Raw genomic sequence first — 92,638 nt, 5'->3', positions numbered from 1 at the left:
TGGCTTCGGCTTCGACCTCGGCCGCGGGGGCGTCGGTGGTCTCGGCCGGGGCCGTGGTCTTGCGGGTGCGGCGCGGCTTGGCCTCGGCTTCGGCCGTGGAGGCCTCGGCGGTCGGCACAGCTGCGGTCGTTTTGCGGGTGCGGCGCGGCTTGGCCTCGGTGGTGTCCGTTGCCGTGTCCGCGGCCGTTGCCGTCTCCGTCTCGGCGGCCGGCGCGGCCGTCTTGCGGGTACGGCGACGCGGGGTGGGCTCCGCGACCGGGGCGGCCTCGGGCTCCGCGACCGCGACCGGGGCGGCGGACTCCGGTGCCGTCGGCTCGGTCGCCGTGGTGGCCGGTGCCACGGCCGCCTCGGTGCGCTCCGCCGTCCTGCGGGTGCGGCGGCGACGCGGCTTCTCCGGCGTCTCCGGAGCGGCCGGGGCCGGCGCCTCTTCCACCGCCTCGACGGTGGCCTCGGCAGTCGCGGCGGCCGTCAGCGGCTCCGCGGTGGCTCCGCCGCGGGTACGACGGCGACGGCGCGGGGTGCGGGACGCGCGGGGCTCCTCCGCACCGGTGGCCTCGGCGGAGCCGGACTCGGCGACGGGAGCGGTCGGGGCGGCGGCGTCCAGCGCGGTTCCGCCGCGCGTACGGCGACGGCGGCGCGGGGTGCGGGACGGGCGCTCGCGTTCGGCGGCGACGGTCTCGGTGCGGTCGGTGCGACCACCCCGGTCCCCGCGGCCACGGCCACCGCGGCCACCACGGCCGCCGGTCTCGCCCAGGTCCTCCAGCACCTCCGCGTCGAGCCCCGCGCGGGTGCGCTCGGAACGCGGCAGGGTGCCCTTGGTGCCCTCGGGGATACCGAGGTCGGAGAACAGGTGCGGGGACGACGAGTACGTCTCCACCGGGTCGTTGAAGTCCAGCTCCAGCGCCTTGTTGATCAGCTGCCAGCGCGGGATGTCGTCCCAGTCGACGAACGTGATCGCCGTACCCTTGGCGCCCGCGCGGCCGGTACGGCCGACACGGTGCAGGTACGTCTTCTCGTCCTCGGGCGACTGGTAGTTGATGACGTGGGTGACACCCTCGACGTCGATACCGCGCGCGGCGACGTCGGTGCAGACCAGGACGTCGACCTTGCCGTTGCGGAAGGCGCGCAGCGCCTGCTCGCGGGCGCCCTGGCCGAGGTCGCCGTGGACCGCGCCGGAGGCGAAACCGCGGCGCTCCAGCTGCTCGGCGATGTCGGCCGCCGTGCGCTTGGTACGGCAGAAGATCATCGCCAGCCCGCGGCCCTCGGCCTGAAGGATGCGCGCGACCATCTCCGGCTTGTCCATGTTGTGCGCGCGGTAGACGAACTGCTTGATGTTCGCGACCGTCACGCCCTCGTCGTCCGGCGCGGTGGCGCGGATGTGCGTGGGCCGGGACATGTAGCGGCGGGCGAGACCGATGACCGCGCCCGGCATGGTCGCCGAGAACAGCATGGTCTGCCGCTTGGCCGGCAGCATGTTGATGATCTTCTCGACGTCGGGCAGGAAGCCCAGGTCGAGCATCTCGTCGGCCTCGTCGAGGACCAGGCACTTGACGTGCTTCAGGTCCAGCTTCTTCTGGCCGGCCAGGTCCAGCAGCCGGCCCGGGGTGCCGACGACCACGTCGACGCCCTTCTTCAGGGCCTCGACCTGCGGCTCGTAGGCGCGACCGCCGTAGATGGCCGTCACCCGCACGTTACGCACCTTGCCGGCGGTCAGCAGGTCGTTGGTGACCTGCGTGCACAGCTCGCGCGTGGGGACGACGACCAGGGCCTGCGGGGCGTCGGTGAGCGCCTCCGGGGCGGCGCGGCCGGCCTCGACGTCGGCGGGGACGGTGACCCGCTCCAGGAGCGGAAGACCGAAGCCCAGCGTCTTGCCGGTACCGGTCTTGGCCTGGCCGATGACGTCCGTGCCGGACAGGGCGACGGGAAGCGTCATCTCCTGGATGGGGAAGGGGGTGATGATGCCGACGGCCTCCAGGGCCTCGGCGGTCTCGGGGAGGATTCCGATTTCTCGAAACGTCGTAGTCAGGGTCATGCCTCTTCTGTGTGTGCGGCGCGAGGCGAGCGCGGGGGTCATGTGCGACCGTGCCGGGGGACGTCGGCTGCCGTACGGACGAACCACTCGGGCAAGCCGTATGACACGGGACCTCTGCCGACGCTCTAGCGCTCGAACCGCTGAGGGTGTCCCTCCGGTCGTCGTACGGATTACTGCGCCGTACGGCCAGGGAGGGCTGTCGGGTCGGAGCCGATCGGGCCACCGACCGGGCATCCTCATGCGTGCAGCCTGTCGGGACGCGTCGAACATCGTCGACGCACTCAGCAGGCGCATTACCACCATACCCCGGAATCGCGCACATGCGATGGCCGATTTGGTCACGTAGTCGTGGTCACAGTGACCGAGGGACCGCTGCCGGAGGCTGCCGAGCGGGCTATTGTGCGCCTCATGACTAGCTCTGACAAGCCTGAGAACTCCACCGCACCCACGGGCGTCGCGGCCCAGGACTGGGCCCAGGCCGCCGCCGACCCGCAGTACCGCGCCGCCGTGGTGGACCTGCTCGGCGCGCTCGCCTACGGGGAGATGGCGGCGTTCGAGCGGCTCGCGGAGGACGCCAAGCTGGCGCCGACCCTCGCGGACAAGGCGGAGCTGGCGAAGATGGCCTCGGCGGAGTTCCACCACTTCGAGCGGCTGCGGGACCGGCTGACCGAGATCGGCGAGGAGCCCACGGCCGCCATGGACCCGTTCGTCGCGGCCCTGGACGGCTTCCACCGGCAGACCGCTCCGTCGGACTGGCTGGAGGGCCTGGTCAAGGCATATGTCGGTGACTCCATCGCGAGCGACTTCTACCGGGAGGTCGCGGCCCGTCTCGACTCGGACACGCGCGAACTGGTCCTCGCCGTGCTCGACGACACCGGACACGCCGAGTTCGCGGTGGAGAAGGTGCGCGCCGCCATCGACGCCGACCCCCGACTGGGCGGCCGGCTGGCGCTGTGGGCGCGGCGGCTGATGGGCGAGGCCCTGTCGCAGTCGCAGCGCGTGGTCGCCGACCGGGACGCGCTGTCCACCATGCTCGTGGGTGGCGTCGCCGACGGGTTCGACCTCGCGGAGGTCGGAAAGATGTTCTCGCGGATCACCGAGGCGCACACCAAGCGGATGGCCGCACTGGGCCTGGCCGCGTAAGCCTGCGCGGGGGCGCGCGGTCGCGCGCCCCTTCGCTACGCCGCCGCTGATCGGCGGCGCAGGCTCCCTGACGGGCGCAGCAGCAACGACAGGGACGCCGCCGAGACGGCGGCGGCACCGAGCAGGCTGAGGTAGGCACTGCCGAGGCCCAGCGCGCTGTGGGTGACGAAGTCGCCGAAGAGGGCTCCGGCGGCCCCCGTCGAGTACACCAGCGGGCGGGCCGGCAGCCGGTGGGCCAGGCGGTGGGCGGCCGCCCAGGCGAGGACGAGACCGAGCACCACGGATCCGAGTGCTTCCAGGATCATCTCTGGGTCCCTCCCACGGCCGGTCTGCGTTGACGGTCGTAGCCCGTCATACCCGTGACCTGCGAAGGACAATCCTCCCCTGTGGAGAGGTTGTGCTCCATCCGTGGGCGTGTCTCATGCGGAGGGATCAACTGGCTCATCGGGAGGGATCGACTGGCTCGTGCGGAGGGATCAACGCCGAAGGGCCCGGCGGCACACGGCCACCGGGCCCTTCCGGGCGATGTCGGCTACAGCGCGCCGAACCCCACCTTGCGCACGGTCGGCTGGCCGATCTCCACGTACGCCAGGCGGTCGGCCGGCACCAGGACCTTGCGGCCCTTCTCGTCCTGGAGGCTCAGGAACTGCGTCTTCCCGGCCAGCGCCTCGCTCACCGCGCGCTCGACCTCCTCGACGCTCTGACCGCTCTCCAGAACGATCTCGCGGGGCGCGTGCTGCACGCCGATCTTGACCTCCACGGCTATGTCCCTCCGACGGTCAGTGATGTGCGCGATCTTCCGCGCCGTACCCAGCACACATTAGCCCGGTGAGGGGACCAGCACGCTGCGGGCCGGAACGCCGTCAGCGAACAGCGCCGCGGCGGACCGGTGTCAGTGGCCCTCGGTGCCGTGCATCGGGAAACCGGCGATGCCGCGCCAGGCCAGCGAGGTGAGCAGCTGCACCGCCTGGTCGCGCGGGACGCTGCGGTCGCTGTGCAGCCAGGAGCGGGCGACCACCTGGGCGAGTCCGCCGAGGCCGGAGGCGAGCAGCATCGACTCCGCGCGCGACAGGCCGGTGTCCTCGGCGATGACGTCGCAGATCGCCTCGGCGCATTCGTTGGTGACCTTGTCGACGCGTTCGCGCACCGCGGGCTCGTTCGTCAGGTCCGACTCGAAGACCAGCCGGAAGGCGCCGCCGTCGTCCTCGACATAGGCGAAGTAGGCGTCCATCGTCGCCCGGACGCGCTGCTTGTTGTCGGTCGTCGACGCGAGCGCGTGGCGCACAGCCTGGATCAGCGACTCGCAGTGCTGGTCCAGCAGTGCGAGATAGAGGTCGAGCTTGCCCGGGAAGTGCTGGTAGAGCACCGGCTTGCTCACGCCTGCCCGCTCGGCGATGTCGTCCATCGCCGCCGCGTGGTAGCCCTGTGCGACGAAAACCTCCTGGGCGGCGCCCAGCAACTGGTTCCGTCGGGCGCGGCGCGGCAGACGGGTGCCACGCGGGCGTGCCGCCTCTGTTTGCTCGATGGCTGTCACGCCGCCTCCCAAAGTCGTCCACATGCGGTGTCACCGCGCGGCCATCGTACTTTTCGGTAACCGTGGTGTGCGCGGTGCGAGCGCAGAATTTCACGTACCGGACGGCGGCGAAAGCGCGAGACGGCCCTTCTCGGCCGTGCGACGGCGCTTGCCGGCCGTGGGAGGGCGCCCTGCCGGCCACGGGAGTCCGGCGAGGTCAGCGGTAGTCGTCCTCGTCGAGCGAGACGACACGCGCCTGTTCGACGAGATCGGCCTCGTTCGCGCGGTCCGGTTCGACTCCGGTCAGGGGGTCGTCGCGTTCCGGTGTGATGTCGGTGTGCTGCTCTGCGGCGTCCACCTCGGGCGCCTCGACGCCGAACTCCGGGGCTGCCTCGTCCGCCAGCTCCTCGATCGTGTCCGGCTCGGTGGGGTCATAGGCCATGGTGGGCTCCCTTCCTACGAACGTCCCTGGATGCAGCAGGGGCCACACGCGGGTGCCCTCTGTACGAGCCTAGGAGACTGCTGATCCGGACGCCATGCCATCGCGCCCGTCCGCCCTCCGGTTCCCCCGCCGCGCGCGTGTCATGCGTACGCCGTCCGCCTGTGACGGCCAACACACGGACCCGGGCGTGATCACCTCGTAACATTGCCGCATGTCTTCGACCGAGTCGCCGTCCGTTCCGGCCGCCAGCGCGCTTCCGAGAGTGGCGCCCGTCCGGGTCGGCGAGGGCGAGCGGCTGCGCTCGGTGAGCCTGCCCGGCGTGACCCTGTCGGTCCGTTCCCGGCGCCCCGCGCGCGAGGGGCTGCCGCCCGCGCTGTTCGTCCACGGCCTCGGCGGCTCCTCGCAGAACTGGTCGCAGCTGATGGCCGAGCTGGACGGGGTCGTCGACAGTGAGGCGGTCGACCTGCCGGGCTTCGGCGACTCCCCGCCGCCGGACGACGGCAACTACTCCGTCACCGGGCACGCGCGCGCGGTGATCCGCTATCTCGACGCCGCCGACCGCGGCCCGGTGCACCTGTTCGGCAACTCCCTCGGCGGCGCCGTCGCCACGCGCGTGGCCGCCGTACGCCCGGATCTCGTGCGGACGCTCACGCTCGTCTCGCCGGCCCTGCCGGAGCTGCGGATCCAGCGCAGTGCGGTGCCGACCGGGCTGCTCGGCGTGCCGGGCATCGCCGCGCTGTTCACCCGGCTCACCAGGGAGTGGACGGCCGAGCAGCGGGTGCGCGGGGTCATGGCGCTCTGCTACGGCGATCCGTCGCGGGTGTCGCCGGAGGCGTTCCGGTACGCCGTGGAGGAGCTGGAGCGGCGGCAGCGGCTGCCCTACTTCTGGGACGCGATGGCCCGCTCCGCGCGCGGGATCGTCGACGCCTACACGCTCGGCGGGCAGCACGGGCTGTGGCGCCAGGCCGAGCGCGTGCTCGCCCCGACCCTGCTGGTCTACGGCGGCCGTGACCAGCTGGTCGGCTTCCGCATGGCCCACAAGGCCGCCCGCGCCTTCCGCCACTCCCGCCTGCTGTCCCTGCCGGACGCCGGACACGTGGCGATGATGGAGTACCCGGAGCTGGTGGCCGGGGCGTTCCGCGAGCTGCTGGCGGCGGCGGGCGAGGAGGATCCGGGTGAGGGGCGCGTGGACGCCGGGCGCGGCGACGGCGTCACCGCAGCGGGTACGGGGAGCTGAGGCCGGCGTGGGACGTCACAGCCGCCGCGGACCGGCACCCAAGAGCGACTCCGGGGACATACCCGCCGCTCGGCGCAAGGAGCGTCCGGCCGCGGCGCCGGGATCCCAAGGGACCCCTCCGGGCGCCCGTGGCGGCGAACCCGGACCGCGGGGAGACCTGCCCCGCCCGGACGACACGCCCGGCTTCGGCGGGGGCACGCGTGCGCGTGGCGTTCCCGGATTCGGCGGCGGTGCGCCCGGGCAGGGTGCGCAGCCGTTTCCGCCGGGTGGGCAGTCCTTTTCTACGAGTGCGCCCGGGCAGGGTGCGGCCGGCTTCCCTCCGGGCACGCCCGCGCGGGGGGTGCCACAGGGCACGCCCGGCTTCCCTCCGGGCACGCCCGCGCAGGGGATCCCGCGGTTGCCCGACGGCACCCCCGCGCGCGGTGTCCCCCGTCTGCCCGATGAGGCGGATGCCCGTGGTGGGCATCCGGAGCAGCGGGAAGCAGGCGGAGGCTGGGGCGAGTTCACGAAGGCGGCCGGGGCCGGCGGGCCCGGTGTGACGCTGCCCCGGCAGCGCCGGGCGCCGGGACGGACGCCCGGTCCCCGGCAGGACTACCTCGACGCCTTCGAAGCCGGATGCACCGGCGCCCGGAGCCCCGAGGGAACCGACGAGCAGGCGGCCGCTCCCAGTGCCGTACCCCCCGCCGGGACCCGGCCGGCCGAGGCGCCGCAGGCCGACGTGCCGGCGCAGCGGGGCAGCGGCCGGGGCCGGACCTACACCGGGATCGCCGCGGCCGCCGTCACCACCGTGCTCGCGGTGGTGGTCGCCGGGCAGGTGGCCGGGGCGCGGGGCGGCGGCGCCGCGCCGTCGGCCGCGGGCCGGGCGCGGGACACCCGGGCCACCGGCGGCGCGACGCCCTCCGCCGCACCGGGCGGGGTGACGCTGACGTACGAGCAGAAGATGGACCGTACGTACCCGCTGAGCGCGAAGCTGAAGGGCTCCGGGAAGTTCGACGCCGTGCCCGGTTTCGACAAGGCGCCCGGCACCGGGCAGAAGTACCGCTACCGGATCGACGTCGAGCAGGGGCTCGGGCTGGACGGCGCGCTGTTCGCGGAGGCCGTGCAGAAGACGCTGAACGACGACCGCAGCTGGGCCCACGGCGGCGCGAAGACCTTCGAGCGGATCTCCTCCGGCAAGCCCGACTTCGTCATCACCCTGGCGAGCCCGGGCACCACCGCCCAGTGGTGCGCCAAGTCGGGGCTGGACACCACGGAGGACAACGTCTCCTGCGACTCGGCCGCCACCGAACGCGTGATGATCAACGCCTACCGGTGGGCGCAGGGCAGCAAGACGTACGGGAACAAGATCCACGCGTACCGGCAGATGCTCATCAACCACGAGGTCGGCCACCGGCTCGGCCACGGCCATGTGTCGTGTCAGAAGGACGGCGAGCTGGCGCCGGTCATGCAGCAGCAGACCAAGTTCCTCAACCACGACGGAATCCACTGTCTACCCAATCCATGGCCGTATCCAGGGAGTTGACAGGATCCACTCATGTCACATTGACATGAGCCGGATGGTCGTTGCATATTCTTGCGCATGTGGTCTAGTCATGCTGCTCTCGACAGCGCCGCCATCGAGCTGGCGCTCATCGGCGTGACCCCGCTCTGCGTGTCCGACATCCACTGTCGCTGACGCCGCCTCCCTGGCGTTCGCGTCGCGACTTCTCTCCACCTTTCCGTCCGTCACTTCACGGACCCCTTTTCGACGACCCGGCGCCGGGGCCGACGACTGTCCGCAGTCGTCTCATCCCTCGTCTCACCGTCTCGCATTCCGAGACATCCCATGGTCGAGAAATCCTCGACATGTCCCCGAGAGGTCGTCATCCCCATGCGTCAACCGTCCGTGAAGAGAGCCCGCGCGGCGACTGTTTCGCTTGCCCTGGTCGTGGCAGCGGGCGCCGCCGCCTGTGGCCCGAAGGACAGCGATGCCAAGGGCTCCGGTGGCGACTCCACGCCCCACAAGGGCGGCACGCTCACGGTCCTGAACTCCGAGCCGCAGACCGACTTCGACCCCGCGCGCCTCTACACCTCCGGCGGCGGAAACGTTCCGTCGCTGGTGTTCCGCACCCTCACCACCCGCCACCGGGCCAACGGCGCGGCCGGCGCGAAGGCGGTCCCGGACCTCGCCACCGACACCGGGCGTCCCAGCAAGGACGCGACCGTGTGGACGTACACCCTGAAGAAGGGGCTGAAGTACGAGGACGGCACGCCGATCACCTCGGCCGACGTCAAGTACGGCATCGAGCGCTCCTTCGCCCCCGAACTCTCCGGCGGAGCGCCCTATCTGCGGGACTGGCTGGTCGGCGCCGCCGACTACCAGGGGCCGTACAAGGACAAGAAGGGGCTGTCGGCGATCGAGACGCCGGACAGCCGGACCATCGTCTTCCACCTGGTCAAGCCCGAGGGCGAGTTCCCCTACCTGGCCACCCAGACGCAGTTCACCCCGGTCCCGAAGAGCAAGGACACGGGCACCAAGTACGAGGAGCACCCGGTCTCCTCCGGCCCCTACAAGGTCGTCAAGAACGAGAACGACGGCGAGCACCTGCTGCTCCAGCGCAACCCGTACTGGTCCCCGGCCGTCGACGACCAGCGCAAGGCCTACCCGGACACCGTCGACGTCCGCTCCGGCATCGACTCCTCGGTGATCAACCAGCGGCTGTCCGCGTCTCAGGGAGCGGACGCCGCGGCCGTCACCACGGACACCAACCTCGGCCCCGCCGAGCTGGCCAAGGTGAGCGGCGACAAGGAGCTGGCCGCACGCGTGGGCACCGGCCACTTCGGCTACACGAACTACCTCGCGTTCAACCCGACCGTGAAGCCGTTCGACAACCCCAAGGTCCGGGAGGCGATCGCCTACGCGGTCGACCGCTCCTCCGTGGTCAACGCGGCCGGCGGCTCCGCGCTCGCCGAGTCCGCGACCACCTTCCTGCCCGACCAGAAGTCCTTCGGCTACACGCCGTACGACCCGTTCCCGGCGGGTGCCTCCGGCAACCCGGCCAAGGCCAGGGAGCTGCTCGCCCAGGCCGGCTACAAGAACGGGCTCACGGTGACGCTGACCCATTCCAACGCCAAGGACTTCGAGACCAGCCCCGAGATCGCGACCGCCGTCCAGGACGCGCTCAAGAAGGCCGGCATCACGGTCAGGCTCCAGGGCCTGGAGGACAACGCCTACCGGGACACCATCCACGCGGTGAAGACCGAGCCGGGCTTCTTCCTCGCCCACTGGGGTGCCGACTGGCCCTCCGGCGGCCCGTTCCTCGCGCCCATCTTCGACGGCCGGCAGATCGTCAAGGATGGAGCGAACTTCAACACGGGCCTGCTCAACGACAAGTCGGTCAATGACGAGATTGACGCGATCAACAAGTTGACCGACCTTGACGCGGCTGCCAAGCGATGGGGTGCACTGGACAAGAAGATCGGCGAGAAGGCCCTCGTCGTCCCGCTGTTCCACCCGGTCTACAAGCGTCTGTACGGCAAGGACGTCAAGAACATCGTCATCAGCGACTGGACCGGTGTACTGGACATCTCCCAGGTCGCGGTGAAGTAGCGCCGTGAGCGAGGCACTTGTCGCCGTCGAGACCGCGGGGGCGGACACCGCCGCCTCCGCGGTCTCGGGGGCCCGTCAGTTCTGGCGGCGGCTGCGGGCGCAGCGCGCCGCCCTGGTCGCCGCGGCCGTCGTCGCGCTGCTCGTCCTGGTCGCGCTCGCCGCGCCGCTGCTCACCGCCCTGGAGGGCCAGGACCCCACCAGCTACCACCCGGCGCTGATCGACTCCGCGCGCGGCGGCGTGCCCGTCGGCTCCCTCGGCGGCATCGGCGCCGACCACTGGCTCGGCGTCGAACCGCAGACCGGCCGTGACCTGTTCGCCCGGCTGGTGTACGGGGCGCGGGTGTCCCTGGGCGTCGCGCTGGGCGCCACGGTGGTGCAGGTGGTCCTCGGCCTCGCCATGGGCGTCGCCGCCGGCCTCGGCAACCGCTGGGTCGACCTGGTCCTGAGCCGCGTGACCGACATCTTCGTCGCCATGCCGCTGATGATCATGGCGCTGGCGCTGCTGGCCGTCGTACCGGACGGCTTCCCCCGGCCGGTGCTCGTCGCCCTCGTCATCGCCCTGGTCAGCGGCTGGAGCACCACCGCGAAGATGGTGCGGGCGCAGACCCTCACCCTGAAGAACCTCGACCATGTCGCCGCGGCCCGGCTCAGCGGCTGGAGCACCGGCCGGATCGCCGTCCGGGAGCTGCTCCCGGGACTCGCCGCGCCGGTCATCACCTACGCGGCCCTGCTGATCCCCGCGAACATCAGCGCCGAGGCGGCCCTGTCCTTCCTCGGCGTCGGCGTCAAGCCGCCCACGCCCTCGTGGGGACAGATGCTCACCTCCGCCGACGTCTGGTACCAGGCGGCCCCGCAGTATTTGCTGCTGCCCGCCGCCGCCCTGTTCGTGACCGTGTTCGCGCTGACCGTCCTCGGCGACGGCGTCCGCGTCGCCCTGGACCCGCGCGCGGCCTCCCGGCTGCGCATCGGCACCGGCCGCAAGCGCGAGGCCCGGGCGACCGTGCGGAAGGAGGACCGGGCATGAGCGGCCTCACCGGTTTCGTACTGCGCCGCCTGATCGGCGCCGTGGTCACCCTGTTCGCGCTCTCGGTGATCATCTACGTCGTCTTCTACGTCACCCCCGGCAACGTCGCCCAGATCACCTGCGGCCCCCGCTGCTCCCCGGAACAGGTCCACCAGGTCGCGCAGCAACTGCACCTGGACGACCCGCTGTACGTCCGCTTCGGCCACTTCGTGCAGGGCATCTTCGCGGGCCAGGACTTCTCGACCGGCACCGGTGTCGAGCACTGCGCGGCACCCTGCCTCGGCGAGTCGTACCAGAGCGGCCGGCAGGTCACCGACATCATCCTCACCAAGCTCCCGGTGAGCTTCTCGCTGGTGCTCGGCGCGATGGTGATCTGGCTGCTGCTCGGCATCGGCACCGGCGTGCTGTCCGCGTGGCGGCGCGGCCGTCTCACCGAGCGGATCCTGACCACGGTCACCCTGGCGGGCGTCGCCACACCCGTCTTCGTCATCGGCCTCGTCCTGATGATCGTCGTCTGCGGCGAACTGGAGCTGCTGCCCTTCCCGGAGTACGTGGCCTTCACCGACGACCCCGAACAGTGGGCGTGGAACCTGCTGCTGCCCTGGCTCTCGCTCGCCCTCATCGAGGCGGCCAACTTCGCCCGCCTGACCCGGGCGTCGATGCTGGAGACGCTGGCCGAGGACCACATCCGCACGTTCCGCGCCTACGGCGTCGGCGAGCGCGCGCTGATCGTGCGGCACGCGCTGCGCGGGGCGACGGCGTCCGTCATCGCGCTCAACGCCGTCACCTTCGGCTCGGCCGTCGGCGGTGCCGTGCTCACCGAGACCCTGTTCGGCCTGCCCGGCATCGGCCAGGAGCTGGTGCGCGCCGTGAAGGTCGTCGATCTGCCGGTGGTCGTCGGGATGGTCCTGGTCATCGGATTCTTCGTGGTCATCGCCAACGCCGTCGCGGACGTGCTGTACGCGGTGGCCGACCGACGGGTGGTGCTCGTATGAGCCTGGTGGAAGTGACGGACCTGACCGTCGAGTTCGGCGCGCTGCGGGCCGTGGACGGGCTCTCCTTCAGCCTGGCGAAGGGCGGCGCGCTGGCCCTCGTCGGCGAGTCCGGATCCGGCAAGTCCACGGTCGCGGGTGCCCTGCTGGGTCTGCACCGGGGCACCGGCGCCCGGGTCGGGGGCACGGTCCGGGTGGCCGGCACCGACGTGCAGACGGCCACCGACGAGGAGCTGCGACGGCTGCGCGGCGCCCGCGCCGCCATGGTCTTCCAGGACCCGCTGTCCTCCCTCGACCCCTACTACGCGGTCGGCGACCAGATCGCCGAGGTGTACCGCGTGCACACGCGCGTGTCGCGCCGCGCCGCACGCGCGCGTGCCGTGGAGGTGCTCGACCGGGTCGGCATCCCGGACGCGGTACGGCGCTCCCGGTCGCGCCCGCACGAGTTCAGCGGCGGCATGCGCCAGCGCGCGCTCATCGCCATGGCGCTCGCCTGCGAGCCCGAGCTGCTGATCGCCGACGAGCCGACCACCGCGCTCGACGTCACCGTCCAGGCCCAGATCCTCGATCTGCTGCACACGCTGCGCGAGGAGACCGGCATGGGCCTGCTGCTCGTCACCCACGACGTGGGCGTGGCCGCCGAGAGCGTCGACGAGGTGCTCGTCATGCGGCACGGCAGGGCCGTCGAGCACGGCCCCGTGGGAGAGGTCCTCGCGGCGCCCGCGCAGTCGTACACCCGCGAACTCCTCGACGCCGTCCCGCGCGTGGACGCGCGCCGCACCGGCTCCCGGGCCGCTGACGAGGTCGTGCTGGAGGCCACCGGGGTGCGGCGCGAGTTCGGGCGCGGCAGACGGGCGTTCGCCGCCGTGGACGACGTCTCGCTGACCCTGCGGCGGGGCGAGACCCTCGGCGTCGTCGGCGAGAGCGGCAGCGGCAAGACCACGCTCGGCCGCATGCTGGTCGGACTGCTGGAGCCGACGGCCGGTGCCATCCGCTACGCGGGCCGTCCGCACACCGGCGTGCATCCCGCCGTGCAGATGGTCTTCCAGGACCCCGTCTCCTCCCTCAACCCGCGCCGCAGCGTGGGCGAGTCCGTCGCCGACCCGCTGCGCGCGCGGGGCGAGCGCGACGAACGGCGCATCAGGCAGCGCGTGACAGAACTGCTGGAGCGCGTGGGGCTCGAAGGGGCGCACTACGACCGCTACCCGCACGAGTTCAGCGGCGGCCAGCGCCAGCGCATCGGCATCGCCCGCGCGCTCGCCGCCGAGCCGCGCGTCATCGTCTGCGACGAGCCGGTCTCCGCGCTGGACGTCACCACCCAGGCCCAGGTGGTCGCCCTGCTCGGCGAACTCCAGCGGGAACTGGGCCTCGCGCTGGTCTTCATCGCGCACGACCTCGCCGTCGTCCGCCAGGTCAGCGACCGGGTGGCGGTCATGCGCAAGGGCCGACTGGTCGAGTACGGCCCGGCCGACGAGGTGTACGACAGCCCGCGCGAGGCGTACACCCGCCAACTTCTGGCCGCCGTACCCGCGCTCGACCCGGAACTGGCCGCGCGGCGCCGCGCGGCCCGCCGCGCACCCGCCGTGGCGTAACGTTTCGTGCACGCGCGATAGCACTGTGCCGCCTTAGCGCCGGGAAACGCGACCCGCACGCGAAAGTTACGTCCGTTCACCCCTTTTGGTGGCGCGATGGACAACCGTCCGTCGCGCCACCGCCTTGTCCGCTTACGTTCGTCCCGCTGCGAGCCGCCGGACGACGGCGGCTCACCGAACGGGAGATCGGGGGTGCACACGTGCGCATCGGACTGCTGACGGAGGGTGGCTACCCGTATGTGAGCGGTGACGCCGGACTCTGGTGCGACCGGCTCGTGCGCGGGCTCGATCAGCACGAGTTCGACATCTACGCGCTCAGCCGCAGTAGGCGCCAGGAGGACGAGGGCTGGGTCCCGCTCCCACCGCAGGTCGGCCGGGTGCGAACGGCACCGCTGTGGACGGCCGAGGACGACGGGGCCGGGTACGGGCGGCGCGCGCGCCGGCGCTTCACCGAGTGCTACGGCGAGCTGGTCGGCGCGGTCTGCGCCGGGACCGAAACCGTCGCAGGCGGTGGTGCGGACGGCTCGGCCGATGGTGTGGCGGACCGTTTCGGCACCGCGCTGTACGGACTCGCCGAACTCGCCCGCGAGCACGGTGGACTGGTCGGCGCCCTGCGCTCCGACACCGCCGTACGCACCCTGGAACGCGCCTGCCGCGCCCCCGGCGCGCTGCGCACGGCGCGCGAGGCGCGGGTCCCCGAACTGCTCGCCGTCGCCGCGCACCTCGAACGCGCCCTGCGCCCCCTCTCCCTCGACTGGTACGGCGACGCCGACCTCGGCGCGGCCGATCTGTGCCACGCCACCGCCGGCGGCCCGGCCGCCCTCCCCGGGCTGCTCGCCCGGCACTTCTGCGGTGTGCCGCTGCTGGTCACCGAGTACGGCGTGCAGCTCCGCTCGCACTACCTGGCCCTCGGCCCCGACGCCGCCGCCCCCGCCGTACGCGCGCTCCTGGCCGCCTTCCACGGCCGGCTCGCCGCGGAGGTCTACCGCCGGGCCGAGATCCTCACCCCCGGCAACGCACACGCCCGCCGCTGGCAGGAACGCTGCGGTGCCGACCGGGCCCGGATCCGCACGGTCCACCCGGGCATGGACGCCGCCCGCTTCACGGAGGCCGGCGAGTCCCCGGACCGCGCCGACCCGGACACCCTGGTCTGGGTCGGCCGGGTCGAGCCCACCAAGGACCTGATCTCCCTGCTGCACGCCTTCGCCGAGGTCCGCAAGGAGGAACCCACGGCCCGGCTGCGGATCGTCGGCGCGCCGGCCGGCCCCGAGGGCGAGGCCTACCTGGGCCACTGCCGGGGGCTCGCCGCCCAGCTCTTCCCGGACGAGGCGGAGGGCGCGCACGCCGTCGGCGACAACCCCGTCTCCTTCGAGGAGATCGGCGGCCCCGAGGCACCCACCCTGCCGGACGCGTACGCCGCGGGCGCCGTCGTGGTGCTCTCCAGCGTGGTGGAGGGCTTTCCGATCAGCCTGGTCGAGGCCATGTTCTGCGGCCGGGCCACGGTGTCCACGGACGCCGGAGCCGTGGTGGAGGTCATCGGCGGCACCGGTCTCGTCGTGCCCCCGCGCAACCCCCGGGCGCTCGCCGAGGCGTGCGTGGCGCTGCTGCGCGACCCCGAGCGCCGTGCGCGCCTCGGTGCCGCCGCGCGCGCCCGGGCGCTCGAACTGTTCACCGTCGAGCAGAACATCGCGGCATTTCACGGCATTTACCTGGAGATCGTTTCGCACTGCCCGGTGCGCCGGGTGGTCCTGGGCGAGACCGGGGAGCCCCTGCCGTTCGCCGCCCCCGCCGAGTCCCGCGTCCCCGGCGACTGGACCGGCCCCACGGCGCGCGTCCTTCCCCGGTCCGTCCCGGCCTGGGCCACGGGCGCGCCGGTACGGGCGACCTCGCTGGCGGCAGTGGAGGGGGCGCGGTGAACGAGGCGGAGGAAACGGCGGTGCCCCGCCCGGGGAGGGGCTCGGACGGCCCCGGGATGCCGAGCGGTGCGGATCCGTGGGACGCGCGGTCGCGGGCCATGGTGCCCTCGGCCGGCGCGAGCGCGCCCGCGTCGGCCGGGCCCCGGGCCCAGGCCGAGCCCGCCCCGCCGACCGGCCCCGGCCGGGTGGGTGTCGTCGCCGGTCCGCAGCCGGTCGCAGGGCGCGGCCCCGCACCCCGGCGGGCCGGTGCCGACCCCGTGAAGGCCCTGCTGCACCGGCACCGCGAGCTGTGCGAGCGGGCCGTGGACCCGCTGGAGATCGCGGCCGGCCTGGAGGTGCACGGGGTCACCGACCGGACCGCCGTGCGCTTCCGGCACCGGGACGTCTTCTCGCTCGCCGAAGAGCTGTACGCGCGCGTGCCGCGCACCGGCGAACCGCGCCCCGGGCCCGAGCCGCCGCCCGTGCCCCGGGTCCGTCCCGGCTGGGTCCTGCTCACCCTGCTGCCCGGGGCGCTCGGCACGGCCACCGTGGCGGGACTCCGCCTCACCGCCGGCCAACCGCGCCTGCTGGTCGGCCTCGGCGGCATCCTCGCCGTGGCGCTCGCCCTGCGCGCCGCACTGCGCCAGGGCCCCCTCGCCGCACCGCCCGGCACGCACACCTGGCGGACGGCGAGCGGCACGCGCGTGTGGACGCTGTGGCTGCTGGCCTACGCCCTCTTCGGCGACGGACTGCTGCGGGCGGTCGACAGCGGCGGGCCCGACGCCCTGCCCACCGGCGCCCCGGACGGCCCCTGGCCCACCGCCACCGCGCCGGTCCTGGCACTCCTGCTGGCCTGCGCCCCGGCTGCCTGGTGCGCGCACCTGCTCACCGCCGGCGCCCGCCGCAGGCTCGCCGGCAGCCGGGGCCTGGAGGAGTTCCGGGACGCGGCGAAACCGCTGCTCTTCGGCACCTTCGCCCTGTTCCTGGGCGCGCTCGCCGCGCTGCTCCCGCTGTGCGGCACCGTCCTGCACGAGCCGGTGGCCTACGGGCAGCCCCTCGCGCTGGGCGCGCTCCTGCTGCTCGCCCGGCTGCTCGCCGTGCACCACCACCGGCACGCCCCCGCCCTCGCCCTGGGAGCCGCCGCGGCCACCGAGGCCATGACCCTCGCCCTGCTCCTGGCCGGCCGGCTGCCCGGCTGCGCGGTCCTCGCGACGCCCGCCCGCACCCTGATCACCGCCTGGGGCGCCACCGTCGTACCGGTACTCGCCTGCGGCACCGCCGCCCTGGCCCTGCTGCTGCACGCCGGCCGCACCCTCACCCAGGCCTCGGCCCACGCGCCCACAGGAGCATCCGAGTGAACCAGGGAGTACCGAGCGACCACGAGAGCACCTGAGTGAGCACGGGCGCGCCCGAGCGACGACCTGCGCACCTGAACGACCACCGGAGCGCCCGAGCCGCCCCGGAGCGCCCCGAGTGAATCGTGCGCCGCCGGACCGGCACGCCACCGGAGGCACCTCGCACCACCCCCCTGAAGGAGAACACCAGATGACCACCGCCCGCCCCCGAGCGTCCGCAGCCACCGGAGCCCTCCGCACACCCGGACCGGCCGGAGCCCCCGGATCCACCGGGACCCCCGCCGGGCCCCTCGCGCCGGCCCTCGCCGGGGCTCTCACGCCGGTCCGTACCACCGGCGCGCACACCCCGGGAGGCGCGCGATGAGGGTTCTGCTGATCGGAGCCAACGGCTACCTCGGCCGCTTCGTCGCCGACCGCCTGCTCGCCGACCCCGCCGTCCAGCTCACCGCGCTCGGCCGCGGCGACGACGCCGACGTCCGCTTCGACCTCGCCACCGGCAGCCCCGGCGCGCTCACCCGCTTCCTCGACGCGGTCCACCCCGGAGTCGTGATCAACTGCGCCGGCGCCACCCGGGGCGGCGCCCGCGAACTGACCCGGCACAACACGGTCGCCGTCGCCACCGTCTGCGAGGCGCTGCGCCGCAGCGGCTGCGGCGCCCGGCTGGTGCAGATCGGGTGCAGCTCCGAGTACGGCCCCAGCCAGCCCGGCTCCTCCACGGCCGAGGACGCCGTACCGCGCCCCGGCGGCCCGTACGGCGTGAGCAAGCTCGCCGCGACCGAACTGGTCCTTGGCTCCGGCCTCGACGCGGTCGTCCTGCGCGTCTTCTCGCCCGCCGGCCCCGGCACCCCGGCCGGCTCCCCGCTCGGCCGGCTCGCCGAGGCCATGCGGCGCGCGATGCAGTCCGGCGACGGCGAACTCAAGCTCGGCGGCCTCGGCGTCCAGCGCGACTTCGTCGACGTCCGCGACGTCGCGCGCGCCGTGCACGCCGCCTCGCTCTCCGCCGCGCAGGGCGTCATCAACATCGGCTCCGGCCGCGCCGTCCGCCTCAGAGACGCCGCCGCCGTCCTCGCGCGCGTGGCCGGATACGGCGGCGCCCTGCACGAACTCGACACCCCGCCCGGACCGCTGCGCGCGGCCATCGGTCACCCCCGCGCCGATCACGACGGGGTCCCGGTCGCGTACCCGTACCCGGACGGCTGCGGCAGCTGGCAGCAGGCCGATGTGCGCACCGCCCGCGACCGGCTCGGCTGGCGGCCCCGGATCAACCTCGAGGAGTCCCTGGCCGACATCTGGATGGAGGCGGCATGCCGCATCTGACCGGCGGTGCGCCGGCCGCCACCGGCACCGGCCTGCGCACCGCCCTCGGCATCCCCGGCTACGCCCACCCGCTCGTCGCCCCCGCCCAGTGGGCCGAACTCGCCCGCCCCGGAGTGCCGGTGGACTGGGTCGTCCTCGATGTGGCCGCGGGCCCCGGCAGCCGCCCCGACCCGCACTGCCTGGAGGCCACCGGACGGCTGCGCGGCGCCGGCGTCCGGGTCCTGGGCCACCTGGACCTCACCTACGGCGCCCGGGTCTTCGGCGACCTGCTCGCCGACGCGCACCGCTATCTGGACTGGTACCGGGTCGACGGCTTCCTGCTGGACCGCTGCCCCGGCGGGCGCGCCGCCCTGTCCGAGGTCCGGCGCGCGGTCACCACTCTCCGGGCGATCAGTGACAGCGCTCACATCGTCCTCGGGCACGGCAGCCACCCGTACCCGGGCTACGCCGAGCAGGCCGACCAGCTGGTGACCTTCGCCGGCCCGTGGAGCGAGTACCGCTGGTCGCAGGCGGCCGAGTGGACCGCCGACTACCCGCCCGACCGCTTCTGCCACTTCGTGCACGGGGTGCCCCGGGGCCATCTGGAGGAGGCGCTGCGCATCGCGCGCTGGCAGGGCGCGGCGACGATCTACTTCACGGACCACACCGACCGGGACGGCCGCACCGGCCCCTGGGAGACCATGCCCGGCTACTGGGACGACATTGTCTCGCGTATCGGAACAGGTGTCTCGGAATGAAGATGGCCATGGCAGTGTTACGAGGAGAACATCTGTAGTGATTGACCGACCAACGGAGTTCCCGTGTCGCTGCCACCCCTGGTCGAGCCAGCTGATGAGCTCACCGTAGACGAGGTCCGCAGGTACTCCCGCCACCTGATCATCCCCGATGTGGGCATGGACGGGCAGAAGCGGCTGAAGAACGCCAAGGTGCTCTGTGTGGGCGCCGGCGGCCTGGGCTCGCCGGCGCTGATGTACCTGGCCGCCGCGGGCGTGGGCACGCTGGGCATCGTGGAGTTCGACGAGGTCGACGAGTCGAACCTGCAGCGCCAGATCATCCACAGTCAGTCCGACATCGGCCGCTCCAAGGCCGCGTCCGCGCGTGACACCGTCCAGGGCATCAACCCGTACGTCAACGTGGTCCTGCACGAGGAGCGGCTCGAGGCCGACAACGTGATGGACCTGTTCAGCCAGTACGACCTGATCATCGACGGCACGGACAACTTCGCGACCCGCTACCTGGTCAACGACGCGTGCGTGCTGCTGAACAAGCCGTACGTCTGGGGTTCGATCTACCGCTTCGACGGCCAGGCCTCGGTCTTCTGGTCGGAGCACGGCCCCTGCTACCGCTGCCTCTACCCGGAGCCCCCGCCGCCGGGCATGGTCCCCTCCTGCGCCGAGGGCGGCGTCCTGGGCGTGCTCTGCGCGTCCATCGGCTCCATCCAGGTCAACGAGGCCATCAAGCTCCTCGCGGGCATCGGCGAGCCGCTGGTCGGCCGCCTGATGATCTACGACGCCCTGGAGATGACCTACCGCCAGGTCAAGGTCCGCAAGGACCCCAACTGCGCGGTCTGCGGCGAGAACCCGACCGTCACCGAGCTCATCGACTACGAGGCCTTCTGCGGCGTCGTCTCCGAGGAGGCCCAGGAGGCGGCCGCCGGTTCGACGATCACTCCCAAGCAGCTCAAGGAGTGGATCGACGACGGCGAGAGCATCGAGATCATCGACGTCCGTGAGCCGAACGAGTACGAGATCGTCTCCATCCCGGGCGCCAAGCTGATCCCGAAGAACGAGTTCCTGATGGGCACGGCTCTGGAGAGCCTCCCGCAGGACCGGAAGATCGTCTTGCACTGCAAGACGGGTGTCCGCAGTGCGGAAGTCCTGGCGGTCCTGAAGTCCGCGGGCTTCGCCGACGCGGTCCACGTCGGCGGCGGCGTCATCGGCTGGGTCAACCAGATCGAACCGCACAAGCCGGTCTACTGATCACAGGTCCCGCCGGCCAGCGGGACTGACGAAGCCCACGGCTCTGAGCTGCTCAGATGCCGTGGGCTTCCGGCAGTGTGGGTGTCTAGGAGACGGGACGGCTGTCGGCTTCGGCCTGGGCGATGGCTTCGGCTTCGCTGTCGGCCAGGGCGAGTGCGACACCGAACGCCTGGGCTATGTGGCCTGCGGCCGACATGACGCGTGCTGTCCCGACGACGGGAGCGATGGCGACGAGCAGGTCCTGGAGCTGTTCGACCGTGAACTCGGCCTTGATCGCGGGGTTGATGTGGGCCAGGTAGGAGATCGCTGGTGCGTCCATGGCCACGAGTGCGGCGATGCGGGACAGGATCAGCGTGCGCTCGTCCATGTGGCAGTGCTCGATGGAGTCGATCGTCATGGCGGCGATCGTGTCGAGTACCGGAGTCTCAGGTGCAGCAGCCATGATTGGCCCGCCTTCTTGCGATGTAAGGGAGTTGAGTTGCCACCCGCTCAAGCGGGACCCCCCTGCGCAGCAGCCGGATGCAACTCAAGCGTAGGCACGCTCAGATGGCCGCGCACGTCGAGCCGGACTGCCGGACGTCATGAGCAGACCGTGCCGTCCTTCGGGACGGTTCCGTGCAGCAGATAGGCGTTCACCGTCGAGTCGACACATTCGTTGCCGTTGCCGTACGCGCCGTGTCCCTCGCCCTTCCAGGTCAGCTCGACGCCGACCCCCTTGCCCAGCCCGTCGACCATCCGGCGCGCGCCCTCGTACGGGGTCGCCGGGTCGCCCGTGTTGCCGACGACCAGGACGGGTGCCGCGCCCGGTGCGCTCACCTCGGGGTGCTCGAACTGGCCCGGTACCGGCCAGTCGTGGCACCAGCCGGCCGTGTCCCAGCCCAGGAAGTCCCCGAACACCGGGGAGATCCGCTCGAACCGGGCGAGCCGCTTCCTCGTCTCGGCGGGCGTCGGCCGCTGCCGTTCGTCCAGGCACGATATGACCCGCTGGGAATGGGACACCGTGCCGTAGTGGCCCGTCGCGTCCCGCTCGTTGTAGTCGTCCGCGAGGGCGAGCAGCGGCGCACCGTCGCCCCGCTCCGCCGCGTCCAGGGCGCGGGTCAGTGTCGGCCAGCTGGACTGGCTGTACAGCGGCAGCACGATCCCGGTGACCGCGAGCGTCTGGGTGAGCCTCCGCCCGGAGGACGCGGGCAGCGGCTCGGCGTCGAGCCGCTTCAGCAGACCGGCGATCTTCTGCGAGCCCTGAGCGGGGTCCTGGCCGGTGGACTTCAGATAGTCGTCCAGCGCCCGCTGGAAGCCGCGGGCCTGGTTCTCGGCCTGCCCCACCGTGTCCGCCGTGGGGTCCACCACCGCGTCCAGGACCAGCCGCCCCACGTGGGCCGGGAACAGGTGGGCGTAGACGCCGCCGAGTTCGGTGCCGTAGGAGATGCCGACGTAGTGCATCCGGGTGTCGCCGAGGACCTGGCGCATCAGGTCCATGTCGCGGGCGGTGTCCGTGGTGGACACATGGGACAGCAGCCGGCCGGCGGCCTTCTGGCAGCCCTTGCCGAAGTCGGCGGCGTCCGCCAGATACGCCTTCTCCTCGGCCGGGGTGTCCGGTGTGGCGTCCACGTCCTCGGCGGCCTCGAGCTGCCGGTCGCCGCGGCAGCGCACGCCCTCGCTCCCGCCGACCCCGCGCGGATCCCAGCTCACCAGGTCGTAGTGCTCGCGCAGGGCGGCGGCGGTGGCCGCGTAGTACGGCAGCGTCGACACGCCCGAGCCGCCGGGGCCGCCGAAGTTGAACAGCAGCGAGCCGATGCGGTCGCCGCCGGTCGCCTGCGCGCGGATCAGGGCGAGCCCGATCGTCGTACCGCCCGGCCGGGACCAGTCGAGCGGCGCCGTGAGGGTCGCGCACTGCCAGTCGGCGCTCGGCGCGGGCGAGCCATCGGTGGCCTTGCAGCCGTGCCAGTCGAGGTGCTGGGAGGTCAGGGAGGCCGGCAGGGCCGCCGAGGTGTGCCTCGCAGATGGGGGAGGCGCCGTGCCCTTGCCCTCGCCCGTGTTCTTCCCCTCGTCCGACGCGCCACCGCCGCAGCCGGCCACCAGCAATGCGGCGGCCACGGCGGCCGCCCACCGCGAGACTCGCACCATGCGCACCCCCCTGACAGGCCCTGCGCGTCGTGCCGCGCCGGGCGTTCAGGCCATGGTAGGCGCCCCGGGCCAAGCCCGTGCGGGCCTGTGGATAACTCTCTGACCTGCGAGTTTACCGAGATTTCTTGGGTCGGACGCGTCCGCACTCGGGCGCGGTGCGCAGGGCGTCAGGAGCAGACCGTGCCGGGCTTGGGTTCCGTGCCGTCGAGCAGGTAGCCGTTCACCGCGCTCTGCACGCACCTGTTCTTGCTGTCGTACGCGCCGTGCCCCTGGCCCTTGTACGTCAGCTCGACGGCGACGCCCTTGCCGAGCGCGTCCACCATCTTCTTCGCGCCCTCGTACGGCGTGGCCGGGTCGCCGGTGTTGCCGACGACGAGGATGGGCGCCGACCCGGACGCGCTGACATCGGGATGGTCGGCCGCGCCCGGCACCGGCCAGTCGGTGCAGCTGATCATGGACCAGGCCAGGTAGTCGCCGAACAGCGGGGAGGCGGCGCGGAACTCGGGCAGCTTCCGCTGGACGTCGTCGGCGGTGTACCGCGGCTTCTCGTCGGCGCAGTTGATGGCGATGTTCGCCGCGGTGATGTTGCTGTACTCGCCGTTCTCGCTGCGGCCGTTCATCGAGTCCGACAGCAGCATGAGCACCTTGCCGTCGCCCTCGTACGCCTGCGCCAGGCCTTCGGTGAGGTACTCCCAGAAGTCCTTGGAGTACAGGGACTGCGCGATGCCGTTGGTGGCGGCGGTCTGGGTGAGCTGGCGCGGGAAGATCCCCGGGATCGGCTTCTTCTCCAGGTCGTTCAGCAGTTTCGCGATGCGGTCCTTGACGTCCTGGGCGGTGTTCCCGATCGGGCATTCCGTGCTCTTCGAGGTGCAGTCCGCGGCGAAGTTGTCGAGCGCGAGCTGGAACCCCTCGGCCTGCCCGAGCGCGCTCTGTTCCGGGTTCTGGGTGGGGTCGACGACGGCGTCGAGGACGGCGCGGCCGACGTTCTTCGGGAACAGGTGGGCGTAGACCCCGCCGAGTTCGGTGCCGTAGGAGATGCCGAAGTAGTGGAGTTTGGCGTCGCCGAGGACCTGGCGCATCAGGTCCATGTCGCGGGCCGCGTCCGTGGTGCGCACGTACGGCAGGATGCGCTGGGATTTCTTCTGACAGGCCGCGTTGAACTGCTTGGTGCGGTCCAGGAGTTGGGTGCGCTCGGCGCTGTCGTCGGGGGTCGCGTCCTGCTGGAAGTACACGTCCAGCTGGGAGTCGCTCTCGCACTTCACCGGTGCGCTGCGGCCGACCCCGCGCGGGTCGAAGCTGACCAGGTCGTAACGGGTGCGCAGGGCGGCGTAGTCGGTGCCGAACGCGGGCAGTGTGCTGACCCCGCTGCCGCCCGGGCCGCCGAAGTTGAACACGAGCGAGCCGATCCTTCTGCTCGCCGGACCGCTGGCCCTGGCACGGATGAGGGCGATGCCGATGGTGTCGCCCTTGGGCTTGCTCCAGTCCAGGGGCGCCTGCATGGTGGCGCACTGCCAGGTTCCGCCGTTCGGCAGCGGTGACGGGGCGCTGCCGCCGCCCTCCGCCTCGGAGGGTGCGGGGCAGTCCTTCCAGTCCAGCTTCTGCGCCGTGAGATCCCCGTCCTTCTTGCCGTCACCGCATCCGGCCAGCAGGGCGCAGAGCAGCACGGCTGCGGTGGTCAGGACGGTGGCGCGGCAGCGGGAGGGGTTCGCCATGCTCCCATCCTGGGGGCGCGCACGCCGGGGCGCTCGGGGCGCGGGCCGTCCGAGGTACGCCGGCGGCCCGCGCCGGGGCCGCTACAGGGCTCCCTTGCGGCTCAGGTGGTTGAAGGCCAGCCAGCCCGGCAGTACCGGGAGCCACAGGGTCAGCAGCCGGTACAAAAGCACGGCCGGCGCGGCGACCTCCTTGGGCAGGCCGACGGCGATCAGACCGACCGTGAGGGTCGCCTCCACCGCGCCCACGCCGCCCGGGGTGGGCGCCGCGGATCCGAGCGCGTTGCCGGCGAGGAAGACCACGGCGACGCTGGCGATGCTCAGCGAGGTCGAGCCGTCGCCGAACGCCCGGATGGAGGCGTCCAGGCACATCACGAAGCAGAAGGTCAGCAGCAGGATGCCGCCGATGCCGGTGATGAGCTTCTGCGGCCGCTGGAGCACGTCGAGCATGCGGGGCACCACACCCGCGAACAGCGACCTCACGCGCGTGACGACGAATTTCCGCAGGAACGGCACCGAGGTCACCACGAGCACCAGCACCGCGACCGTCAGCAGACCCGCGATGACCGTCCGGGACGGCGACAGGGACGGCGTCTTCTCGGTGCCGGTGAGATAGCCGAAGGACAGCAGCATCAGGATGTGGCAGCCGAGCCCCGCCAGCTGCGACGCGCCCACGCTCGCCACCGCGAGCCCCGGCCGGACCCCCGCGCGCTGGAGGTACCGCGTGTTGAGGGCCACACCGCCCACCGCGGCCGGTGCCACGATCTTCACGAACGAGCCGGCGACCTGAGCCGCCGCCGCCCGCAGGAACGGCACCCGCTCGGGCACGAACCCGAGCAGCTGCATCGCCGCCGCGACATAGCTGACCGCCGAGAACAGCACGGCCGCCACGACCCAGCCCCACTGCGCGTGGGCGACCAGCGGACCGAACTCGATGTGTGTGAGCTGCGTCAGCAGGAAGTACGCGCCGATGGCACCGGCGATGAAACTGATCAGGGTGCGCGGCCGCACCCGCTCCAGCCGGGCCGGCTCCACCGGTGCCTGCGGCCTGATCCGCAGCACCTCGTGGCGGATCTGGGTGAGCAGATCCTCCTCGCGCGCTTCCTCGATGGCTTCGTCGATGGCCCGCTTCTCGGCCCGGGCCTCGGCGCGTACGGCCTTCTTGTCGGCCTTTCTGCCGGCCTTGGCGGAGACGCCCGCGCCGTCGTCCTGCGCGGCTTCCTCCAGCCGGGCCTGCTTGGCTTGCCGGGAGGCCTCCAGGACCGCCTCACGCTCGCGCTGGGCCCGCTCCCGGGCCAGTCTGCGCAGCGTCGCGCGCGTGGAGCGGGTCAGGGCGATCGGCTGGAGCAGCGGCAGACAGTCGGCGACCGCGTCCGGCCCGAGCACCCGGACCGCCGAGGCCACGGCCCGCTCGGCACCCACGCGCAGTCCGAGGGTGGTGAGCAGCTGGGCCACGTCCATGCGCAGCAGCAGATCGCCGGCCGCGATCTCGCCGCCGCGCAGCTCCGTGAGGATCACCGTGCCGGAACGATCCACCAGAACCGCGTCACCGGCCAGCCTGCGGTGTGCGATGCGCCGGGACTGCAACGCCCGCACCTGCTGCCAGGTGTTCCGCAGCAGCTCGTCGGTGATCTCCTCGTCGGCCAGCGAGTCCAGGGTGCGCCCGCCGGTGTGCTCGTAGACGAGCATCACCGCGTCGGGGCCCAGCTCGGAGGTGGCGATCAGCTTGGGCGCGTTGGCGCCCGCCGCGATCGCCGCGTACGCCAGCAGCGCCTCCTGCTCCAGGGCCTGACGCAGGGATTGCAGGCTGGAGCGGGTGGCGAAGCCGCGCAGGGTCAGATTGCGCCAGGCCCGGTAGAAGAAGCCCTGCGCCTGCTGCTCCCGGTCGACGACCGTGACGTCCAGCGGCGGACCGTCCTCCAGGGTGACGAAGTAGCGCCGGCCGCGGTCGCCGTTCTCCGTCTCGGAGGTCTCCTCGCGGGCCGCGCTGAGCGGGCGGAAACCGACGTGCCTGAGGCCCGCCATCAGGGTCTGCCCGGTGGGCCGCACATTGGGCGAGCCGACGGCGTACAGGGTGCCGTAGGCGATGGTCCAGCCGATCAGCACCGTCAGGATGATCGAGAACGGTGTCGTGTAGCCGGTGACCAGCATCGAGAACGCGTCGAGCAGCAGCACGATCCACAGCACCGCGCGCCAGCGGGGTCTGCGGGACATGCCGACGGCCGTCATATAGGCGATGACGGGCGCCAGATAGCCGTGCACCGGGTCGGTGAGCGCGTGCAGGTCGCCCGGCGCGGGCTGGGTCAGCGCCTCCTGGATCGAGTCCGGGGCGGCCCGGGCGACCCACAGGTCGGTGGCCAGGGTCACACCGTGGGCGAGGACGGCCGCCAGGACGCCGTCGGCGATGCGCAGCCCGTCGCGTTTGATCAGCCGCTCGATCGCGAAGGCGACCGGGACCAGCAGGATCGCGATGCTGGACGCCAGCCCGGCGAATCTGATCAGCAGGTCGGGGGCCTGGCCGGTGCCCTTGTTGATGTCCTGTTCGAGGCCCGAGGTGGTGCCGTGCGCGAATCCGGCGATCGCCAGCACCACGACGATGGCGAGCACGCCGACCAGGAGCCGCATCAGGTCGGAGGGGCGGTGCACGCGCGCGGGGAGCAGGGGTTCGTCGCCCTCCACCGCCTCGGCGTGCGCGTCGTCGCCGGCGCCGCGGTCGGGCGGCGGATTCTGGGGGATGTGCTCCCCCTCGGCCGCGGTGTCGTCGCCACGCGCGCGCGTGGCGTCGTCCGTGGGTCTGCTGGTGTCGTCCCCGTGCGCCTTCTGGGCGTCATCGCCCGCGGGGGCGGGGCCGGGGCGCGCGGCGGCGCCAGGGGTGCCCGCCGCGCCTTCGGGGTGCACACCCTGCTGATTCATGGTCTCTTCTTGGTCTCGTATCACCGGTCACCGCCCGCACGATGGTGGCATGCCCCGCCGACACGCGCGGGCATCAGGGTGCGGATGCGCGGGCGCACAGTCTGCCGGAAGCGCAGCCGCGGAGCGAGTGGGCCGCGCTGTCGGAGGGGTGCGGCAGGATGGGCCGAATGAGCGAGCAGAGCCCCGCCGGGGACACCCCAGAGGCGCACGGCGACGCGCTGCCGGAGTACGCGGAGCGGGTCCTCCAGGTCGCCGAGCTGATCCCGCCCGGCCGGGTGATGACCTACGGGGACGTCGCCGAGTGGCTCGAGGAGGGAGGTCCCCGCCAGGTCGGCCGGGTGATGTCCCTCTACGGCGGCGCGGTGCCGTGGTGGCGGGTCGTACGGGCCGACGGCGTGCTGCTGCCCGGACACGAGCTGCGGGCGCTCGCCCACTACCGCGCGGAGGGCACGCCGCTGAAGCAGGCGGGCCGGGCCGCGGAGGGCCATCTGCCGCGGCTCGACATGCGGCGCGCCCGCTGGGACGGCGGCGCAGGTGCTGAGGCTCACACCTGACAGCTTCCGCCATCGGCGGCCGCCGGGGACGAGCCGTGGTCCGAACGGGTGACGGCGGGGACACCCGGGGCATGACGTACGTTCGATGGGTACGGGACTCGCGTGACGCGGGCGCCGCGAGGGAAGAAACGGAAGTCCTCCTTCCGCCCTGAGCCGCGGCGTAGCGTCGGCTGCGCGTGTCCCCTTCACCCCGCGGCCACCGCCTCGCGCGCGTGACCGCCTGCCCACCAGCACAACCACCAGGACCGGCCGACCACGTGAGCTCCTCTTCCTCCACCAGGCACCAGCCGCACCCCCAGGTGCGGCCGGGGAGCCGTGGCGCTTACCGACTGGTTCGTACCCCGCCGGACCGCGTGGACTCCCCTCGCCTGGACGCGGCCCAGCAGACCGTGGTCGACCACGGCTCGGGCCCGCTGCTCGTCCTCGCTGGCCCCGGCACCGGAAAGACCACCACCCTGGTCGAGTCCGTCGCCGGGCGCATCGCGCGGGGCGCCGACCCCGAGCGGATCCTGGTCCTCACCTTCAGCCGCAAGGCGGCCGTCGACCTGCGCGACCGCATGGCCCTGCGCATCGGTGCCGCCCGCGCGCCCCGGGCGACCACCTTCCACTCGTACGCCTACGCCCTGCTCCGCGCCCACCAGGACAGCGGCCTGTTCGCCGAGCCGCTGCGTCTGCTCTCCGGCCCCGAGCAGGACGTCACCGTCCGTGAGCTGCTCGCCGGTCAGCCCGAGCTGGAGCGGCTCGGCCTGAACCATGTGCGCTGGCCGGACGAGCTGCGCGCCTGCCTCACCACACGCGGTTTCGCCGACGAGGTCCGCGCGGTGCTCGCCCGCACCCGTGAGCTGGGGCTCGCGCCCGCCGCGCTGGACGCCTTCGCCCGCCGTACCGGCCGCCCCGACTGGCGGGCGGCCGCGGCGTTCCTCGCCGAGTACCTCGACGTGCTCGACCTCCAGGGCGTGATCGACTACGCGGAACTCGTCCACCGCGCGGTGCTGCTCGCCCGCCGCCCCGAGGTCGCCGCCCGGCTCGCCGGCCAGTACGACGCCGTGTACGTGGACGAGTACCAGGACACGGACCCCGCCCAGGTGCGGCTCCTGCACGCGCTGGCCGGCGGCGGCCGCACCCTGGTGGCCTTCGGCGATCCCGACCAGTCGATCTACACCTTCCGGGGCGCCGACGTGAACGGCATCCTCGACTTCCCCGCGGCCTTCCCGCGCCCGGACGGACGCCCCGCGCCCGTGCAGGTGCTGCGCACCTCCCGGCGCTCCGGAGCCGCCCTGCTGGCCGCGACCCGGCTGATCACCCAGCGCATGCCCCTGCCCCGGCTGCCCGCCGACACGGTCCGCACCCACCGCGAGCCGACGGCCGTACGGGACGGCGGCCGCGTCGAGGTCTACACGTACCCGACGCTCGGTACGGAGATGGACAACATCGCGGACATCCTGCGCCGGGCGCACCTGGAGGACGGCGTCCCCTGGCGCGAGATGGCCGTCCTGGTACGGGCCGGCTCCCGCAGCCTGCCCACCCTCCGCCGCGCCCTCACCGCGGCCGGTGTCCCCCTGGACATCGACGGCGACGATCTCCCGCTGCGCCACGAACCGGCCGTGGCCCCCCTGCTGACAGCCCTCCGCGCGGTCGCCACCGCGGAAGCGCGGCGCCAGGAAGGCACGCGGCCGACGATCCCGGCGACCGACACGGAGACGGCCTCCGGCGGGACGGCCTCCGGCGGGGCGGGCTCCGGTGAGGCGGCTCCGGCCGGGACCTCCTCTGAGGCGGCCTCCGGGGTGGCCGACGCCGAGGCGGCACCCGGCGAGCCGGGCTCCCGTGAGGTGGCTCCCGGCATGGGGACCTCGTCCGGCGAAGCCTCTGACCAGGCTGACGGAGCACCCTCGTCCGGCGAAGCCTCTGACCAGGCTGACGGAGCACCCTCGCTCGGCGAAGCCTCTGACCAGGCTGACGGAGCACCCTCGCTCGGCGAAGCCTCTGACCAGGCTGACGGAGCACCCTCGCCCGGCGAAGCCTCCGGCCCGGCCGACGGAGCACCCTCCGCCGACGGTGCCGGCGCCTCTGCCCTGGGCGACTGTTGGCTGGACACCGAGACCGCGCTCACCCTGCTCGCCTCCCCCCTCGCCGGTATGGACGCCGCCGATCTACGTCGTCTCGGGCGTGCCCTGCGCGACGAGGAGCGGGCCGCCGGGAATCCGCTGCCGCCGCCGTCCGACGAGCTGCTCACGCGGGCGCTCGCGGAGCCCGAGCGCCTGGCGGTGCACGACCCGGCCTACGCGCGCGGTGCGCAGCGCCTCGGCGCGCTGCTGCGCACCGCACGGGAACGCCTCGCGGCCGGCGGCACGGCCGAGGAGGCACTGTGGGACCTCTGGGACGGCACACCCTGGCCCGGGCGGCTGGAGCGGGCCGCCCGGCGCGGCGGCGCGGCGGGCCGCAACGCCGACCGCGACCTGGACGCCGTCTGCGCGCTGTTCGCCACCGCCGCGCGCGCGGAGGAGCGCACCGGAGGCCGTGGCGCCCTGAACTTCCTGGAGGAGATCGAGGCCGAGGACATCGCGGCCGACACCCTCACCCGCCGCGTGGTGCGGCCCGAAGCCGTCCGCCTGATGACCGCGCACCGCGCCAAGGGCCTGGAGTGGCGGCTGGTCGTCGTCGCCGGCGTCCAGGAGGGGCTCTGGCCCGACCTGCGCCGGCGCGGCTCGCTGCTGGAGGCCGACCGGATCGGCCGGGACGGACTCGCCGAACCGCTGACCCCGGGCGCGCTGCTCGCCGAGGAACGCCGCCTGTTCTACGTCGCCGCCACGCGCGCGCGTGAACGGCTCGTCGTCACCGCCGTGAAGGCCCCGGCCGACGACGGCGACCAGCCCTCCCGGTTCCTGACCGAACTCGGCGTCGAGCCGAAGGACGTCACCGGCCGTCCGCGCCGTCCGCTGTCGGTCGCCGCACTCGTCGCCGAGCTGCGCGCGACCACGGTCGATCCGCGCGTGTCCGCCGCGCTGCGCGAGGCGGCCGCCCGCCGGCTGGCCCGGCTGGCCGCGCTCGCCGACGAGGACGGCCGCCCGCTGGTGCCGTCCGCGCACCCCTACCGCTGGTGGGGGATGTTCGAGCCCACCGAGAGCAGGGTGCCGCTGCGCCGCCCCGACGAGCCCGTCGTCCTCTCCGGCAGCGCGCTCGACCAGCTCGCCAACACCTGCGCGCTGCAATGGTTCCTCGGCCGCGAGGTCAAGGCGGACGCGCCCGCGACGACCGCGCAGGGCTTCGGCAACGTCGTCCACGTCCTCGCCGACGAGGTCGCCTCCGGCCGTACCCCGGCCGACCTCGATGTGCTCATGGAGCGCCTCGACTCGGTGTGGAACGCGCTCGCCTTCGACGCGCCCTGGAAGTCCCGGCAGGAGAAGGACAACGCGCGCGTGGCGCTCGAGCGCTTCCTGAACTGGCACGTCCTGGACCGCGCGGGGCGCACCCCGGTGGCCAGCGAGCAGGACTTCGACGTCACCCTCGAAGCGGGCGGCTACCAGGTCCGCATCCGGGGCCAGATGGACCGCGTGGAGACCGACGGCGACGGCCGGGCCTATGTGGTCGACTTCAAGACCGGCAAGCAGGCGCCCAGCGCCGCCGAGGTGGCCCGCCACCCCCAGCTGGCCGTCTACCAGCTCGCCGTCCGCGAGGGCGCCGTCGACACCGCCTTCGCCGACGCCCGCCCCGATCCGGGCGGCGCCGAACTGGTCCACCTCAGACAGGGCGCCGCCAAACGCGACGGCGGCGAGACCCTGCCCAGGACGCAGGCGCAGGAGCCGCTGTCGGGGGAGTGGGTCGGCGACCTGCTGGCCACCGCAGCCGGGAAGGTCCTGGACGAGCGGTTCACCCCGAGCACCGGCCAGCACTGCACCCACTGCGCCTTCCGCGCCTCGTGCAGCGCCCGGCCCGAGGGCCGGCACGTGGTCGAGTGAGCCGACACCGGCGGGAGTGACGCACGGCCACCGGGGGGGGGAGTGACGCATGGCCGCCGGGGGAGTGACGCACGGCACGACCGCCGCTGACCTGCGTCTTCTCCGCCCGGACCGGTGGATGTGCGCTCGGCTGTCAGTGCCCGCCGCTAGCCTTTTCCGACATGCCCGCCCGTATCACCGACCCCGAGCAGCTCAAGGAGCTTCTCGGCATCCCGTTCACCCCGGAGCAGACGGCCTGCATCACCGCGCCGCCCGCCCCGCAGGTCATCGTGGCCGGAGCCGGATCGGGCAAGACGACCGTGATGGCGGCCCGCGTGGTCTGGCTGGTCGGCACCGGACAGGTCGCGCCGGAACAGGTCCTCGGCCTGACCTTCACCAACAAGGCCGCGGGCGAGCTGGCCGAACGCGTCCGCAAGGCACTCATCAAGGCCGGCGTCACCGACCCCGACGTCATCGACCCGGACAATCCGCCGGGCGAGCCGGTGATCTCCACCTACCACGCCTTCGCCGGACGGCTGCTCACCGACCACGGTCTGCGCCTCGGCCTGGAGCCCACCTCCCGGCTGCTCGCCGACGCCACCCGCTATCAGCTCGCCGCCCGTGTGCTGCGCGAGGCGCCCGGCCCCTACCCGGCGCTGACCCGCTCCTTCGCCGACCTGGTCAGCGACCTGCTCGCGCTCGACGCCGAACTGTCCGAACACCTCGTCACCCCCGAGGAACTGCGCGCCTGGGACGCCGACCTGCTGGACACCCTGCACGGCGCCAAGCTCACCAACGCCGACCTGCGCAAGGTCCCCGAGACCGCCGCCGCGCGCCGGGAACTCGCCGATCTCGTCCAGCGCTACCGGGCCGCCAAGCGCGAGCGGGACCTGCTCGACTTCGGCGACCAGATCGCCCTGTCCGCCCGTCTCGCCCGCATCCCCGAGGTGGGCCGGCTGCTGCGCGAGGAGTTCCGCGTCGTCCTCCTGGACGAGTACCAGGACACCTCCGTCGCCCAGCGCGTCCTGCTGGCCGGGCTGTTCGGTGCGGGCACCGGCCACCCGGTGACCGCCGTCGGCGACCCCTGCCAGGCCATCTACGGCTGGCGCGGCGCCTCCGTCGCCAACCTCGACGACTTCCCCACGCACTTCGCCCACGCCGACGGCCGCCCCGCCACCCGGCAGGCGCTCAGCGAGAACCGCCGCAGCGGCGGCCGCCTCCTCGACCTCGCCAACGGCCTCGCCGAGCCGCTGCGCGCCATGCACGCGGGCGTGCAGGCCCTGCGCCCGGCCCCCGGCGCCGAGTACGACGGCACGGTCCGCTGCGCGCTGCTGCGCACCCACGCCGAGGAGATCGACTGGATCGCCGACTCCGTCGCCCACCTCGTGCACACCGGCACGCCCCCCGGCGAGATCGCCGTGCTGTGCCGTACGGCCACCGACTTCGCCGAGATCCAGGGCGCCCTCGTCACCCGGGACATCCCCGTCGAGGTGGTCGGCCTGTCCGGGCTGCTGCATCTGCCCGAGGTCGCCGACCTCGTCGCCGTCTGCGAGGTGCTCCAGGACCCGGGCGCCAACGCCTCCCTGGTGCGGCTGCTGACCGGTCCGCGCTGGCGCATCGGCCCGCGCGATCTCGCCCTGCTGGGCCGGCGGGCCCGGCTGCTGGTCGCCCACGCGCGCGTGGCGGACACCGACGACCCGGACCGCCGGCTCGCCGCGGCCGTGGAGGGGGTCGACCCGTCCGAGGTGATATCGCTCGCCGACGCCCTCGACACCTTCGTCGACGCACCCGTGGAGACCGCCGCGGACGACGACGGGCTGCCGTTCTCGCCGGACGCGCGCGTGCGCTTCGCCCGCCTGGCCACCGAGCTGCGCGAACTGCGCCGCTCGCTGGCCGACCCGCTGATGGACGTACTGCACCGGGTCCTGGCCGTCACCGGCCTGGAGGTGGAGCTGTCGGCGTCCCCGCACGCCCTGGCCGCCCGCCGCCGCGAGACCCTGTCCAACTTCCTCGACGTCGCCGCCTCCTTCGCGGCCAGCGACGGCGAGGCCACCCTGCTGGCCTTCCTCGGCTTCCTGCGCACCGCCGCCCAGTACGAGAAGGGCCTCGACAACGCGCTGCCCGGCGGCGAGAACACCGTCAAGGTGCTCACCGCGCACAAGTCCAAGGGCCTGGAGTGGGACGTCGTCGCCGTGCCCGGCCTGGTCAGCGGCACCTTCCCCAGCGCCCAGGGCCGCGAGAAGTGGACCGCGCAGGCCAAGGTGGTCCCGCACGCCCTGCGCGGCGACGCCGACACCCTGCCCGACGCCGGATCCTGGGACGCGCGCGGCATGAAGGCGTTCCACGAGGCCATGAAGGAGCACCAGCACACCGAGGAGCTGCGCCTCGGCTACGTCACCTTCACCCGCCCGCGGTCCCTGCTGCTCGGCTCCGGCCACTGGTGGGGCCCCAGCCAGAAGAAGCCGCGGGGCCCCTCCGACTTCCTCAAGGCCCTGTACGACCACTGCGCGGCCGGACACGGCGAGATCGAGGCCTGGGCCGAGGAACCCGCCGAGGACGAGGAGAACCCGGCCCTCGGCACGCCCACGGCCGACCAGGTGTGGCCGCTGCCGCTGGACGCCGCGGCGCTGGCTCGCCGCCGCGCGGCCGCCGAGACCGTCCTCGCCCACCTGGACACCCTGGCCGCCCAGCCGGACGGCTCCCCGCCTGCGGCCCACGACCCCGCCGCCTTCGAGGATCCCGACTGGCCCCCGCCCCCGGACGACGAGGATCCGTACGGCCCGGACGCCTACGGCGACGAACCCCCGTACGACGATCCCGACGACTGGGACTCCTGGGGAGCGGACCGGCCGACGGTCCCGCACCAGGCGACCGCCCCCGCCGAGCCGGAACCCCGCCCCACCCGGGACGAGCGCACCCCCGAGGAGGAGCTGACCCCCGAGGAGGCCCGCACCGTCGCCTCCTGGGACCGCGACCTGGACGCCCTCACCGGCGAGCTGCTGCGCGCCCGCAGGACCGTCACGGACGTTCCGCTGCCCGCCAGCCTGACCGCGTCCCAGCTGCTGCTTCTCGCCGCCGACCCGGACGGGCTCGCACAGGAACTCGCACGCCCCATGCCGCGCCCCCCACAACCGGCCGCGCGCCGGGGCATCCGCTTCCACGCCTGGGTCGAGGCCCGCTTCGAGGAGCTGACGCTGCCCCTGCTGGAACCGGACGAGCTGCCGGGCAGCGACGCCGAGATCAGCGACGAGCGCGACCTGGAAGCCCTTAAAGAGGCCTTCGAACGCACCGAGTACGCCCGGCGCACCCCGTACCGGGTGGAGGCGCCCTTCCAGCTCACGCTCGCCGGCCGTGTCGTCCGCGGCCGCATCGACGCCGTCTACCGGAACGGACACGGGTCGTCGGCGACGTACGAGATCGTGGACTGGAAGACCGGTCACCACCGCACCGCCGACCCGCTCCAGCTCGCGGTGTACCGCCTGGCCTGGGCCGAGCAGCAGGGCGTGCCGCTCGCCTCGGTCACGGCCGCCTTCCTGTACGTGCGCAGCGGTGAGGTCGTACGCCCCGCGCACCTCCCGGACCGGGCCGCGCTGGAGCGGCTGCTCGACGGCGAACCGGAACCGGGCCCCGGTGTCACCGAAGTGACACGGGGCGGAACCTAGGTGTGACGAACCGCCCGCCGAGGATGTCGGTGCGGGCCGATAGGCTCGTGAGCATGAGCCAGACCCCGGACAGCGCCGTCCGCACGTACATCGAGCAGCACCGCGCCGCCTTCCTCGACGACCTCGCCGCATGGCTGCGCATCCCTTCCGTGTCGGCCCAGCCCGAGCACGCGCCCGACGTACGGCGCAGCGCCGAATGGCTCGCCGCCAAGCTGCGCGAGACCGGCTTCCCGACCGCCGAGATCTGGCCGACCGACGGCGCCCCGGCCGTGTTCGCCGAGTGGCCCTCGGGCGACCCGGACGCGCCGACCGTCCTGGTCTACGGCCACCACGACGTGCAGCCCGCCGCCCGCGAGGACGGCTGGGACAGCGAGCCCTTCGAGCCGGTCGTCCGCGACAACCGCCTCTACGCGCGCGGTGCGGCCGACGACAAGGGCCAGGTGTTCTTCCACACACTGGGCGTCCGCGCCCACCTCGCCGCCACCGGCCGCACCGCCCCCGCCGTCAACCTGAAGCTGCTCGTCGAGGGCGAGGAGGAGTCCGGCTCCCCGCACTTCCGGGCCCTGGTGGAGCAGCGGGCCGAGCGGCTCGCCGCCGACGCCGTGATCGTCTCCGACACCGGCATGTGGGCCGAGGACACCCCCACCGTGTGCACCGGCATGCGCGGCCTCGCCGAGTGCGAGATCCGGCTGTACGGCCCCGACCAGGACATCCACTCCGGATCCTTCGGCGGCGCCGTGCCCAACCCGGCCACCGCCGTCGCCCGCCTGGTCGCCGCCCTGCACGACGAGCACGCGCGCGTGGCCGTCCCCGGCTTCTACGACGGCATCGTCGAGCTGACCGACCGCGAGCGCGAACTCTTCGCCGAGCTGCCCTTCGACGAGGAGCGCTGGCTGCGCACCGCCAAGTCCTACGCCGCCCAGGGCGAGGCCGGACACACCACCCTGGAGCGCATCTGGGCCCGCCCGACCGCCGAGGTCAACGGCATCGGCGGCGGCTACCAGGGCGCCGGCAGCAAGACGATCATCCCGTCCACGGCGCTGGTCAAGCTCTCGTTCCGGCTGGTCGCGGGCCAGGAGCCGGACCACATCGAGAAGGCCGTCCGCGCCTGGGTCGCCGACCAGATACCCGCCGGCATCCGCTGCGAGATCGACTTCGGCTCCGCCACGCGCCCCTGTCTGACCCCGCTCGGCCACCCCGCGCTGGAGTCCGTGGCCCGCGCGATGGGCCGCGCCTTCCAGAGCCCCGTCCGCTACACCCGCGAGGGCGGCTCCGGCCCCGCCGCCGACCTCCAGGAAGTCCTCGGAGCCCCCGTGCTCTTCCTGGGCATCTCCGTCCCCTCCGACGGCTGGCACGCCCCGAACGAGAAGGTCGAGCTGGACCTGCTCCTCAAGGGCGTCGAGACCAGCGCGTACCTGTGGGGCGACCTGGCCGAGAACTGGCGTCCCGCATCCTGACCGGACGGCGCCGTACGGACGGCATCGCGCGCGGGGCACACTGGAGGGACGCCCCGCCCGCCCCGCCCGCGCCCGGCCCGGTGCCGCCCACTCCGTGTCCCGCCGAACCGCCCGCCGAACCGAACCGCCGCCACTGGGGGAGTTGGAAGCACCCGTGACCACCTGGACCGACGACACCGCCGACCGACCCATCTCGCTGACCGCTCCGAGCGGCATCGACCGCGCCGCGCACCACCGGCTGGACGAGGCCTGGCTCGCGGCGGCGTGGAGCCACCCCACGACCCGCTGCTTCGTGGTCTCCGGCGGCCAGGTGCTCATCGACGAGACACCGGACGGCCGGACCGAGCTGGTCATGACGCCGTCGTTCGAGGCCCCGCTCACCGAGGCGCACCGCTACTTCCTCGGCATCGACGAGGAGGGCGTGAGCTACTTCGCGCTCCAGAAGGACTCGCTGCCCGGCCGGATCGACCAGTCGGCGAGACCGGCGGGCCTGCGCGAGGCGGGCCTGCTGCTGTCGCCGCGCGACGCCGGGCTCATGGTCCACGCGGTCGGCCTGGAGAACTGGCAGCGCACCCACCGCTTCTGCTCCCGCTGCGGCGAGCGCACGGTCATCGCCGCCGCCGGGCACATCCGCCGCTGCTCGGCCTGCGGAGCCGAGCACTACCCGCGCACCGACCCGGCCGTGATCATGGCCGTGACCGACGCGGACGACCGCATCCTGCTCGGCCGGCAGATGCACTGGCCCGAGGGCCGCTTCTCCACGCTCGCCGGGTTCGTGGAGCCGGGCGAGTCCATCGAGCAGGCGGTGCGCCGCGAGGTGTCGGAGGAGGTCGGCGTCACCGTCGGCCCGGTCGAGTACGTCGCCAGCCAGCCCTGGCCCTTCCCGTCCAGCCTGATGCTCGGCTTCATGGCCCGCGCGACCACCACGGAGATCGACGTCGACGGCGACGAGATCCACGAGGCCCGCTGGTTCTCCCGCGAGGAGCTGCACGACGCCTTCGAGTCCGGCGAGGTGCTGCCGCCCTACGGCATCTCCATCGCCGCCCGGCTGATCGAGATGTGGTACGGCAAGCCGCTGCCGACCCGCGGCTCCTTCTGAGACACCCGCACGTAGGCTGCGGCGTCCTGGTGTGGGACAAAACAGAGCGGGGCGGCCCCTGACGGATCAGGGACCGCCCCGCTGCCGCGAAGCCGCTCAGCGCGTCACGCGGCCAGCTTCTGCTTCACCTGGGCCAGCGACGGGTTCGTCAGCGTCGAGCCGTCCGCGAAGAGCACGGTCGGAACCGTCTGGTTCCCGCCGTTCGCCTTCTCCACGAAGGCGGCGGACGCGGGGTCCTGCTCGATGTTGATCTCGGTGTAGGCGATGCCCTCCCGGTCCAGCTGGCTCTTCAGCCGCCGGCAGTAGCCGCACCACGTCGTGCTGTACATCGTCACAGTGCCCTGCATGTGTCTCGCGCTCCTCGGGACTGGGGAAAAGTCGTCCAGGGGGAGAACGTAAGCCACCGGCCCGCCATTCCCACCCGGGGTATGACCGACCCGTGTGACACCTGCCGCATTAATACGACGAAACCCTCCCGCCTGTGGACAACCGACGCGGCAGCCCCGGGCGACCTGGCAGCATGGCGGTGTGACAGCAGCAACGCACTCCCCTCTCTTCCCGCAGGTACCGGCCTCGGCCGACGCGGTGCTCGAAGGGCTCGACCCCGAGCAGCGCGAGGTGGCCACCGCCCTGCACGGACCGGTGTGCGTGCTGGCCGGAGCCGGCACCGGCAAGACCCGGGCGATCACCCACCGCATCGCCTACGGCGTGCGCGCCGGGATCCTCCAGCCGTCCAGCGTGCTCGCCGTCACCTTCACCAACCGCGCCGCCGGAGAGATGCGCGGCCGGCTCCGCCAGCTCGGCGCCCAGGGCGTCCAGGCCCGCACTTTCCACTCCGCCGCCCTCCGCCAGCTCCAGTACTTCTGGCCGAAAGCGATCGGTGGCAGCATGCCCCGGATCGCCGAACGCAAGCTCCAGCTCGTCGCGGACGCGGCCGCCGCCTGCGGCACCCGGCTCGACCGGGGCGAGCTGCGCGATGTGACCGCGGAGATCGAATGGTCCAAGGTCACCCAGACCGTCCCCGCGGACTACCCGTACGCGGCTGCGAAGGCCGGCCGCGAGGCCCCGCGCGACCCGGCCGAGATCGCCCATCTCTACGCGGCCTACGAGGACGTCAAACGCGACCGCGCGGTGATCGACTTCGAGGACGTCCTGCTGCTGACCGTCGCCATCCTCCAGGACCGGCAGGACATCGCCGAACAGGTCCGCGCCCAGTACCAGCACTTCGTGGTCGACGAGTACCAGGACGTCAGCCCGCTCCAGCAGCGGCTGCTCGAGCTGTGGCTCGGCGACCGCGACAACCTGTGCGTCGTCGGTGACGCCAGCCAGACGATCTACTCGTTCACGGGCGCAACCCCCGACCACCTCCTCGACTTCCGCGTCCGCCACCCGCACGCCACCGTCGTCAAACTGGTCCGCGACTACCGCTCCACCCCCCAGGTGGTGCGCCTCGCCAACGGCCTGCTCGCCCAGGCCCGCGGCCGCGCCGCCGACCACCGGCTGGAACTGGTCTCCCAGCGCGCCGCGGGCCCCGAACCCGGCTACACCGAGTACGCCGACGAGCCCGCCGAGGCCGAAGGCGCCGCCCGCCGCATCCGCGAACTGATCGACGCCGGCGTCCCCGCCGCCGAGATCGCCGTCCTGTTCCGTACGAACGCCCAGTCCGAGACCTACGAACAGGCACTCGCCGACGCCGGCGTCCCCTACCAGCTGCGCGGCGCCGAGCGCTTCTTCGACCGGCCGGAGGTGCGCAAGGCGGGCGCGGCCCTGCGCGCCGCCGCCCGCTTCGGAGGCAACGACTCCCTGCTGGACGACGTCGTCGACCTGCCCTCACAGGTGCGGGCCGTGCTGTCCGGCGAAGGCTGGACCGACCAGCCGCCGGCCGGCTCCGGAGCCGTCAGGGAGCGCTGGGAGTCCCTCGCCGCCCTGTTCAGCCTGGCCCAGGACCTCGCCGCCGCCAGGCCGGGCGCCACTCTCGCCGATTTCGTGGCCGAGTTGGACGAACGGAGCAACGCCCAGCACGCCCCGACCGTGCAGGGCGTCACCCTCGCCTCCCTGCACGCCGCCAAGGGACTGGAGTGGGACGTCGTCTTCCTGGTCGGCGTCGCCGAGGGCATGCTCCCCATCACCTACGCCAAGACCGACGAGCAGATCGAGGAGGAACGCCGCCTCCTCTATGTCGGCGTCACCCGCGCCCGTGAACGGCTCCATGTCTCCTGGGCGCTGTCCCGGTCCCCCGGCGGCCGGCCGAACCGCAGACCCAGCCGCTTCCTGGACGGCCTGCGCCCCGGCACCACCCCCACCGTCGGCCGCTCCGGCGCCGGTGCCGCCGGCAGCGTCGAGCGCGGGACCACCCCGGTCGCCGGCGCCGCACCCCGCCGCACCCAGCGCACCCCGGCCCGCTGCCGGGTCTGCGGCCGCACCCTCACCGACGCCGGTGAGATGAAACTGATGCGCTGCGAGGACTGCCCCTCCGACATGGACGAGGGGCTCTACGAGCGGCTGCGGGAGTGGCGGGCGGTCCAGGCGGAGCGCAGCGGCCAGCCCGACTTCTGCGTGTTCACCGACCGCACCCTGATCGCCATCGCCGAGGCGCGGCCCGAGAACACCGCCGAACTCTCCCGCATCCCCGGCGTCCTCAGCCGCAAGCTGCGCAGCTACGGCGCCGACGTTCTGGCCATCTGCGCAGGCCAGACACTCGGGGACGCCGACGTGAGCGAGTGATACGAACTCGTCGAAAAAATAGTTTGCGCATGCCCCGGCAATCCCCATAGGTTCTAGGCACGGAAGCAACGGCCTTCTCCAAGGGCCGGACTCCGTGTTGTACTTGCATATCCGCACGGACTGGTTCACCCCAGTCCCATGAGACGCCGAGAGGAGGCGAGTCCAGTGATCAGCATCAACACCAGCACCAACAGCACGGCCAAAATGACCGATCGCTCGGCCGTCTCCCTGTCCATGCTCGGCGTCTCGTACCAGGGCACCGGTCTGTCCGGCATTCGTGCCGTCCGTCCGGCGTCCTCCCTGTCCCTCGCGGGTCTTCCCGTCCGCGAGCGGAATGAGCGGAACGAGCGACCGACCAAGGCACTGGAAACGGTAGAGGCACAGGCACATGCCTATGCCTTTGCGGCGGCCGGTGCCGGATTCCGCAAGCAGACGACGCAGCACCACCTGATGTGGGCCTTCCGTGGGCCAGAACCCTGGAGTGATCCAGCCTGATCGCCGATCAGGCCGGCGCCTTCAGGGCCGCGGAACCCCATCCGGGATCCGCGGCCCTTCTGTTTTCCCCGAACGGGGACGACGGGACGAAGGGGCCTCGGGACAACGAAAGAACCCGGTACCAAGCCACCCGGTCAACCGGCCGGACCGACAGACGAGGAAGACGAACCGTGCAACTCGAAGCGCACGCCCCGTCCGTACCGCCTTCGCAAACGATCCCCCCGCCCGGCCTCACGGAGGACTCCACCTTGACCCCCCTCACCGCGCTCACCGCGCTCGACGACGCCATCGAGAACCTCGGCGTACCCGTCCCGTGCCGCTCCTACGACCCGGAGGTCTTCTTCGCCGAGTCGCCCGCGGACGTCGAGTACGCCAAGTCCCTGTGCCGCACCTGCCCGCTGATGGAGGCCTGCCTCGCCGGCGCCAAGGAGCGGCGTGAGCCCTGGGGTGTCTGGGGCGGCGAGCTGTTCGTCCAGGGTGTCGTCGTCGCCCGGAAGCGGCCGCGTGGTCGCCCGCGGAAGAACCCGGTCACGGCATGAACACCGCAGGAACGATCGATCGCCCCCTCACGCACGACCCCAAGAAGCAGGCCCCGATGAAGCCGTCCACCAGCGAGCCCGCAGGCTCCGCGACCCCAGACTTCACCACCACCGGCGCCACCGAGGCGCGCCAGAACAGGACCCGAGAGATGCAACTCATGCAAGAAGCCCTGGCCCGTGCGCATATGCACGAGCGACTCCATGACGCCCGCAGGGAGGGCCGGGCCATGAGCCTGGTCGTCGCCCAGCGGATGCAGCGCCGGGCCGAGCGCGCCTCGCTGCGCGCCCGCCGGGCGCTGGCCATGGCCGTCATGCAGTAATTCGCACACCTGAAGCAGTGACCCCCGGCACCGGGGGGTGCAGCCTCCCCGCGGGGGCCGGTCCGGCCGAACGGACCGGCCCCCGCGGTGCGTTGTGCGCGCGAACACCCGGGCGCGGCGATATCGTCGCCGGGTGACGAGTCTTCCCGGCAGTGATCAGGGCGGCTCCACCGAGGAGCCCCGGGCGCCCGTGGTGTGCGCCCGCTGCGGCACCTCCGCGGCCGGCCCTCCGCCGGTCACCTGGACCTGTTCCGTGGAGAGCGGCGTCCGCCGGTTCTTCTGCGACAGCTGCTCCCGGGAGAACCTGCGGGCCATCGAGGGGCGGCTGGACTCGGCCTGGTGGTGACAGCCGGTGCGACGGCTCAGGCCTCCGCCGCCTGCTCCTCCTCGGGCAGCTCGGGTGCCTGCTCCTCCTCGGGCAGCCGGCGGGACAGCTCGGCCTCGCTCGGCTCGTGCGCCGGTACGAAGCCCGGCAGCCACTCCTCCAGTTCCTCCCGGAGCCGGACCGTCGCCCCCAGCTGGCACAGGACACCGATGGTGCTCAGTGTCACCCGGTGTATCAGCAGGTAGGCGGGCGGCAGATTGAGCTGCTTGCCGAGCTGGTAGGCGGGTGAGCGCGGGTCCGCGATGCGGGCCGCCTGGCTGCGCATCCAGGACCGGGTGAAGGTGAACTGCTCGACCTGGGCCGGCTCGATGATGGGCAGCAGGTAGTCCAGGACCGCGTCCGGGTCCAGTTCGATGGACTCCTTGACGAAGCCCTCCTCGCACAGCAGTTCGTAGACCGTGTTGGCGTCCCCGTCCAGGCTCATCCGCAGGGAGACGCCGATCGGCGCCGGCAGCCCGCCGGGGAGACGGTCGACCGTGCCGAAGTCCAGCACACCGAGGCGCCAGTCCTGCGCGCCGGCCGGACCGCCGGGCAGCAGCCGGAAATTGCCCGGATGCGGATCGGCGTGCAGCAGCCCGGTGCGGGCCGGACCCGAGAACAGGAAGCGGGCCAGCAGCTGACCGGCCCGGTCCCGCTGCTCCTCCGTGCCGCCCGCGATCACCTCGGACAGCGGGACACCGTCGATCCACTCGGTGACCAGCACCTGCTCGCACTGGTGCACCACCGCGGGGACCACCACGTCCGGGTCGTCCGCGAACTCCTCCGCGTGCGCCGCCTGCGCCTGCGCCTCCAGCCCGTAGTCCAGCTCCTCGGCGACCCGGTCCTTCAGCTCCGCGATCAGCGGCTTGATGTCCATGCCCGGGATGAGCGGCCCCAACAGCCGGGCGAAGCGGCTCAGTTGGCTCAGATCGGACAGGAGTGCCTCACCGGCGCCCGGATACTGCACCTTGACCGCCACCGCACGGCCGTCATGCCACACCGCCCGGTGCACCTGGCCGATGGAGGCCGCGGCCGCCGGCTTCTCGTCGAACTCCTCGAAGAGGTCGCGCCAGTCCGCTCCCAGCCGCTCCGCCAGCACGGTGTGCACCGTGCGGGTCGGCATCGGCGGCGCCGCCTCCTGGAGCTTGGTCAGCGCCGCACGGTAGGGACCGGCGACCTCCTCGGGCAGCGCGGACTCGAAGACGGACAGCGCCTGCCCGAACTTCATCGCGCCGCCCTTCAGCTCGCCGAGCACCTTGAAGAGCTGCTCCGCCGTCCGCTGTTGCAGCTCCCGGCCGACGATCTCCGCGGACTCGCCCACGATGCGCTTGCCCAGCCCCCAGGTCGCCCGGCCGGCGATGCCGAGCGGGAGCGCGGCGAGCTTGGCGGTCCGGGTGACCGCCTTCCGGGGAAGATCAGACATGCGCCCTCCAAGTCCCAGTCGGCCGTGCCGCGCCCGCGTCACGTCCGCGCTCCGTCACCGGCCGTTGCACCGCCATTGTCGCGCGCGCTTCCCCGTTGGTTGAGGAGTGCTCCCTTTTACCTTTCTCACCCTTTGCCGCCTCGCCTTTCTCCGCCTCGCCTTTCTCCGCCGCGCCGCAGCCGCATGCCGGGTGCGGCGCGACCGGGCGCGCGCGCCAGGTCAGGCCGGGCAGGGACACCTCCCAGCGGGTTCCGGTGCTGGACGGGGACGCCCCGTCCAGGAAGGCCAGGGCGTGCGCCGCGGCCAGGCCGGCGACGGTCGTGGCCAGCGTCACATCACAGGCCCCGACCTGGCGGGCCCGCCCCGAGCGCCACTGGGCGATCAGCCGGGGCCAGGCCGGGTCCCGGTCCGTGCGGCCCTCGTGCAGACAGCGGGCGCAGCTCGACTCACCGGGCAGCACCAGCGGACCCACGACGCCGGTGCCCTCCACCACGCCGGCATACAGATGCGGGATGCCCGCGGCCATCAGCGGCTCGGCGGTGACCGGGTCGGGCGCATGCACGGCCACGTCGTCCCGGGGCGCGAGGATCACCAGGGAGAACCCGGGCTCCCCGGCGCCGGAGCCGGGGGAGTGGGCATGCCGCGGCGGGCGGTCCACGGCCGCCCGGCGGACCGCGGCCCGCGCGGCGGTGTCCCGGCGCTCGCGCAGCGACTCGGCGGACAGCCCGCCCGGTGCCACGTCCCACGGCTCCACGCGGCCCACGTCCCGCACCTCCACCTCACCGACCCCGACGGCCGCCAGCGCCGAGGCCAGCACCGCGCCCACCCGCCCGGCGCCCCGCACCTGCACCCGCAGCGCGCGCCGCGCGGCGAGCCGGGCCAGCGCGCCCCCCGGTTCCCGCGTGGTCAGGGAGAGCGAGGCGAGATCGGGGCGCAGCCGCTGGAGGACGTCCTTCCGCTCCCGCAGCGCATCCGCGGCCGGTCCGCCGCCGCGGGCGTCGTCGACGAGCCCCGCGCGGGCCAGCCCGTCCACGAGCGCGTCCACATGGCGCTCCGACAGCGCTATCCGCCGGCCCTCCGCCCGCAGCAGCGGCAGCCCCCGGGTGCCGTCGAGCAGCTCCAGGAAGCTGCCCGTCGCCGGATCCATGGGCCCCAGCGTCAGGGCGTGCGCCGGGGTCATCCCGAACTGCACGGTGTTCAGATCGCGCCAGCCGCGCCGCAGCGCGGGTTTCACCATCGGATGCATGACAGCCCCCCGTGATCCAGGACGACCGACGTCCCCGTCCGCCGACGGGAGCGGTCATGTCCCGCCGACGCCACCCAGCATGCCCGGCCTCCGGCACCGGATGCGCCGAGTTATCCACAGGCGGGGTGATTCGTCGTACAAAGTGATCCGGCACCGATCCGGCACAGGGATCCCGCCGGAACGATCCCGCCGTAAGAACCCCCACGCAACCACCCCTGAGCCGGGACTTCGCCCCTGCCAGCGGGTAACGTCGGGGCGTGCCCGTCGACCCACTGCACCGCGCCGGAAAGCCACAGCGCAGCACGACGAGCCAGCCGCCCGGCGGCTCGGGGGCGAGCGCGATCGAGGTCCGCAGGAGCGCCCGGCGCCGCCGGACGGTCTCCGCGTACCGCGAGGGCGATCGCACCGTCGTGCTGATCCCCGCCCGGATGTCCAAGGCGGAGGAGCAGCGCTGGGTGACTGTCATGCTCGACAAGCTCGCCGCACAGGAGAGCCGGCGCGTGCTGGGCGACGCCGAGCTGGCCGAGCGGGCCGAGCGGCTGTCCGCCCAGTACTTCGACGGCCGCGCCCGGCCCGCGTCCGTGCGCTGGGTCACCAACCAGAACACCCGCTGGGGCTCGTGCACCCCCGCCGAGGGCAGCATCCGGCTCTCGCACCGGCTCCAGGGCATGCCGGACTACGTCGTCGATTACGTGCTCTGCCACGAGCTGGCGCATCTGCTGGTCCCCGGGCACGGCCCCGACTTCTGGCGGCTGCTGGAGGCCTATCCGCGCACCGAGCGGGCGCGCGGCTACCTCGAGGGCGTGGTCGCTGCCGAACGGCTCCCGCACGTGCCCGGCGCCCGCGGCGAGGGACCGGCCGGCCGCGACGGCTGACCCGCACGTGTGAACGATCCGTGTGAGTGCCCGGGCGCGGTTGTGTACCGGGTCTGTACCGGCTACGGCCGTCGCCCGCCTTTGCCGTTAGCCTGGCGCGACGCACTCGCACTCGGGATGGGGGACGGTCGTATCGCATGGCCAGGGACTTCCAACGCGGCCACAAGGCCAGGATCAGTGATCTCACGGCGGGCACGGATCTGTACGTAGGCGTACAGATCTCCGCGCCGGGGCTGACCTTCGACATCAGCTGTTTCGGACTGGACGCCGAGGAGCGCCTCTCGGACGACCGGTACTTCGTCTTCTTCAACCAGCCGAAGACCCCGGAGGAGTCCATCCAGCTGCTGGGCGCCCAGGCGGGCGACACGGAGTCCTTCCGGGTCACGCTCGACCGGATCCCCTCGCACATCCGCAAGCTGTCCTTCACGGCGACCCTGGACGGCGCCGGGCAGATGTCCCAGATCGCCCCCGGCTATCTGCGGATCGTGGCCGGCGGCGAGGAGGTCGCCCGGTACGCGTTCAGCGGCTCGGAGTTCTCCACCGAGCGCGCCGTGATGCTCGGTGACATCTACTTCAAGGACGGCTGGCGGTTCGCCGCGGTCGGGCAGGGCTTCGACGGCGGTCTGGAGGCGCTGCTGAAGAACTTCGGCGGCGAGGTGCTGGAGGAGGAGGCCCCGGCCGCCCCGCAGCAGCCGCAGCCCGGCGCCACGCCCGGCTTCGCCCCGCCCGCGCAGGCCACGGCACCCCCCGCGTTCGGCGCCCCGGCCGAGCCCGCGCCGGCGTTCCAGCCCGGCCCGCAGGGCTTCACCCCGCAGCCCGGCCACACCCCGCCGCCCGCCCCGGCGCCCAACGTGCACGGCGCGCCCACCGTCATCGCACCCCTGACCGCGCCCGCCGGCGGCACCGTCCCGCCGCCGGCCCCGGCGCCGGCGCCGTACGGCCAGCCGCCGCAGCAGCCCCCCTACGGCGGTCAGCAGCCCTCGTACGGCGGTCAGCCGGGCGCGCCGATGCCCCCGGGCTACGGCCAGCAGCCGCCCGCGTACGGCGGCCAGCCGGCCCCGCCCATGCCGCCGGGGTACGGCCAGGTCCCCGGCCAGCCCACGGCCCCCTACGGCGCGCCGCAGGGCGCCCCGCAGGGCGGTGCCGGAGTGACGGCCGCGCTCCAGGCGTTCAAGGAGACGCCGAACGGACAGCGCTGGACGCCGCAGAACAAGAAGCTCATCCGCGTCGACCTGGGCGTCGGCGGCCAGCCCGTGCTCGCCAAGCAGGGCAGCATGGTGCTCTACCAGGGCAAGGTCGACTTCAGCTACAAGGGCGCCGGGTTCGCCGGCCGGATCGTCGGCGGAGCCACCGGCCAGGAGATGCAGCTGATGCGCTGCACCGGCCAGGGCCAGGTGTTCCTCGCCGAGAACGCCACCCATCTGCACCCCATCGAACTCCAGGGCGACGCCATCTGCGTCTCCGCCGAGAACGTCCTCGCCTTCGACGAGGGCCTGCACCACGAGGTCCGGCGCATCGAGGGCCACGGCATCCCCGGCGGCGCGCTGTTCACCATGCAGTTCCAGGGCACCGGCACGATCGTCGTCAAGACCCACGGCACGCCCGTGGTGCTGCCGGTCACGCCGACCACCTTCGCCGACTGCAACGCCGTCGTCGCCTGGTCGGCCGCCGCCCAGGTGATCGTCTCCAGCCAGGTCCGGATGCGCCGCAACGCCTACCCGGGCGACACCGGGGAGAGCGTCAACCTCCAGTTCCGGGGCGCGCCCGGCAACTTCATCGTCGTCCAGCCGTACGAGGTCTGAGGGAGCCCGTCATGAACCAGCCGCTCGCGGGCTTCGCTCCCGCACCCGTCACCGCCCGCATGGAGAACCACGGCAGCCACATGCTGAAGGTCGCCATGCAGACCGGAAACGACCTCCTCGCGCGCGTGGGCTCGATGGTCGCCTACGAAGGCTTCATCCAGTACGAGCCCAACCCGCCGGCGGTCCGCCAGATCGCCCGGGACTGGATCACCGGCGAGGGCGCACCGCTGATGAAGTGCTCCGGCGACGGACTGCTCTACCTCGCCGACTACGGCGCGAACGTCGTCGTCCTCAACCTCAACGGCGACGGCATCTCCGTCAACGCCACCAACCTGCTCGCCTTCGACGCCCACCTCAGCTGGGGCGTGGAGCGGGTGAAGGGGCTCGCCAAGTTCGCCGGCCAGGGCCTGTGGAACACGAAGATCTCCGGGCAGGGCTGGGTCGCGCTGACCTCCCGGGGCACGCCCATCGTCGTCGACTGCGGCGGCGGCGAGGACGAGACGTACGTCGACCCGGACGCGCTCGTCGCCTGGTCGCCGAACCTCAAGGTGAAGGGCAAGCGCAGCTTCAAGGCGCAGTCGCTGATCGGCCGGGGCAGCGGCGAGGCCTTCCAGATGGCCTTCTCCGGTCAGGGCATCGTCGTCGTCCAGCCCAGCGAGGACAGCACCGACCGCCTCCGGTTCCGGGGCTGAGGGGGAGCCAGAACACCATGCAGAGTCCGCTTTTCGCGCACAACGAGGTCCAGACCCAGGAGCGCTGGAGCCTTCAGAACGCGCAGCTGCTCCGGGTCGCCCTGGAGGGCCACGACGACATCCTGGCCCGCAAGGGCACCATGGTCGCCTACCAGGGGCTGATCGAGTTCGACGCCGAGTACCGCAGCAACGGGCAGGCACGCGCGCGTGCCCGCACCGGCGAGGGCGTGGACCTGATGCGCTGCCACGGCCAGGGCACCGTCTACCTCGCCAACCTCGCCCAGCACGTGCACATCATGGACGTCGAGCAGGACGGGCTGACCGTGGACAGCTCCTACGTCCTCGCCATGGACTCCTCGCTGCACCACGAGGTCATCGCCGTCGACAGCCTCTACGGCATCTCCGGCTCCGGGAAGTACCAGCTGAACATCACCGGGCGCGGCCGGGTCGCCCTGATGACGTCCGGCGCGCCGCTGCTGATGCAGGTCACACCCGACCGGTACGTCAACTGCGACGCCGACGCGATCGTCGCCTGGTCCACCGGGCTGCGCGTGCAGATGCAGGCCCAGACGCACTCCTCCGGGGTGTGGCGGCGCCGCGGCAACACCGGTGAGGGCTGGGAGCTGAGCTTCATGGGTACCGGGTACGCGCTGGTCCAGCCCAGCGAGCTGCTGCCGCCGCAGAACGCGGTGATCGGCCAGGGCCTCGCCGCCCAGTTCGGCATGGGCCAGCACGGGGCGCACGCGCAGAACCAGGGCAACGTCTGGAGCTGACCGTGGAGTGAGGGGGGAGGGGTGACCGCCGGGGCGGTCACCCCTCACCTGTTTCTCACCCGCTCACAGCCGGGCGCGGGTGGCCTTCAGCAGCGCCACGACCGACGCGTCCGCCACGTCCGGCACCTCGTCGTAGCCGAACCAGCGCAGGTCCAGCGACTCGTCGCTGATCGCGTGCGCGGCGCCGCGCGGGGCCAGCGCGGCGTACTGGACGTCGAAGTGCCAGTGGCACGGCGCCGGGATCGGATGCCGGTCCAGCCGGACCGGGCCGCCGGGCAGCAGCGTCAGCCCGGGGATGCCGGACTCCTCGGTGGCCTCGCGCAGGGCCGCCGCCGCCAGGGACGCGTCTTCCGGCTCGCAGTGGCCGCCCATCTGGAGCCACATCCGCAGCTTCCGGTGCAGCGTCAGCAGCACCCGGCCGGACTCCGGGTCGATCACCAGGGCGCTCGCCGTCACATGGCCGGCCTCACAGGCCTTCCACACGCCGTCCGGGTGGGCCGCCAGATGGTCCAGGTAGGCCTGGCGCAGCTCGTCCTGGTCCGCGTACTCCTTGAGCACGCGGACCGTGTCGTCGTACAGGCTCACTCGGTGTCGTCGCCCTTGTCCGCGTCCTTGCCGGTGTCCCGGTCCGTGTCCTTCTTGTGCAGGTCGGGCTTGCCGGCCGCCTCGCCGAGCATCCGGTCCAGCTCGGAGAAGTCCAGCTGCTCGCGGTGGACGAAGCCGTCCGGGTCGTCCAGGTCGGTCGCCGTCGGCAGCATGTCCGGGTGGGCCCACAGGCCGTCCCGGCCGTCCACCCCGCGCGCGTCCGTGAGCGACGCCCACAGACGGGAGGCGTCCCGCAGCCGGCGCGGGCGCAGCTCCAGGCCGATCAGCGTGGCGAACGTCTGCTCCGCGGGGCCGCCCGAGGCGCGGCGCCGGCGCAGGGTCTCCCGCAGGGCGTCCGCGGACGACAGGCGCGGCTTGGCGGCCGTGTGGACCACCGCGTCCACCCAGCCCTCGACGAGCGCCAGAGCGGTCTCCAGACGGGCCAGGGCCGCCTTCTGCTCGGGTGTGTCCTCCGGCTGGAACATGCCCTGCTGGAGTGCGTCCTGGAGCTGCTCGGGGTTCTGCGGGTCGAACTGGCCGACCACGTCCTCCAGCTTGGCGGTGTCGACCTTGATCCCGCGCGCGTAGCCGTCGACCGCGCCGAACAGGTGCGAGCGCAGCCACGGCACATGCGCGAAGAGCCGCTGGTGGGCGGCCTCACGCAGGGCCAGGTAGAGCCTGACCTCGTCCTGCGGGACGCCGAGGTCCTTGCCGAAGGTCTCCACGTTGACCGGGAGCAGCGCGGCCTTGCCGGCCGGGCCCAGCGGCAGGCCGATGTCGGTGGAGCCGACGACCTCGCCCGCGAGCACGCCCACGGCCTGCCCGATCTGGGTGCCGAACATGGCGCCGCCCATCGAGCGCATCATGCCGATCAGCGGGCCCGCCATGGCCTGCATCTCCTCCGGCAGGACGTCGCCCATGGCCGCGCCGACCCGCTCGGCGACCGGGTCGACCAGCTCCTGCCAGGCCGGCAGGGTCGCCTCGACCCACTCCGCGCGGGACCAGGCCACCGCCGAGGCGGAGCCGGACGGCAGGGACGTCGCGTCGTCCAGCCACAGGTCGGCCAGGCGGACGGCCTCCTCGACCGCCCTGCGCTCGGCCGGACCCACGCTGGAGTCCTTGGTGCCGTCCTGGGTGCCCTGGGCGACCGTCTGGCGGGCGATCTGCTTGGCCATGTCCCAGTTCACCGGGCCGCCCTCGTAGGAGAGCATCTGGCCCAGCTGCTGGAAGGCGGCGCCCAGGTCGGTGGGGTTCAGCGAGCCGAACATCGCGGCGAGCGGGTTGTCGGCGCCGGGGCCGCCAAAGCCGCCGGCTCCGGGCGTCCCGAAACCGAACGGGTTGGCCGGTCCCTGACCACCACCGCTCTGCTGGTCCTTCTTCTTGCCCTCGTCGCCGTCCTCCGGCTCCTCCGGCGGAAGGCCGAAACCGAATGGGGTGTCACTCACGGGATTCCTCGGCTGGTAAGGCCACCGGTCTCTCTCCGGCGGCGCGGCTGCCCGACAACACCACCCAGCGTAGACACCTGGGGCCGATCGGGCCTCGGTGCTTCGCCCGCGGAAGGCCTGCGGCAGGATGGATGCACCTGGTACGTACGCGTCACTCGCGCTCGTATGGAAGACAACCGACGGAGACGCCCGGTGAGTTCCCCAGATCCGCAGGTTCGCGCAGCGCGAAACCTCTCAACCTCTCCCGCCGTGCGCGGGCCCGTCGTCGCGGTCACCGGCGCAGCCACCGGGGTCGGCGCCCTGCTCACCGAGCGGCTCGCCGCCTCGGAGGAGATCAAACAGGTCGTGGCGATCGACGAGCGGCGCGGGGAGTGCGCCGGCGCGCAGTGGCACATCCTGGACGTCCGCGACCCCGCGATCGCGGACAAGCTGCGGGGTGCCGATGTCGTGGTGCACCTGGCCCTCGACCTGGACCTCGGCAGCGATCCGGCCGCCCGGACCGCTTACAACGTCCGGGGGACCCAGACCGTGCTGACGGCCGCGGCGGCGGCCGGCGTGCACCGGGTGGTGCTGTGCACCTCGGCGATGGTCTACGGCGCGCTGCCGGACAACGAGCTGCCCCTGTCGGAGGACGCCGAGCTGCGGGCGACCGCCGAGGCCACCGGGGTCGGCGACCTGCTGGAGATCGAGCGGCTGGCGCGCCGCGCGCCGCGCGCGCATCCCGGGCTGAACGTCACCGTCGTACGGCCGGCCGTCCTGGTCGGCGGGACGGACACCGCGCTGACCCGGTACTTCGAGTCGCCGCGGCTGCTCGTCGTCGCCGGTTCCCGGCCCGCGTGGCAGTTCTGCCACGTCGAGGACCTGTGCAGTGCGCTGGAGTACGCCGTACTGGAGAAGGTCGACGGGGAGCTGGCCGTCGGCTGCGACGGCTGGCTGGAGCAGGAGGAGGTCGAGGAGCTGAGCGGGATCCGGCGGATGGAGCTGCCGTCGGCGGTCGCGCTGGGCGCGGCGGCGCGGCTGCACCGGATCGGGCTCACCCCCTCCCCGGCGGGAGACCTGGCGTACACGATGTACCCGTGGGTGATCAGCGGGAGCCGGCTGCACGACGCCGGGTGGCGGCCGCGGTGGACCAACGAGGAGGTGCTCGCGGAGCTGCTGGAGGAGGTGTCCGGGCGGCACACGGTGGCCGGCCGGCGGCTGGGCCGCAAGGACGCCACGGCCGCGGGCGCCGCGGGCGCGACGGTGGCCCTGCTGGGCGCCGCCGCGGTGGTCCGCCGCGCCCGCAAGGCCCGCCGGCGCGTGTGAGCGCCGCTCGGGCGCCGGGGCGCTCCGTGGCAGGACCCTCCCCGCAGCGCCCGCTGTAGGAGCATCCAAAGCGTCCCGCGCGCGGGACGGGTGAAACTCGCATTCCCTGCGGTCCGGGGTGTGCGGCACGATGGGGGTATGGCACAGATGATCGACCATCCCGGTGAGCAGGCGGCCGAGGAACCCATCAAGCTGATCGGCGTCCGGGAGACCGCCCTCTCCGTGGACGAGGTGTTCCGGGCCGTCGGGGACGCCGCGGCCGGCGGCATCGCGCTGTTCGTCGGGACCGTGCGGAACCACGACGGCGGCGCCGACGTGGACGCGCTCGGGTACTCGTGCCATCCCAGCGCCGAGGACGAGATGCGGCGGATCGCCGAGAAGGTCGTGGCGGACTACCCGGTGCGGGCGCTGGCCGCCGTCCACCGGGTGGGCGATCTCCAGGTGGGTGATCTCGCCGTGGTCGTCGCCGTGGCGTGCCCGCACCGCGCGGAGGCCTTCGAGGCCTGCCGCAAGCTGATCGACGACCTCAAGCACGAGGTGCCGATCTGGAAGCACCAGCGGTTCTCGGACGGCACCGAGGAGTGGGTCGGGGCCTGCTGACCCTCCCCAAGTGGCTCACCGGCCACTCGCGACACACCGGTTGCGTAACCGCCCCCCGCGCGTGAGCGTTGTCAGTGCGGATGGTTAATCTGCTGATCAGTCAGTTGCGGACGCTCTGGGCATTGGGAGGTCGGCATGGGGGCGCTTGTCTGGCTGCTGATTCCGTTCTTGGCCGGGATCGGCGGCGGACTGTGGGGCAGTTGGGCCAACCGGACGCGCAAGGCCCGCAGCGACGGCCCCGAGCTGGACGGATACGCCCGTTTCCGCGCGGCCATGGAGAAGTCCGGCCCCGGTGCGCGCCGCGTGTGACAGGGGTGCCCTGACGGTGCGCTGACAGAGGCGTCCCGTACTGTCGTGGCATGCCACGCCGCACCGCGACGCTGCTCGCCTCCACCCTGATGCTGATCGCGCTCCTGTGCGCGGGAGTGCTCATCCCCGTGCCGTACTCGGAGATGTCCCCCGGCCCGACGGTGAACACGCTCGGGGACCACGACGGCGAGCCGGTGCTGCAGTTCCCCGACCACAAGACCTACCCGACCGACGGCCATCTGAACATGACGACCGTCCGGGTGACCAGCGCGGACTACCGGATGAACCTGGTGGAGGCCGTCTACGGCTGGCTGGCGCACGACACCAAGGTCGTCCCGCACGACACGCTCTACCCGGACGGCACCACCGAGGAGCAGTCCACCCAGCAGAACGCCGAGGAGTTCAGCCAGTCCCAGGAGAGCGCCAAGGTCGCCGCCCTGAAGGAGCTGCACATCCCGGTGAAGTCCTGGGTGATCGTCTCCACCGTCGTCAAGGGCTCCCCGGCAGAGGGCCGGCTGCACGCCGGTGACGTGATCAAGGCGGTGGACGGCACCGCGGTCAAGCAGCCCTCCGATGTCGCCAAGCTGGTGACCAAGCACAAGCCGGGGCAGAAGGTGGTCTTCACCGTGGTGCCCGCCAAGGAGCAGGCCGCCGCGGAGAAGGCCCACAAGACGGCCACCGCCACCCGGGACGTCACCATCACCACGGCCGCCTCCGACGACAGCGGGGCGAAGCGGGCCATCATCGGGATCTCCGCCGGGACCGACCACACCTTCCCGTTCACCATCGACATCAAGCTCGCCGACGTCGGCGGCCCGAGCGCCGGTCTGATGTTCGCCCTCGGCATCTACGACAAGCTCACCCCGGGCAGCCTCACCGGCGGCAGGTTCGTCGCCGGCACCGGCACCATCGACGACAACGGCACGGTCGGGCCGATCGGCGGTGTCGAGATGAAGACGGTCGGCGCGCGCGACAAGGGCGCCCAGTACTTCCTGACGCCCGCCGAGAACTGCGCGGCCGCCGCCAAGGACACCCCGAGCGGACTCACCCTGGTCAAGGTCAGGACCATCGACGACGCGCTCGGCGCCCTCAAGGACATCCGCACCGGCGACACCGCCGCGCTGCCCAGGTGCACCACCAAGGGCTGAGCGGAGCAGGACACGGCTGGGGGCGCCCCTGAAGACAGCGGGCGCCCCCATCGCCGTACCCGAAGACGTCAGTCCGCGAAGGTCGCCGCCAGCGCCTCGGCGAGGCCCGGCACCAGGTCGGGGCCGGTCAGGACCTCGGTCGGGGAGTCCTTCTCGCGCAGCCGCAGCGCCGACTCACGGCCGCCGTCGCGCAGCACCGCGACCGTCATCCGGACCTCCTGGCGCTCGGGGTGCTCGGCGACCCACTTCGCCAGCTTGGCCTCGCTCAGGTTCTGCGGGACCTGCGCCTCGGCGGACGGCGGCAGCATCAGCCGCTCCACCGTGAGCGCGCAGCCGATGACCGCGTCGGGCCAGGCGATGGTGGCGAGGAAGTCGTCGAGCGGCTTGCCGGACGGGATCTCGTCCTGCTCGATAGGGGTGAAACCGGTGGTCTGGGACTCGTCCGTGTCGAGGCCGAGCTGAGCCGCGAGCGCGGGTTCCTGGGACCGCAGCCGGGCGGTGTCGACGAGGGCGAAGAGGCGGGCGGGCTGGTCCCAGCCGAGGCCGGAGGCGTACTCGTCGATCTCGAGTACGGCCCGGGTGAGCGGGCTCGCCGCCATGGGAGTGTTGGACATGGTCACAATCCTGCCTCGTTCCCGGCCGGAATCGGGAACCGAGCACGGCGTGAGTAAGTTGCATAGGAGTAGGCCCGCGATCACGGGGGGCCACGGCGGGCCGTCGAACACGGCGGGCTGACGTATCGACAGCGAACCTCGAGGTGCACACCTTGGCTTTCCAGATGCCGGACCGCGGCGGAGGCCCGACGGGGCCACGGATCAGAGCGAGCCGTCCGTCCCGGCGCGCCCGGACCCTGCTCATGACGCTGGGCGTCCTTGCCGTCCTCGGCATGGCGTTCACCATGTTCGCCGGCTTCTGGACGGACTGGCTGTGGTACCGGTCGGTGCACTACTCGTCCGTGTTCACCACCGTCCTGTGGACCAAGATCGGCCTGTTCTTCGTCTTCGGTCTGCTGATGGCGGTCGCGGTCGGCCTCAACATCTGGATCGCCCACCGGCTGCGGCCCCCGCTGAGCGCCATGTCCATGGAGCAGCAGAGCCTGGACCGCTACCGGATGGGCATCGCGCCGTACAAGAGGTGGCTGCTGCTCGCCGTCACCGCGCTCGTCGGCCTGATCGCGGGCGCCTCGGCGGCCGGCCAGTGGCGGACCTGGCTGATGTGGGTCAACGGCGTGCCCTTCCACCAGAAGGACCCGCAGTTCCACCTCGATGTCTCCTTCTACGCCTTCGACCTGCCCTGGTACCGGTTCCTGCTGGGCTTCGGCTTCGCCGCCGCGATCCTGTGCCTGCTCGCCGCCGGGCTCACCCACTATCTGTACGGCGGACTGCGCGTCACCAGCCCCGGCACCCGGGCCACCGCCGCCGCGACGGGACACCTGTCGGTGCTGCTCGGCATCTTCGTGGCCCTCAAGGCGGTCGCCTACTGGCTCGACCGGTACGGCCTCGCGGTGAAGTCCAGCGACTTCAAGGCGACCGGCAACTGGACCGGCCTGCGCTATGTCGACGCCAACGCCTATCTGCCGGCCAAGACGATCCTGTTCTGCATCGCCGTCATCTGCGCCCTGCTGTTCTTCGCGACCCTGTGGCGGCGCACCTGGCAGCTGCCCGTCATCGGCTTCGGCCTGATGGTGCTGTCCGCGATCCTGATCGGCGGCCTGTACCCGGCGATCGTGCAGAAGTTCCAGGTCCAGCCGAACGAGCAGGCCAAGGAAGCGCCGTACGTCCAGAAGAACCTCAAGGCGACCCGCGAGGCGTACGGCATCGACGACACCAAGGTCACCGAGTACGCGGGCAAGTCCACCGCCACGGACAAGTCCAGGCTGCGCGCCGACGCGGACGCCGCGGCGAGCATCCGGATCATGGACCCGAACGTCGTCTCGCCGACGTTCCAGCAGCTTCAGCAGATGAAGAACTACTACGGGTTCCCGACCAACCTGGACGTCGACCGGTACCGCACCAAGGACGGCAAGGAGCAGGACACCGTCCTCGGCCTGCGTGAGCTGAACCTGGCCGGCATCCCGAAGAACAACTGGATCAACGACCACTTCCGCTACACCCACGGCTACGGCGTGGTCGCCGCCAAGGGCACCGAGGCCGACTCCCAGGGCCAGCCGGTCTTCACCGAGTACGACCTGCCGTCCAAGGGCGACCTCGGCACGTACCAGCAGCGGATCTACTACGGCGAGAAGACCACCACCTACTCGATCGTGGGCGGTCCGCAGAAGGAGATCGACTACTCCGCCGACGACGGCGGCGAGCGGACCACCAGCTACACGGCCAAGAGCGGGGTCAACCTCGACAACCCGCTCAACCGGGCCGCGTACGCGGTGGCCTTCAACGAGCCGCAGATCCTCTACTCGGGCGCCATCGGCAAGGGCTCGCGCATCCTGTACAACCGCACCCCCAAGGAGCGCGTCGAGGCGGTCGCCCCCTGGCTGACCATCGACGGGGACGCCTACCCGGCGGTCGTGGGCGGCCGCATCCAGTGGATCGTCGACGCCTACACGACGTCGAACGGCTACCCGTACTCGTCCCGTACGACCCTCGGTGACACGACGGCCGACTCGCTGACCGCGACCAACACCAACCGCGAAGTGGTGGCCCAGCAGAACCAGGTCAACTACATCCGCAACTCGGTGAAGGCGACGGTCGACGCGTACACCGGTGAGGTCAGGCTCTACCAGTGGGACACCGAGGACCCGGTGCTGAAGACCTGGATGCGGGCCTTCCCCGGCACGGTGCAGCCGAGGAGCGCGATCTCCCAGGACCTCATGGCCCATCTGCGCTACCCCCAGGACCTGTTCAAGGTCCAACGCGAACTGCTCAGCCGCTACCACGTGACGGACGCCCAGACCTTCCTCACCGGCAGCGAGGTGTGGCAGGTGCCGGACGACCCGACCAACGACTCGGGCAGCGCGGTGCCGCCGTACTACCTGAGCCTCAAGATGCCGGACCAGGACCGGCAGGCGTTCTCGCTGACGACGACCTTCACCCCGAACGGCCGCGACAACCTGAGCGCCTTCATGGCCGTCGACTCGGACCCCCGCGCGCGCGACTACGGAAAGATCCGCATCCTGAAGCTGCCGACGAGCACCACCGTCGACGGCCCCAAACAGGTGCAGAGCCAGTTCAACTCGCAACAGGACATCGCGGAGACCATCAGCCTGCTCAGCCGCGGGCACTCGAAGGTCGAGTACGGCAATCTGCTCGCGGTCCCGCTCGACGGCGGACTGCTGTACGCGGAACCCGTCTACGTCCGCGGCGGCGAGCTGAGATACCCGCTGCTGCGCAAGGTGCTGGTCACCTACAACGGCACCACGGCCTTCGAGGACACCCTGGGCGAGGCGCTGGACAAGGTCTTCGGGGTGAAGGGCCCGACCAGCACACCCCCGGACACCGGCACCGGCAACCCGCCGTCCTCCGCCAACCCCACCGTCCAGCAGGCCCTGAAGGACGCGCAGAAGGCGTACGACGCCGGGCAGGACGCCCTGAAGCAGCCGGACGGGCCGGACTGGACCGCGTACGCCAAGGCGCAGAAGGACCTGAAGAACGCGCTCCAGCGGGCCCAGGACGCGGAGGCCAAGGCCGGGAAGGGGAGATGATCAAGCCGCCCGCGCGCCGTGGTACTGTTATCAGGCAACGGCGCGGGGTGGAGCAGCTCGGTAGCTCGCTGGGCTCATAACCCAGAGGTCGCAGGTTCAAATCCTGTCCCCGCTACTGAAGTCGAAGGCCCGGATCCAAAGGGATCCGGGCCTTCGTGGTGTGCGAACTCATGTCCGGAGGGGAGGAGCGGCCGCGCCGCCGTGGGGAGTTGACCGCTCCGTGTTTGACTTGTCTCCCTGTGGGCATGTCGACAAAACGCTGAAGTGACCTCACGGCTGCGGTATACCGGGTGTACCCAGGTTGCAGGTGGTGCGACGATGGACGTTATGGGGGACAAGGCAACTCTGTTCGAGTCAGGGCGATTTGTACAGCCTTCCGAAGCGGAGCCGGCCCGGGACGAGTTGGGGGACATGGGGGAAGCCGCCGAGGAGGTTCGTCTCGGACTCGCCGCACAGAGCGGTGACGCCGAGGCGGCCAGTGTCCTCGGCGCCATGCTGCTGCGCCGCGGGGACCTCGATGCGGCCGAGACCCATCTGCGGGCCGCCACCGCGGCCGGTGACCGGGCCGCCGCCAACAACCTGGGGGTCCTTCTGCACCAGCGCGGCTACGCCGATGAGGCGGCCGGCTGGTGGCGGATCGCCGCCGTCGCCGGCTCCGCCCCGGCCGCGCACGCGCTGGGCCGCTACCACCGCGAACGCGGGGACGAACCGGCCGCCGAGTACTGGCTGCGCCAGTCCGCCGAGCAGGGCCATGTCCTCGGCGCCTACGCGCTCGCGGATCTGCTGGACCACCGCGGGGACGTCGCGGCCGAGCGCTGGATGCGCGCCGCCGCCGAGCGCGGCCACCGGGAGGCCGCCTACCGGCTGGCCCGCGCGCTCGACCGGCAGGCGTGCCACGAGGACGGAACCGGGGGTGACAACGCTGTCGCGGAGGCCGAGCAGTGGTACCGGCAGGCCGCCGCGCGCGGCCACCGGCGGGCCGCGCTGCACCTCGGTGCCATCCTGGAGCGGCGCGGCGAGCTGAAGGAGGCCGGGCGCTGGTATCTGACCTCCGCCAAGGACGGCGAACCACGGGCCGCCTGCGCGCTCGGTTTCCTGCTGCGCGACGCCGGGGACAGCGAGAGCGCGGCCGTGTGGTGGCTGCGCGCCGCCCAGGAGGGCGACGGCAACGCGGCCAACGCGCTCGGCGCGCTGCACGCCGAGCGCGGCGAGACCCAGACCGCCGAACGCTGGTACCGGGCGGCCCTGGACGCCGGTGACGACAACGGCGCCTACAACCTCGGACTGCTCTGCGCCGAGCAGGGGCGGACCGCCCAGGCCGAGCAGTGGTACCGCCGGGCCGCGTACGCCGGGCACCGGGAGGCCGCGAACGCGCTGGCCATCCTGCTGCTCCAGGGCAGCGACCCGACCGGTGCCGAGCCGTGGTTCTCCAAGGCCGCCGAGGCCGGGAGCGTGGACGCCGCGTTCAACCTCGGCATTCTGTACGCCGGGCGCGGCGAGGACGAGATGGCGCTGCGCTGGTACGAGCGGGCGGCCTCGGCCGGGCACGCCGAGGCCGCGCTCCAGGTCGGGATCGCCCGGCTGCGCGAGGGCGAGGAGCAGGAGGCCGAACGGCACCTGCGGTGCGCGGCGGGCGGGGGCAGCGCGGAGGGGGCGTACCGGCTGGCCACCCTGCTCGACGCGCGCCGGCCGCCGGAGCCCGCGCACGAGCTGGGCGAGGTCGTGCACGAGAAGACCGAGTGCGAGGAGTGGTACGAGCGGGCCGCGACCCAGGGCCACCGGCGGGCCCAGGTGCGGGTCGGCATGCTCGCGGCGGCCCGGGGCGATGTGGTCGAGGCGGCGCGGTGGTACCGGGCGGCGGCGGAGGCCGGCTCGCGCAACGGCGCCTTCAACCTCGGGCTGCTGCTGGCCCGGGAGGGCAGCGAGCCCGAGGCGGCGGTGTGGTGGACCCGGGCCGCCGATGCCGGGCATGGCCGGGCGGCGCTTCGGCTGGCTCTGGTCTACGCGCGTCGCGGCGAGCTGGCGGAGGGGCAGCGGTGGGCCGACCGGGCGGTGGAGCTGGGACCGGCGGAGGTGGCGGAGCGGGCGGGCCGGCTGCGGGACGCGCTGCGTGAGGAGCTGTCGGCGTGAGGCCGCGCCGGGCCTCGGCGGGGGCGGGCGAAGGCGCTGCTCACGGCGGTGAGCCAACCGATTTGCTTCTTGGCGCCGCTCTCCCGTAGTGTCGTGTTCACCGACGCGGGGTGGAGCAGCTCGGTAGCTCGCTGGGCTCATAACCCAGAGGTCGCAGGTTCAAATCCTGTCCCCGCTACTGAAGGCCGAGGGCCGGAATCCAGAAATGGATTCCGGCCCTCGGCTTTTGTATGCGCGTCCTCGGTGTTCGTGTGTCTGGACATGCGAAGAGCCCCGGTGGTCGCCGGGGCTCCAGGGAAGCGGTGGTTACGCCGTCGCGCAGTTCGGGCACAGGCCCCGGTAGGTGACCTCGACGTCCGACACCGTGAAGCCGAAGCGCTCGGAGTCGGGGAGGTCGGCGAGCGGGTTGCCCGTCGGGTGGACGTCGCGGATCGCGCCGCACCGGGCGCACACCAGGTGGTGGTGCGGGCGGTGGGCGTTGGGGTCGTACCGCTTGGCGCGCTTGTCCGTCGAGACTTCCAGCACCTCGCCGAGGGAGACCAGCTCGCCCAGGGTGTTGTAGACGGTCGCCCGGGAGATCTCGGGCAGCTTCGCGACAGCGCGCGCATGGACCTCGTCGGCCGTCAGATGAACGTGCTCGCCGTTCAGGACCTCGGCCACCACGCGCCGCTGCGCGGTCATCCGCCATCCGCGTCCACGCAGCCGTTCCAGAAGGTCGCTCATGGCCACCAGCCTAACAGGAAGGGGGACCAGGTCGGGAATAGGTATGTGATTAGAAGACTGTTTGACTTAGACCTTGTCCAATGTAGGATCGAGAACGGCTTTGGCCATGGGACAGGACTAGTCAGCAATGACGCAGGAGGCGCACGTGACGCAGGGACCGCTCACCACGGAGGCCGGTGCTCCGGTAGCCGACAACCAGAACAGCGAGACGGCGGGCGTCGGCGGACCGGTCCTGGTCCAGGACCAGCTCCTGCTGGAGAAGCTGGCGCACTTCAACCGCGAGCGCATCCCGGAGCGGGTGGTGCACGCCCGGGGCGCGGGCGCCTACGGCACCTTCACCGTGACCGCCGACGTCACGCCGTACACCCGGGCCGCCTTCCTCTCCGAGGTCGGCAAGGAGACCGAGGTCTTCCTGCGCTTCTCGACCGTGGCCGGCAACCTCGGCGCGGCGGACGCCGTCCGCGACCCGCGCGGCTTCGCGGTGAAGTTCTACACCGAAGAGGGCAACTACGACCTCGTCGGCAACAACACCCCGGTCTTCTTCATCCGGGACGCGATCAAGTTCCCCGACTTCATCCACACCCAGAAGCGGGACCCGTACACGGGCAGCACGGAGCCGGACAACGTCTGGGACTTCTGGAGCCTGAGCCCGGAGAGCACCCACCAGGTCACCTGGCTGTTCGGCGACCGCGGCATCCCGGCGTCGTACCGTCACATGGACGGCTTCGGCTCGCACACCTTCCAGTGGAGCAACGAGGCGGGCGAGGTCTTCTGGGTCAAGTACCACTTCAAGACCGACCAGGGGATCAAGAACCTCACCGCCGAGGAGGCCGAGATCCTCGCGGGCAAGGACCCCGACTCGCACCAGCGCGATCTGCGGGAGGCCATCGAGCGCGGCGAGTTCCCGTCCTGGACCGTGGGCGTGCAGATCATGCCGGCGGCCGACGCGGCGACGTACCGCTTCAACCCGTTCGACCTGACCAAGGTGTGGCCGCACGGGGACTACCCGGTCGTCGAGATCGGCCGGCTGGAGCTGAACCGCAACCCGCGGAACGTCTTCGCCGAGGTCGAGCAGTCGGTCTTCTCGCCGGCGCACTTCGTGCCGGGCATCGGCCCCTCGCCCGACAAGATGCTCCAGGGCCGGCTCTTCGCCTACGGCGACGCGCACCGCTACCGCGTCGGCATCAACGCCGACCATCTGCCGGTGAACCGCCCGCACGCCACCGAGGCGCGCACCAACTCCCGGGACGGCTTCCTCTACGACGGCCGGCACGGCGGGGCGAAGAACTACGAGCCGAACAGCTTCGGCGGGCCGCAGCAGACCGGCCGAGCGCTGTGGCAGCCGTTCGACGGCTTCACCGCGGGCACCGGCTCCCACCCGACGCCGGTGCACGCCGAGGACGACGACTTCGTGCAGGCGGGCAACCTCTACCGGCTGATGTCGGAGGAGGAGAAGGAGCGGCTCGTCGCGAACCTCGCGGGCGCCATCTCCCAGGTCTCGCGCGAGGACATCGTGGAGCGGGCGATCGGCAACTTCGCGAACGCCGACGCCGACTTCGGCAAGCGGCTGGAGACGGCGGTGCGGGCGCTGCGCGGCTGAGCCGCCGGCACGCGCGTGCCGTGCAGACCTGGGTAGCTCCCAGGCGGGCCGGATCCCTGGTGCTCGGGGTCCGGCCCGTTTCGTTCGTACGATTTCTCCGCGCGGGGGGTCAGCGCCGGCCGAGGTGGCCCAGCAGCTCGTCGTGGAGCAGGCCGTTGGACGCGGCCGCGTTGCCGCTGTGCGGACCGGGACGGCCGTCGAGGCCGGTGAAGGTGCCGCCCGCCTCGGTGACGATGATCGCGTTGGCGGCCATGTCCCACAGCGACAGCTCCGGCTCCGCGCAGATGTCCACCGAGCCCTCCGCGACCATCATGTACGGCCAGAAGTCGCCGTACGCGCGCGTGCGCCACACCTGGCGGGTCAGGTCCAGGAAGCCGTCCAGCCGGCCCTGCTCCTCCCAGCCGGAGAGCGAGGAGTACGCGAAGGACGCGTCGGCGAGCGTGCCGACGCGGGAGACGTGGATGCGGGTCGCGGAGGTCAGGTTGCGGCCGGTGAAGGCGCCGTGGCCCTTCGCGGCCCACCAGCGGCGGCCGAGGGCGGGGGCGGAGACGAGGCCGACGACGGGGTGGTAGCCGCCCTCGCCCGCCTCCATGAGCGCGATGAGGGTGGCCCAGACCGGAACACCGCGGACGTAGTTCTTGGTGCCGTCGATCGGGTCGATCACCCAGCGGCGGGGGCCGGAGCCCTCGATGCCGTACTCCTCGCCCAGGACCGCGTCCCTCGGGCGGGCGCGCTGGAGCTGGCCGCGGATCAGTTCTTCCGCCGCCTTGTCCGCTTCGCTCACCGGGGTCATGTCCGGCTTCGTCTCCACCTTCAGGTCGAGGGCCTTGAAGCGGTCCATGGTGGCGGCGTCGGCCGCGTCCGCGAGAACGTGGGCGAGGCGCAGGTCGTCGAGGTAGTCCGGCATGCAAGGAACGGTATCGGTGGTCGTCCGTACCGGGCCACCGGGGGCCGCGTGTCCGCGCGCCGGCCCGTCGGGCGGGCGGTGACGGGAGGCCTTGACAGTGCATACGGGCGCGTCAAACCTGGGCGCAGAGCCGTTGCCCGCTGGGGAGGCGATGATGCCAGCTCGGGAGTCGCTCCTGGACGCCGCCTACCGGGCCCTCGCGCAGCGGCCGTGGTCCGCGGTGCGGATGGTCGACGTGGCGGCGGCGGCCGGGGTGTCCCGGCAGACGCTCTACAACGAGTTCGGCAGCAAGGACGGGCTGGCCCGGGCGCTGGTGCGGCGGGCGGCGGACGGCTATCTCGCCGGGGTCGAGCGGGTGCTGCGCGAGCGGGCCGGGGCGGGGGTGGGGGAGCGGCTGGTCGCCGTCGGGGAGTGGACGGTCGCCGCGGCGCGGGACGACGTGCTGGTACGGGCCATGCTGACCGGCTGCTGGAGCGAGCGGTTGCCCAGGCCGCGGCTGGCCGCCGTGCCGTCCGCCTCCGGGGTGCCGGAGCAGCGGAGGGCGGATGCGGTGTTGCCTTCGCCGGGCGATTTTGTGCGGATGGTGCGGGAGCGGGTGGTGGGGGCGGGGGATGCGGAGGGGGTTGGGCGGGCGTGTGAGTTGGCTGTGCGGGTTGCGGTGTCGTGTGTGGCGGCGCCGGTGGGGGAGGGGGGTGTGGGGGAGTTGGTGCGGGCGGTGGTAGGTGTGACCGGTGTTGGATGAGGTGTCGGTGTGGGGGTGGGTCGAGGCGCTGCTCGCTGTGAGGTGCCGCTGCGCCCACCCTCCCCCAAGCTCTCGGCTTCGCTCGAGCAGGGGGTACCCCCATCGCCCTTGGCGGCACGACTGCCCGCAGCTGCGGCCGTATGTCTCGACTAGTGGGCGGAGCCCGAGAGTTGGAGGCCGATGACGCCCATGATGACCAGGGTGATGGAGACGATCTTCAGGGTGGAGACCAGGTCGCCGAGGAAGACCATGCCGTAGATCGCGGTGCCCGCCGCGCCGATGCCGGTCCAGACCGCGTACGCCGGGCCGACGTCCAGCTTCTTGAGGGACAGGGTGAGCAGACCGAAGCTGCCGAGGGCGAAGGACGCGAAGGCGATCGTCGGCCACAGGCGGGTGAAGCCGTGCGAGAGCTTCAGGCACACGGCGAAACCGGTCTCCAGGATCCCGGCGACGATGACCAGCAGCCACGCCATGTGCTGTCCTCCCGTTGGTCCGGATCTCCGGCTCGGTGCGATTATGCACTTGCCTGACTCACGGCCCGTCAAACAACGCGGGACTCAGTCGCCTTCCCGGGCTTCGCGCGTGGCCAGCAGCCGGCGCAGGGAGTACAGCCGCGCCTGGTCCGCGTGGCCCTCCTCGACCCAGGCGTCCAGGGCGCAGTCCGGCTCGTCGTGGCTGCACGCGCGCGGGCAGCCCGCGGTGCCGGGTTCGAGGTCCGGGAAGGCGTGGATGACCCGGGACGGATCGACGTGCGCCAGGCCGAAGGACCGTACGCCCGGGGTGTCGATCACCCAGCCCTCCGCGGCGGACAGCGGCAGCGCCAGCGCCGAGGTGGTGGTGTGGCGGCCGCGGCCGGTCACCGCGTTCACATGGCCCGTCATACGCCGACGGTCTTCCGGAACCAGCGCGTTGACCAGAGTCGTCTTGCCGACGCCGGAGTGGCCGACGAACGCGGTGATCCTGCCGTCCAGGTACTCCCGCACCCGGTCCGCCGCGTCGCCGTTCTCCAGCTCCTCGCGGCTGGTGACGACATAGGGGATGTCCAGGGCGCCGTACAGCTCCAGCAGCTTGTCCGGGGGCGCCAGGTCCGACTTGGTCATCACCAGCAGCGGCTCCAGGCCGCCGTCGTAGGCGGCGACCAGGCAGCGGTCGATCAGCCGCGGGCGGGGCTCGGGGTCGGCGAGGGCCGTGACGATGGCCAGCTGGTCGGCGTTGGCGACGACCACGCGCTCGTACGGGTCGTCGTCGTCGGCCGTGCGGCGCAGGACCGACGCGCGCGGTTCGATGCGGACGATGCGGGCGAGGGTGTCCTTCTTGCCGGACAGGTCGCCCACCAGGGCCACCCGGTCACCGACGACCGCGGCCTTGCGGCCCAGTTCGCGGGCCTTCATGGCCATCACCGGCCGGTCCTCGACCAGGCAGGTCAGCCGGCCCCGGTCGACGGTGAGGACCATGCCCTCGGCCGCGTCCTCGTGCTTGGGCCGGATGTGGGTGCGCGGCCGGTTGCCCTTGCGGTTGGGGCGGCTGCGGATGTCGTCCTCGTCGGTGTGCTTGCCGTAGCGGCGCATGGCGTACGTCGTCCCTACTGCCCGAGCATCCCGGTCCACAGCTCGGGGAAGTCCGGCAGGGTCTTCGCCGTCGTCGCCACGTTCTCGATCCGCACGCCCTCCACGGCGAGACCGATCACCGCGCCGGCCGTCGCCATGCGGTGGTCCTCGTAGGTGTGGAACACACCGCCGTGCAGCGGGCGCGGGCGGATGTGCAGGCCGTCGGCGGTCTCGGTGACATCGCCGCCGAGTTCGTTGATCTCCTTGGTGAGCGCGGCCAGCCGGTCGGTCTCGTGCAGCCGCAGATGGGCCACGCCCCGCAGGGTGGACGGGGAGTCGGCGAGGGCGGCGACCGCGGCGATGCCCGGGGTCAGCTCGCCCACGTCGCCCAGGTCCACATCGATGCCGTGGATGGCACCCGAACCGGTGAACTCCAGCCCGTAGTCGGTGAGTTCGCAGGAGCCACCCATCTCGGTGAAGATCTCCCGCAACCGGTCGCCCGGCTGGGTGGTCCGGGCCGGCCAGTCCGGGATCAGCACCTTGCCGCCCGTCACCAGGGCCGCCGCGAGGAACGGCTGCGCGTTGGACAGGTCCGGCTCGATCGTCAGGTCCCGGCCGAGCAGCGCGCCCGGCGTCACCCGCCACACGTTCGGCTCGCCGCCGGACTCCGGGGTGTCCACCTGGGCGCCGACCGCGCGCAGCATGTCCACGGTCATCCGGATGTGCGGCAGGGAGGGCAGGGTCGCCCCGGTGTGGCGGACCTCGACCCCCTGGTTGAAGCGGGGGCCGGACAGCAGCAGGGCGGACACGAACTGGGACGAGGACGAGGCGTCGACCGACACCGGGCCGCCCTCCAGGGCCCCGCCGCCGTGCACCGTCAGCGGCAGCGCGCCCCGGCCGTCGTCGTCGATCCGGGCGCCGAGCGCGCGCAGCGCGTCGATCACACCGTGCAGGGGGCGCTCGTACGACCGGGGGTCGCCGTCGAACCGGACCGGGCCGTCGGCCAGCGCGGCCACCGGCGGCACGAAGCGCATCACCGTGCCCGCGTTGCCGACGTCGATCGTGGCCGGGCCGCGCAGGCCGGCCGGCAGCACCCGCCAGGCCTCGCCGGTGCCGTCCGGGCCGACGCCCTCCTCGATCTCGATGCCCATCGCGCGCAGGGCACCGGCCATCAGCAGGGTGTCGCGGGAGCGCAGCGGGCGGCGCAGCCAGCCGGGCTCGGAGGCCAGGGCGGCGAGGATCAGGGCGCGGTTGGTGACCGACTTGGACCCCGGCACGTGGACCGTCGCGTCGACGGCTCCGCTCGCGTGCGGGGCGGGCCAGAGTGCGGTGGAGGCGGTGTTCGGGGCCATGGGGCCACTTTATAAGGAGGGCGGGGCGGCAACCCCCCGGCAGCAGCCGGCGCCCTTCGCCGATCCCGGCCCCCTCCGGCGCCCCGCCCCGGTCTCACCACCCCGTCAGCCACCGCCCGCCGCCGATCAGCGACGACAGCGACACCGCGTGGAAGAGGAACAGCCACAGGCCCGCCGGGACATGGGTGAGCCGGGACAGCTGGTCGGCGTCCGAGTCCCCGGCCCCTCCCCGGGACCGCTTCAGCTGGAGCTCGAACGGCGGCCGTACCCCGCCCAGCAGCAGGAACCACACCACCGCGTACGCGAACGCGGCCTGCACCTGGGGCCCCGCGAGCCACGACACCAGCACGAAGGTGCCGCCGGTCAGCAGCATGGTCAGCACGCCGTACGCGTTGCGGATCATGACCAGCATCACCAGCAGCAGGGCCGTGGCCACCCACAGCAGCAGGGTGATGCGGCCGGCGGCCAGCAGGGCCGCCCCGCCCAGGCCCAGGAGCGAGGGCGCGGTGTAGCCGGCCGCGGCGGTGAGGATCATGCCCAGCCCGTACGGCTTGCCCCGGCTGACCGTGAGGCCGCTGGTGTCGGAGTGCAGCCGGATGCCGGTGAGCTGCCGGCCGGTGACCAGGGCGACCAGGCCGTGCCCGCCCTCGTGCGCGATGGTGATCGCGTTGCGGGATATCCGCCACACCGGCTGCGGGGCCACCACGGCGAACGCCGCCGCCAGCGTGGCCAGGACGACCCACTGGTCGGGAGCCGGCTGGGTTCCGGTGAGCCGGTCCCAGAGGTCGGGCAGCGCGAGGGCGGCGAGGCTGTCCATGGTCCGAGTGGCTCCCTGTCGTCGTACGAGGTCTGGCAGTGTGGCACTTATGTGCGGACGGTATGCATCGAGTCGTAGGCCCGAGGATCTCGCAGGAGTCTTTGAGGTGGAGAAATGGGAGCCTGAGGAGACTCTGGAGCCGGACTACAACGTGGCGCCGACCAAGGAGGTCTACGCCGTTCTCGACCGTCCTCTGAAAGACGCGGACTCCCCGCGTCCGGTTCGCCAGCTGCGCAAGCTGAAGTGGGGGCTGGTGCCGTCCTGGGCCAAGACGCCCGAGGGCGGTGCCCGGATGATCAACGCGCGCGCCGAGACCGTGCACGAGAAGCCCGCCTACCGGCGCGCCTTCGCCGCCCGCCGCTGCATCCTGCCCGCCGACGGCTACTACGAGTGGGTCACCGGCGGCCAGGAGCGCGAGCTGGAGGTCGAGGGCAGGCGAAAGCGGCCGCGCAAGCAGCCGTACTTCGTGCTGCCCGCCGACGGCTCGGTGTTCGCGATGGCCGGGCTGTACGAGTTCTGGCGGGACCGGACCCTGCCCGACGACCATCCGCAGGCCTGGTGGGTGACCTGCTCGGTGATCACCACGGAGGCGGAGCGGACCCCGCTGGCCGTGGCCCCGGCCGAGGGCCCGTCCTCCCTCGCCGACATCCACCCCCGGATGCCCCTGATGCTCACCCCGGACCGCTGGGACGCCTGGCTCGACCCCGCCCGCACCGACCCCGACGCCCTGCGCGAGCTGCTCGCCCCGCCCCCGCCCGGCCTGATGCGCGCCTACCCGGTCTCCACCGCCGTCAGCAACGTCCGCAACAACGGTCCGGAGCTGCTGAAGGAGCTGGAGGCGCCGGAAGAGGGCACACTCTTCTAGCGTGATCGAGATTGTCGAGACCGAGACCGGGACCGCCCGCATCACCTGGCACAAGGCGCAGCGGGCCCGGCTGGTGCTGGCCGTGAGCCATGGCGCCGGCGGCGGCGTCGAGGCGCGCGACCTCCAGGCGCTCGCGCGGGTGCTGCCCGGCCACGGGGTGACCGTCGCCCTGGTCGAGCAGCCCTGGCGGGTCGCCGGGAAGAAGGTCGCCCCCGCGCCGAAGACGCTGGACGCCGGGTGGCGCGGGGTGTGGCCCGCGCTGTCCGGGATGGCGCTGCCGGTGATCTCCGGCGGCCGCAGCGCCGGGGCCCGGGTCGCCTGCCGTACGGCGACCGAGCTGGGCGCGCACGCCGTGCTCGCGCTGAGCTTCCCGCTGCACCCGCCGGGCAAGCCGGAGAAGTCCCGTGCCGAGGAGCTGCTGGGTGCCGGGGTGCCGACGCTGGTCGTCCAGGGCGGGAACGATCCGTTCGGGAAGCCGGAGGAGTTCCCGGAGGGCGGCCACGAGCTGATCGAGGTGCCGTACGGCGATCACGGCTTCGCCGTCCCCAAACGGGCGGAGATCACCCAGGAGGAGGCCCTCGCGGTCATCACCGACGGTGTCGCCGCGTGGGTCGCGTCACTCGGGTGACGGCCGGGAATGCCGCGGGGCGGCCCGCTGTTGTGGCGGACAGACGTGCTGAGGCCTCGGCACCGAACGTCGTCTGAGAGGAAGTCCGCCGCATGGGTTCGACCATCTGCCCGAGCCGCAGCAGCCGCACTGACCTGGACTGGACGGTGCTGCACGCGGCGAAGACCGCGCCAATTCGAGCGGCGGCGGGCACGGGTCGTGTTCTATCCTCCGAATCGAGTGGGACCGGTTTCGGTCCTGCCCGGGATCTTGAGGAGGTGGGTCCGGTCACTGGGACCGACGCAGGGACCGACAACGGCCAGGCGGAGCTGCCCGAGGGCCAGGGCATGAGCGCGGGGGCGTCCGCCGAGACGTCCGCGGAGCGCAGTGCGCGCTTCGAGCGGGACGCGCTCGAATTCCTCGACCAGATGTACTCGGCGGCGCTGCGCATGACGCGCAACCCGGCCGATGCCGAGGACCTGGTGCAGGAGACGTACGCCAAGGCGTACGCGTCCTTCCACCAGTTCCGTGAGGGCACCAACCTCAAGGCGTGGCTGTACCGCATCCTCACCAACACCTTCATCAACTCCTACCGCAAGAAGCAGCGTGAGCCGCAGCGCTCCGCCGCGGAGGAGATCGAGGACTGGCAGCTCGCCCGCGCCGAGTCGCACATGTCGACGGGTCTGCGCTCCGCCGAGTCGCAGGCGCTCGACCACCTGCCCGACTCGGACGTGAAGGAAGCGCTCCAGGCGATCCCCGAGGAGTTCCGCATCGCCGTCTATCTCGCGGACGTAGAGGGCTTTGCGTACAAGGAGATCGCGGACATCATGGGGACACCCATCGGTACGGTGATGTCCCGGCTGCACCGGGGCCGCCGGCAGCTGCGCGGCATGCTGGAGGATTACGCCCGTGAGCGCGGGCTGGTGCCGGCGGGCGCCGGGGAGTCGAACGAAGCGAAAGGTTCGGGCTCATGAGCTGCGGAGATCCGCACGAGACGGACTGCAGTGAGGTCCTCGACCATCTGTACGAGTTCCTCGACAGTGAGATGCCGGAAGTCGATCGCGACAAGTTCCGGCACCACATCGAGGAATGCTCGCCGTGCCTGGAGAAGTACGGCTTGGAACAGGCCGTGAAGAAGCTCGTGAAGCGGTGCTGCGGCCATGACGACGTGCCCGCCGACCTGCGCGCCAAGGTCATGGGCCGGCTCGAACTGCTGCGCGCCGGGCGGCCCGTGCCCGACCACGACGTCACCGCCCCGGCCGCAGAGGGCTGAGCCGCCCCGCCGGACCACCGGCCCGCATCACCCGAACGTGCTAATCCTCAGGTCATAAGCCCCGCACCACCGCATTCCGCCCTAGGCTCCCAGCCGGGAAGGCACGGTCGGGGAGGGGCGTGATGGAGGCGGTACCGGCGAGGGCACGCGCCTGTGTGGCCTGCGCCGTCCTGCTCGCCGCGCTCTGCGTGCTGCCGCTGCCGGCGACCCGCGCCCCCTGGTGGGCGCTCGGTCTGCTCGCCGCGCTCTACGCCGTCTGTGAGCACGCCGTACACCGCCGCTTCGACACGACCTTCTATCCCGTGCTGCTCGCGGGGGCGTTCCTGCTGCCCCCGCCGGCCGCCGCGCTCGTCCCGCTGCCCGCCGCGCTGCTCGCCCCGGGCGGCCACCGGCCCGCGTGGGCCCGGCGCGGCTGGCGGGCCGCACGGTCCGCGCTCGCCGTGTGGGCCGCGGCCCGGGTGCACTGGTCCCTCGGCGGCCGGCATGCTGTGGTCACCCCCGACTTCCCCTACGTGCTGCTGCCCGCGGGCGCCGCCGTGCTCGCCTTCTGCCTGGTGCTCACCGTCCTCGACGGCGCACTGCGCGCCGCGGCCGGGCCGGTGCCGCCGCGCCGGGCCTGGCGCGGACTGCTCTCCCGCTCGCTCGCACCCGTCGCGGTGCACGGACTCGCCGGGCTGATGATGGCCGTGCTGTGGCGCAGCCGGTACGGCCCGGTCGCCGCGCTCCTGGTGCTGCTGCCGATGTGCGTCTCCTGGTGGGTGTTCGCCCAGTACCACCGCGAACGCGCCGCCCACCAGGCCACCATCCGCGCCCTGGTGCAGGCCGTCGACATCAAGGACGGTTACACCCGCGGCCACAGCGAACGCGTCGGCCGCGCCTCCGTGCTGATCGCCCGCGAACTCGGCATGGACGACGACCGCGTCGAGGTGCTGCGCTTCGCCGGCATCCTGCACGACGTCGGCAAGCTCGGGGTGCCCACCCGGCTGCTGCGCAAGGACGGCCCGCTCACCCCCGAGGAGCGACGGGTCATCGAACTGCATCCCGAGTACGGCCATGAGATGGTCCGCGGGATCTCCTTCCTCGGCGAGGCCCGCGCCGCGATCCTGCACCACCACGAGCGCCTCGACGGCAGCGGCTACCCCTACGGCCTGGCCGGCGGCCAGATCCCCGAGTGCGCCCGGGTCGTCGCCGTCGCCGACGCCTTCGACGCCATGACCTCCACCCGCACCTACAGCAGGGCCCGCCCGGTCGAGGCGGCCCTCGCCGAACTGGAGCGCTGCGCGGGCAGCCAGTTCGACCCGCGCATGGTCCGCGCGCTCGTCCGGGCGCTCGACTGCCACGGCTGGCACCCCGCCGTCACCGCCGACGAACCGGCGTACCCGGGCCCGGGCGGCCGGCCCGTCACCGGGGCCTCCCGGTGACCGCGCTGCGGCTCGTGCACGGCGCCGCCGCCCTCGCCGCGGGCGGCGCCCTCGCCGTCACCCTGTGGGGCGGCCTGGCGGAGCCCGGCGTCGCGCTCACCTTCGGCGTGCTCATAGCCGTCGGCGAGCTGGCCCTCCCGCAGGCGCTCCCCTACGTCCGCGCGGGCGGCACCCCTGCCAGCGGCGTCGAGGCGCGCCAGGCCGCACCGCTCGGCACCGCCGGCTCGCTGTCGTACGCCCTGCTCGGCGCCGACGCCGGACACCCCACCCATCACGGCCCCGCCCAGGTCGTCAGCGTCGTGCTCGCCGCCGCCCTGATCGGTGCCGTCCCGCACGTGTGGCGCGGCCGCGGCGACGCCCCGGACCATCTGGCCCGCCGGATCCTCACCGTCGGCTTCGCCGCCGTCTGCTTCCAACCCCTCTCCAACCGGGGGGTGTTCACCTCCTGGAGCGGCCCCGCCTACGCGCTGCTCCTGATCGCCGTGCTCGGCCTGACCGCGCTGTGCGACGCCGTGCTCGCCGCCGCCCTCGCCCACTGCCGCACCGGCTGGCCGTTCGCCCCGCTGTTGCGCGAGGAACTGCGCGGGCTGCTCGGCATCGGCTCCGCCGTGTGCGCGACCGGCGCCGTCATCGCGCTCGCGGTCGCCGTCGTCGGCCTGTGGGCGCTGCCGGTGTTCTGCCTGCCCCTGCTGCTCACCCAGCTGTCCCTGCGCCGGTACGCGGCCGTCCGTGCCACCTACCGGCAGACCATCGCCTCGCTGGCCCGGGCCACCGAGGTCGCCGGATACACCCCGGCCGGGCACGCCCGCCGGGTGGCCGCGCTGAGCCTCGCCGTGGGGCGGGACCTGGGGCTGACCGGGCCGGAACTGACCGTGCTGGAGTACGCGGCCCTGATGCACGACATCGGCCAGCTCAGCCTGGTCGACCCGGTCCCGGCCGGGGCCACCGCCGGGCTGCCCATGGCCGAGCAGCGGCGGATCGCCCTGCTCGGCGGGGCCGTCGTACGGCAGACCGGGGTGGACCCGGCCGTCGCCGTCGTGGTGGAGCGGCAGGCCGACCCGTGCGCCGAGCAGCCGCTGGCCGCCCGGATCGTGCGGGCCGTGAACGCCTACGAGGAGAGGACCAGGGATGCCGGTCCGCAGGGGCCGCTGCGGGCGCTGGAGGAGCTGCGGCTCAGCACCGCCGGGCAGTACGCGCCCGAGGTCGTGGAGTCGCTCGCCCGGGTGCTGGCCCAGCCGCGCGGCCGCTCGGGAACCGGCCCGGAGGGGGCCGCGGGGAGACGTACGGCACTGTCTGACCCGGCCCCCGGCTGGGTAACCCATGGGTAATGAGCGCCTTTCCCACCGTACGTGGTTGGATGCGAGGGAGAGGGTGTCCGGGGGCAGAGCCAGCCCACTGTGTGATCTGGAACTGGCAGGCGGGAATCGTGAGGATCTTCGGAAAGGGACGGCACCGGCCCTCCGCCTCCTGGCGGCAGGCCACGGACCGCGCGTTCACACTCATCGGCGACGGCCGCTACGAGGACGCGGGCGAGCTGCTGACACGCGCTGCCGACCTGGAACCCTGGCTGTCGGAGTCCTGGTTCAACCTCGCCCTGCTGCACAAGTTCCGGCACGACTGGGAGCAGGCCCGCGCCGCCGGGCTGCGCGCCGTCGCCCTGCTCGAGCGGGAGAGCGGGGCGCCCGACTGGTGGAACGTCGGCATCGCCGCGACCGCGCTCCAGGACTGGCCGCTGGCCCGCCGCGCCTGGCAGGCGTACGGCCTGAAGGTGCCCGGCGGGGCCACCGCCTCCGGCGAGCCGCTCGGCATGGCGCTCGGCAGCGCGGCCGTACGGCTCTCCCCGGAGGGCGAGGCCGAGGTGGTGTGGGGCCGCAGGCTGGACCCGGCCCGGATGGAGGTCCTCTCCATCCCGCTGCCCTCCTCCGGGCGGCGCTGGGGCGAGGTGGTGCTGCACGACGGCGTCCCGCACGGCGAGCGCACCACGTCGGCCGGGCACGCCTACCCGGTCTTCGACGAGATCGAGCTGTGGGCGCCGTCGCCCGTCCCCACCTGGGTGGTGCTGCTGGAGGCGGCCACGGAGGCGGACCGGGACGCGCTGGAGCAGCTGGCGGCCGACGCCGGGTTCGCCGCGGAGGACTGGTCCTCCTCGGTGCGGCTGCTGTGCCGGATGTGTTCCGAGTCCCGGATGCCCTCCGACGAGGGGGAGGGGATCCATCTCGACCCGCACGACCACAGCGAGCCGGGGCATCCGGGGCCGCTGGGACACCGGACGGACGGGCAGCTGTGGGTGCCGGAGCGGGAGTGCGGGGTGGCCGCGCCGGCCTCGCTGGTCCGGGGCCTGCTGGACGGGTGGGTCGCGGACAGCCCGGACTCCAGGGACTGGCGGGATCTCGAAGAGGTTTGCTGAGCCGACGGCGACCGGCCCCCTTTAGGCTGTAGTCGCAGAATTTTCCAGGCTTGCAGGAAGGCGTACGTCGGTCATGGCTCAGCAGGACACCGATCAGCAGCACGCGGGCGTGCTCCCCGTCGACGACGAGGGCTATGTCGTCGACACGGAGGACTGCGAGGAGCGCGAGACGGCCTGGCGGGAGCGCGGGACCTCGCGGCCCGTCACGGTCGTCGGCAACCCGGTCCTGCACAAGGAGTGCAAGGACGTCACCGAGTTCGGCGAGGAGCTCCAGCAGCTGGTCGCCGACATGTTCGCCAGCCAGCGCACCGCCGAGGGCGTGGGCCTGGCCGCCAACCAGATCGGCGTGGACCTGAAGGTCTTCGTCTACGACTGCCAGGACGACGAGGGCAAGCGGCACGTCGGCGTGGTGTGCAACCCGAAGCTGGTGGACCTCCCCGCCGGGAAGCGGGTCCTGGACGACAGCAACGAGGGCTGCCTGTCCGTGCCGGGCGCCTACGCGCCGCTCGCGCGCCCCGACTACGCCGAGGTGACCGGCCAGGACGAGCGGGGCAACCCGATCAAGGTCCGCGGCACCGGCTACTTCGCACGGTGTTTGCAGCACGAGACGGACCACCTCTACGGCTACCTGTACATCGACCGGCTGTCCAAGCGGGACCGCAAGGACGCGCTGCGGCAGATGGCCGAGAACGAGCCACGCTACCCCGTGGTCGCCAACGACTAGCGGCCGCGCCGGAGTCGGGGCGTCCGACCAGGGATCACACCCTGGTCGGGCGCCCTTCGCGCGTTCCGGATCGCTCGTCCGTGCGTCGTACAACCGATCCGTTCGGTGCGTCTAGTGACAGTCAACCAGTCACGCAAGGGGGGTTTCTCGGCATGTTGGGGTAGTGAGTGAAGCAAATCCGTTCCCAGGGCGGTCAGTTGTGGTGCTGAATGGAGAGTGCGGGGATACGCAACGGCGCACGCCCGGCACAACCGGAGGGGCGTGTGCTCCTGGCGGCTGAGAGGGGTTTGTTCGTGCAAGCTTTCCCACACAGCACCACAGCGGCACCGACGGCGGTCGTGGTACCGCCCTCACTGGCACTCCCGGTGATCGAATCCGCGTTTCCGCGGCAACTGCACCCGTATTGGCCCCGACTCCAGGAGAACACCCGGCTGTGGCTGCTCGAAAAGCGGCTCATGCCGGCGGACAAGGTGCAGGAATATGCCGACGGACTGTGCTACACGGACCTCATGGCCGGCTACTACACCGGCGCCCGCGACGAGGTCCTGCAGGCCATAGCCGACTACAGCGCATGGTTCTTCGTCTGGGACGACCGCCACGACCGGGACGTCGTCCACGGCCGGGCCGGCGACTGGCGGCGCCTGAGGCACCGGCTGCACGCGGCCCTCGACGCCCCCAGGCACCACCTGCACCATCCGGACCCGCTGGTCTCGGGGTTCGCCGACAGTGTGCTCCGGCTGTACGGCTTCCTGCCGCGCACCTGGAACCAGCGGTTCGCCCGGCACTTCCACGCGGTCATCGAGGCCTACGACCGCGAGTTCCGCAACCGCACCCAGGGACACATACCCGGTGTCGAGGAATACCTCGCCCTGCGCCGGCACACCTTCGCGCACTGGATATGGACCGATCTGCTCGAACCGAGCGCCGGGTGCGAACTGCCGGACGCGATAAGGCACCACCCCGCCTATCGCCGGGCCGCACTGCTGAGCCAGGAATTCGCCGCCTGGTACAACGACCTGTGCTCACTGCCCAAGGAAATAGCGGGCGACGAGGTCCACAATCTCGGAATCTGCCTCATCACCCATGAGGGGCTGAGTCTCGAGGAATCGATCGACGAAATCAGGCGGCGCGTCGAGGGATGCATCCAGGAATTCCTGGACGTCGAACAGGACGCCCTGCGATTCGCCGACGGTCTCGCCGACGGCACCGCCCGCGGAAAGGAACTGAGCGCCGCGGTCCACCGTTGCCTCGGCTATATGCGGAACTGGTTCAGCACCGTCTACTGGTTCCACCACGAGTCCGGCCGGTACATGGTCGACAGCTGGGACGACCGCGCCACACCCCCGTACGTCAGCAACGAAGCGGCAGGTGAGAAATGACCGTCGAGTCTTCCCCGCGGCCCGTGGCCCCCGCGGCCGGCGAGCTGCGCGAACCGCCCCTGGCCCAAGGCACCGTACCGGGCCTCGGACACGGGCTGAAACTGGTCCGCGACCCGCTCGCCTTCATGTCCGCGCTGCGCGGCCACGGCGACGTCGTACGCCTCAAGCTGGGCCCCAAGACGGTGTACGCCGTCACCACGCCGGAGCTCACCGGCGCCCTCGCCCTCAGCCCCGACTTCAAGATCGACGGGCCGCTGTGGGAGTCCCTGGAGGGGCTGCTCGGCAAGGAGGGCGTGGCCACCGCCAACGGCCCCCGGCACCGCCGTCAGCGCCGCACCATCCAGCCCGCCTTCCGGCTGGACGCGATCCCGGGCTACGGGCCGATCATGGAGGAGGAGGCGCACGGCCTCACCGAGCGCTGGCGGCCCGGCGAGACCATCGACTGCACCTCGGAGTCCTTCCGGGTGGCCGTCCGGATCGCCGCCCGCTGTCTGCTGCGCGGCGAGTACATGGACGAGCGCGCCGAGCGGCTGAGCATCGACCTCGCCACCGTCTTCCGCGGTATGTACCGCAGGATGGTGATCCCCCTCGGACCCCTCTACCGGCTGCCGTTCCCGGCCAACCGTGAATTCAACCGGGCGCTGGCCGATTTGCATCTCCTCGTGGACGAGATCGTCGCCGAGCGGAGGGCATCTGGTCAAAAGCCGGACGATTTGCTGACGGCATTGCTGGAGGCGAAGGACGACAATGGCGACCCCATCGGGGAACAGGAGATCCACGATCAGGTCGTCGCGATACTCACCCCCGGCAGCGAAACCGTGGCGTCCACGATCATGTGGCTGCTCCAGGTCCTCGCGGAACACCCGGAACACGCCGAGAAGGTACGGACCGAGGTCGAATCCGTGACCGGTGGCCGACCGGTCGGATTCGAGCACGTCCGCTCACTCACCCACACCAACAATGTCGTCGTCGAGGCCATGCGGCTCAGGCCGGCCGTATGGATTCTGACGCGCCGCGCGGTGCGCGACACCGTGCTCGGGGACTATCGCATTCCGGCCGGGGCGGACATCGTCTACAGCCCGTACGCCATCCAGCGCGACCCCCGCTCCTACGCCCGCACCCTCGACTTCGACCCCGACCGCTGGCTGCCGGAGCGGGCAGGGGAGGTGCCGAAGTACGCGATGAGCCCGTTCAGCGTGGGCAACCGCAAGTGCCCGAGCGACCACTTCTCGATGACCCAGCTGAGCCTGATCACCGCGGCCGTCTCGGCGAAGTACCGCTTCGAGCAGGCCCCCGGGTCGAACGACACCACCCGGGTGGGCATCACGTTGCGCCCGCACGACCTGCGCCTGCGGCCTCTCCCCTGGTAGGCCGCGGCGAGCACACCTGACACCGGCGCGGGTCCGGGCCGCCTGGGGAGCCTGGACCACGCGCCGGCAGGGTGCGCCGGAGCGCCGGCTAGAAGTCCTCGTCCAGGTCGACGGTGCCCTCCACCGCCACCTGGTACGCCGAGGGACGGCGCTCGAAGAAGTTGGTCAGCTCCTGGACGCCCTGGAGCTCCATGAAGGAGAAGGGGTTCTCGGAGCCGTACACCGGGGCGAAGCCGAGCCGGGACAGCCGCTGGTCGGCGACGCACTCGAGGTACTGCCGCATCGAGTCGGTGTTCATCCCGGGCAGCCCGTCACCGCACAGGTCGCGGGCGAACTGGAGCTCCGCCTCGACGGCCTCCCGCAGCATGTCCGTCACCTGCTGCTGGAGCTGGTCGTCGAAGAGCTCGGGCTCCTCCTTGCGGACGGTGTCGACCACGTCGAAGGCGAAGGACATGTGCATCGTCTCGTCGCGGAACACCCAGTTGGTGCCGGTGGCCAGACCGTGCAGCAGACCCCGGCTGCGGAACCAGTAGACGTACGCGAAGGCGCCGTAGAAGAACAGGCCCTCGATGCACGCGGCGAAGCAGATCAGGTTCAGCAGGAAGCGCCGGCGGTCCGCCTTGGTCTCCAGCCGGTCCAGGTTGTCGACCGAGTCCATCCAGCGGAAGCAGAACTGCGCCTTCTCGCGGATCGACGGGATGTTCTCCACGGCCGCGAAGGCGGCGGCCCGGTCGTCCGGGTCGGGCAGATAGGTGTCGAGCAGCGTCAGATAGAACTGGACGTGCACGGCCTCCTCGAACAGCTGGCGCGACAGGTACAGGCGCGCCTCCGGGGAGTTGATGTGCTTGTACAGCGTCAGGACCAGGTTGTTCGCGACGATCGAGTCGCCCGTCGCGAAGAAGGCGACCAGCCGGCCGATGAGGTGCTGCTCCTCCGGCGTGAGCTTCGCCAGGTCGGCCACGTCCGAGTGGAGGTCGACCTCCTCGACGGTCCAGGTGTTCTTGATGGCGTCCCGGTAGCGCTCGTAGAAGTCCGGGTAGCGCATGGGACGCAGGGTCAGTTCGAAGCCCGGGTCGAGCAGGTTCGTGTTTCGGGTCGTCATTACTGGCAGGCCTCGCAGGACTCGGGGTTCTCAAGGGAGCAGGCGACGGCGTCGGGGTCGGCCGCCTGCTGCACGGGGATGGCGGTCTGTGCCTGGGCCGCGCGGGCGATCCGGGTCGCCGGGCGCGAGCGCAGGTAGTACGTGGTCTTCAGCCCGGACTTCCAGGCGTAGGCGTACATCGAGGAGAGCTTGCCGATGGTCGGCGTCTCCATGAACAGGTTCAGGGACTGCGCCTGGTCCAGGAACGGGGTGCGGGCGGCGGCCATGTCGATCAGGCCGCGCTGCGGGATCTCCCAGGCCGTGCGGTACAGCCGGCGCACCTCCTCCGGGATCCACACGAAGTCCTGCACCGAGCCGTTGCTGTCCCGCAGCGCCTCCCGGGTGCGCGCGTCCCACACGCCCAGGTCCTTCAGGTCCTGCACCAGGTAGGAGTTGACCTGGAGGAACTCACCGGACAGCGTCTCGCGCTTGAACAGGTTGGACACCTGCGGCTCGATGCACTCGTAGACGCCCGCGATGGAGGCGATGGTGGCGGTCGGCGCGATCGCGAGGAGCAGCGAGTTGCGCATGCCGACGGCGGCGATCCGGGCCCGCAGCGCCGCCCAGCGCTCCGGCCAGGTCAACTCCACGTCGTAGTGGTCCGGGTGCAGCACGCCCTGCGCGGTACGGGTCTTCTCCCAGGCCGGCAGCGGGCCGTTGCGCTCGGCGAGGTCGGCGGAGGCCTCGTACGCGGCGAGCATGATGCGCTCGGCGATCCGGGTGGAGAGCGCCGTGGCCTCGGGCGAGTCGAAGGGCAGCCGCAGCTTGAAGAAGACGTCCTGGAGGCCCATCGCGCCCAGGCCGACCGGACGCCACTTGGCGTTCGACCGCCCCGCCTGCTCGGTCGGGTAGAAGTTGATGTCCACGACCCGGTCGAGGAAGGTGACGGCCGTGCGGACCGTCTCGTCCAGCCGCTCCCAGTCGATGTCCCCGTCGCGCACGAAGGCGCCGAGGTTGACCGACCCCAGGTTGCAGACCGCCGTCTCGCCGTCGTCGGTGACCTCCAGGATCTCCGTGCAGAGGTTGGAGGAGTGCACGACATGGCCCGGCAGGGCGGTCTGGTTGGCGGTGCGGTTGGCGGCGTCCTTGAAGGTCATCCAGCCGTTGCCGGTCTGCGCGAGGGTGCGCATCATCCGGCCGTACAGCTCACGGGCCGGGATGGTCTTCTTCGCCAGACCCGCCTGCTCGGCCTTGCGGTAGGCGGCGTCGAAGTCGGCGCCCCACAGGTCGACCAGCTCGGGCACGTCCGCCGGGGAGAACAGCGACCACTGCTCGTCGGCGTTGACCCGGCGCATGAACTCGTCCGGGATCCAGTGCGCGAGGTTCAGGTTGTGCGTACGGCGGGCGTCCTCACCGGTGTTGTCCCGCAGCTCCAGGAACTCCTCGATGTCGGAGTGCCAGGTCTCCAGGTAGACGGCGGCGGCACCCTTGCGCCGGCCGCCCTGGTTCACCGCGGCGACCGAGGCGTCCAGGGTCTTCAGGAACGGCACGATGCCGTTGGAGTGCCCGTTGGTGCCCCGGATCAGCGAGCCGCGGGACCGGATCCGGGAGTACGACAGACCGATGCCGCCGGCGTGCTTCGAGAGCCGGGCGACCTGGTGGTAGCGGTCGTAGATGGAGTCCAGCTCGTCCAGCGGGGAGTCCAGCAGATAGCAGGACGACATCTGCGGGTGCCGGGTGCCGGAGTTGAACAGGGTGGGGGAGGAGGGCAGGTAGTCGAGGCGGCTCATGAGCTTGTAGAGGGCGGCGACCTCGTCCACCGAGCGGACGGTGTCGTCCTCGGCCAGCCCGCTCGCCACCCGCAGCATGAAGAACTGGGGCGTCTCGATCACCTTGCGGGTGATCGGGTGCCGCAGCAGATAGCGGCTGTGCAGGGTGCGCAGGCCGAAGTAGCCGAAGCGGTCGTCGGCGTCCCGGTCGACCAGCGCGTCCAGCCGCTCGGCGTGCTGCGCGACGAACGCGGCGGTTCGGTCGGCGACGAGGCCCTCGCGGTGGCCGACGGCGACCGACTCGGTGAACGAGGTCACGCCCTGCGAGGCGGCCTCGTCCCGGATGGTGAGGGTGAGCAGCCGGGCGGCCAGCCTGGAGTAGGCGGGGTCCTCGGAGATGAGGCCGGCGGCCGCCTCCGTGGCCAGCTCGCGCAGCTCCGCCTCGTCGGCCCGCGCGGAGCGGCCGCGCAGCGCGGCGGCGGCGACCCGGCCCGGGTCGGCGTCGGGGAGGTCGGCGGTCAGCTCGGTCAGGGTCCGCAGCAGCGCGGTACCGGGACCGTCGGTCTCCGGTCCGCTCGCTGAAGCCGGATCTGCTGGCGCGATGGTCACGTGGGGCTCTCCCTCGCTCGGCACGGGGGCCCGGCGGAGGGCAGGGGGCAGCCACGAGCGCGCACGGCGTCGCGTCCACCGGCCCACTCCACGAGGCCCGGACGTCTCAGGGCACCCGGACCGGACGGCCGGGCGCGCTGTCGGCAGGTCCTCGGACTGGAACAGGCGTGCGGACACACGCAAGTACACCGTTGCGGGACAGTTCCGGATTCGCACCGGATTCCCCTGCGGCGACAGCGAGCATGAGCATACATCTAGTGCCGGGGTGCGGTGTCACCCCCAGATGTTGTGTCGCACCGGTGCCGGAGCGTCAACTCCTGGGCCGGCCGGGCGATGTCGGGCCGCTCCGGCGGCGGATTCCGGTCCCGGGTACGGCGACGGGCCGCCGGATGCGCTCCGGCGGCCCGTCGTACGAGGCGCTCAGTGACCGGCGCCCGCGGTGGCCGGCGGGAGCTCCGCCTGGACGCCCGGGTCACCGGCGTCGGCCGTGTAGTCCTCGGGGCTGGTCTCGTCGACGCCCTCGGGGGCCTTCAGGGCCTTCAGGACGAGGGTCAGGACCACGGTGACCGCGGCGTTGAGCAGGAACGCCGTGAGGCCGATGTAGCCGATCTGGCCGATGCCGGGGATCTCCTTGGCCGAGCCGCCGAAGTGCGCCTGGGTCGGCGAGGCGACACCGTACGCGGCGACCGTGCCGTACACCATGCCGACCGCCCAGCCGGCCAGCAGCGCCCAGCGGTGGAACCAGCGGGTGAACAGGCCGCCGACCATCGCCGGGAAGGTCTGCACGATCCAGATGCCGCCCAGCAGCTGGAAGTTGATGGCGACCGTCTTGTCCATGGTCAGGACGAAGACCAGCGCGCCCACCTTCACCAGCAGGGACACCAGCTTGGAGACCCGGGTCTCCTGCGCCGGCGTGGCGTCCGGCTTGATGAAGTCCTTGTAGATGTTGCGGGTGAAGAGGTTGGCGGCCGCGATGGACATGATGGCCGCCGGGACCAGCGCGCCGATGCCGATCGCCGCGAAGGCGACGCCCGTGAACCAGTCCGGGAACATGTCCTCGAACAGCTGCGGGATCGCCAGCTGCCCGTTGGTGACCTTCACCCCGGCCGCGATCGCCATGAAGCCCAGCAGCGCCAGGAAGGCCAGCATCAGGGAGTACAGCGGCAGGATCGCGGTGTTGCGGCGGATCACGTCACGGCTCTTGGAGGAGAGCGTCGCGGTGACCGAGTGCGGATACATGAACAGGGCCAGGGCGGAGCCGAACGCCAGCGTGGCGTACGTCCACTGGCCCGCCTCCGGCGGGGCGATGGCGCCGCGCGGCTTGCCGGTGGCCGGGTTGACCTGGCTGAGCGCGTGGGTCGCCTTGGCGAAGACGTCGTCGAACCCGCCCAGCTTGATCGGGATGTAGATGATCGCCACCGCGATGACGATGTAGATCAGCGTGTCCTTGACGAACGAGATCAGCGCGGGCGCCCGCAGACCGGAGGAGTAGGTGTAGGCCGCCAGCACACCGAAGGCGATCAGCAGCGGCAGGTCCTTCACGAACCAGTTGGTGTTCTCGCCGCCGCCGATGCCCATCACGTCCAGCACCGCCTGGATGCCCACCAGCTGGAGCGCGATGTACGGCATGGTCGCCAGGATGCCGGTGACCGCCACCGCGAGCGACAGGCCCTTGGAACCGAACCGGCCGCGCACGAAGTCCGAGGTGGTGACATAGCCGTGGCGATGCGAGACCGACCACAGGCGCGGCAGGAAGGTGAAGATCAGCGGGTAGACGATGACCGTGTACGGCACCGCGAAGAAGCCGGACGCGCCCGCCGCGTAGACCGCCGCCGGTACGGCGACGAAGGTGTACGCGGTGTAGATGTCACCGCCGAGCAGGAACCAGGTGATCCAGGTGCCGAACGACCGGCCGCCGAGGCCCCACTCGTCCAGGGACTGCTCGTTCTCGGCCCGCCGCCAGCGCGAGGCCAGGAAGCCCATGACCGTGACGGCCAGGAAGAAGAAGATGAAGACGCCGAGCGCGACTCCGTTGACGCCGTCCTTCACTTCGCCGCACCACCCTTCTGGGCGGCACGGGCGCGCTGGTCACGCTGCCACAGCTTGTACGCCGCGATGGTGAGCACCGAGGCGATCGGCACCCAGAGCATCTGGTACCAGTAGAAGAACGGGATCCCGATGAGCGTGGGGTCCGTCTTGGCGTACGAGCCGACCCACAGCATCGCCACGAAGGGCGCGACGAGACACAGGCCGATGACCACCCGGACCGGTGTGACGACCGGTGGACTCACTTCTGGTGTTTCTGGCATGCGCTCCGTCCCCTCGTTGATCACCGCGTGATGCGCGGCAATCTAGGTGACGGGATCACGTCAGTGGAAGACCTCGTCCGCATATCGGCACGCCGACTTCGGCGGAGGCCTCCGGAGGCTTCCCCTCCTGTTCGGCCCCTATTCCGCCGGGCGCTTGAGCCGTGCGACGAACTTGTACCGATCGCCCCGGTACACGGACCGCACCCACTCCACCGGCTGGCCCTCGCGGTCGCGCGAGTGCCGGGAGAGCAGCAGCATCGGCAGCCCCACGTCGGTGCCGAGCAGGCCCGCCTCGCGCGGGGTGGCCAGCGAGGTCTCGATGGTCTCCTCGGCCTCGGCGAGGTGGACGTCGTAGACCTCGGCGAGCGCGGTGTACAGCGAGGTGTACTTCACCAGCGAGCGGCGCAGGGCGGGGAAGCGCTTGGCGCTCAGATGGGTGGTCTCGATGGCCATCGGCTCGCCGTTGGCCATGCGCAGCCGCTCGATGCGCAGGACGCGCCCGCCGGCGGTGATGTCGAGCAGCTCGGCGAGCCGGTCGTCGGCCGTGATGTACCCGATGTCCAGCAGCTGCGAGGTCGGCTCCAGGCCCTGGGCGCGCATGTCCTCGGTGTAGGAGGTGAGCTGGAGCGCCTGGGAGACCTTGGGCTTGGCGACGAAGGTGCCCTTGCCCTGGATCCGCTCCAGCCGGCCCTCCACCACCAGCTCCTGAAGGGCCTGCCGGACGGTGGTGCGGGAGGTGTCGAACTCGGCCGCCAGCGTGCGCTCGGGCGGCACCGGGGTGCCCGGTGCCTGCGTCTCCGTCATGTCGAGGAGATGCTTCTTCAAGCGGTAGTACTTGGGCACGCGCGCGGTACGGACGGTTGTCCCGGCCTCGTTCTCCGCACTGCTGACGTCGGTGCTCATGCTCTGCCTTCCCGGCTCCGAATGCCGAAAGCGACCGACATCCCATCGGCCCCGCTCACATCGTGGCACGGCTTACGGTCACACGACTCCACCCGGCCGCCCAGTGATCCCCTCTATATACCGCCCGGACCCGGGCTGGTCTAGGCCACAGAGGAGGAGCCGCGCGCCCCGCGGTCCTAGATGCCCTGCCACTCCGGCTTGTTCGCGTACGTGTGGCGGAAGTAGTCCGCCAGCTTCAGCTTGCCCGCCGCGGCCTCGTCCACGACCACCGTGGCGTGCGGGTGCAGCTGGAGCGCCGACGCCGGGCACACCGCGGCCACCGGCCCCTCGACCGTCGCCGCGACCGCGTCCGCCTTGCCCTCGCCGGTCGCCAGCAGCACCAGGTGCCGGGCCTCCAGGATGGTGCCGATGCCCTGGGTGATCACATGGTGCGGGACCTGTGTGATGTCGCCCTCGAAGAAGCGGGCGTTGTCCACCCGGGTCTGCTCGGTCAGCGTCTTGATCCGGGTCCGCGAGGCGAGCGAGGAGCAGGGCTCGTTGAAGCCGATGTGCCCGTCGGTGCCGATGCCGAGCAGCTGGAGGTCCACCCCGCCGGCCTCGGCCAGCGCCCGGTCGTACGCCTCGCACGCCGCCTGGACGTCCTCCGCCGTGCCGTCCGGCCCGAGGAAGGCGTCCATGCCTATGCCGAGCGGTTCCAGCACCTCGCGGCGGAGCACCGAGCGGTAGGACTCGGGGTGGTCGGCGGGCAGCCCGACGTACTCGTCGAGCTGGGCGATCCGGGCCTGCGCGGTGTCCACGGCGCCGGCCCGCACCTTCGCGGTCAGGGCCTGGTAGACGGGCAGCGGGGTGGAGCCGGTGGCCACCCCGAGCAGGGCGTCCGGCTTGCGTCGCAGCAGCTGCGCCATGGCCTCGGCGATCAGTTCGCCGCCCGCCGCGGCGTCCGGAACGATGACAACTTCCACGCTGGGCCTGCCGTTCTGAAGTGGGCTCGTGCGTCTATGTGGTTTAGACCAATCTAACAGAGTCGGTGTCACCGGGCGTGCCCTACGGAGCTTCTTCCCGCTGCCCGCGATCCCGTGTGCCGCTTGGGTCCCGGCCGCCCCGCACATTTCTCTAGCGGCCGCTATAAAATGTGCCCATGATGCAGGGGCGGGACACGACGACACGGACCGGGACGGGGTCCGGCAGGCGCGGCCGGCCGCGCTCCTTCGACCGGGCCGAAGCCCTGGACAAGGCGCTCATGGCCTTCTGGCGGCACGGCTACGAGGCGACCTCCGTCTCCGACCTCACCCGGATCATGGGCATCGGCACCCCCAGCCTCTACGCGGCCTTCGGGGACAAGCGGACCCTGTTCGAAGAGGTGGTCCGTGTCTACTGCGAGACCTACGGCGCCTTCGGCCGCCGCGCCCTCGCCGAGGAACCCACCGCCCGGGCGGCCCTCGCCCGCATCCTGCGTGAGGCCGCCGCCGAGTACACCGACCCGGCCCACCCGTACGGCTGTCTCGTCGCGCACGCGGCCACCAACTGCACCAGCCCCGAGGTGGCGCGGCTGCTGCGGGACCGGCGCAACGCCGGCATCGCCACCCTCGCCTTCCGGATCCGCGCGGACATCGCGGCCGGGGTGCTCCCCGCCGGCACCGACGCCACCGCCCTCGCGCGGCACTCCGGCGCGGTGCTCCAGGGCATGTCCCAGCAGGCGCGCGACGGGGCGAGCCGGGCGGAACTGGAGGCACTCGCGGAATTTGCCATGACTGTATGGCCCCATAGTTGACTTTGCCGGGTAGGCTTCGTGGCATCGAGTGCCAGCTGCCGCGCCGCATGCCGCGCGGAGCGGTGCCCGCACGGGCGACGGAGCCTGCACGGGCATGGACACGCCCCATTGGTCCAGTCCACAATCGAAGACACACCAGCGCAGACACCCGATGCCAAGCGGCATCGGCCACATGCACGATCGACCACGCACAAGCCTCCGCCCTCCCCGCACAGGAAGGCGGATCGAGGAACCGGCGCTCTCTGCCCTGACTGCCCCGGCTCCTCGGCCTTCGGCCGACCGGGACCGCACACCCCACGGCCGATGATGCTCCGGGCTGCGGTGCCGGGAGGGTTGAGGGTCCCTTCCAGGCGCCGCGGCCCGCGGGTGTTTTTTCGGACACCGGCGACCCCCCGGGTACGCTCGCAGCGTGCCCTCCATGAACGAACTGGTCCGCCAGCACACCGCCCTCGACGACTCCGACCTCGAGTGGCTGCATCTGCTGGTCTCGGAGTGGCAGCTCCTCTCCGACCTCTCCTTCGCCGACCTGGTGCTCTGGGTGCCGACCCGGGACGGCACCCGGTACGTCTCGGTCGCCCAGATGCGGCCGAACACCGGCCCCACCTCCTACCAGGACGACATGGTCGGCCACCTCGTCCCGCGCGGCCGCCGGCCCATGCTGGACGCGGCGCTGGACGAGGGACGGATCGTGCGCGAGGGCGACCCGGAGTGGCGTGAGGAGGTCCCGGTACGTGTCGAGTCCATCCCCGTACGGCGGGACGGCCGCGTTCTCGGCGTGATCGCCCGCAACACCAACCTGCTCACCGTCCGCACCCCGAGCCGGCTGGAGCTGACCTATCTCCAGAGCGCCTCGGACCTCGCGCAGATGATCGCGGCCGGTTCCTTCCCCTTCCCCGACCAGCAGGTCGACATGGACGCCTCGCCGCGCGTCGGCGACGGCCTGATCCGGCTCGACGCGGACGGCATCGTCCAGTACGCCTCCCCGAACGCGCTCTCCGCCTACCACCGCCTCGGCCTGGCCGCCGACCTGGTCGGCCACCACCTCGGGCGGACCACCGCGGAACTCGCCCCGACCCGGGGCCCGGTGGACGAGGCGCTCGCCAAGGTGGCCAGCGGCTGGGCCCCGCGCGAGTTCGAGATCGAGGCCAACGACGGGGTCATCCAGTTCCGGGCCATCCCGCTCAAGCCCAAGGGCGTGCGCATCGGTTCGCTGGTGCTGTGCCGTGACGTCACCGAACTGCGGCGCCGCGAACGCGAGTTGATCACCAAGGACGCCACCATCCGGGAGATCCACCACCGGGTGAAGAACAACCTCCAGACGGTCGCCGCGCTGCTGCGGCTCCAGGCCCGCCGGATCGGCTCCGAGCGCGGCCGGGAGGCCCTGGAGGAGGCCGTCCGCCGGGTCGGCTCGATCGCGATCGTGCATGAGACGCTGTCCCAGAACCTGGACGAGCGGGTGGAGTTCGACGACATCGCCGACCGGGTGCTCGCGATGGTCGCCGAGATCTCCCCGGGCAAGGTGGCCGGCCGGCGCACCGGCCGGTTCGGGATACTCGACGCCGAGGTCGCCACTCCGCTGTCGATGGTGCTCACCGAGATCCTCCAGAACGCGCTGGAGCACGGCTTCCGCGAGGGCGACACCGGCACGGTCGAGGTCTCCGCGGTGCGCGGCGGTACGACGAAGGAGGCCCGCCTCCTGGTCACGGTCCAGGACGACGGGGTCGGCCTGCCCGAGGGCTTCGACCCGCACAGCTCGGGCAACCTGGGCCTCCAGATCGTCCGGACCCTGGTCGAGGGGGAGCTGGGCGGCGCCTTCGACATGGTCCCGGGGCCGGAGCGCGGCACCCGGGTGATCCTGGACATCCCGGTGCGGGCACAGAAGTAGACGCGGAGCCTGCTCGCGTTACGGCAGCGGGTGTGCGCGGACAGCAAAAAGCCCCGGACCGCCATGGGTTCGGGGCTCGTGCTCGTTGCTGCTCTGCTGTGAGCGCATCGGGGGATACTGCGCGCTGCGGCTCGGGGGCGGGAGATGCGTGCGTGCTGCACGCGCCGCCAAGCTCAGGCTGTCAGCAGGGGTGGGTATGTCAGGCGGAGGCCTGACGGGCCCGGTTGCGGGCGGCACGGCGCTTCATGGCGCGGCGCTCGTCCTCGCTGAGACCACCCCAGACGCCGGAGTCCTGACCGGACTCGAGCGCCCACTGCAGACACTGCTCGATCACCGGGCAGCGACGGCAGACGGCCTTGGCTTCCTCGATCTGCAGCAGCGCAGGACCGGTGTTGCCGATGGGGAAGAAGAGCTCGGGGTCTTCCTCGCGGCAAACGGCGTTGTGACGCCAGTCCATGGCTGCTACCTCTCCTTGATTTCTCTGAGCGTAAGAGGTTACGCACAGGTTGCTTGTGAATGTGAACGCTTTCACGAATCCCTCAACAAGTGAAGGGCCTACCGCCGAGTCGTCCCCGGCGTGGTCCTTGGTTTGAAGAGGGGTTCTGGTGATCAGTGGAGGCCGGTCTTGCGGGCCGTCCCGATCGCCACGTAGAGACTCGCAAACCTCAGCGGCGGATACAACCCCTTCCGAAAGATTTTTTTTGATTCCTCGGTGTCGACTAGGTCACAGCCGTACTTCCATGGGGTGGATCCTGGCCTAAACGTTCGAGTGAAAGGACTTTGGCCCGTTCCGCTCACACAATCACACGCAGTGCATGGCGTACGCCTGTGAACGTCACGCTCGTACGCAGGCCGAGGTGGTCGCCGTCCATCTGGAGGGGCAGGGGGACCTTCGAATGCAAGGTGAACCGGTCCAGATCGTGCAGGGACACCGCATGCCTGCCCTGGGGTCCGCGCTCGGGGGACGAAGTGAGCAACTGGGTGCCATACCGGGCAACCGCGGCCGTCGACAGGCGGCGCAGACCGAGCACATCGATGCCCGTGTCGAACGACGCCTTAGGCGATGTGTACATAGGGCGATTGCCGAAATACGTCCAGGGGGACGTGTTCGAGACTATGGCCACCACAAGATCGGTGACCGGGTCCTCGCCGGGCTGCTCCAGGGTGATCGCACCGTGCCGGCGATTCGGCTCGCCGAGGAACTGCCGGATCACCTGGCGCACGTACAGCGCGTGGGTGGACTTCTTTCCGCGCTCGCGCTGCTGCTCGACCCGGCCGACCACTCCGGCGTCGAAGCCCAGCCCGGCGTTGAAGGTGAACCAGCGGTCCGGGACCGCCTCGTCCTCGGTGCCGGGCGTGCCCGAGGTCAGGCCGAGCCCGACGAGCCGCTCCCGGCCCTCGCGCAGCGCGTCCAGCAGGGCGCCGGTGGCCTCGACGGGGTCGTTGGGCAGCCCCAGGGCGCGGGCGAAGACATTGGTGGAGCCGCCGGGGACCACTGCGAGGCCGGGCAGGCGCTCCGGGGCGGGACCCGCGTGCAGCAGACCGTTGACGACCTCGTTGACCGTGCCGTCGCCGCCGAGGGCCACCACCATGTCGATGTCGTCGCTCTCCGCTGCCTGCCGGCCCAGGTCGCGCGCATGGCCGCGGTACTCGGTGGTGACGACCTCCAGCTTCACCTCGCTGGCCAGGGCGTGGATCAGCACGTCACGCCTGCGTGCGCTTGTGGTGGTAGCCGCCGGATTGACCACGAGAAGTGCACGCATGGAGGGCAGCGTACCTACTGGGGGGTACCGGGCCCATATCGAGGTAGGGAACAGGTAAGAGGGGCGGTGGGACAGAGGGGGGTGAACCCGCCCCGTTACCCTGCTGGGGTGAGCAGTGAGCAGAACCCCGCCGCAGAGTCCGCCGCCGAACCCCGCCCGCGTCGGCTGACCTACGCCGCCCTGCTGGCCGGCCTGGAGGGCCTCGCGCTGGTCGCGGGCGGTCTGTGGGTGCTCGTCCGCGGGTTCACCGGCGCCCCCGACGACCGTCAGCAGGCCGTCACCCTGGGGGTCACGCTGGTCGTGCTCGCCCTGCTGCCGCTGCTCGCCGCGCGCGGGCTGCTGCTGCGCCGCGGCTGGAGCCGCGGCCCCGCGGTGATCACCCAGATCATGGCGCTGCCGCTGGCCTACAACCTGCTCCAGACCGACGGTGTGACCATCCCGGTCGGCATCGTCCTCGCGGCGGTCGCCGTGACGGCGCTGGTGCTCCTCGTCAACGGCGAGACGACCCGGGCCCTGGGCATCAAGGGACCGGGCCGCGCCGAGTAGCGCCTACTCCTCCACGAGCAGCTTCTCCCGCAGCTGGGCCAGGGTGCGGGCCAGCAGCCGGGAGACGTGCATCTGGGAGATGCCGACCTCCTGCGCGATCTGCGACTGGGTCATGTTGCCGAAGAAGCGCAGCAGCAGGATCCGCTTCTCCCGGGGCGGCAGGTCCTCCAGGAGCGGCTTGAGCGACTCCCGGTACTCCACCCCCTCCAGCGCTTCGTCCTCGGCGCCCAGGGTGTCGGCGACCGCCGGGGACTCGTCGTCGGTGTCGGGGACGTCCAGGGACAGCGTGGAGTACGCGTTGGCGGACTCCAGGCCCTCCAGGACCTCCTCCTCGGAGATGGCCAGCTTCTCGGCCAGCTCGTGCACCGTGGGGGAGCGGCCGTGCAGCTGGGACAGCTCGGCCGTGGCCGTGGTCAGGGACAGCCGTAGCTCCTGGAGCCGGCGCGGTACCCGCACCGCCCAGCCCTTGTCGCGGAAGTGCCGCTTGATCTCGCCGACGACGGTCGGAGTGGCGTAGGTGGAGAACTCCACACCGCGCTCCGGGTCGAACCGGTCGACGGACTTGATCAGACCGATCGTGGCGACCTGGGTGAGGTCGTCCAGCGGCTCGCCGCGGTTGCGGAAGCGGCGCGCCAGGTGCTCCACCAGCGGCAGGTGCATCCGGACGAGCTGGTTGCGCAGCTCGGCGTACTCCGGGCTGCCGTCCCTCAGCTTGCGCAGCTCGACGAACATGGCCCGTGCCCCGGTGCGGTCGTGGGGGTCGTGCGGTACGGCGTGCTGTACCGCCTGCACCGCCTCCGCGCCCAGCGCCTCGTCCTCGGCGTACCGCTCGTGCTCGCTCATCGTCCCGCCCGTAGCCCTTCCCCGAGCCCTCGCCCCCGCGCGGGGTCCCTCCGCGGGTGTGCCCTGCACGGAACCGTCGTCGCCGGGCCGCGCGGAGTGCTCCTCCGGGTGCGGTCTGGCCTGCTCGGGGATGCCGTCGATGCCGTCCGCCATACGCCGGGAACCGTCCCGGGGGCTCGCCCCGGGGGTCTCGGCGGACCGGGGGGCACCCCCGTCCCCGGTCGGCAGCTCCCGCGTGCCGCGCTCTTCGTCCCGCACCGGACCGTCCCCGTTCCTCACGCCGGGCCGGGGCCCGCGCCGCGCTGTTTGTAGAGGCTGATCGACACGGTCTTGTCCTCGTCCACGGCGGACGAGACCTTGCCCGCGAGGGCCGAGAGGACGGTCCAGGCGAAGGTGTCCCGCGAGGGGGCGTGGCCGTCCGTGGTCGGCGCCGACACGGTCACCTCCAGGGAGTCGTCCACCAGCCGGAAGACACAGCTGAGCACCGAGCCGGGCACGGCCTGTTGCAGCAGGATCGCGCACGCCTCGTCGACGGCGATGCGCAGATCCTCGATCTCGTCCAGGGTGAAGTCCAAGCGGGCCGCGAGACCGGCCGTGGCCGTCCGCAGCACCGACAGGTAGGCACCCGCAGCCGGCAGCCGGACTTCCACGAAGTCCTGGTTCGCCGCGGGCTCGCCTGCGATCTGGGACACCCTCACCTCCATGGTGGTACAAGCTTTACGGGGCCGAGGGTCATCCCCCGGGAAACCGCGTACGTGGTCGCGCGGCACGCTATCGCGCTCCGGACGTCCCTGTCCCCGGGACCCCAACCCCCTGGCGTCACTCACAGTAAAGCTGTGGATACGCTCCGTGTCTAGAGGGTATGCGGGCCCAAATGGGAAGAGCGCGCGCCGGGTTGACGTACCCAGGCGTTACACGCTCGAACCGTCGGCCGACCGCCGCCCTCTGAAGTGTCACACGAGCAGGCCTCAGACGAGAACGTGGTCCACGAAGCACCACCGCCAGTCCTCGCCGGGTTCGAAGGTCCGCATCACCGGGTGACCGGACGTCTCGTGGTGATCCGTGGCGTGCCGTCCCGGGGAGGAGTCGCAGCAGCCGACGTGGCCGCAGGTCAGGCAGAGCCGCAGCTGCACCGGGTGCGTGCCGTTGCGCGCGCACTCCGGACAGGTCGGGTGCAGCGGCTCCGGCTCGGGGTGCGGCAGCGCGTCGACGTGCGTGCACTGTTTCATGATTGCCAGATTACGTCGGGCGTGCGGGTGACCGCGCGGAAAAAGAGGGCGGGCGAGGATCATGGACGTGATGCCGCTGCTGTTGCTGGTGGCGGGCAGTGCGGCGGTCGCCGGGGCGGCCCGGCGCACCCCGTTGCCGGCGCCGCTGCTGCTGGTGGCGGCCGGGCTGCTGGTGTCCTACCTCCCGGGGGTCCCGCACT

The 92,638-nt window shown here is 72.2% G+C and carries 81 protein-coding genes, 2 tRNA genes and 1 riboswitch (1 of these 84 cut by a window edge); of the genes, 51 read left to right on the top strand and 32 right to left on the bottom strand.

The annotated features are described in order from the left end of the window. On the bottom strand, positions 1 to 1,933 hold a 1,933-nt coding region (locus tag ACZ5CZ_RS16635), incomplete at its 3' end, for a DEAD/DEAH box helicase (RefSeq protein WP_468943576.1). Positions 1,934 to 2,431: 498 nt separating this feature from the next. Between ACZ5CZ_RS16635 and ACZ5CZ_RS16630 the strand changes: the two genes are divergently transcribed. Next, positions 2,432 to 3,175: a ferritin-like domain-containing protein gene (locus tag ACZ5CZ_RS16630; RefSeq protein WP_385840326.1), complete on the top strand. Its 744-nt coding sequence runs from the start codon at positions 2,432 to 2,434 to the stop codon at positions 3,173 to 3,175. Between the two features lie 35 nt (positions 3,176 to 3,210). On the opposite strand, the gene ACZ5CZ_RS16625 is transcribed toward ACZ5CZ_RS16630, so the two are convergent. From ACZ5CZ_RS16625 to ACZ5CZ_RS16610, 4 genes are all read right to left on the bottom strand, one after another. After that, a complete protein-coding gene (locus ACZ5CZ_RS16625; RefSeq protein WP_450784656.1) occupies positions 3,211 to 3,480 on the bottom strand; it encodes a hypothetical protein in 270 nt (89 codons plus the stop codon). Between the two features lie 227 nt (positions 3,481 to 3,707). Further along, positions 3,708 to 3,935, bottom strand: coding sequence for a DUF3107 domain-containing protein (locus tag ACZ5CZ_RS16620; RefSeq protein ID WP_385840151.1), 228 nt, complete (start codon positions 3,933 to 3,935; stop codon positions 3,708 to 3,710). A 132-nt stretch (positions 3,936 to 4,067) separates the two neighbouring features. Continuing rightward, entirely contained in the window at positions 4,068 to 4,709 is a 642-nt protein-coding gene (locus ACZ5CZ_RS16615) for a TetR/AcrR family transcriptional regulator (protein WP_385840150.1), read from the bottom strand. Positions 4,710 to 4,905: 196 nt separating this feature from the next. Next, the gene (locus ACZ5CZ_RS16610) at positions 4,906 to 5,130 is read right to left on the bottom strand and encodes a hypothetical protein (RefSeq protein ID WP_385840149.1); all 225 of its coding nucleotides are present in this window, start codon (positions 5,128 to 5,130) and stop codon (positions 4,906 to 4,908) included. Between the two features lie 211 nt (positions 5,131 to 5,341). Between ACZ5CZ_RS16610 and ACZ5CZ_RS16605 the strand changes: the two genes are divergently transcribed. From ACZ5CZ_RS16605 to moeZ, 12 genes are all read left to right on the top strand, one after another. Next, positions 5,342 to 6,367, top strand: a complete 1,026-nt coding sequence (locus ACZ5CZ_RS16605; protein ID WP_385840147.1) for an alpha/beta fold hydrolase — start codon at positions 5,342 to 5,344, stop codon at positions 6,365 to 6,367. 397 nt (positions 6,368 to 6,764) lie between these two features. Further along, a complete protein-coding gene (locus ACZ5CZ_RS16600) occupies positions 6,765 to 7,889 on the top strand; it encodes a DUF3152 domain-containing protein (protein ID WP_468943301.1) in 1,125 nt (374 codons plus the stop codon). A 57-nt stretch (positions 7,890 to 7,946) separates the two neighbouring features. After that, positions 7,947 to 8,042: an Ms4533A family Cys-rich leader peptide gene (locus ACZ5CZ_RS16595; RefSeq protein ID WP_468943298.1), complete on the top strand. Its 96-nt coding sequence runs from the start codon at positions 7,947 to 7,949 to the stop codon at positions 8,040 to 8,042. A 195-nt stretch (positions 8,043 to 8,237) separates the two neighbouring features. Next, complete coding sequence (locus ACZ5CZ_RS16590; RefSeq protein WP_468943296.1) at positions 8,238 to 9,956, top strand: ABC transporter substrate-binding protein; 1,719 nt, start codon at positions 8,238 to 8,240, stop codon at positions 9,954 to 9,956. Between the two features lie 4 nt (positions 9,957 to 9,960). Continuing rightward, entirely contained in the window at positions 9,961 to 10,980 is a 1,020-nt protein-coding gene (locus ACZ5CZ_RS16585; RefSeq protein ID WP_468943294.1) for an ABC transporter permease, read from the top strand. Further along, the gene (locus tag ACZ5CZ_RS16580) at positions 10,977 to 11,975 is read left to right on the top strand and encodes an ABC transporter permease (RefSeq protein ID WP_385840141.1); all 999 of its coding nucleotides are present in this window, start codon (positions 10,977 to 10,979) and stop codon (positions 11,973 to 11,975) included. Before ACZ5CZ_RS16585 ends, ACZ5CZ_RS16580 begins: the two co-directional genes overlap by 4 nt. Continuing rightward, positions 11,972 to 13,564 (top strand): dipeptide ABC transporter ATP-binding protein, encoded by a 1,593-nt coding sequence (locus ACZ5CZ_RS16575; protein WP_385840140.1) that lies wholly within the window; start codon positions 11,972 to 11,974, stop codon positions 13,562 to 13,564. The genes ACZ5CZ_RS16580 and ACZ5CZ_RS16575 overlap by 4 nt, the downstream gene beginning before the upstream one ends. A gap of 200 nt (positions 13,565 to 13,764) precedes the next feature. Next, positions 13,765 to 15,480, top strand: coding sequence for a DUF3492 domain-containing protein (locus ACZ5CZ_RS16570; RefSeq protein ID WP_468943291.1), 1,716 nt, complete (start codon positions 13,765 to 13,767; stop codon positions 15,478 to 15,480). 257 nt (positions 15,481 to 15,737) lie between these two features. Further along, positions 15,738 to 16,817: a hypothetical protein gene (locus ACZ5CZ_RS16565; protein WP_468943573.1), complete on the top strand. Its 1,080-nt coding sequence runs from the start codon at positions 15,738 to 15,740 to the stop codon at positions 16,815 to 16,817. Between the two features lie 357 nt (positions 16,818 to 17,174). Continuing rightward, positions 17,175 to 18,131 (top strand): NAD-dependent epimerase/dehydratase family protein, encoded by a 957-nt coding sequence (locus ACZ5CZ_RS16560; protein WP_385840138.1) that lies wholly within the window; start codon positions 17,175 to 17,177, stop codon positions 18,129 to 18,131. Further along, a complete protein-coding gene (locus ACZ5CZ_RS16555; protein ID WP_385840137.1) occupies positions 18,119 to 18,868 on the top strand; it encodes a spherulation-specific family 4 protein in 750 nt (249 codons plus the stop codon). Before ACZ5CZ_RS16560 ends, ACZ5CZ_RS16555 begins: the two co-directional genes overlap by 13 nt. 63 nt (positions 18,869 to 18,931) lie before the next feature. After that, the gene (gene moeZ, locus ACZ5CZ_RS16550; protein WP_385840135.1) at positions 18,932 to 20,110 is read left to right on the top strand and encodes an adenylyltransferase/sulfurtransferase MoeZ; all 1,179 of its coding nucleotides are present in this window, start codon (positions 18,932 to 18,934) and stop codon (positions 20,108 to 20,110) included. A gap of 85 nt (positions 20,111 to 20,195) precedes the next feature. Here moeZ and ACZ5CZ_RS16545 read toward each other — a convergent pair whose 3' ends face one another. From ACZ5CZ_RS16545 to ACZ5CZ_RS16530, 4 genes are all read right to left on the bottom strand, one after another. Further along, entirely contained in the window at positions 20,196 to 20,552 is a 357-nt protein-coding gene (locus tag ACZ5CZ_RS16545; protein WP_468943287.1) for a carboxymuconolactone decarboxylase, read from the bottom strand. Between the two features lie 137 nt (positions 20,553 to 20,689). After that, positions 20,690 to 22,234, bottom strand: a complete 1,545-nt coding sequence (locus ACZ5CZ_RS16540; RefSeq protein ID WP_468943285.1) for an alpha/beta hydrolase — start codon at positions 22,232 to 22,234, stop codon at positions 20,690 to 20,692. 167 nt (positions 22,235 to 22,401) lie between these two features. Further along, the gene (locus tag ACZ5CZ_RS16535) at positions 22,402 to 23,946 is read right to left on the bottom strand and encodes an alpha/beta hydrolase (RefSeq protein ID WP_468943282.1); all 1,545 of its coding nucleotides are present in this window, start codon (positions 23,944 to 23,946) and stop codon (positions 22,402 to 22,404) included. An 81-nt stretch (positions 23,947 to 24,027) separates the two neighbouring features. Then, positions 24,028 to 26,856 (bottom strand): lysylphosphatidylglycerol synthase domain-containing protein, encoded by a 2,829-nt coding sequence (locus tag ACZ5CZ_RS16530; protein ID WP_385840130.1) that lies wholly within the window; start codon positions 26,854 to 26,856, stop codon positions 24,028 to 24,030. Between the two features lie 167 nt (positions 26,857 to 27,023). Between ACZ5CZ_RS16530 and ACZ5CZ_RS16525 the strand changes: the two genes are divergently transcribed. The 5 genes from ACZ5CZ_RS16525 (at position 27,024) to nudC (ending at position 37,563) form a co-directional block, all read left to right on the top strand. Then, entirely contained in the window at positions 27,024 to 27,410 is a 387-nt protein-coding gene (locus ACZ5CZ_RS16525; protein ID WP_385840128.1) for an MGMT family protein, read from the top strand. Positions 27,411 to 27,667: 257 nt separating this feature from the next. Continuing rightward, on the top strand, positions 27,668 to 31,366 hold the full coding sequence (locus ACZ5CZ_RS16520; protein WP_468943278.1) for an ATP-dependent helicase: 3,699 nt from the start codon (positions 27,668 to 27,670) through the stop codon (positions 31,364 to 31,366). 161 nt (positions 31,367 to 31,527) lie between these two features. After that, positions 31,528 to 35,007: a UvrD-helicase domain-containing protein gene (locus ACZ5CZ_RS16515; protein WP_468943276.1), complete on the top strand. Its 3,480-nt coding sequence runs from the start codon at positions 31,528 to 31,530 to the stop codon at positions 35,005 to 35,007. A 53-nt stretch (positions 35,008 to 35,060) separates the two neighbouring features. After that, complete coding sequence (locus ACZ5CZ_RS16510) at positions 35,061 to 36,464, top strand: dipeptidase (protein WP_385840124.1); 1,404 nt, start codon at positions 35,061 to 35,063, stop codon at positions 36,462 to 36,464. 154 nt (positions 36,465 to 36,618) lie between these two features. Beyond that, positions 36,619 to 37,563, top strand: a complete 945-nt coding sequence (gene nudC / locus ACZ5CZ_RS16505) for an NAD(+) diphosphatase (RefSeq protein ID WP_385840123.1) — start codon at positions 36,619 to 36,621, stop codon at positions 37,561 to 37,563. Positions 37,564 to 37,667: 104 nt separating this feature from the next. Here nudC and ACZ5CZ_RS16500 read toward each other — a convergent pair whose 3' ends face one another. Continuing rightward, positions 37,668 to 37,910 (bottom strand): mycoredoxin, encoded by a 243-nt coding sequence (locus ACZ5CZ_RS16500; protein ID WP_385840122.1) that lies wholly within the window; start codon positions 37,908 to 37,910, stop codon positions 37,668 to 37,670. 181 nt (positions 37,911 to 38,091) lie between these two features. Between ACZ5CZ_RS16500 and ACZ5CZ_RS16495 the strand changes: the two genes are divergently transcribed. The 5 genes from ACZ5CZ_RS16495 (at position 38,092) to ACZ5CZ_RS16475 (ending at position 41,987) form a co-directional block, all read left to right on the top strand. Further along, on the top strand, positions 38,092 to 40,287 hold the full coding sequence (locus ACZ5CZ_RS16495) for an ATP-dependent DNA helicase UvrD2 (protein WP_468943271.1): 2,196 nt from the start codon (positions 38,092 to 38,094) through the stop codon (positions 40,285 to 40,287). 165 nt (positions 40,288 to 40,452) lie between these two features. Further along, entirely contained in the window at positions 40,453 to 40,782 is a 330-nt protein-coding gene (locus ACZ5CZ_RS16490; protein WP_385840119.1) for a hypothetical protein, read from the top strand. Positions 40,783 to 40,952: 170 nt separating this feature from the next. Beyond that, complete coding sequence (locus tag ACZ5CZ_RS16485; RefSeq protein ID WP_103817702.1) at positions 40,953 to 41,321, top strand: WhiB family transcriptional regulator; 369 nt, start codon at positions 40,953 to 40,955, stop codon at positions 41,319 to 41,321. After that, complete coding sequence (locus ACZ5CZ_RS16480) at positions 41,318 to 41,641, top strand: hypothetical protein (RefSeq protein WP_385840118.1); 324 nt, start codon at positions 41,318 to 41,320, stop codon at positions 41,639 to 41,641. Before ACZ5CZ_RS16485 ends, ACZ5CZ_RS16480 begins: the two co-directional genes overlap by 4 nt. Before the next feature lie 133 nt (positions 41,642 to 41,774). Continuing rightward, entirely contained in the window at positions 41,775 to 41,987 is a 213-nt protein-coding gene (locus ACZ5CZ_RS16475; protein WP_385840117.1) for a hypothetical protein, read from the top strand. Between the two features lie 16 nt (positions 41,988 to 42,003). Here ACZ5CZ_RS16475 and ACZ5CZ_RS16470 read toward each other — a convergent pair whose 3' ends face one another. Together ACZ5CZ_RS16470 and ACZ5CZ_RS16465 are read right to left on the bottom strand one after the other, a co-directional pair. Then, complete coding sequence (locus ACZ5CZ_RS16470) at positions 42,004 to 43,428, bottom strand: ABC1 kinase family protein (RefSeq protein ID WP_468943266.1); 1,425 nt, start codon at positions 43,426 to 43,428, stop codon at positions 42,004 to 42,006. Continuing rightward, positions 43,421 to 44,674 carry a TOMM precursor leader peptide-binding protein gene (locus tag ACZ5CZ_RS16465; protein ID WP_468943263.1) on the bottom strand — a complete coding sequence of 418 codons (1,254 nt, stop codon included), beginning with the start codon at positions 44,672 to 44,674 and terminating at the stop codon, positions 43,421 to 43,423. The genes ACZ5CZ_RS16470 and ACZ5CZ_RS16465 overlap by 8 nt, the downstream gene beginning before the upstream one ends. Before the next feature lie 257 nt (positions 44,675 to 44,931). Here ACZ5CZ_RS16465 and ACZ5CZ_RS16460 point away from each other — a divergent pair, with 257 nt between their 5' ends. The 4 genes from ACZ5CZ_RS16460 to ACZ5CZ_RS16445 all read left to right on the top strand — a co-directional run bounded on the left by ACZ5CZ_RS16460 (position 44,932) and on the right by ACZ5CZ_RS16445 (position 48,816). Then, complete coding sequence (locus ACZ5CZ_RS16460; protein WP_468943261.1) at positions 44,932 to 45,549, top strand: M48 metallopeptidase family protein; 618 nt, start codon at positions 44,932 to 44,934, stop codon at positions 45,547 to 45,549. Between the two features lie 137 nt (positions 45,550 to 45,686). After that, positions 45,687 to 47,351, top strand: a complete 1,665-nt coding sequence (locus ACZ5CZ_RS16455) for a TerD family protein (protein ID WP_385840113.1) — start codon at positions 45,687 to 45,689, stop codon at positions 47,349 to 47,351. Between the two features lie 11 nt (positions 47,352 to 47,362). Continuing rightward, positions 47,363 to 48,043, top strand: coding sequence for an AIM24 family protein (locus ACZ5CZ_RS16450; RefSeq protein WP_385840112.1), 681 nt, complete (start codon positions 47,363 to 47,365; stop codon positions 48,041 to 48,043). Positions 48,044 to 48,060: 17 nt separating this feature from the next. Continuing rightward, complete coding sequence (locus tag ACZ5CZ_RS16445) at positions 48,061 to 48,816, top strand: AIM24 family protein (RefSeq protein WP_468943258.1); 756 nt, start codon at positions 48,061 to 48,063, stop codon at positions 48,814 to 48,816. A gap of 63 nt (positions 48,817 to 48,879) precedes the next feature. Here the strand turns inward: ACZ5CZ_RS16445 and ACZ5CZ_RS16440 are convergent, their stop codons facing one another. Continuing rightward, positions 48,880 to 49,401 carry an NUDIX hydrolase gene (locus ACZ5CZ_RS16440; protein WP_385840109.1) on the bottom strand — a complete coding sequence of 174 codons (522 nt, stop codon included), beginning with the start codon at positions 49,399 to 49,401 and terminating at the stop codon, positions 48,880 to 48,882. Further along, positions 49,398 to 50,846 carry a zinc-dependent metalloprotease gene (locus ACZ5CZ_RS16435; protein WP_385840107.1) on the bottom strand — a complete coding sequence of 483 codons (1,449 nt, stop codon included), beginning with the start codon at positions 50,844 to 50,846 and terminating at the stop codon, positions 49,398 to 49,400. The genes ACZ5CZ_RS16440 and ACZ5CZ_RS16435 overlap by 4 nt, the downstream gene beginning before the upstream one ends. A gap of 192 nt (positions 50,847 to 51,038) precedes the next feature. Here ACZ5CZ_RS16435 and ACZ5CZ_RS16430 point away from each other — a divergent pair, with 192 nt between their 5' ends. The 4 genes from ACZ5CZ_RS16430 to ACZ5CZ_RS16415 all read left to right on the top strand — a co-directional run bounded on the left by ACZ5CZ_RS16430 (position 51,039) and on the right by ACZ5CZ_RS16415 (position 54,208). Next, complete coding sequence (locus ACZ5CZ_RS16430; RefSeq protein ID WP_385840106.1) at positions 51,039 to 52,151, top strand: SDR family oxidoreductase; 1,113 nt, start codon at positions 51,039 to 51,041, stop codon at positions 52,149 to 52,151. 138 nt (positions 52,152 to 52,289) lie between these two features. After that, positions 52,290 to 52,751, top strand: coding sequence for a molybdenum cofactor biosynthesis protein MoaE (locus tag ACZ5CZ_RS16425; RefSeq protein WP_385840104.1), 462 nt, complete (start codon positions 52,290 to 52,292; stop codon positions 52,749 to 52,751). Positions 52,752 to 52,886: 135 nt separating this feature from the next. Beyond that, positions 52,887 to 53,060 (top strand): hypothetical protein, encoded by a 174-nt coding sequence (locus tag ACZ5CZ_RS16420; protein WP_385840103.1) that lies wholly within the window; start codon positions 52,887 to 52,889, stop codon positions 53,058 to 53,060. A 50-nt stretch (positions 53,061 to 53,110) separates the two neighbouring features. Continuing rightward, positions 53,111 to 54,208 carry a YlbL family protein gene (locus ACZ5CZ_RS16415; protein ID WP_468943253.1) on the top strand — a complete coding sequence of 366 codons (1,098 nt, stop codon included), beginning with the start codon at positions 53,111 to 53,113 and terminating at the stop codon, positions 54,206 to 54,208. Positions 54,209 to 54,276: 68 nt separating this feature from the next. Here ACZ5CZ_RS16415 and ACZ5CZ_RS16410 read toward each other — a convergent pair whose 3' ends face one another. Further along, positions 54,277 to 54,822, bottom strand: a complete 546-nt coding sequence (locus ACZ5CZ_RS16410) for a PPA1309 family protein (protein WP_468943251.1) — start codon at positions 54,820 to 54,822, stop codon at positions 54,277 to 54,279. 164 nt (positions 54,823 to 54,986) lie between these two features. Between ACZ5CZ_RS16410 and ACZ5CZ_RS16405 the strand changes: the two genes are divergently transcribed. The 4 genes from ACZ5CZ_RS16405 (at position 54,987) to ACZ5CZ_RS16390 (ending at position 60,174) form a co-directional block, all read left to right on the top strand. Then, positions 54,987 to 57,866 carry a UPF0182 family membrane protein gene (locus tag ACZ5CZ_RS16405; RefSeq protein ID WP_385840324.1) on the top strand — a complete coding sequence of 960 codons (2,880 nt, stop codon included), beginning with the start codon at positions 54,987 to 54,989 and terminating at the stop codon, positions 57,864 to 57,866. A 41-nt stretch (positions 57,867 to 57,907) separates the two neighbouring features. Continuing rightward, positions 57,908 to 57,981: transfer RNA gene (locus ACZ5CZ_RS16400), tRNA-Met, on the top strand. 203 nt (positions 57,982 to 58,184) lie between these two features. Further along, positions 58,185 to 59,996, top strand: a complete 1,812-nt coding sequence (locus tag ACZ5CZ_RS16395; protein ID WP_468943248.1) for a tetratricopeptide repeat protein — start codon at positions 58,185 to 58,187, stop codon at positions 59,994 to 59,996. Positions 59,997 to 60,100: 104 nt separating this feature from the next. After that, a tRNA-Met gene (locus tag ACZ5CZ_RS16390) sits at positions 60,101 to 60,174 on the top strand. A gap of 128 nt (positions 60,175 to 60,302) precedes the next feature. Here ACZ5CZ_RS16390 and ACZ5CZ_RS16385 read toward each other — a convergent pair. Next, entirely contained in the window at positions 60,303 to 60,719 is a 417-nt protein-coding gene (locus tag ACZ5CZ_RS16385) for a Fur family transcriptional regulator (RefSeq protein ID WP_385840098.1), read from the bottom strand. A 145-nt stretch (positions 60,720 to 60,864) separates the two neighbouring features. Here ACZ5CZ_RS16385 and ACZ5CZ_RS16380 point away from each other — a divergent pair, with 145 nt between their 5' ends. Beyond that, positions 60,865 to 62,319 (top strand): catalase, encoded by a 1,455-nt coding sequence (locus ACZ5CZ_RS16380; protein WP_468943244.1) that lies wholly within the window; start codon positions 60,865 to 60,867, stop codon positions 62,317 to 62,319. A 109-nt stretch (positions 62,320 to 62,428) separates the two neighbouring features. On the opposite strand, the gene hisN is transcribed toward ACZ5CZ_RS16380, so the two are convergent. Further along, complete coding sequence (hisN, locus tag ACZ5CZ_RS16375) at positions 62,429 to 63,226, bottom strand: histidinol-phosphatase (protein ID WP_385840096.1); 798 nt, start codon at positions 63,224 to 63,226, stop codon at positions 62,429 to 62,431. A 151-nt stretch (positions 63,227 to 63,377) separates the two neighbouring features. Here hisN and ACZ5CZ_RS16370 point away from each other — a divergent pair, with 151 nt between their 5' ends. Beyond that, positions 63,378 to 63,968, top strand: coding sequence for a TetR/AcrR family transcriptional regulator (locus ACZ5CZ_RS16370; RefSeq protein ID WP_468943240.1), 591 nt, complete (start codon positions 63,378 to 63,380; stop codon positions 63,966 to 63,968). A 149-nt stretch (positions 63,969 to 64,117) separates the two neighbouring features. Here the strand turns inward: ACZ5CZ_RS16370 and ACZ5CZ_RS16365 are convergent, their stop codons facing one another. The 4 genes from ACZ5CZ_RS16365 to ACZ5CZ_RS16350 form a co-directional block, all read right to left on the bottom strand. Beyond that, positions 64,118 to 64,441 carry a DMT family transporter gene (locus ACZ5CZ_RS16365; protein WP_385840092.1) on the bottom strand — a complete coding sequence of 108 codons (324 nt, stop codon included), beginning with the start codon at positions 64,439 to 64,441 and terminating at the stop codon, positions 64,118 to 64,120. Positions 64,442 to 64,525: 84 nt separating this feature from the next. Next, positions 64,526 to 65,536: a ribosome small subunit-dependent GTPase A gene (gene rsgA, locus ACZ5CZ_RS16360; protein WP_385840091.1), complete on the bottom strand. Its 1,011-nt coding sequence runs from the start codon at positions 65,534 to 65,536 to the stop codon at positions 64,526 to 64,528. A gap of 14 nt (positions 65,537 to 65,550) precedes the next feature. Continuing rightward, on the bottom strand, positions 65,551 to 66,867 hold the full coding sequence (aroA, locus tag ACZ5CZ_RS16355) for a 3-phosphoshikimate 1-carboxyvinyltransferase (protein WP_385840090.1): 1,317 nt from the start codon (positions 66,865 to 66,867) through the stop codon (positions 65,551 to 65,553). A 94-nt stretch (positions 66,868 to 66,961) separates the two neighbouring features. Next, positions 66,962 to 67,684, bottom strand: a complete 723-nt coding sequence (locus tag ACZ5CZ_RS16350; protein WP_468943235.1) for a M50 family metallopeptidase — start codon at positions 67,682 to 67,684, stop codon at positions 66,962 to 66,964. Positions 67,685 to 67,733: 49 nt separating this feature from the next. On the opposite strand from ACZ5CZ_RS16350, the gene ACZ5CZ_RS16345 reads away from it, so the two are divergent. The 10 genes from ACZ5CZ_RS16345 to ACZ5CZ_RS16300 all read left to right on the top strand — a co-directional run bounded on the left by ACZ5CZ_RS16345 (position 67,734) and on the right by ACZ5CZ_RS16300 (position 77,730). After that, positions 67,734 to 68,549: an SOS response-associated peptidase gene (locus tag ACZ5CZ_RS16345; RefSeq protein ID WP_385840087.1), complete on the top strand. Its 816-nt coding sequence runs from the start codon at positions 67,734 to 67,736 to the stop codon at positions 68,547 to 68,549. A gap of 1 nt (position 68,550) precedes the next feature. Beyond that, on the top strand, positions 68,551 to 69,177 hold the full coding sequence (locus ACZ5CZ_RS16340; protein ID WP_385840086.1) for an alpha/beta hydrolase family protein: 627 nt from the start codon (positions 68,551 to 68,553) through the stop codon (positions 69,175 to 69,177). A 257-nt stretch (positions 69,178 to 69,434) separates the two neighbouring features. After that, on the top strand, positions 69,435 to 70,130 hold the full coding sequence (locus tag ACZ5CZ_RS16335) for a sigma-70 family RNA polymerase sigma factor (protein ID WP_385840085.1): 696 nt from the start codon (positions 69,435 to 69,437) through the stop codon (positions 70,128 to 70,130). After that, complete coding sequence (rsrA, locus tag ACZ5CZ_RS16330; protein WP_385840083.1) at positions 70,127 to 70,429, top strand: mycothiol system anti-sigma-R factor; 303 nt, start codon at positions 70,127 to 70,129, stop codon at positions 70,427 to 70,429. Before ACZ5CZ_RS16335 ends, rsrA begins: the two co-directional genes overlap by 4 nt. Positions 70,430 to 70,551: 122 nt before the next feature. Next, positions 70,552 to 71,850: an HD-GYP domain-containing protein gene (locus ACZ5CZ_RS16325; RefSeq protein WP_468943229.1), complete on the top strand. Its 1,299-nt coding sequence runs from the start codon at positions 70,552 to 70,554 to the stop codon at positions 71,848 to 71,850. Then, positions 71,847 to 73,178, top strand: coding sequence for an HD-GYP domain-containing protein (locus ACZ5CZ_RS16320; RefSeq protein WP_468943227.1), 1,332 nt, complete (start codon positions 71,847 to 71,849; stop codon positions 73,176 to 73,178). The genes ACZ5CZ_RS16325 and ACZ5CZ_RS16320 overlap by 4 nt, the downstream gene beginning before the upstream one ends. Positions 73,179 to 73,276: 98 nt before the next feature. After that, the gene (locus ACZ5CZ_RS16315) at positions 73,277 to 74,257 is read left to right on the top strand and encodes a tetratricopeptide repeat protein (RefSeq protein ID WP_385840080.1); all 981 of its coding nucleotides are present in this window, start codon (positions 73,277 to 73,279) and stop codon (positions 74,255 to 74,257) included. Positions 74,258 to 74,330: 73 nt separating this feature from the next. Next, the gene (def, locus tag ACZ5CZ_RS16310) at positions 74,331 to 74,981 is read left to right on the top strand and encodes a peptide deformylase (protein ID WP_450784600.1); all 651 of its coding nucleotides are present in this window, start codon (positions 74,331 to 74,333) and stop codon (positions 74,979 to 74,981) included. Positions 74,982 to 75,274: 293 nt separating this feature from the next. Then, positions 75,275 to 76,360, top strand: coding sequence for an epi-isozizaene synthase (cyc1, locus tag ACZ5CZ_RS16305; RefSeq protein ID WP_468943222.1), 1,086 nt, complete (start codon positions 75,275 to 75,277; stop codon positions 76,358 to 76,360). Further along, positions 76,357 to 77,730 carry a bifunctional albaflavenone monooxygenase/terpene synthase gene (locus tag ACZ5CZ_RS16300; protein ID WP_468943219.1) on the top strand — a complete coding sequence of 458 codons (1,374 nt, stop codon included), beginning with the start codon at positions 76,357 to 76,359 and terminating at the stop codon, positions 77,728 to 77,730. Before cyc1 ends, ACZ5CZ_RS16300 begins: the two co-directional genes overlap by 4 nt. 88 nt (positions 77,731 to 77,818) lie before the next feature. Here ACZ5CZ_RS16300 and ACZ5CZ_RS16295 read toward each other — a convergent pair whose 3' ends face one another. The 6 genes from ACZ5CZ_RS16295 to nagB form a co-directional block, all read right to left on the bottom strand. Beyond that, positions 77,819 to 78,832: a ribonucleotide-diphosphate reductase subunit beta gene (locus tag ACZ5CZ_RS16295; RefSeq protein ID WP_385840075.1), complete on the bottom strand. Its 1,014-nt coding sequence runs from the start codon at positions 78,830 to 78,832 to the stop codon at positions 77,819 to 77,821. Then, positions 78,832 to 81,189, bottom strand: coding sequence for a ribonucleoside-diphosphate reductase subunit alpha (locus tag ACZ5CZ_RS16290; protein WP_468943217.1), 2,358 nt, complete (start codon positions 81,187 to 81,189; stop codon positions 78,832 to 78,834). Before ACZ5CZ_RS16290 ends, ACZ5CZ_RS16295 begins: the two co-directional genes overlap by 1 nt. 125 nt (positions 81,190 to 81,314) lie before the next feature. Then, positions 81,315 to 81,439: riboswitch (cobalamin riboswitch) on the bottom strand. 170 nt (positions 81,440 to 81,609) lie between these two features. After that, complete coding sequence (gene mctP, locus ACZ5CZ_RS16285) at positions 81,610 to 83,238, bottom strand: monocarboxylate uptake permease MctP (protein ID WP_385840073.1); 1,629 nt, start codon at positions 83,236 to 83,238, stop codon at positions 81,610 to 81,612. After that, a complete protein-coding gene (locus ACZ5CZ_RS16280) occupies positions 83,235 to 83,498 on the bottom strand; it encodes a DUF3311 domain-containing protein (RefSeq protein ID WP_385840071.1) in 264 nt (87 codons plus the stop codon). Before ACZ5CZ_RS16280 ends, mctP begins: the two co-directional genes overlap by 4 nt. A 138-nt stretch (positions 83,499 to 83,636) precedes the next feature. Next, positions 83,637 to 84,401 carry a GntR family transcriptional regulator gene (locus ACZ5CZ_RS16275; protein WP_385840070.1) on the bottom strand — a complete coding sequence of 255 codons (765 nt, stop codon included), beginning with the start codon at positions 84,399 to 84,401 and terminating at the stop codon, positions 83,637 to 83,639. A gap of 176 nt (positions 84,402 to 84,577) precedes the next feature. Beyond that, positions 84,578 to 85,363, bottom strand: coding sequence for a glucosamine-6-phosphate deaminase (gene nagB, locus ACZ5CZ_RS16270; RefSeq protein WP_385840069.1), 786 nt, complete (start codon positions 85,361 to 85,363; stop codon positions 84,578 to 84,580). Between the two features lie 176 nt (positions 85,364 to 85,539). Between nagB and ACZ5CZ_RS16265 the strand changes: the two genes are divergently transcribed. Beyond that, the gene (locus ACZ5CZ_RS16265; RefSeq protein ID WP_468943213.1) at positions 85,540 to 86,172 is read left to right on the top strand and encodes a TetR/AcrR family transcriptional regulator; all 633 of its coding nucleotides are present in this window, start codon (positions 85,540 to 85,542) and stop codon (positions 86,170 to 86,172) included. Positions 86,173 to 86,590: 418 nt separating this feature from the next. Beyond that, positions 86,591 to 88,057 carry a sensor histidine kinase gene (locus tag ACZ5CZ_RS16260; RefSeq protein ID WP_385840323.1) on the top strand — a complete coding sequence of 489 codons (1,467 nt, stop codon included), beginning with the start codon at positions 86,591 to 86,593 and terminating at the stop codon, positions 88,055 to 88,057. A gap of 199 nt (positions 88,058 to 88,256) precedes the next feature. Here the strand turns inward: ACZ5CZ_RS16260 and ACZ5CZ_RS16255 are convergent, their stop codons facing one another. Further along, the gene (locus ACZ5CZ_RS16255; RefSeq protein WP_003992873.1) at positions 88,257 to 88,514 is read right to left on the bottom strand and encodes a WhiB family transcriptional regulator; all 258 of its coding nucleotides are present in this window, start codon (positions 88,512 to 88,514) and stop codon (positions 88,257 to 88,259) included. A gap of 337 nt (positions 88,515 to 88,851) precedes the next feature. Then, positions 88,852 to 89,820 (bottom strand): diacylglycerol/lipid kinase family protein, encoded by a 969-nt coding sequence (locus tag ACZ5CZ_RS16250; RefSeq protein WP_385840066.1) that lies wholly within the window; start codon positions 89,818 to 89,820, stop codon positions 88,852 to 88,854. 108 nt (positions 89,821 to 89,928) lie between these two features. On the opposite strand from ACZ5CZ_RS16250, the gene ACZ5CZ_RS16245 reads away from it, so the two are divergent. Then, positions 89,929 to 90,366: a hypothetical protein gene (locus tag ACZ5CZ_RS16245; protein WP_385840065.1), complete on the top strand. Its 438-nt coding sequence runs from the start codon at positions 89,929 to 89,931 to the stop codon at positions 90,364 to 90,366. Between the two features lie 3 nt (positions 90,367 to 90,369). Here ACZ5CZ_RS16245 and ACZ5CZ_RS16240 read toward each other — a convergent pair whose 3' ends face one another. From ACZ5CZ_RS16240 to ACZ5CZ_RS16230, 3 genes are all read right to left on the bottom strand, one after another. Next, a complete protein-coding gene (locus ACZ5CZ_RS16240) occupies positions 90,370 to 91,467 on the bottom strand; it encodes an RNA polymerase sigma factor SigF (protein WP_385840063.1) in 1,098 nt (365 codons plus the stop codon). Between the two features lie 17 nt (positions 91,468 to 91,484). Next, positions 91,485 to 91,901 carry an ATP-binding protein gene (locus ACZ5CZ_RS16235; RefSeq protein WP_009190566.1) on the bottom strand — a complete coding sequence of 139 codons (417 nt, stop codon included), beginning with the start codon at positions 91,899 to 91,901 and terminating at the stop codon, positions 91,485 to 91,487. A gap of 276 nt (positions 91,902 to 92,177) precedes the next feature. Beyond that, complete coding sequence (locus ACZ5CZ_RS16230; protein ID WP_385840062.1) at positions 92,178 to 92,438, bottom strand: UBP-type zinc finger domain-containing protein; 261 nt, start codon at positions 92,436 to 92,438, stop codon at positions 92,178 to 92,180. Positions 92,439 to 92,499: 61 nt separating this feature from the next. Between ACZ5CZ_RS16230 and ACZ5CZ_RS16225 the strand changes: the two genes are divergently transcribed. After that, on the top strand, positions 92,500 to 92,638 hold the 5' portion of the coding sequence (locus tag ACZ5CZ_RS16225) for a Na+/H+ antiporter (RefSeq protein WP_468943207.1). 1,457 nt of this gene lie beyond the right edge of the window; only the first 139 of its 1,596 coding nucleotides appear in the window; the start codon lies at positions 92,500 to 92,502; the stop codon falls past the right edge of the window.

Source organism: Streptomyces sp. NPDC031418, assembly GCF_055581605.1.
The sequence above is the reverse complement of the archived record's forward strand: the minus strand, read 5'-3'. Positions and strand labels throughout refer to the sequence as shown.

What these genes read in the sequence shown, in the direction of transcription:
- ACZ5CZ_RS16275 (WP_385840070.1), bottom strand. Translation starts at nt 84,401, where the DNA reads ATGAGCACCGACGTCAGCAGTGCGGAGAACGAGGCCGGGACAACCGTC.
- ACZ5CZ_RS16295 (WP_385840075.1), bottom strand. Translation starts at nt 78,832, where the DNA reads ATGACGACCCGAAACACGAACCTGCTCGACCCGGGCTTCGAACTGACC.
- hisN (WP_385840096.1), bottom strand. Translation starts at nt 63,226, where the DNA reads ATGCCGGACTACCTCGACGACCTGCGCCTCGCCCACGTTCTCGCGGAC.
- ACZ5CZ_RS16540 (WP_468943285.1), bottom strand. Translation starts at nt 22,234, where the DNA reads ATGGTGCGAGTCTCGCGGTGGGCGGCCGCCGTGGCCGCCGCATTGCTG.
- ACZ5CZ_RS16605 (WP_385840147.1), top strand. Translation starts at nt 5,342, where the DNA reads ATGTCTTCGACCGAGTCGCCGTCCGTTCCGGCCGCCAGCGCGCTTCCG.
- ACZ5CZ_RS16260 (WP_385840323.1), top strand. Translation starts at nt 86,591, where the DNA reads ATGAACGAACTGGTCCGCCAGCACACCGCCCTCGACGACTCCGACCTC.
- rsrA (WP_385840083.1), top strand. Translation starts at nt 70,127, where the DNA reads ATGAGCTGCGGAGATCCGCACGAGACGGACTGCAGTGAGGTCCTCGAC.
- rsgA (WP_385840091.1), bottom strand. Translation starts at nt 65,536, where the DNA reads ATGCGCCGCTACGGCAAGCACACCGACGAGGACGACATCCGCAGCCGC.
- ACZ5CZ_RS16370 (WP_468943240.1), top strand. Translation starts at nt 63,378, where the DNA reads ATGATGCCAGCTCGGGAGTCGCTCCTGGACGCCGCCTACCGGGCCCTC.
- ACZ5CZ_RS16395 (WP_468943248.1), top strand. Translation starts at nt 58,185, where the DNA reads ATGGACGTTATGGGGGACAAGGCAACTCTGTTCGAGTCAGGGCGATTT.
- ACZ5CZ_RS16595 (WP_468943298.1), top strand. Translation starts at nt 7,947, where the DNA reads ATGTGGTCTAGTCATGCTGCTCTCGACAGCGCCGCCATCGAGCTGGCG.
- ACZ5CZ_RS16625 (WP_450784656.1), bottom strand. Translation starts at nt 3,480, where the DNA reads ATGATCCTGGAAGCACTCGGATCCGTGGTGCTCGGTCTCGTCCTCGCC.
- ACZ5CZ_RS16450 (WP_385840112.1), top strand. Translation starts at nt 47,363, where the DNA reads ATGAACCAGCCGCTCGCGGGCTTCGCTCCCGCACCCGTCACCGCCCGC.
- ACZ5CZ_RS16405 (WP_385840324.1), top strand. Translation starts at nt 54,987, where the DNA reads ATGCCGGACCGCGGCGGAGGCCCGACGGGGCCACGGATCAGAGCGAGC.
- ACZ5CZ_RS16480 (WP_385840118.1), top strand. Translation starts at nt 41,318, where the DNA reads ATGAACACCGCAGGAACGATCGATCGCCCCCTCACGCACGACCCCAAG.
- ACZ5CZ_RS16420 (WP_385840103.1), top strand. Translation starts at nt 52,887, where the DNA reads ATGGGGGCGCTTGTCTGGCTGCTGATTCCGTTCTTGGCCGGGATCGGC.
- ACZ5CZ_RS16470 (WP_468943266.1), bottom strand. Translation starts at nt 43,428, where the DNA reads ATGTCTGATCTTCCCCGGAAGGCGGTCACCCGGACCGCCAAGCTCGCC.
- ACZ5CZ_RS16280 (WP_385840071.1), bottom strand. Translation starts at nt 83,498, where the DNA reads ATGCCAGAAACACCAGAAGTGAGTCCACCGGTCGTCACACCGGTCCGG.
- ACZ5CZ_RS16365 (WP_385840092.1), bottom strand. Translation starts at nt 64,441, where the DNA reads ATGGCGTGGCTGCTGGTCATCGTCGCCGGGATCCTGGAGACCGGTTTC.
- ACZ5CZ_RS16455 (WP_385840113.1), top strand. Translation starts at nt 45,687, where the DNA reads ATGGCCAGGGACTTCCAACGCGGCCACAAGGCCAGGATCAGTGATCTC.
- aroA (WP_385840090.1), bottom strand. Translation starts at nt 66,867, where the DNA reads ATGGCCCCGAACACCGCCTCCACCGCACTCTGGCCCGCCCCGCACGCG.
- ACZ5CZ_RS16300 (WP_468943219.1), top strand. Translation starts at nt 76,357, where the DNA reads ATGACCGTCGAGTCTTCCCCGCGGCCCGTGGCCCCCGCGGCCGGCGAG.
- ACZ5CZ_RS16465 (WP_468943263.1), bottom strand. Translation starts at nt 44,674, where the DNA reads ATGCATCCGATGGTGAAACCCGCGCTGCGGCGCGGCTGGCGCGATCTG.
- ACZ5CZ_RS16265 (WP_468943213.1), top strand. Translation starts at nt 85,540, where the DNA reads ATGATGCAGGGGCGGGACACGACGACACGGACCGGGACGGGGTCCGGC.
- ACZ5CZ_RS16415 (WP_468943253.1), top strand. Translation starts at nt 53,111, where the DNA reads ATGCCACGCCGCACCGCGACGCTGCTCGCCTCCACCCTGATGCTGATC.
- ACZ5CZ_RS16425 (WP_385840104.1), top strand. Translation starts at nt 52,290, where the DNA reads ATGGCACAGATGATCGACCATCCCGGTGAGCAGGCGGCCGAGGAACCC.
- ACZ5CZ_RS16230 (WP_385840062.1), bottom strand. Translation starts at nt 92,438, where the DNA reads ATGAAACAGTGCACGCACGTCGACGCGCTGCCGCACCCCGAGCCGGAG.
- ACZ5CZ_RS16530 (WP_385840130.1), bottom strand. Translation starts at nt 26,856, where the DNA reads ATGAATCAGCAGGGTGTGCACCCCGAAGGCGCGGCGGGCACCCCTGGC.
- ACZ5CZ_RS16535 (WP_468943282.1), bottom strand. Translation starts at nt 23,946, where the DNA reads ATGGCGAACCCCTCCCGCTGCCGCGCCACCGTCCTGACCACCGCAGCC.
- ACZ5CZ_RS16410 (WP_468943251.1), bottom strand. Translation starts at nt 54,822, where the DNA reads ATGTCCAACACTCCCATGGCGGCGAGCCCGCTCACCCGGGCCGTACTC.
- ACZ5CZ_RS16510 (WP_385840124.1), top strand. Translation starts at nt 35,061, where the DNA reads ATGAGCCAGACCCCGGACAGCGCCGTCCGCACGTACATCGAGCAGCAC.
- ACZ5CZ_RS16515 (WP_468943276.1), top strand. Translation starts at nt 31,528, where the DNA reads ATGCCCGCCCGTATCACCGACCCCGAGCAGCTCAAGGAGCTTCTCGGC.
- ACZ5CZ_RS16575 (WP_385840140.1), top strand. Translation starts at nt 11,972, where the DNA reads ATGAGCCTGGTGGAAGTGACGGACCTGACCGTCGAGTTCGGCGCGCTG.
- ACZ5CZ_RS16525 (WP_385840128.1), top strand. Translation starts at nt 27,024, where the DNA reads ATGAGCGAGCAGAGCCCCGCCGGGGACACCCCAGAGGCGCACGGCGAC.
- ACZ5CZ_RS16250 (WP_385840066.1), bottom strand. Translation starts at nt 89,820, where the DNA reads ATGCGTGCACTTCTCGTGGTCAATCCGGCGGCTACCACCACAAGCGCA.
- ACZ5CZ_RS16610 (WP_385840149.1), bottom strand. Translation starts at nt 5,130, where the DNA reads ATGGCCTATGACCCCACCGAGCCGGACACGATCGAGGAGCTGGCGGAC.
- ACZ5CZ_RS16345 (WP_385840087.1), top strand. Translation starts at nt 67,734, where the DNA reads ATGTGCGGACGGTATGCATCGAGTCGTAGGCCCGAGGATCTCGCAGGA.
- ACZ5CZ_RS16545 (WP_468943287.1), bottom strand. Translation starts at nt 20,552, where the DNA reads ATGGCTGCTGCACCTGAGACTCCGGTACTCGACACGATCGCCGCCATG.
- ACZ5CZ_RS16555 (WP_385840137.1), top strand. Translation starts at nt 18,119, where the DNA reads ATGCCGCATCTGACCGGCGGTGCGCCGGCCGCCACCGGCACCGGCCTG.
- ACZ5CZ_RS16590 (WP_468943296.1), top strand. Translation starts at nt 8,238, where the DNA reads ATGCGTCAACCGTCCGTGAAGAGAGCCCGCGCGGCGACTGTTTCGCTT.
- ACZ5CZ_RS16445 (WP_468943258.1), top strand. Translation starts at nt 48,061, where the DNA reads ATGCAGAGTCCGCTTTTCGCGCACAACGAGGTCCAGACCCAGGAGCGC.
- ACZ5CZ_RS16500 (WP_385840122.1), bottom strand. Translation starts at nt 37,910, where the DNA reads ATGCAGGGCACTGTGACGATGTACAGCACGACGTGGTGCGGCTACTGC.
- ACZ5CZ_RS16385 (WP_385840098.1), bottom strand. Translation starts at nt 60,719, where the DNA reads ATGAGCGACCTTCTGGAACGGCTGCGTGGACGCGGATGGCGGATGACC.
- ACZ5CZ_RS16325 (WP_468943229.1), top strand. Translation starts at nt 70,552, where the DNA reads ATGGAGGCGGTACCGGCGAGGGCACGCGCCTGTGTGGCCTGCGCCGTC.
- def (WP_450784600.1), top strand. Translation starts at nt 74,331, where the DNA reads ATGGCTCAGCAGGACACCGATCAGCAGCACGCGGGCGTGCTCCCCGTC.
- ACZ5CZ_RS16255 (WP_003992873.1), bottom strand. Translation starts at nt 88,514, where the DNA reads ATGGACTGGCGTCACAACGCCGTTTGCCGCGAGGAAGACCCCGAGCTC.
- ACZ5CZ_RS16350 (WP_468943235.1), bottom strand. Translation starts at nt 67,684, where the DNA reads ATGGACAGCCTCGCCGCCCTCGCGCTGCCCGACCTCTGGGACCGGCTC.
- ACZ5CZ_RS16560 (WP_385840138.1), top strand. Translation starts at nt 17,175, where the DNA reads ATGAGGGTTCTGCTGATCGGAGCCAACGGCTACCTCGGCCGCTTCGTC.
- ACZ5CZ_RS16580 (WP_385840141.1), top strand. Translation starts at nt 10,977, where the DNA reads ATGAGCGGCCTCACCGGTTTCGTACTGCGCCGCCTGATCGGCGCCGTG.